108 protein-coding genes and 1 tRNA gene (1 of these 109 running past the window's edge) are annotated in these 115343 nt (G+C 42.9%); 79 read left to right on the top strand and 30 right to left on the bottom strand.

Annotated features, from left to right (window positions below):
- Positions 1-80 precede the first annotated feature (80 nt).
- From HF888_RS12555 to HF888_RS12545, 3 genes are read left to right on the top strand one after another with little or no spacing between them, the layout of a single operon-like run.
- On the top strand, positions 81-1331 hold the full coding sequence (locus HF888_RS12555; protein ID WP_007019146.1) for an apolipoprotein A1/A4/E domain-containing protein: 1251 nt from the start codon (positions 81-83) through the stop codon (positions 1329-1331).
- Positions 1332-1333: 2 nt separating this feature from the next.
- Complete coding sequence (locus tag HF888_RS12550) at positions 1334-2044, top strand: OmpA family protein (RefSeq protein ID WP_007019147.1); 711 nt, start codon at positions 1334-1336, stop codon at positions 2042-2044.
- Between the two features lie 2 nt (positions 2045-2046).
- Positions 2047-2514, top strand: a complete 468-nt coding sequence (locus HF888_RS12545) for a hypothetical protein (protein WP_007019148.1) — start codon at positions 2047-2049, stop codon at positions 2512-2514.
- Positions 2515-2528: 14 nt separating this feature from the next.
- Here HF888_RS12545 and HF888_RS12540 read toward each other — a convergent pair whose 3' ends face one another.
- Positions 2529-2870, bottom strand: a complete 342-nt coding sequence (locus HF888_RS12540) for a gamma-glutamylcyclotransferase family protein (protein WP_007019149.1) — start codon at positions 2868-2870, stop codon at positions 2529-2531.
- A 74-nt stretch (positions 2871-2944) separates the two neighbouring features.
- On the opposite strand from HF888_RS12540, the gene HF888_RS12535 reads away from it, so the two are divergent.
- A complete protein-coding gene (locus HF888_RS12535) occupies positions 2945-5332 on the top strand; it encodes a penicillin acylase family protein (RefSeq protein ID WP_007019150.1) in 2388 nt (795 codons plus the stop codon).
- Between the two features lie 103 nt (positions 5333-5435).
- Here the strand turns inward: HF888_RS12535 and HF888_RS12530 are convergent, their stop codons facing one another.
- Together HF888_RS12530 and HF888_RS12525 are read right to left on the bottom strand one after the other, a co-directional pair.
- Positions 5436-6554, bottom strand: a complete 1119-nt coding sequence (locus tag HF888_RS12530; RefSeq protein ID WP_007019151.1) for a phosphoribosylaminoimidazolesuccinocarboxamide synthase — start codon at positions 6552-6554, stop codon at positions 5436-5438.
- Between the two features lie 105 nt (positions 6555-6659).
- The gene (locus HF888_RS12525; RefSeq protein ID WP_279383250.1) at positions 6660-7052 is read right to left on the bottom strand and encodes a sirohydrochlorin chelatase; all 393 of its coding nucleotides are present in this window, start codon (positions 7050-7052) and stop codon (positions 6660-6662) included.
- Between the two features lie 210 nt (positions 7053-7262).
- Between HF888_RS12525 and HF888_RS12520 the strand changes: the two genes are divergently transcribed.
- From HF888_RS12520 to HF888_RS12510, 3 genes are read left to right on the top strand one after another with little or no spacing between them, the layout of a single operon-like run.
- The gene (locus HF888_RS12520; RefSeq protein ID WP_007019153.1) at positions 7263-8714 is read left to right on the top strand and encodes a Wadjet anti-phage system protein JetA family protein; all 1452 of its coding nucleotides are present in this window, start codon (positions 7263-7265) and stop codon (positions 8712-8714) included.
- Between the two features lie 21 nt (positions 8715-8735).
- Complete coding sequence (locus tag HF888_RS12515) at positions 8736-9569, top strand: DUF4194 domain-containing protein (protein ID WP_007019154.1); 834 nt, start codon at positions 8736-8738, stop codon at positions 9567-9569.
- The gene (locus HF888_RS12510) at positions 9569-13207 is read left to right on the top strand and encodes an ATP-binding protein (RefSeq protein ID WP_007019155.1); all 3639 of its coding nucleotides are present in this window, start codon (positions 9569-9571) and stop codon (positions 13205-13207) included. The genes HF888_RS12515 and HF888_RS12510 overlap by 1 nt, the downstream gene beginning before the upstream one ends.
- An 87-nt stretch (positions 13208-13294) precedes the next feature.
- On the opposite strand, the gene HF888_RS12505 is transcribed toward HF888_RS12510, so the two are convergent.
- Entirely contained in the window at positions 13295-13771 is a 477-nt protein-coding gene (locus tag HF888_RS12505) for a riboflavin biosynthesis intermediates N-glycosidase (protein ID WP_007019156.1), read from the bottom strand.
- 107 nt (positions 13772-13878) lie between these two features.
- On the opposite strand from HF888_RS12505, the gene HF888_RS12500 reads away from it, so the two are divergent.
- Genes HF888_RS12500 through HF888_RS12490 form a run of 3 tightly spaced genes read left to right on the top strand, consistent with a single transcriptional unit; the run spans position 13879 to position 14872 of the window.
- Complete coding sequence (locus tag HF888_RS12500) at positions 13879-14226, top strand: hypothetical protein (protein ID WP_007019157.1); 348 nt, start codon at positions 13879-13881, stop codon at positions 14224-14226.
- Positions 14227-14249: 23 nt separating this feature from the next.
- Positions 14250-14507 carry a YkgJ family cysteine cluster protein gene (locus HF888_RS12495; RefSeq protein ID WP_007019158.1) on the top strand — a complete coding sequence of 86 codons (258 nt, stop codon included), beginning with the start codon at positions 14250-14252 and terminating at the stop codon, positions 14505-14507.
- Between the two features lie 35 nt (positions 14508-14542).
- Positions 14543-14872, top strand: coding sequence for a YqfO family protein (locus HF888_RS12490; protein WP_007019159.1), 330 nt, complete (start codon positions 14543-14545; stop codon positions 14870-14872).
- 21 nt (positions 14873-14893) lie between these two features.
- On the opposite strand, the gene HF888_RS12485 is transcribed toward HF888_RS12490, so the two are convergent.
- Positions 14894-15451 (bottom strand): NUDIX hydrolase, encoded by a 558-nt coding sequence (locus HF888_RS12485; protein ID WP_007019160.1) that lies wholly within the window; start codon positions 15449-15451, stop codon positions 14894-14896.
- A gap of 66 nt (positions 15452-15517) precedes the next feature.
- A complete protein-coding gene (locus tag HF888_RS12480) occupies positions 15518-15844 on the bottom strand; it encodes a DUF3135 domain-containing protein (protein ID WP_007019161.1) in 327 nt (108 codons plus the stop codon).
- Positions 15845-16288: 444 nt separating this feature from the next.
- Between HF888_RS12480 and HF888_RS12475 the strand changes: the two genes are divergently transcribed.
- From HF888_RS12475 to purT, 4 genes are all read left to right on the top strand, one after another.
- Complete coding sequence (locus HF888_RS12475) at positions 16289-16903, top strand: NUDIX hydrolase (RefSeq protein ID WP_007019162.1); 615 nt, start codon at positions 16289-16291, stop codon at positions 16901-16903.
- 5 nt (positions 16904-16908) lie between these two features.
- A complete protein-coding gene (locus HF888_RS12470) occupies positions 16909-17451 on the top strand; it encodes a gamma carbonic anhydrase family protein (protein ID WP_007019163.1) in 543 nt (180 codons plus the stop codon).
- Between the two features lie 34 nt (positions 17452-17485).
- Positions 17486-17689, top strand: a complete 204-nt coding sequence (locus HF888_RS12465; RefSeq protein ID WP_007019164.1) for a DUF1289 domain-containing protein — start codon at positions 17486-17488, stop codon at positions 17687-17689.
- Between the two features lie 75 nt (positions 17690-17764).
- Positions 17765-18949, top strand: a complete 1185-nt coding sequence (gene purT, locus HF888_RS12460; RefSeq protein WP_007019165.1) for a formate-dependent phosphoribosylglycinamide formyltransferase — start codon at positions 17765-17767, stop codon at positions 18947-18949.
- Between the two features lie 30 nt (positions 18950-18979).
- Here purT and HF888_RS12455 read toward each other — a convergent pair whose 3' ends face one another.
- The 3 genes from HF888_RS12455 to HF888_RS12445 all read right to left on the bottom strand — a co-directional run bounded on the left by HF888_RS12455 (position 18980) and on the right by HF888_RS12445 (position 22145).
- Positions 18980-19870 (bottom strand): DMT family transporter, encoded by an 891-nt coding sequence (locus HF888_RS12455; RefSeq protein ID WP_007019166.1) that lies wholly within the window; start codon positions 19868-19870, stop codon positions 18980-18982.
- A gap of 133 nt (positions 19871-20003) precedes the next feature.
- A complete protein-coding gene (locus tag HF888_RS12450) occupies positions 20004-21272 on the bottom strand; it encodes an HlyC/CorC family transporter (protein ID WP_040298272.1) in 1269 nt (422 codons plus the stop codon).
- A 72-nt stretch (positions 21273-21344) separates the two neighbouring features.
- Complete coding sequence (locus HF888_RS12445; protein WP_007019169.1) at positions 21345-22145, bottom strand: cytochrome C assembly family protein; 801 nt, start codon at positions 22143-22145, stop codon at positions 21345-21347.
- A gap of 205 nt (positions 22146-22350) precedes the next feature.
- Between HF888_RS12445 and ffh the strand changes: the two genes are divergently transcribed.
- Positions 22351-23766: a signal recognition particle protein gene (gene ffh, locus HF888_RS12440; RefSeq protein ID WP_007019170.1), complete on the top strand. Its 1416-nt coding sequence runs from the start codon at positions 22351-22353 to the stop codon at positions 23764-23766.
- A gap of 144 nt (positions 23767-23910) precedes the next feature.
- Here ffh and HF888_RS12435 read toward each other — a convergent pair whose 3' ends face one another.
- Complete coding sequence (locus HF888_RS12435) at positions 23911-24732, bottom strand: outer membrane protein assembly factor BamD (RefSeq protein WP_040298282.1); 822 nt, start codon at positions 24730-24732, stop codon at positions 23911-23913.
- Between the two features lie 112 nt (positions 24733-24844).
- Between HF888_RS12435 and rluD the strand changes: the two genes are divergently transcribed.
- On the top strand, positions 24845-25813 hold the full coding sequence (gene rluD, locus HF888_RS12430; protein ID WP_007019172.1) for a 23S rRNA pseudouridine(1911/1915/1917) synthase RluD: 969 nt from the start codon (positions 24845-24847) through the stop codon (positions 25811-25813).
- A gap of 4 nt (positions 25814-25817) precedes the next feature.
- Entirely contained in the window at positions 25818-26540 is a 723-nt protein-coding gene (gene pgeF, locus HF888_RS12425) for a peptidoglycan editing factor PgeF (protein WP_007019173.1), read from the top strand.
- A gap of 3 nt (positions 26541-26543) precedes the next feature.
- Here pgeF and HF888_RS12420 read toward each other — a convergent pair whose 3' ends face one another.
- On the bottom strand, positions 26544-26987 hold the full coding sequence (locus HF888_RS12420) for a DUF4124 domain-containing protein (RefSeq protein ID WP_007019174.1): 444 nt from the start codon (positions 26985-26987) through the stop codon (positions 26544-26546).
- Between the two features lie 538 nt (positions 26988-27525).
- On the opposite strand from HF888_RS12420, the gene HF888_RS12415 reads away from it, so the two are divergent.
- Both HF888_RS12415 and ilvN read left to right on the top strand, forming a co-directional pair.
- Positions 27526-29250, top strand: a complete 1725-nt coding sequence (locus tag HF888_RS12415) for an acetolactate synthase 3 large subunit (protein ID WP_007019175.1) — start codon at positions 27526-27528, stop codon at positions 29248-29250.
- Position 29251: 1 nt separating this feature from the next.
- A complete protein-coding gene (gene ilvN, locus HF888_RS12410) occupies positions 29252-29743 on the top strand; it encodes an acetolactate synthase small subunit (RefSeq protein ID WP_007019176.1) in 492 nt (163 codons plus the stop codon).
- Positions 29744-29819: 76 nt separating this feature from the next.
- Here ilvN and HF888_RS12405 read toward each other — a convergent pair whose 3' ends face one another.
- On the bottom strand, positions 29820-30692 hold the full coding sequence (locus HF888_RS12405) for a DMT family transporter (protein ID WP_040298274.1): 873 nt from the start codon (positions 30690-30692) through the stop codon (positions 29820-29822).
- Between the two features lie 279 nt (positions 30693-30971).
- Here HF888_RS12405 and HF888_RS12400 point away from each other — a divergent pair, with 279 nt between their 5' ends.
- Positions 30972-32006: an NAD(P)H-dependent flavin oxidoreductase gene (locus HF888_RS12400; protein ID WP_007019178.1), complete on the top strand. Its 1035-nt coding sequence runs from the start codon at positions 30972-30974 to the stop codon at positions 32004-32006.
- A gap of 3 nt (positions 32007-32009) precedes the next feature.
- Complete coding sequence (locus tag HF888_RS12395; protein ID WP_007019179.1) at positions 32010-33200, top strand: MFS transporter; 1191 nt, start codon at positions 32010-32012, stop codon at positions 33198-33200.
- Here HF888_RS12395 and HF888_RS12390 read toward each other — a convergent pair.
- Positions 33190-34017 (bottom strand): HDOD domain-containing protein, encoded by an 828-nt coding sequence (locus HF888_RS12390; protein WP_007019180.1) that lies wholly within the window; start codon positions 34015-34017, stop codon positions 33190-33192. The genes HF888_RS12395 and HF888_RS12390 overlap by 11 nt on opposite strands.
- Here HF888_RS12390 and HF888_RS12385 point away from each other — a divergent pair.
- From HF888_RS12385 to HF888_RS12375, 3 genes are read left to right on the top strand one after another with little or no spacing between them, the layout of a single operon-like run.
- Positions 33987-35027: an NAD(P)-dependent oxidoreductase gene (locus HF888_RS12385; protein ID WP_342354108.1), complete on the top strand. Its 1041-nt coding sequence runs from the start codon at positions 33987-33989 to the stop codon at positions 35025-35027. The genes HF888_RS12390 and HF888_RS12385 overlap by 31 nt on opposite strands.
- Before the next feature lie 13 nt (positions 35028-35040).
- The gene (locus HF888_RS12380; RefSeq protein WP_007019182.1) at positions 35041-35856 is read left to right on the top strand and encodes a hydroxypyruvate isomerase family protein; all 816 of its coding nucleotides are present in this window, start codon (positions 35041-35043) and stop codon (positions 35854-35856) included.
- Entirely contained in the window at positions 35849-36964 is a 1116-nt protein-coding gene (locus tag HF888_RS12375; protein ID WP_007019183.1) for a DNA alkylation repair protein, read from the top strand. Before HF888_RS12380 ends, HF888_RS12375 begins: the two co-directional genes overlap by 8 nt.
- Positions 36965-36972: 8 nt before the next feature.
- Here HF888_RS12375 and HF888_RS12370 read toward each other — a convergent pair whose 3' ends face one another.
- Positions 36973-37566, bottom strand: coding sequence for a DUF938 domain-containing protein (locus HF888_RS12370; protein ID WP_007019184.1), 594 nt, complete (start codon positions 37564-37566; stop codon positions 36973-36975).
- A gap of 58 nt (positions 37567-37624) precedes the next feature.
- Between HF888_RS12370 and HF888_RS12365 the strand changes: the two genes are divergently transcribed.
- From HF888_RS12365 to HF888_RS12355, 3 genes are read left to right on the top strand one after another with little or no spacing between them, the layout of a single operon-like run.
- Entirely contained in the window at positions 37625-38299 is a 675-nt protein-coding gene (locus tag HF888_RS12365) for an SDR family oxidoreductase (protein ID WP_007019185.1), read from the top strand.
- A 43-nt stretch (positions 38300-38342) separates the two neighbouring features.
- A complete protein-coding gene (locus HF888_RS12360; RefSeq protein WP_007019186.1) occupies positions 38343-38825 on the top strand; it encodes an FKBP-type peptidyl-prolyl cis-trans isomerase in 483 nt (160 codons plus the stop codon).
- Positions 38826-38854: 29 nt separating this feature from the next.
- Positions 38855-39523, top strand: a complete 669-nt coding sequence (locus tag HF888_RS12355; protein ID WP_007019187.1) for a HEPN domain-containing protein — start codon at positions 38855-38857, stop codon at positions 39521-39523.
- 3 nt (positions 39524-39526) lie between these two features.
- On the opposite strand, the gene HF888_RS12350 is transcribed toward HF888_RS12355, so the two are convergent.
- The 5 genes from HF888_RS12350 to HF888_RS12330 form a co-directional block, all read right to left on the bottom strand.
- Positions 39527-39910: a hypothetical protein gene (locus HF888_RS12350; RefSeq protein WP_007019188.1), complete on the bottom strand. Its 384-nt coding sequence runs from the start codon at positions 39908-39910 to the stop codon at positions 39527-39529.
- 66 nt (positions 39911-39976) lie between these two features.
- Positions 39977-40849 (bottom strand): DUF6268 family outer membrane beta-barrel protein, encoded by an 873-nt coding sequence (locus tag HF888_RS12345; RefSeq protein ID WP_133308537.1) that lies wholly within the window; start codon positions 40847-40849, stop codon positions 39977-39979.
- A 140-nt stretch (positions 40850-40989) separates the two neighbouring features.
- Entirely contained in the window at positions 40990-42213 is a 1224-nt protein-coding gene (locus tag HF888_RS12340) for a saccharopine dehydrogenase family protein (protein ID WP_007019190.1), read from the bottom strand.
- Positions 42214-42651: 438 nt separating this feature from the next.
- Complete coding sequence (locus tag HF888_RS12335) at positions 42652-43119, bottom strand: hypothetical protein (protein WP_007019191.1); 468 nt, start codon at positions 43117-43119, stop codon at positions 42652-42654.
- Between the two features lie 39 nt (positions 43120-43158).
- Positions 43159-43818, bottom strand: a complete 660-nt coding sequence (locus HF888_RS12330; RefSeq protein WP_007019192.1) for a 2OG-Fe(II) oxygenase — start codon at positions 43816-43818, stop codon at positions 43159-43161.
- A gap of 69 nt (positions 43819-43887) precedes the next feature.
- Between HF888_RS12330 and HF888_RS12325 the strand changes: the two genes are divergently transcribed.
- From HF888_RS12325 to HF888_RS12305, 5 genes are all read left to right on the top strand, one after another.
- Complete coding sequence (locus HF888_RS12325; RefSeq protein ID WP_007019193.1) at positions 43888-44478, top strand: DUF6942 family protein; 591 nt, start codon at positions 43888-43890, stop codon at positions 44476-44478.
- Entirely contained in the window at positions 44475-45392 is a 918-nt protein-coding gene (locus HF888_RS12320) for an alpha/beta hydrolase (protein WP_007019194.1), read from the top strand. The genes HF888_RS12325 and HF888_RS12320 overlap by 4 nt, the downstream gene beginning before the upstream one ends.
- A gap of 24 nt (positions 45393-45416) precedes the next feature.
- Positions 45417-45923: a TIGR03546 family protein gene (locus HF888_RS12315; RefSeq protein ID WP_007019195.1), complete on the top strand. Its 507-nt coding sequence runs from the start codon at positions 45417-45419 to the stop codon at positions 45921-45923.
- 1 nt (position 45924) lies between these two features.
- Positions 45925-47841 carry a TIGR03545 family protein gene (locus HF888_RS12310; protein WP_007019196.1) on the top strand — a complete coding sequence of 639 codons (1917 nt, stop codon included), beginning with the start codon at positions 45925-45927 and terminating at the stop codon, positions 47839-47841.
- A 371-nt stretch (positions 47842-48212) separates the two neighbouring features.
- Positions 48213-49988, top strand: coding sequence for an SLC13 family permease (locus HF888_RS12305; protein ID WP_007019197.1), 1776 nt, complete (start codon positions 48213-48215; stop codon positions 49986-49988).
- 56 nt (positions 49989-50044) lie between these two features.
- Here the strand turns inward: HF888_RS12305 and HF888_RS12300 are convergent, their stop codons facing one another.
- The 3 genes from HF888_RS12300 to HF888_RS12290 all read right to left on the bottom strand — a co-directional run bounded on the left by HF888_RS12300 (position 50045) and on the right by HF888_RS12290 (position 55854).
- A complete protein-coding gene (locus HF888_RS12300) occupies positions 50045-51124 on the bottom strand; it encodes a hypothetical protein (protein ID WP_133308539.1) in 1080 nt (359 codons plus the stop codon).
- A gap of 135 nt (positions 51125-51259) precedes the next feature.
- Positions 51260-53446: a membrane dipeptidase gene (locus tag HF888_RS12295; protein ID WP_243469399.1), complete on the bottom strand. Its 2187-nt coding sequence runs from the start codon at positions 53444-53446 to the stop codon at positions 51260-51262.
- 191 nt (positions 53447-53637) lie between these two features.
- Positions 53638-55854 carry an exonuclease domain-containing protein gene (locus tag HF888_RS12290; protein WP_007019200.1) on the bottom strand — a complete coding sequence of 739 codons (2217 nt, stop codon included), beginning with the start codon at positions 55852-55854 and terminating at the stop codon, positions 53638-53640.
- Between the two features lie 375 nt (positions 55855-56229).
- On the opposite strand from HF888_RS12290, the gene HF888_RS12285 reads away from it, so the two are divergent.
- From HF888_RS12285 to HF888_RS12225, 13 genes are all read left to right on the top strand, one after another.
- A complete protein-coding gene (locus tag HF888_RS12285) occupies positions 56230-57246 on the top strand; it encodes an IS110 family RNA-guided transposase (protein ID WP_007017109.1) in 1017 nt (338 codons plus the stop codon).
- Between the two features lie 264 nt (positions 57247-57510).
- Positions 57511-57822 carry a DUF2695 domain-containing protein gene (locus HF888_RS12280; RefSeq protein WP_007019201.1) on the top strand — a complete coding sequence of 104 codons (312 nt, stop codon included), beginning with the start codon at positions 57511-57513 and terminating at the stop codon, positions 57820-57822.
- Between the two features lie 90 nt (positions 57823-57912).
- The gene (locus tag HF888_RS12275) at positions 57913-58404 is read left to right on the top strand and encodes a DUF6985 domain-containing protein (protein ID WP_007019202.1); all 492 of its coding nucleotides are present in this window, start codon (positions 57913-57915) and stop codon (positions 58402-58404) included.
- A gap of 144 nt (positions 58405-58548) precedes the next feature.
- Positions 58549-60120, top strand: a complete 1572-nt coding sequence (locus HF888_RS12270; protein WP_007017105.1) for an IS1182 family transposase — start codon at positions 58549-58551, stop codon at positions 60118-60120.
- Between the two features lie 174 nt (positions 60121-60294).
- Complete coding sequence (locus tag HF888_RS12265) at positions 60295-61341, top strand: hypothetical protein (RefSeq protein ID WP_007016093.1); 1047 nt, start codon at positions 60295-60297, stop codon at positions 61339-61341.
- A 136-nt stretch (positions 61342-61477) separates the two neighbouring features.
- A complete protein-coding gene (locus HF888_RS12260) occupies positions 61478-63049 on the top strand; it encodes an IS1182 family transposase (RefSeq protein ID WP_007016094.1) in 1572 nt (523 codons plus the stop codon).
- 172 nt (positions 63050-63221) lie between these two features.
- Positions 63222-63746, top strand: coding sequence for a hypothetical protein (locus HF888_RS12255; RefSeq protein ID WP_207798104.1), 525 nt, complete (start codon positions 63222-63224; stop codon positions 63744-63746).
- A gap of 104 nt (positions 63747-63850) precedes the next feature.
- Positions 63851-64738 carry a hypothetical protein gene (locus HF888_RS12250; protein ID WP_007016096.1) on the top strand — a complete coding sequence of 296 codons (888 nt, stop codon included), beginning with the start codon at positions 63851-63853 and terminating at the stop codon, positions 64736-64738.
- Between the two features lie 125 nt (positions 64739-64863).
- The gene (locus HF888_RS12245; RefSeq protein WP_007016097.1) at positions 64864-65301 is read left to right on the top strand and encodes a hypothetical protein; all 438 of its coding nucleotides are present in this window, start codon (positions 64864-64866) and stop codon (positions 65299-65301) included.
- 67 nt (positions 65302-65368) lie between these two features.
- A complete protein-coding gene (locus tag HF888_RS12240; protein ID WP_040297315.1) occupies positions 65369-65890 on the top strand; it encodes a hypothetical protein in 522 nt (173 codons plus the stop codon).
- A 79-nt stretch (positions 65891-65969) separates the two neighbouring features.
- The gene (locus HF888_RS12235) at positions 65970-66389 is read left to right on the top strand and encodes a VOC family protein (protein ID WP_007016099.1); all 420 of its coding nucleotides are present in this window, start codon (positions 65970-65972) and stop codon (positions 66387-66389) included.
- Positions 66390-66456: 67 nt separating this feature from the next.
- On the top strand, positions 66457-67764 hold the full coding sequence (locus HF888_RS12230) for a DUF2254 domain-containing protein (protein WP_007016100.1): 1308 nt from the start codon (positions 66457-66459) through the stop codon (positions 67762-67764).
- A gap of 61 nt (positions 67765-67825) precedes the next feature.
- Positions 67826-68314: an AAA family ATPase gene (locus tag HF888_RS12225; protein WP_007016101.1), complete on the top strand. Its 489-nt coding sequence runs from the start codon at positions 67826-67828 to the stop codon at positions 68312-68314.
- 57 nt (positions 68315-68371) lie between these two features.
- On the opposite strand, the gene HF888_RS12220 is transcribed toward HF888_RS12225, so the two are convergent.
- The gene (locus HF888_RS12220; RefSeq protein WP_007016102.1) at positions 68372-69481 is read right to left on the bottom strand and encodes a hypothetical protein; all 1110 of its coding nucleotides are present in this window, start codon (positions 69479-69481) and stop codon (positions 68372-68374) included.
- Positions 69482-69729: 248 nt separating this feature from the next.
- On the opposite strand from HF888_RS12220, the gene HF888_RS12215 reads away from it, so the two are divergent.
- The 3 genes from HF888_RS12215 (at position 69730) to HF888_RS12205 (ending at position 71140) form a co-directional block, all read left to right on the top strand.
- Positions 69730-69948: a DUF6500 family protein gene (locus HF888_RS12215; protein ID WP_007016103.1), complete on the top strand. Its 219-nt coding sequence runs from the start codon at positions 69730-69732 to the stop codon at positions 69946-69948.
- A gap of 17 nt (positions 69949-69965) precedes the next feature.
- Complete coding sequence (locus HF888_RS12210) at positions 69966-70379, top strand: GNAT family N-acetyltransferase (RefSeq protein WP_007016104.1); 414 nt, start codon at positions 69966-69968, stop codon at positions 70377-70379.
- A 194-nt stretch (positions 70380-70573) separates the two neighbouring features.
- The gene (locus HF888_RS12205) at positions 70574-71140 is read left to right on the top strand and encodes a hypothetical protein (protein ID WP_007016105.1); all 567 of its coding nucleotides are present in this window, start codon (positions 70574-70576) and stop codon (positions 71138-71140) included.
- 225 nt (positions 71141-71365) lie between these two features.
- Here HF888_RS12205 and HF888_RS12200 read toward each other — a convergent pair.
- A tRNA-Arg gene (locus HF888_RS12200) sits at positions 71366-71441 on the bottom strand.
- 180 nt (positions 71442-71621) lie between these two features.
- Between HF888_RS12200 and arsS the strand changes: the two genes are divergently transcribed.
- Genes arsS through HF888_RS12185 form a run of 3 tightly spaced genes read left to right on the top strand, consistent with a single transcriptional unit; the run spans position 71622 to position 73936 of the window.
- The gene (gene arsS, locus HF888_RS12195; protein ID WP_007016106.1) at positions 71622-72584 is read left to right on the top strand and encodes an arsenosugar biosynthesis radical SAM (seleno)protein ArsS; all 963 of its coding nucleotides are present in this window, start codon (positions 71622-71624) and stop codon (positions 72582-72584) included.
- A gap of 9 nt (positions 72585-72593) precedes the next feature.
- Positions 72594-73313 carry a TIGR04283 family arsenosugar biosynthesis glycosyltransferase gene (locus tag HF888_RS12190; RefSeq protein ID WP_243469343.1) on the top strand — a complete coding sequence of 240 codons (720 nt, stop codon included), beginning with the start codon at positions 72594-72596 and terminating at the stop codon, positions 73311-73313.
- Positions 73310-73936, top strand: coding sequence for a TIGR04282 family arsenosugar biosynthesis glycosyltransferase (locus tag HF888_RS12185; protein WP_007016108.1), 627 nt, complete (start codon positions 73310-73312; stop codon positions 73934-73936). The genes HF888_RS12190 and HF888_RS12185 overlap by 4 nt, the downstream gene beginning before the upstream one ends.
- Positions 73937-74004: 68 nt before the next feature.
- Here HF888_RS12185 and HF888_RS12180 read toward each other — a convergent pair whose 3' ends face one another.
- From HF888_RS12180 to flgA, 4 genes are all read right to left on the bottom strand, one after another.
- On the bottom strand, positions 74005-74766 hold the full coding sequence (locus HF888_RS12180) for a flagellar brake protein (protein WP_007016109.1): 762 nt from the start codon (positions 74764-74766) through the stop codon (positions 74005-74007).
- Between the two features lie 50 nt (positions 74767-74816).
- On the bottom strand, positions 74817-75302 hold the full coding sequence (locus HF888_RS12175; protein WP_007016110.1) for a flagella synthesis protein FlgN: 486 nt from the start codon (positions 75300-75302) through the stop codon (positions 74817-74819).
- A 9-nt stretch (positions 75303-75311) separates the two neighbouring features.
- Positions 75312-75617, bottom strand: a complete 306-nt coding sequence (flgM, locus tag HF888_RS12170; protein WP_007016111.1) for a flagellar biosynthesis anti-sigma factor FlgM — start codon at positions 75615-75617, stop codon at positions 75312-75314.
- A gap of 86 nt (positions 75618-75703) precedes the next feature.
- Positions 75704-76450 carry a flagellar basal body P-ring formation chaperone FlgA gene (gene flgA / locus HF888_RS12165; protein WP_007016112.1) on the bottom strand — a complete coding sequence of 249 codons (747 nt, stop codon included), beginning with the start codon at positions 76448-76450 and terminating at the stop codon, positions 75704-75706.
- A gap of 120 nt (positions 76451-76570) precedes the next feature.
- Between flgA and HF888_RS12160 the strand changes: the two genes are divergently transcribed.
- From HF888_RS12160 to HF888_RS12050, 23 genes are all read left to right on the top strand, one after another.
- A complete protein-coding gene (locus tag HF888_RS12160; RefSeq protein ID WP_007016113.1) occupies positions 76571-77518 on the top strand; it encodes a chemotaxis protein CheV in 948 nt (315 codons plus the stop codon).
- 5 nt (positions 77519-77523) lie between these two features.
- The gene (locus HF888_RS12155) at positions 77524-78333 is read left to right on the top strand and encodes a CheR family methyltransferase (protein ID WP_007016114.1); all 810 of its coding nucleotides are present in this window, start codon (positions 77524-77526) and stop codon (positions 78331-78333) included.
- Positions 78334-78503: 170 nt separating this feature from the next.
- Positions 78504-78899 (top strand): flagellar basal body rod protein FlgB, encoded by a 396-nt coding sequence (flgB, locus tag HF888_RS12150; protein WP_007016115.1) that lies wholly within the window; start codon positions 78504-78506, stop codon positions 78897-78899.
- Between the two features lie 15 nt (positions 78900-78914).
- On the top strand, positions 78915-79361 hold the full coding sequence (gene flgC, locus HF888_RS12145) for a flagellar basal body rod protein FlgC (RefSeq protein WP_007016116.1): 447 nt from the start codon (positions 78915-78917) through the stop codon (positions 79359-79361).
- A gap of 29 nt (positions 79362-79390) precedes the next feature.
- Complete coding sequence (locus HF888_RS12140) at positions 79391-80179, top strand: flagellar hook assembly protein FlgD (RefSeq protein WP_007016117.1); 789 nt, start codon at positions 79391-79393, stop codon at positions 80177-80179.
- Between the two features lie 49 nt (positions 80180-80228).
- Complete coding sequence (locus HF888_RS12135; RefSeq protein ID WP_007016118.1) at positions 80229-83951, top strand: flagellar hook-basal body complex protein; 3723 nt, start codon at positions 80229-80231, stop codon at positions 83949-83951.
- A 397-nt stretch (positions 83952-84348) separates the two neighbouring features.
- Positions 84349-85098: a flagellar basal body rod protein FlgF gene (locus tag HF888_RS12130; protein ID WP_007016119.1), complete on the top strand. Its 750-nt coding sequence runs from the start codon at positions 84349-84351 to the stop codon at positions 85096-85098.
- Positions 85099-85147: 49 nt separating this feature from the next.
- Positions 85148-85933, top strand: a complete 786-nt coding sequence (flgG, locus tag HF888_RS12125; protein ID WP_007016120.1) for a flagellar basal-body rod protein FlgG — start codon at positions 85148-85150, stop codon at positions 85931-85933.
- Positions 85934-85968: 35 nt separating this feature from the next.
- Positions 85969-86640: a flagellar basal body L-ring protein FlgH gene (gene flgH, locus HF888_RS12120; RefSeq protein WP_007016121.1), complete on the top strand. Its 672-nt coding sequence runs from the start codon at positions 85969-85971 to the stop codon at positions 86638-86640.
- 50 nt (positions 86641-86690) lie between these two features.
- Entirely contained in the window at positions 86691-87776 is a 1086-nt protein-coding gene (locus HF888_RS12115; protein WP_007016122.1) for a flagellar basal body P-ring protein FlgI, read from the top strand.
- A gap of 26 nt (positions 87777-87802) precedes the next feature.
- A complete protein-coding gene (locus HF888_RS12110; RefSeq protein WP_007016123.1) occupies positions 87803-88120 on the top strand; it encodes a hypothetical protein in 318 nt (105 codons plus the stop codon).
- A gap of 144 nt (positions 88121-88264) precedes the next feature.
- A complete protein-coding gene (flgJ, locus tag HF888_RS12105) occupies positions 88265-89269 on the top strand; it encodes a flagellar assembly peptidoglycan hydrolase FlgJ (RefSeq protein WP_007016124.1) in 1005 nt (334 codons plus the stop codon).
- 7 nt (positions 89270-89276) lie between these two features.
- The gene (gene flgK / locus HF888_RS12100) at positions 89277-92252 is read left to right on the top strand and encodes a flagellar hook-associated protein FlgK (RefSeq protein ID WP_007016125.1); all 2976 of its coding nucleotides are present in this window, start codon (positions 89277-89279) and stop codon (positions 92250-92252) included.
- Positions 92253-92263: 11 nt separating this feature from the next.
- Positions 92264-93502 carry a flagellar hook-associated protein FlgL gene (gene flgL / locus HF888_RS12095; protein WP_007016126.1) on the top strand — a complete coding sequence of 413 codons (1239 nt, stop codon included), beginning with the start codon at positions 92264-92266 and terminating at the stop codon, positions 93500-93502.
- Positions 93503-93590: 88 nt separating this feature from the next.
- A complete protein-coding gene (gene pseB, locus HF888_RS12090; protein ID WP_007016127.1) occupies positions 93591-94592 on the top strand; it encodes a UDP-N-acetylglucosamine 4,6-dehydratase (inverting) in 1002 nt (333 codons plus the stop codon).
- On the top strand, positions 94538-95725 hold the full coding sequence (gene pseC / locus HF888_RS12085; RefSeq protein WP_243469344.1) for a UDP-4-amino-4,6-dideoxy-N-acetyl-beta-L-altrosamine transaminase: 1188 nt from the start codon (positions 94538-94540) through the stop codon (positions 95723-95725). The genes pseB and pseC overlap by 55 nt, the downstream gene beginning before the upstream one ends.
- On the top strand, positions 95722-96399 hold the full coding sequence (gene pseF / locus HF888_RS12080) for a pseudaminic acid cytidylyltransferase (RefSeq protein WP_210436498.1): 678 nt from the start codon (positions 95722-95724) through the stop codon (positions 96397-96399). Before pseC ends, pseF begins: the two co-directional genes overlap by 4 nt.
- 2 nt (positions 96400-96401) lie before the next feature.
- Complete coding sequence (pseG, locus tag HF888_RS12075; protein WP_007016130.1) at positions 96402-97844, top strand: UDP-2,4-diacetamido-2,4,6-trideoxy-beta-L-altropyranose hydrolase; 1443 nt, start codon at positions 96402-96404, stop codon at positions 97842-97844.
- Positions 97841-98893: a pseudaminic acid synthase gene (pseI, locus tag HF888_RS12070; protein WP_007016131.1), complete on the top strand. Its 1053-nt coding sequence runs from the start codon at positions 97841-97843 to the stop codon at positions 98891-98893. Before pseG ends, pseI begins: the two co-directional genes overlap by 4 nt.
- Positions 98894-98962: 69 nt before the next feature.
- Positions 98963-99595, top strand: coding sequence for an imidazole glycerol phosphate synthase subunit HisH (hisH, locus tag HF888_RS12065; RefSeq protein WP_007016132.1), 633 nt, complete (start codon positions 98963-98965; stop codon positions 99593-99595).
- A gap of 2 nt (positions 99596-99597) precedes the next feature.
- Entirely contained in the window at positions 99598-100350 is a 753-nt protein-coding gene (hisF, locus tag HF888_RS12060) for an imidazole glycerol phosphate synthase subunit HisF (protein WP_050757981.1), read from the top strand.
- Entirely contained in the window at positions 100347-101477 is a 1131-nt protein-coding gene (locus HF888_RS12055; protein WP_007016134.1) for an N-acetyl sugar amidotransferase, read from the top strand. The genes hisF and HF888_RS12055 overlap by 4 nt, the downstream gene beginning before the upstream one ends.
- A 2-nt stretch (positions 101478-101479) precedes the next feature.
- Entirely contained in the window at positions 101480-102097 is a 618-nt protein-coding gene (locus tag HF888_RS12050) for a pseudaminic acid biosynthesis-associated methylase (protein ID WP_007016135.1), read from the top strand.
- A 25-nt stretch (positions 102098-102122) separates the two neighbouring features.
- Here the strand turns inward: HF888_RS12050 and HF888_RS12045 are convergent, their stop codons facing one another.
- On the bottom strand, positions 102123-104153 hold the full coding sequence (locus HF888_RS12045; protein WP_007016136.1) for a motility associated factor glycosyltransferase family protein: 2031 nt from the start codon (positions 104151-104153) through the stop codon (positions 102123-102125).
- Between the two features lie 211 nt (positions 104154-104364).
- Between HF888_RS12045 and HF888_RS16750 the strand changes: the two genes are divergently transcribed.
- From HF888_RS16750 to fliD, 3 genes are all read left to right on the top strand, one after another.
- The gene (locus HF888_RS16750) at positions 104365-107427 is read left to right on the top strand and encodes a flagellin N-terminal helical domain-containing protein (protein ID WP_007016137.1); all 3063 of its coding nucleotides are present in this window, start codon (positions 104365-104367) and stop codon (positions 107425-107427) included.
- A 79-nt stretch (positions 107428-107506) separates the two neighbouring features.
- Positions 107507-107911 carry a flagellar protein FlaG gene (locus HF888_RS12035; RefSeq protein ID WP_007016138.1) on the top strand — a complete coding sequence of 135 codons (405 nt, stop codon included), beginning with the start codon at positions 107507-107509 and terminating at the stop codon, positions 107909-107911.
- Positions 107912-108063: 152 nt separating this feature from the next.
- Entirely contained in the window at positions 108064-112011 is a 3948-nt protein-coding gene (gene fliD, locus HF888_RS12030; RefSeq protein WP_007016139.1) for a flagellar filament capping protein FliD, read from the top strand.
- 238 nt (positions 112012-112249) lie between these two features.
- Here fliD and HF888_RS12025 read toward each other — a convergent pair whose 3' ends face one another.
- Positions 112250-114295 (bottom strand): methyltransferase domain-containing protein, encoded by a 2046-nt coding sequence (locus tag HF888_RS12025; protein ID WP_007016140.1) that lies wholly within the window; start codon positions 114293-114295, stop codon positions 112250-112252.
- Between the two features lie 198 nt (positions 114296-114493).
- On the opposite strand from HF888_RS12025, the gene fliS reads away from it, so the two are divergent.
- Positions 114494-114937 (top strand): flagellar export chaperone FliS, encoded by a 444-nt coding sequence (gene fliS, locus HF888_RS12020; RefSeq protein WP_007016141.1) that lies wholly within the window; start codon positions 114494-114496, stop codon positions 114935-114937.
- Between the two features lie 316 nt (positions 114938-115253).
- On the top strand, positions 115254-115343 hold the 5' end (the start) of the coding sequence (locus tag HF888_RS12015) for a sigma-54 dependent transcriptional regulator (protein ID WP_007016142.1). The gene runs 1377 nt beyond the window's last position; only the first 90 of its 1467 coding nucleotides appear in the window; the start codon lies at positions 115254-115256; the stop codon falls past the right edge of the window.

Below are 115343 nucleotides of genomic sequence, written 5' to 3'. Positions count from 1 at the left end.
AAGCTTGATACATGGAAGAATAAAAGAGTCTAAGGGTATGCGGTCCCTTAGATGTATGACCCTCATTTGCGGATGCGGCTATGTCCTTGTTTGAAACAGAATTTTCTTGGTGGACCCTCGGGTTAATCAGCGTAATTGCACTATTGACCCTATATTTTCAAATCTTTCGCTATAGCACGCGGACAGCGGAGTCGGCGCCAACCATTCTCACCAGTATTGGTATCTTTGGTACGTTTTTAGGTGTGGCGTTAGGTTTAACCCAGTTTGATACAGCCAATCTCCAAGACAGTGTTCCTGAGCTATTGGCCGGCTTAAAAACGGCTTTCTGGTCATCCATTGCTGGTCTATTTGGTGCACTCACCATCAAGTTTCGCGCAGTTATGGATGTCACCCATGGTGAACACCATCACCAACGCACAGCCAGTATTGATGACTTACATGATTCTCTCAATAAAATCCACGATGTATTAATCGATCAAGATAAGCAGCCTTTATTGAGTGAACTTAGCCTGCTACGTGTCGAGCAACAACGTCAAAGTGACGACATGCTTAATGCTATTGCTCACTATCAAGAGCGAATGGTGGAGGCCAATACACAAGCATTAATTGATGCATTAGGTGTGGTCATGCGTGACTTTAATACTAAGATCGATGAGCAATATGGTGACAACTTTAAGCGCTTGAATGAAAGCGTCGGTCAAATGTTGGAATGGCAACAGCAATACAAGCAGCAACTTATTGAACTTGCGGACAACCAAGAAAAAATTGGTGCCTCCATGCAGAACGCGTCTCAAGCGTTCAGCAATATGGTTGAACACGCTGAGAGCTTTAACGGTATTAGCGAAAGCCTTGGTAGTATGTTGCAAGGTTTAAATACCCAGCGTGACGTACTGGATAAACACTTGACAGGATTAGCTCAGTTAGTGACTGAGGCCGGTGCGGGTTTACCCAAATTAGAAGAACGTATGACTTTCTTAACATCGGGCCTAGCCAGTACATTAGAAGAATATAATTCGCGCATGGAAAGTATGCTGCAAACCACAACACAAAGCATGCAGAACACAACAGAGCAACTCACGCAAAATTTACAGCAAGGCTATGGTCAAGCGTTTAACGAATTAGAGAAAAAACTACTACAAGCCTTGGCACAAACAGATAAACAGATGGCAAAATTGGATGCCGGTATGGAACAGGCATTGAAGCATTCCTTGCAAACGCTGGGTGAGCAGTTAGGAGCATTGAGTGAAAAGTTTGTGCAAGATTATTCACCGTTAACAGAACGGTTGCGTGATGTGGTCGCTATTGCTGAATCACAGAAAAGAGGACAGTAAATATGCTGTCTGATGATCAGAAGCTTGGCGGTATAAAAGAGCAGGAAGGCCATTGGGTTGCAGTAAGCGACTTAATGGCAGGCTTGATGATGGTTTTTCTTTTAATCTCTGTCGTGTTCATGATTCATGTGGAGTGGCAAAGAAAAAAAATTGCTGATGTTGCTATTTTGTATGACACTTTAAGAACTCAACTCTACGAAGATCTTCAGAAAGAATTTGCACCCGATTTGCCACAATGGGGAGCGGAGATTGATGAAGATCTTACCTTTCGTTTCAATAAAACCGACTTACTGTTTGCGAAAGGCGAATCCAGTTTAAATCCTGAATTTCAGGCCATCTTGTCTGACTTTTTTCCTCGCTATTTAGCCATTATCACGCAACCCCAATATCGTGATGATATTCTTGAAGTGCGTATTGAAGGCCACACCTCAAGTGGTTGGTTAGGTGCCAAGGATAAAGATGAAGCTTATATTAATAATATGGCGCTATCGCAGGCGCGTACACGCAGTACTTTGGCCTATTTATTAAATCTACCTCGAGTGCAAGATGAAAAGACTTGGCTAAAGACATATTTAACAGCCAACGGTCTTTCAAGCGCCAAAGTTATTCGAGACGAGACTGGCATTGAAAGTGGCGAGCGTTCGCGTCGTGTAGAATTTAAAGTTCGTACAGACGCAGAAGGAAAAATTGCCACCATACTTGAGGATGTTTAAGTATGGAACTCATTGATTTTAAAAAATACGAGCTACTAAACCGTCTGCGTGAAAAAATGGGGGCCAGCGAGTTTGGTCACTATGAATTGTTTGATCCTGATCGCCATGCTTCATGGCAAGAAAAGCAAGGTCTTAATCAAGGCATGCTACAAGCGGATGCTCATTATTTGAAAGAACAGCAAAACCAGCTCTTATATAAAAATCTCAAAGTGGTGGCGCTAGATAGCCAAACCGTACATTTTAGTTATTGTGATCATTTGAAAAAACTTAGTACAAAAGGTCAGCTTTCCAGTATATCTATTACCAGTTCTGCCGATCAGATCAACAATCACAGCGCGTGCCAGTATTGTTTGCATAAATTAGATTACAAAGGCTTTGATGTGTATCGGCAGCGACATCAAGCTCATAATGAAAAGGTTTTGAAAGAATTCAGTTTGTTCGATTACCTCAATCAATATTTGAATAATTAATTGTATTTTGAATTCTAGATGCGCTTTTTATACTTGTGGTTAATCGCGTATATATAGGCTTGCACTGTTTCTCCTGTAGCCAGCTCAACCTTGTGCAGTGATCGCTTGTATCCAGGACCTTCAAAGTTGTCTAAATGTTGCCAAATATCGACAAGTTCAGTTGAGCTAAAGAGTAAGCCGTCTACCCACCGTCTAGTTTTGCGAATATCCACTCCAACGCAATTTGGATATGGATCATGCATTCGTTTTTCTCCCTTAACCTTGGCAGATTGCCACTGACCGTCTATTCCTTTTAACTGATGATGATTTTCTTTACCGGGCGCTAGAGTACCATAGATAAACAAGTGCTGGGTCATGGCCGAAATTACCTTACATTTTTCTCCGCCACTGTGGGACACTGTGGCCAAAATAATAATATGGAGACTACCTGATGAGTCTTGCCAGAGTATTGAAGGCTAGTGCCTTCATTTTTCCCATCATAATACTTTTATTGGCCTTTGTGGCATATCAAGTCTTGTCTGATAGCCAAGCTTTATTAGAGGGCGAGTTACAAACAGAAGTGCAGTCTCAAGTTATTATTGATCGAGATGCCCAAGGTATTCCTACTTTGAAAGGTGAGCGGCGTATAGATGTAGCTTATGGTTTAGGTTTCTTGCATGCACAAGAACGTTTCTTCCAGATGGACCTACTTCGACGCAATAGTGCGGGCGAACTCAGTGAGCTATTTGGCGAAGTTACAACAGAGTTTGATAAAAAAATGCGATTGCATCAGTTTCGTAAACGGGCCCAGAAAGCGGTTGATGCTTTGCCTGATGCTCATAAACGTGTACTTGAGGCTTATACAAAAGGCGTTAACAAAGGCTTAACCTCTTTAGAGAGTTTGCCATTTGAATATCATCTAGTAAGTGCAGAAGCTGAGCCTTGGCTTCATGCAGACAGTGCACTTGTATTGATTAGCATGTATATCGATTTACAACCGGAATGGAGTCAAAGTGAACGCTCATTAGCAGTGATGCGAGATTTACTACCTACCGATTGGTTTAAGTTTTTGACCAGTCAAGGCGGTTATTGGGACGCGCCACTTCATGGGCAAGCGCTGACTGAAAACAGAGTGATACCCCAACAACCTTTGTCATGGTTTGAAGAGCAGGCAAATAAATCAGAGCAGATAAGTAATTATCAATTTTTTGACCAGATCCATTACGGATCCAACAATTGGTCTGTTTCTGGCGCTTTAACTGAGCACGGTGCTGGCATGGTCGCTGACGACATGCATTTAAAACTTCGTGCGCCGAATATTTGGTATAGGGCCTCTTGGTATTTAGAAGATGGTCGCCGTATTACGGGTGCTTCTTTGCCAGGTACTCCTGCTATCGTGGTAGGTAGTAACGAAAAAGTAGCGTGGGGCTTCACCAACAGCCAAGGTGATTATCATGATGTTATTGTTTTAAAAACTAATGAAGATCAAAGCCAGTACCTAACCGCTGAGGGATATAAAAGTTTTTCAGTGGAAAGTGAAGTCGTTGAAATCAAGGGTCAGGAATCACAAACCGTAGCGGTAAAGTTGACACAATGGGGGCCTGTTATTGGTGAAAACCAAAAAGGAGAGTTACTGGCACAGCGCTGGGTTGTTCATGATGTAGAAGGTATTAACTTTCGTTTAATGGATATGGAAAATGCCCAGACTGTTGAAGATGCATTGTTGATCGCTGCAGAGGCCGGCGTACCAGGGCAGAATTTAAATGTGGTCGATAGTGAAGGCAATCAAGCTTGGACCATCATGGGGCGTTTACCTAAACGCTTTGGTTTTTCTACTGGTATGGGTGAAAAGTTCGATGGTAGCCAATTACCACAAGATTGGAGTAAAGGTGACAAAGGTTGGGCTGGCTATTTGGAACCTGAAGATTATCCGAAAGTCGTGAATCCTCAAGACGGTCGTATTTGGACCGCTAATGCGCGCATCGTGAGCGATGAGTTATTGGAAAAAGTTGGCACGCGAAACTATGCCTTGGGGGCTCGCCAACAACAAATTCGCGGCGATATGTATGCACTGGAATCTTTTACCGAGCAGGACTTTTTGGATATTCAAATGGATCATCGTGCAGTATTTTTAGAACGCTGGCATGAACTTTTATTTAGTCTTATAAAAGACGATCCCAATTATAATGAAGTACAAAGCGTGTTAAAAAACTGGGGCGCCTGTGCCTGCGCCGATAGTACAGGGTATCTTTTAGTCAAACGTTTCCGTGAAGCCGTAGTAGATCAAACTGTGGGTTCAATATATCGATATATCGACGGTAACAGCAATGAGTTTTGGGTTTCTGCAGTGGATAACTTTATTGAATACCCAGTATGGCAAATGGTGACAGAAAAACCTGAACAGCATATACCAAGAGGTGCAGATTCTTGGCAAGATTTCTTAATGACAACCTTGGATACGACAGTCGCCAAGCTAACAGAAAATGGTAGGGCACTTGATGAAGTAACTTGGGGCGATGCAAATACATTGGCAATACAGCACCCTCTAAGCAAAGCTATTCCAGGTTTGGGTTGGTTGTTGGATATGCCTGCTGAATCAATGAACGGCGATACTTACATGCCGCTTGTGCAAAAGCCAAGCTCAGGTGCGTCTCAAAGAATGGCGGTTGCTCCGGGGTACGAAGAACAGGGGATTTTTCACATGGCGACGGGGCAAAGTGGCCATCCACTGTCTCCGTATTATGACAAGGGCCATAGAGATTGGGTAGAAGGGAGCGCGTCAGCCTTTTTGCCTGGCGAAACCCAATGGACACTTAAACTGGTTCCAAGCTCCCACTAGTTTATATTTTATTTTAGTCTGAATAAAAAAGGCCCGATTCAAAACTGAAGCGGGCCTTTTCATTTTATCAATTTAATATAGTTGCTTGCTGCAAAGATTAGCCTCAATCGATTAATGCATATTCATTGCGAAGAATATCGATGATTTCTGCTTTAGGATCATCACATAGGTGAATCTTACCACCCGTGATCTTTTCCGCGATGCCTACATAGGTTTGACTGACTTGCTCGAAAACCTTAGCAGGTAACGCATTGTCTCTAGCAAGTGCTTCGCGCTCTTCCATACGGTTTTTATTTAATAAGATATCTGGATCAGGAAAATGGTTAAGCAATAGTTGGCGGAAACCCTCTTTGCTGTTTTCCACAACTTTGCCTTGACGATATTGCTCAGCATCCCAAATTCGAGAACTGTCAGGCGTGCCCACTTCATCCATATAAATGAGCTTTTCTTGGCCGCTTGCATCCGTGACATAGCCAAACTCAAACTTAGTATCGACAAAGATTTGATCGACTTTTTCTAGTGCATCACTGATGACGTTGAAACCCTCGCGCAGTAACTTTTCGTAGAGATCAATGTCCGCTTCACAGTGCAAGTTGAAGGCTTCATAGTGTTGGCGAATATCTTCACGGCTGACATTGACATCGTCTTGTTCTGGCACACCCGGAATGCCGCGTAGCACTCCTTTCGTCGACGGTGTCATCAATAATTCAGGCAGCGCTTGGTCTTTCTGCAAACCTTCAGGCAGGGTAATACCACAGAATTCACGTTCCCCCTTTTCATAAGCACGCCACATGGAGCCCGTGATATAGCCACGACAGATGGCTTCGATCATCACCGGTTGAGCTTTTTGTACGATCCAGACCAGTGGATGAGGAATGTCTAGAATGTGACTGTCGGCTAGGCCATTTTGCTTAAACAGCTCAAACCAGTGATTACTGATGGCATTAAGCGCTGCGCCTTTACCAGGAATGCCTTGTAAGCCGCCTTCGCCATGCCAGATACAATCAAACGCACTGATTCTGTCTGAAATAACCATAATAGCCAGAGGCGCATCGGCCGCCACGTCATAGCCTTTTTCTTTGATCAAGCGAGCGCTGTCTTCTGGGGTGAGCCAATAAACGCTGCGTACCTTGCCACTGTGAACGGGTTTGTGGGTACGGATAGGTAAGTCGTCATTCACCGCTAGAACGCGATTGGCCTGAGTCGAGGGCGTTTGAGTCATGTTCACACTCACTGAAAATAAAGGCGGATTTTAGCAAAGCTTCTGTGCCTTGGCATCCTTAGTGATGATCATGAAAGCGTATTGCTTCCTCTGAGCCCATACTATTTACGCTTTATCTTGTGCAAAGCCCAAAATCCACTCTGGCATTTGCTGAGCTGCGCCCAAATGTGTCAGTAGTTTAAAGCTGACGTTAGGGTATTGCGTTTTGGCATCATCCAATAGCTCCGGCAAGTCCTCGGTGACATGCATACCAGCGGCCAAGAAGTATGGCATCAAGGTAATGTGGCTAGCGCCTGAGTTCACTAAGGAGTCGATCGTATGCGGCACTTTGGGATCAGTGAGTTCAAGGAAGGCATGTTCAATTAGGTCGAAGCCGTGGTCTTTCTGCTTCAACTTGGCAGCCAAGTCGGCCACTTCTTGATTTGAGCTGGCTTTGCGAGAACCGTGGGCGATAAGTAATAGAGCCTTCATGGGTTTCCTTGCTTGTAAATCATGAATGAAAGTGTCGCTAAAGACCTTGGCTGATGGCTAAAAAGCAACCACATAAGCTGTGTTTTGCGACAATCATAACAGTCTTGAAGCCATTGTTGGTGGCCGCTTTGATAGACCTTAGATTTATATGTCATTACGTCGGTTTTAGCCTTTTCGATTACCCCCTATTTAGGTAAAGTTAGGCCCTTTATCTATTAGCTGGATTAATTCGTCTGTATGTTTTTTGTTCAGGAACGTTTACAGTTTTTTCGCCCCCTTACGAGTAAGTACCGTGAGCAGTTGGTGGAGTGTCTGCGAGAACTGTATCGTCAGCTTTACTCCAGTTCTCATGCGGGTAGTGCCGAATATGGCCAAGCCCTGAGTCGTGATGCCATTCTTAATATTTTCAGCGAAGCATTAGTACGTGCTCCAATTATTCAGGATGATGAAGAAGATGAAAGCCGCTTCAAAAGCCATCGGGAACTAGCGGGCTTTATTCTTAATGTCTTACTCGAGCACGGCTGGATTGAAAAACAAGTGGATCAAGCCACTTTGCAGTCAAGTTTTAGCTTCACACGCCATGGCCGTCAGTTTGTTGAGCCTTTCTTAGAGGATCGCCTAACCAATCAAGTGGCACGCCATCGCAATACGCGCAACGTGCGCAATATGCTGGAAAGCTTTTTAGAACATGGTGAAGTCTATGACTTGTTAGACGCCTACGAATACAGTGAGCGCATCATCAGTGATTTTACCGATGTAATTAGTGAGCTGGATGAGCGTAAGCGTGATTTAGTGCGTGAGATGGAAGGACAAATGCTGGTACAAAAAGCCAGTGATCAGTTCTTTGATTTCATGGAAAAGCGCTTCCAGCCCGATTTATCGGTGCGTTTAAGTGCCGATAACGTTGAGAAATATCGTGATCAGATCAGTGAGCTGGTGGATGATATTCGACAAAGTCCAAAAGCGTTTAAAGCCAAAGCGGAAAAACGCCTAAGAGAATTATTGCCAGATTTAGTACATGAAAATCAATCTGTTTTATGGACTGTGTTAGATGATATCGAGCATCGTTTAAAAAGCGCTTGTGAACATATCTTGCCGTTGGTGCGCAAAGCATTGCAAAACTTTACTAAGCGTGCCGATATTATTATTCGTCAAATGAGTTATCTCGCCAGCCAAAAGCACAATGATGTTGTATCCGTGTGCAAGCAATTGGCGTCGATGAATGAAGAACAGCAAGCAGAGCAATTGGAACGGGTCGCAGATCTCATGTCGGTTCCTCAGGTTGGGTTTATTGATCCGCAACATGTTCGACTTGCACCTCCACGTCGCCGTACGGTGATCGATACACAAGTGGATGAAGGTCTAGAAAGTGTTGATGAAGATAGTCGTAAAGAGCTTTATGTACAGCAAGCTCTAGATCAAGCTTTCTTTGTTAATAACAATAAAGTTCGCAGCTTCATGATTGATCAGTTTAAGCATCGAGATGAAGTCATTAGTCATGAAATACCCATTGATAACGCCAACGATTTGTTAGCACTTGCCCATGTAGTCAGTGTGGGGGCAGTGGATAATTTATCCAGTGAATATCACTTCGAATTAAATTGGATTGAGCGTAGTGAGCACGAATATTTTGAGCAAAAAGATGTGTTTTCTATTCGCTTAGTTAAAAACGATAGCGCAGCAGCTTAATCGATTAAGAATTAGAGTCTTATGTTAAATAGCATTGAACAGCAATTAGAAAAAGAAGGGATACAACTCAAAGAATTCAGTGAGTTGATTATCCGTTTAATGGATTATGGTGTTATTTGCCGTGACGAATCACAGGTTGAGCAAACGCTTTACGATCGTTATCTACGACTAGAGCATTTGGTTCAAGACTACCTATCTATCATGGGAATTCGCGTTCAGCATGATAAGCGTTTTCAATTTATTCGCTGCTTTCCACCGGGTGCACAAGTACCGGGTATGGATGAAGACGATCAACCGTTTAACGGCGGTTTACGTGTGCGGCTTAGCCAGAATGAAGTTGCTTTGGTGTTAGTATTGCGCAGCCAATACGACAAAGCACTGCGTGAAGGTCAAGTAGATGAGCAAGGCTGTGTATTGGTTTCTCTTGAGTCGTTAAGCATTGCACTTAAAAACTTATTAGGTCGTTCTTTGCCTGAACAAATGACAGAGCGTAAATCGCTATTCCGTCGCTTGCGTCAATTACGTTTGATTCAATTATCCAGTGAAGATGCGCTTGAAAGTGCCGAGTTCTGGTTAAAGATTCGTCCAATGATCATGAGCTATGTGAGTGATGATGTCTTGAGTACGCTTCTAGCGGAAGATGAATCTCCGGTGGAAGTCGGTGACGAAGAATCCGAATCAAAGGTTGAAAACGAAGCCACAGATGAAGAAAACCAATCACAAGCTGAAGCATCGACTGAAGAAGAAGCGCAAGTAAACGAAAGCGATGATCAGCCAGAAGAACCACAAGAACCATCATTGACCGCAATTGATGTCGAAGATGGACCGAGCGTCTTCGCACAGGAGACAAACTAATGTTTTTGAAAAAGTTTGTATATGTAAACTGGGGAAATATCCCAGCCACTGAATTTGAATTTGGTCCGATCAATTTATTAAGTGGTGGTAACGGTAGTGGTAAAACCACGGCAGCGGATGCGATTCAAACCATCATGACCGCAGCCCACGATACTTTGTTTAGTTATAACCCGGGTCAGGATGAATCCACACAGCGTGGCCGTGGTAAGCAGGTGCGTACTTTGGCTTCTTACGTATTGGGTTGTGACGACGGTTCTTATGCCCGACCTGGTGGCGCCAACGGTTATTTAGCGGCGGTATTTCATCCTACTCAGGGAGAAAGTGGTCAGCCGTTTACGGCGGTGATGGGTGTCAGCGCTTATATTGATAAAGCGGGCAATCAAGCGGTAGCGCGTCAAAGCGATATGCTGCTGATGATTGTGTCTGGCCATGAATTGACGCAAAGCGATTTCTTACTGGACGAAGAAGAAGGTAAGCAAGTCGTTGGTGTTGATAAAATTTATAAGCGTTTACAAAAACGTTGTGGTCAGCGTGCGGTAGAAAAATACGATACCAAAAAGCAATATTTACGTCGCTTGTATGGCGCATTACGTGGTCGTGAAGATGCCATCAGTGAACGTGAAGCCATTAACGCCGCTCGAGCCTTCAGTCGCTTCATGGCTTATAAGCCAGTAAAAAGTATCAATGGTTTTGTCGCCAACGAAATTCTTGAGAAAAAGGATTTGGGTGAAGCGATTCGCACCGTGAGTGATTTGATGAAAACCATTCACGCCATGGAAAGCGATGCCAATCGATTGATTGAAAATATCGATGTTCTACTGGATGCAAAAAGCAATAGCCAGACGTATATCGATCAATGGATCGATTACCAAGTGGCGCATTATGTAGCGGCAAAAAGTCGCTATGTAGAAGACCAAAAAGCCTATCGCGACGCCAAGAACCAGCAACAACATTTACGCAGCGAACTTAGCAACAAGCAAAGTGAGCGTGAAACAGCAGATGCGCGACGCAAACAAGCCCGTGAACAATTAGTAAGCTTGGAAGCCCGTCGCCAAGGTATTCCGGCGCTCAAAGATAAAGATCATCTCGAGCAAGAAATTGAGGGCTTTAAAAAGCAATTGCAACAACAAGCGGTCATGCTGCTTGAACAAGATAAACAGCTTAAGTTTACCCTTGATGCCAGTAAAAGCATTTTCAAAACCTTGCAAAATACCAGCATTGGCGCAGAAATCAGTGCGCTCAATGAACGTAATTTTTTAAAGCAAGCCAAAGATGTGGTTGCGTTAGCCGATGAAGATCAATTGGACTTTGCGGCGATTCTAAATAAAGACATGATCGATATGGCACCGTTAGAAAGTCATCTCGATGAGGGGATTAAGCGCCAGCAACAAATTAATGAATGGCGTGATCGTTGGTTCAACCCTGAATTAACCACAGATGGTGTGAGTCTTCGAGATCAACTTGCGCGATTGGCTGATCGCCGCGAGCAAAAGCTGCAGTCCCAACAAAAGAAAATGCAGCAAATACAAATGGACTTGGATCGTTTGAATGCATCCCAGGTGAGTTATCCTTATTTTGTTGAGGCGGCATTGGATGCCATTCGTCGCGAATGTCCACAAGCCGACCCGAAAGTGCTATGTGACTATGTCGAAGTAAAAGACCCAGATTGGCAAAACGCTATTGAGGGGTATATCGGTGGTGCTCGCTTTAGCATCATTGTTGAAAGCGATTACGAATCTCAAGCCATTAGTATCGTGCGTAATATGCAGGGCGGCAATCGAGCTCGCGTGATTCAAGGCAGTAAAGCTAAACAGGACGCCGAACGCGGTAATACTCCGCATAACTCGATCATTCATTTGATGTCATTTGAGCATGCAACGGCGCGTCATTATCTGACAGCCAGTTATGGTTCAGTTGAGCAAGTGCCTGATGCGGATACTTTGCGTCGCACCCGTCGCGGTATTACCAAGCAAGGCATGGGTTCTGGTTCTTATTCTATGTATCGCTGTGATATGAGCGATACGGAACTTGTCTTTGGTCAAGGTGCTCGCGAGCGTGCCGAGCAAGCAAAGCAGCGAGAACTGCAACAATTGGCCGATCAAGCAAGTCAGGCTCAGCAGAGCCTGCGTGAAGCGCAAGATCTATTGTTGGCCGTAAATCAATTGCGTCATCTGACCTATGCTGACCAACTTCAGCAAATGGTAAGTGTGAATCGTAGCTGGCAAAACGCTGAAAAGAACTTAGAGCAAATTGATTTATCTGATTTCTCTGAACTAGAAGTAGAATACGAGCAACTTGCCGAACAAGCGCAAGAGTTGGATGCGTCTATTCAGATCTTAGATAGCGAATTGGGTCAAACAGCACAGCAACTCAAAGAATGCGAAAAACGTTGTGCGGTGTTAAGTGACCAACAGGAATTTACTTCTGAAAAAGCCGATGAGAATGAGGATAACCTTCGTTCGATCGCTAAGTTGTGGCCAGATTTTGATGTGGAAAAATGCTTAGAAGACGCAGATGCAGAAGCTGAACGCACCACAGCCGAAATTGCGCAAAACCAGCAGCAGGCTATATTGAGTGAACTCAATAGTCGCGCACAATGTTTGGATCGAGCGTTGGCAGATCATAATCAACGTTGCCAAACCCTGGATGCGATTGTCTATAACCCAGATTATAGCAATGAACATAGTGCTGATTTCTTCCAAGGTATTTGTGATGTACAGCGCGAAATCGAACGTATTCATAACCGTCTTAAAAATAATATCTTGGTGGAAAAACAAGACAAATTAGTGGGACTTAAAGAAAGCTTTGATAACGCATTTGTTACCAACTTGTGTCACGCGATCTACCAAGCGATTAGTGAAGGCAAGCGTACGCTAGAAGAGATGAACAAAGAGCTTGAGCATCATCGCTTCGGTACTGATAAAGAAAACTATTGGTTCGATTGGGAATGGGTGCCTGAGTATCGCGATTACTGGAACTTCTTTGAGGAAGTCATTAAAAACCCAGCCATAGGTGAAGGTCAGACTTTATTCGATGTTGAATTGAGCGCGAAATCAACCAAAGTGCGTGAACAGCTAATGTCCATGTTACTGGATGATGATGAGCAAAAAGCCATGCGTGAGTTGGAACGTATTTCCGACTATCGTAACTACCGTAATTATGAGATTTATAAGCAGCCTGAAGGTAAAGAACCCATTGCATTATCGCAATATGGTACGGGCTCTGGTGGTCAACTAGAAACGCCGGCTTATATTATTCGAAGTGCGGCGATTACGTCTGCGTTCCGTTTCAATCATGGCGATACCCATTTACGTATGGTCTTGGTGGATGAAGCCTTTAGTAAAATGGATGAAACGCGATCTAAAGAAGTGATTAACTATTTAACGGAAAGCCTTGGCTTGCAGTTGCTATTCATTATGCCAACCAGTAAGTCTGGCCCGTTCATGGATTTAATCAGCAACCAATACGTATTCAGTAAAGTGCCGTTGGCTGGAGCCGGTAAACGCGGTGAATTGAATACGCGAGTATTGGTGGATCGACAGCAATGCAATAAAGAGAAAATTCAAGCATTGTGGGCGCAACATCGCAAAGTGGTTCGCCAGCAAGCGGAGTTGGATTTTATGGAAGAGTTTGCCTAAGCCTGTTTTTATTCGCTAGCTAGGCGTGATCAATAATGGCTACTTTCTTTTGAGAGTAGCCATTTTTTTCGTCATCGATTCATTGGATTATTGCGATTGCGCGGCTTCTTTTCTTAATCGACCACGAACGCTCATCATGACTTTGCCATAGCGATTGTCACCGCGACGATCCCGTCCGCACCCCCAGAAATAATCGTAAAGACTATTTTCCATCAAGAGGCGATCTTCTGTATCCAATAAGGCCTGTGCTTTTACTGGATACGTTTTACATTGCGTGTAAATGGCACGGGTCATTAAAATCGGACCACGTTTTTTCCAGTCTTTATGTTTCAACCAAAAACGCCATTTGTATTGCTTGGCGGCTTCTACAGGTTCTTCGCTTTCACGGATTTGTTGCTGGATCTTGGCGTCTTTAAAGAGCAAGGCCTGAGTATAGTGTTCTGCTGTTGGCCAATTGTAGTCGTCCAAAAGGAATGGCTGATGAATACGGCTACCCAGCATCTCCTCTTCATCTAAGCGAGAAAAGAAAATAGCGTCTTCAAACTCTTCGGCAAATAGTCCCATTGCCTTGTCCTTATCTTAGAGGGGGATCAATGATTTCGTATGGGCTCAATGGTAGCAAAACCACCTGAGGTCTACACTGAATAAAAAGCGACTAAAGGAGATCTAAGGTGTTGGCAAAGCGATATTTTGGGGCAGCGGTGCTGGTTGCAATGATGTGTAGCCAAGCTTGGGGCCTTGATATGCGGGATTTTCAGTACCCTGTGATGGATGCGCGGCAAACCGCACAAAAGCCTTATCCACGGTTTTGTGCCTTTATTTTAGATACACAAAAGAAACCAAGAGTCCCGGGCTTATCTCGTCAGCAGAGGCAAGTGGTTGAAAATCAGTATAATATCAGCATCATGAACGAAGGTCGTTTATACAGTCAAAGTCCCATGCCCAAATCAGAAAAAGTGCTTTTGGAGCGTTATTGCACTAGGTTCAATCGAACCCTGATAGCAGAATTGGGTCATTAAAGGATTTCACACACAGGATCATTATGGAATGTCGTTTGGGTTGCGGTGCATGTTGTATCGCGCCATCTATCACTAGTCCCATTCCCGGGATGCCCAACGGCAAGCCAGCAGGGGTTCGCTGTATTCAATTAGATGATCAAAATTTATGTAAAATCTTTGGTCAGTCTGAGCGCCCTAAAGTCTGTGATTCTTTTACAGCGGAATATGATATTTGTGGAGATACTCGTGACGAGGCTCTGCAGACCCTTATCCAGTTGGAAGACATTACATTGTTACAGTGATGACTATTGCCCAATAATATAAAGGTTTCTGATTTATGCATCGTATTAATGTATATATTCCTGCAACTCACCTAGAACAAGTAAAGCTCGCTATGTTTGAAGCTGGCGCTGGACGCATTGGTAATTATGATCGATGCTGTTGGCAGATTGCAGGCCAAGGGCAGTTCCGCCCCTTAGAGGGCAATAATGCGTTTATTGGTGAGACTGGGCAGTTAGAGCTGGTGGAAGAATATAAGGTCGAAATGGTGGTGGCGGATGAGCATGTGAACGCGGTGATTGCTGCCATGCAGCAGGCCCATCCCTTTGAAGAGCCTGCCTATGATGTGTATAAACCCGTTGATTTACCCATTGCCATAGTAAGTTAGTAGTAACTTACATCGAGCTTTTTAATCCCCAACCTTCAGTCTTTCTTGAGGCTGAATATCTAATATACGAGTTTGGATGTGACCCGCTAGCATGTCTTCTTGATAAAAGCGCAGAGTTTTCTTCACCGTGGGAAACGCGATTTCTTCCCATGGAATCTCGTTCCAACTAAAGAGTTTTACTTCTAAGCTTTCGCTAGTACTGGCTGCATGTTCAGCGCTTTGCATTTGCGCTTCGAAAAATATATGAACTTGAGAAATGTGAGGTACGCTGATACTGGCTAGTAGTTGTCCGATGGCCACTTCTACGCCGGTTTCCTCTAGCGTTTCCCGCTGCGCGCCTTCTTCTAATGTTTCACCGTTTTCCATGAAGCCTGCGGGCAATGTCCAATAACCTTTCCTTGGCTCTATAGCGCGTCTGCAAAGCATGACTTTGTCTTCGAATAACGGCAGTGTGCCGGCAATAATACGAGGGTTTGTATAATGGATCGTGCCGCACTGAGTGCAGGTTGCTCGTTCGCGGTTATCGCCATCCGGAACGATGTACTCAACGGGATGAGCGCATTCGCTGCAGTATTTCATAGCCACCTTTAGCCCTAAGTTTTTCCCAGTATAACCATGGTGATAAGGGAAATCACTATAGAGAGGCTAGATGTGCAAGCTAATGATTTTAGCTGTCGATCGTTTGTTACTCTCGGCAGGTTGCTCGTCCTCGGAGCCTTGAATGCAGGTTTTTAGTTTGTGAAGCGAATCATGCATCATTTTACTGATCGTGATGCAAGAAGACATGGGATTTTTAGCAATCCGACGCTGACCATCGATTTGAAATTGAAGTCCCTCAAGGCGTTTTCGGTACTGCTCTGGTGCAGCATTAATGGCTGCTTGAACGTGCTCTTGGCGCAACCTCTCTAATGCGTCTGGATTGGCCTTAGCCATTTCCTTTAGCTGCTCGAAACTTGGCAAAGGCTTCTGCATACAACATCCCCAAAAAATTCATTTTAAAATTTGTAATTTTATGTTTCATAGTCTACCGAGCTTTTCACGTCGCCATAAGCTTGAAAACTCTTAAGATTTGGGGCAGGCCGTCAAATAACCAGCGCATCGGTTTTATGCCAATTCAATACGAGCTCTAAATAAACTTAATAAAAACAATAAGTTATAGTATTACGAGCGTCAGCCATGCTAAGTTTTTTGGTACTTTGGTAATAAAAGACCTGGATTACTAAAGCAAAATTTTATATGTCTTTGTGAAATATTGTGACCTAGTGCAGGCTGAATACGAGTTTTTATCGTAATTCTAGGTATGTCAGTTGAATGATCAATGATTGGATACACAGCCTTACATTATGGTGAAGTAAGGTACTGAAATTGATAGTTCAATTCGCTAGAATGCTGTAAAACTAAGGGAAAAGTCCAAATATGATATTAACCACACTGATTAATGGCGTTCAAAATCATCAACCGAGGACCCTAGAAATCAGTGAGTTGGCACAAGCGGCTGTATTGGTCGCAGTTACCGACGCGCCTGAACCAGAAGTGATACTGACTTTGCGCTCCAGTGAAATGCCCACTCATCAAGGTGAAGTGGCGTTCCCCGGCGGTAAATGTGAGGCCACAGATCGCGATGTCATTGAAACGGCCTTGCGAGAAGCAGAGGAAGAAATTGGCCTCAACCCAGAGACGGTAAATGTGGTGGGACCCATGAGTCAGGTGATATCACGCTACGGATTTCTGGTTACTCCAGTGCTTGCAGTAGTTCCCCATGATGTGGTTCTGAGCAATGATAGTGACGAAATTGAAGCGTATTTTAGAGTACCACTTTCGTTCTTCATTGATGGTGAACCGGATAATATTGATAAGTTTGGATCGTTTAAAGGTCCTCGCTGGCAGTTTCAGAGCTTTACCATTTGGGGGTTAACGGCTGTGATGCTAGCAGAAATGCTCAATGAGTTTTGTGGTACCCAATTAGAACTAGCCATCGGTCATATACAAGACCACATGGACCAATTAATTAAAAATAATAAAGAAGGGTAGCGAAGATGGTTTACGCATTAGATGATCGCCAAATCCAAGTCCATGGAGAAGAATATTTCATTGCGGATAGTGCCGACTTGATTGGCAGTGTTGAGCTTCACAATAATGCCTCTATCTGGTTCAACGTCGTTGTGCGAGCTGATAATGATCTGATTATTATCGGCGAAGATAGTAATGTACAAGATGGTAGTGTTTTACATACGGATCCAGGTTTTAAGTTAACCCTGGGTAAAGGTGTCACTGTAGGTCATAAAGCGATGCTGCATGGTTGCGACATCGGTGATTACACCCTAGTAGGTATCAATAGTGTGATTCTTAATGGCGCTAAAATTGGCAAGCACTGTTTAATCGGCGCGAATACATTAATTCCTGAGGGCATGGAAATTCCAGATGGGTCGATGGTGTTAGGTAGTCCCGGTAAAATTAAACGTGAATTAAACGACGCACAGAAAAAACAACTTGAAATGAGTGCTGGCTTTTATGTACAAAACTTTAAACGCTATAAAGCCAAGCTGAAAGCACAGCAGGATTTTGCGCGTCAGAAATAGTGAATAAACGTTGGTTGGTTGTAGGTTATCGCTTATGAGTGAGAAAAATATTTTAGGTATGGTAAAGAGTCCCTGCGTTGCTGTTTGTGCATTGGATGAAAATGATGTCTGTATTGGTTGTTACCGTACCGGAGAAGAAATCACTCAGTGGGGAGAAATGAACAACGCGGAAAAAGAAGTGGTGTTGAAAAAAGTGGCAGAGCGAGAAGTCGCCTCGGGAAACATACTGTCATATTAATAGAGTAAAATGGGCCTAACAGGCCCATTTTTTTGGTCATGAAGAAATTTATATCACGTCATTTGGGGGAAAACCATGAGTGTTTCTATCGGCACACCCATGCGTAAACATGCAATACGCGTTTTATTATGTGGTTCAGGTGAATTAGGTAAAGAAGTTGCCATTGAATTACAGCGTTTGGGATGTGAGGTCATTGCGGTGGATCGCTATGCGGATGCCCCAGCTATGCAGGTTGCACATCGTCACCATACTGTGGACATGTTAAACGGGAGAGCGTTGCGCCGAGTAATAGAATTGGAGCAGCCGCATTTGATTGTGCCGGAAATAGAAGCTATCGCTACGGATACATTGGCAGAACTGGAGAGTGAAGGCTTTAATGTGGTGCCTACGGCCAAAGCGACGCAGCTTACTATGAATCGAGAGGGGATTCGCCGTCTGGCGGCAGAAGAGTTGAGTATTAAAACCAGTCCATATGAATTTGCGGCGACGTTTGATGAGTATCAAAATGCCATAAAAAATATTGGCTTACCTTGTGTTGTTAAACCTATCATGAGTAGTTCTGGCAAAGGCCAGTCCCTAGTAAAACGAGAGAGCGACATTCAAAAGGCTTGGGACTATGCGCAAGAAGGTGGACGTGCAGGCAAAGGTAAAGTCATTATTGAAGGCTTTGTCGATTTTGATTTTGAAATCACGCTACTCACGGTGCGCCATAGGGATGGCACTTCTTTTTGCGCACCCATAGGTCATCGACAAGAAAATGGTGATTACCAAGAATCTTGGCAGCCACAAGCTATGTCGGAAACTGCATTGAATAGTGCCCAAGATATTGCAGAAAAAGTCACAAGTGCATTGGGTGGTAAGGGGTTATTTGGTGTAGAGCTTTTTGTAAAAGGGGATGAAGTGATTTTTAGTGAAGTATCTCCACGTCCACATGATACTGGCTTGGTCACGTTGATTTCACAAAATTTAAGCGAGTTTGCTTTACACGCGCGAGCTATATTAGATTTACCAATTCCGAATATTCAGCAATATGGCGCTAGTGCATCTAGCGTCATTTTAGTTAATGGCGAAAGTGACCAAGTACGTTTTCTCGATTTGGAAAAAGCGCTTGCGATTGCAAATACGGACTTGCGTTTATTTGGAAAACCAGAAGTGCAGGGTCAGCGCCGTATGGGTGTCGCTTTAGCTAGGGCAGAAACCATTGATCAAGCGCGAGAAAACGCGCGCCAGAGCTCTGCAGCGGTTAAAGTAGAACTTTAGCTACGGCACATAGCTAATTCATTCGTCGGCTTATTGGCCCTTGAACCCAATGGCCAATATGCCGGCAATGACAATTGCTCCACCAACGAGCTGCATCGGTAGAAGAAATTGACCAAGGAAAACAAATCCTAAAAATAAAGACGCAACAGGTTCAAAGTTGAGCACTGGAGAATTTCGACCCATATCGAGTCGCGGTGCCAAAACGAAGAGCAAAGTAAATGCAATGCCGTAGAGTATTGATAAACCGAGTAAGCCAAACCAGCCCTCTGTAGCTTGCGGTACCTTTAATCCTCCGGGTACCCAGTCCATGGCCCCAGCAATGATCATTACAGCAACCACAGTCATCATCGTATAAGCACTTCGAACGGAACCAGGCAAGGCGTGCAAGTGGTACTGAGTCAGCCACATAGTAATCGCTAAGAAAAGAGCGGCGAGTAGACCAAGAATTATTCCTATTTGTTTTTCAGCAGTCATGTTTCCCAAGCTTGTTACATCGAGAACTAATGCCAGGCCAACAAGAATAAAAAACAATAAACCAAAGGTGAGTGCATCGGGTTGACGTTTACCCATTATCCAACTGGCTAGAATGAACATCATCGGCCATGTATTTACCAACAATAGGGACATAGCAACTGGGATACGCACGATAGAGGAATACAAACAAAGGCTCTGTAAAGCAATCAGAATGCCTAAGCTAAACACCCAGAATCGTTGTCCGGCGGGAATGGCAAATGAAGCTCTCTGACGATAAGCAATGATTAGCATCAGGCTTAATGCTGTGAGCCCGCGCAATAAGATCGCCAGTAAAAGTCCCGTATCATGTTCAAATGCAATGCGAGCAGAAATATGATTGCCAGCAAAAAGCGTAGCGGTTACCACAAGAATTAAAATGGCGTAAGGGCGGTGAATCAATTGAGGCATTCGTTACTCGAATAAACTGTGAAGTCAGAATGCATCTGACAACTGAGAAAACTGTAAGGTTAGTTCAAGACAAGGCTCATGACGAGCCTTACCGCTGAAACACTGTGTATAGAGTTGCTAAGAAATTAGCAGTTTATTTAGGAATCGGATAAATCTTAGCTGAGGCAATAGTATTGGCTTTTACTTTTAATATTTCGATAGGGTAATCGTCTATCTTTAAGCATATGTTGCTATCGGGGATCGATTCTAGATGTTCAATAATCAAGCCACTGAATGTTTTAGGTCCATCCATAGATAACTCATAATTTAAGGCTTTGTTTAATTCGCGAATGGTAATCGTGCCATCGATAATAAAACTACCATCGTCTTGCGGCATGACATCTAAACTTGTGGCTGACATATCAGTGGTGAAATCACCTACAATTTCTTCGAGTATATCTTCTAGTGTTGCTATACCTTGTACATTCCCGTACTCGTCTACCACGATAGCAATTCGACGTTGCTCACTTTGGAAGTTAAACAGCTGATTGTGTAACTGAGCCGTTTCGGGAACAAAGTAGGGTTCTCGGGTTGCCTGCAATAGCTCAGCTTTGGTGAACTCTGGTTGTGCTAAAACTTTGGCAGCATTGCGCATGTGCAGCATGCCCAAAATATTATTGATATTGCCTTTCCACACCGGCAGTCGAGTGTGCTGGCTGTTGCGTAGAGTATTTTCAATCTCACGAATATCGTCATCTAAATCTATGCCCACAATTTCATTGCGCGGCACCATGATGTCATTTACTCGCACTGTTTCGAGATCCAAAATAGAGAGAAGCATTTGCTGGCGTTTTGGCGGGATCATTGCACCTGCTTCATGAATCAATGTGCGGAATTCTTCGGTGCTCAATAGATCTTTACTGTCTTGATCGAGCTTTATACCCGTTAAGCGAATCAAGAAATTGGCAATGGTATTGACCACATACACAAACGGCATTAGTAGAAATAATAGAGGTCGCAATAAGTAGCTGAACGGGTAGGCGACCTTTTCTGGATGGTTGGCTGCAATGGTTTTTGGTGTTACTTCGGCGAATATTAAAACGACTAGAGTAAGCAACACAGTAGCTATTGACACCCCCAGTTCAGGGTTGTCTACCCAAATGCGTTGAGCAATTAACGTAGCAATGGATGCTGCAGCGATATTTACAAAATTATTGCCAATTAGAATGACGCCAATTAAGCGATCAGTACGAGCCAGTAATTGAGATGCACGTTTAGCACCGCCATGGCCTTGTTTAGCCAAGTGCCGCATGCGATAGCGATTTAAAGACATCATGCCCGTTTCTGAGCTAGAGAAGAAAGCAGAACACACTAATAAAACGAAAAGCGATATGAAAAGGACGCTTAATGGGATGTCGTTCACTCAGGTTTCCAATTGGCTAAAGAAGGGAGGAGTTTAACAGATTTTATGCTGAACCAAAGGGGCTGCGCTTACTTAGGGCCGCCCCAAAAGGATCTCCAACACAAATTTGCTGCCAAAGTAGGCCAGTATCAAGAAACTGGTGCCTGCCAAAGTCCAGCGAGAGGCTTGATTGCCACGCCAGCCGAATTTCCAGTGGGCGAACAATAAAAAGCTAAAGGTGGCCCACGCTAAAATTGTGAATGCAGTTTTGTGGACCAAGTGTTGAGCGAAGAAGTCCTCAATGAACACAAAGCCAGACAATATGGAGAGGGAAAGCAGCACAGTGCCCACTGTTAGCATCTCGAAAAGCAAGCGTTCCATGGTTTGCAGTGGTGGCAGTACCCGCATGATGCCGTCCAGTTGCTTATGCTTGAGATGATGATCTTGAACCATTAGTAAAATAGCCTGAAACGCTGCAATGATGAGTACACTGTAGGCCACAATGGACAATATTATATGACTTAGAATACCTGAACCAATGCTATGCTCGAGGCTCTCTGGTTGGTTAGGAGCTAGTATATTAATAATAAGAATGACCGCGCTCATGGGGAATACGCCGAGCAAAAGCGGCTCCAATGGTTTTTTCAAGGCACTGAGCACAAACAAGAAGCTGACTACCAAGGCGATGAGTGAGCCCACCATAAAAAAACCAAACGAAAACTGGCCTTCAGAGACAACAAAAACCCAATGTAAAACATGGCTCGCGACGGCTGATGTGCCAAGTCCTAAAACCAGTTGGCGATTAACCTTTTGCGGGTTTCCGATAGTTATGTATTGGCGTATGGCGCTAGCGCTATAAAGAACGATGGCGATGACAGCGAATGAAGTGGCCATTCCTAGTGTTTTTCCTCATACCTAACACAGAAGCTAATCCCCTGTGTTCATGCGTTGCAGTTATCTTTATAATTGGACTAATTGTGCACACAGATGGGTCGGAAGTATAGAGCCAAAAAGCGGCTCTCACGCGTTTAGGCCGAGAATTTACGCTAGATTAAAGTCCAAACCACGTGGCTAAGACCTAAGATTTGAGAAATTAAACATGTTTGAGAATTTACAAGACCGCTTAAATGGCGCGCTGCGCGCCATCAGTGGAAAATCAAAGATCACAGAAGACAACATCAAGGGAACGTTGCGAGAAGTTCGCATGGCCTTGTTAGAAGCAGATGTCGCTTTACCAGTGGTGAAAGCGTTTACTAACCAAGTAAAAGAGCGTGCCGTTGGTAGTGAAGTTCTAAAAAGTCTGAGTCCAGGTCAAGCATTCTTAAAGATCGTTCAGGAAGAGCTGCAAAGCGTCATGGGCGAGGCTAATGAAAGTTTGGATCTCGCTGCAAAGCCCCCTGCGGTCATTTTGATGGCAGGCCTACAGGGTGCGGGTAAAACCACCACAGTGGGCAAGCTTGCGCGTTACCTAAAAGAACGTGAAAAGAAAAAGGTCATGGTGGTGAGTGCGGATGTTTATCGTCCTGCGGCTATTAAGCAACTTGAAACGCTGGCCAGTGAAGTGGGTGCACAGTTCTTCCCATCAGATGAAAAGCAAAAGCCTGTAGATATCGCCAACAATGCAATCAAGGAAGCAAAAACACAATTTGCCGATGTGTTAATTGTCGACACGGCCGGTCGTTTGGCTGTTGATGAAGATATGATGGCCGAGATTCAGAGTTTACACAAAGCCATAGACCCAGTTGAGACACTATTCGTAGTCGATGCTATGACGGGTCAGGATGCTGCAAATACTGCAAAAGCGTTTAGCGAAGCATTACCGCTAACGGGTGTGGTATTGACGAAAGCTGACGGTGATGCTCGTGGTGGTGCAGCTCTTTCTGTGCGCCACGTGACAGGCAAACCGATCAAATTTATGGGTATGGGTGAGAAGACTGATGCGCTTGAGCCGTTCCACCCTGATCGTGTAGCGTCCCGTATTTTGGATATGGGTGATGTCATGTCGCTCATTGAGGAAGCCGAACGCAAGATTGACAAAAGTAAAGCCGACAAACTTGCGAAAAAACTGCAAAAAGGCAAAGGTTTTGATTTGGAAGATTTCCGAGACCAATTGCTGCAAATGAAAAACATGGGCGGCTTAATGGGCATGATGGATAAGCTGCCTGGTATGGGTAATATGGGCGCAGCGGCGGATCAGATGGGCGCTGCTGAAAAACAAATGGGACAGACCGAAGCCATCATAAACTCTATGACGCCAATGGAGCGAGCCTTCCCAGATAAAATCAACGGAAGTCGCAAAAAACGTATTGCCTCTGGTTCTGGCACCGATATCCAAGCCATCAATCGCGTCCTAAAGCAGCATAAGCAGATGCAAAAAATGATGAAGAAGATGAAGGGCAAAGGCGGCATGAAGAAAATGCTTGGCGCTATGAAAGGCATGGGTGGCCAAGGTGGTCCGGGGGGCGGTATGCCTCCTGGTATGGGCGGCCCAGGTGGAGGTTTTCCATTTAAATAGGTATGACTCAGCTGGCTTAGCAGCTATTGCCTCGCGTCACCACTTATAATTGCCAAGTAATAAAAAAGGCGCTGTAATTTTGATTGCAGCGCCTTTTTTGATTTTTATTGATCACTTTCTATGTTTCTAGGTGATCTCTTTGGATTAATCCACCAACCCAAAGGTCATGACATTCCATATACTGCGATGGTCCTTTTTGTGCCAGCCGCTGAGTTGAAACTTTCCGTCTACTAGTTGTTCGTGCTCTGGATAATTGGCTTTCAGTACTTTAAGGCTTTTGTCCGCCAAGTCTTTTTGACCTAACAAGGTGTAGGCTTCTACCATCATTGCTAGGCCGTCATCCACCTGTTTTGTGCCTTGAAAGTTCTCTACTACGTTTCGGCCACGATTTGCCGCCGCCACGTAAGCGTGGCGTTTTAGGTAATAGCGAGCCACATGGATCTCATGTAGGGCGATGCGGTCGCGCAAATAGATCATGCGTTGACGAGCGTCAGCGGCATATTCGCTATTGGGAAAGCGTTTTATGAGTTCCGCTAGTTCATTGAAAGACTCTTGCGCCGGGCTTGGATCGCGCTGTGATTCTTCATCAGCAAAGTAACGCTCTACTAGACTTAGCCCAAGTTCATAGGTTGTAAGCGCCTTCATGTAATAGGCGTAATCCACTTTTGGGTGCTGTGGGTGCAAGCGAATAAAGCGTTCCGCTGTCGCACGAGCATTTTCTAAATCTTGTGCTTGGTATTGCGCATGAATCATTTCGAGCTGCGCTTGCTCGCTGTATTTACCAAATGGGTAACGGTTTTCTAGGCGCTCTAGGGTTTCGATAGCCAAAAAGAAGTTTTCGTTCCCAATGGCTTCCATCGCCTTATCGTATATACCACGCTCGCTTAATTCTTGATCAGGACGTTTACCGGAAGAGGAACAGGCGGCCAAGCTGGCAATTGTTATTAGTAGAATCAGGAATCGCATAATCGTATCTGATATAATCTCGATATTTGAAATAAGTGGGGCATTTAACCACATGCATCTTGGATGACCAAGGTGCAAGCAGCCCCAATTTGATAAGGTTTATTGAAAAACCATGCCAGAGCATATTAACGAAACCGTTGTTGTCCCGAATGAACTCGGCAATAGGCGCTTGGATCAAATAGCCGCGCAATTGTTCCCTGACTACAGTCGCGCTCGTCTCCAGTCTTGGATTAAAGATGGCGAGCTAAAAATCGATGGCGCTGTGCGCAAGCCCAAAGACAAGCTGATAGGGGGAGAAACGCTTACGCTGGATGTGACGCTGCAAGCGGAGGGTGAATGGATAGCTGAAGATATCGACTTTCCAATTGTTTATGAAGACGAGCATATCATTGTTATTGATAAACCCGCGGATCTGGTGGTGCATCCAGCGGCGGGTAATCTAACTGGTACTTTGCTCAATGGCTTGTTGCATCATTGCCCATCGTTGGAAACAATCCCCAGAGCGGGCATTGTGCACCGTTTGGATAAAGACACAACTGGGTTAATGGTGGTGGCTAAGACGTTGCAAGCACAGAATCATCTTGTAGAACAGCTACAAAGCCGTCAAATGGGACGCGAATACGAGGCAGTGATACAGGGTAAAATGACGGGTGGCGGAAAAATCAGTGAACCTATCGCTCGCCACAGTAAAGATCGCACAAAGATGGCTGTCCATCCGACAGGCAAAGAGGCGATTACCCATTATCGAGTAGTAAAGCAATATCCAGCCCATACACATATCCGAGTCAAGTTAGAAACCGGTCGAACGCATCAAATTCGTGTACATATGGCTCATATGCAGCATCCTTTGGTTGGAGACGCAACCTATGGCGGTAAGGTGCGTTTCCCTAAAGGCCTTAGTCAGGAATTGCGAGAAGTATTGCGTGAGTTTCCACGCCAAGCACTGCATGCGGTGAAACTGGAGTTGCATCATCCTGCTACCAATGAATTAATGTCTTGGCAGGTGTCTTTGCCCGATGACTTTGAAGAGCTTCTGGAAGAATTGAATTACGACGCCGAACAATATCACGACGGAATTTAAAACCATGTACAGCGCAGATTGGCCGGTTCCAAAACATATTAAAACGTTGATTACAACGCGCGATGGCGGCGTGAGTAGCGCACCCTACGATAGTTTGAACCTTGGTCATCATGTCGAAGATGATCCGCAAGCGGTCAAGGAAAATCGTTCTCGCCTGTATCAACATTTGCCTGGTGAGCCTGCGTGGCTACAGCAGGTTCATGGCACAGTCGTGGTTGATGCAAATACAGCTCAATCAGGTATTGAAGCCGATGCTGTGTTCAGCGATTCACCAGCAGCAGTCTGCGCTGTCATGACAGCTGATTGCCTACCCGTCTTATTTACCAATGTGCAAGGTACAAAGGTGGCTGCAGCCCATGCAGGCTGGAAAGGCTTAATGGAGGGTGTATTAGAGGCAACACTTAGCAAGTTTTCTGGTGATGACGTAATAATCGCCTATTTGGGCCCTGCCATCGGACCGAATGCATTTGAAGTGGGGCCTGAAGTACGAGACGGTTTTATTGAGCGCAATGCTGATGCAGAGAGCTGTTTTAGAGCAAGCTCAAATAAGGGTAAATGGTTGGGTGATATGTACGCCCTTGCGCGCATTCGTTTATTGGCTCAGGGTGTCAAACGAATCTACGGTGGAATGGAATGTACGTTTACACAAGAGGACAAATATTTTAGTTATCGCCGAGATGGTATGACAGGACGCATGGCGTCCTGTATTTGGATAGAAAATCAGTAATAGTTAATTACAGGCTTCGTTTACACGTGCTTGAGTCTTTTTAATCATATCTTGGCGTTTCTGATCGTCAAGATATTCGCGCTCTCCAGCCTCGTTCGTCGTGAATACACGACCTCCTGTTTGCAATGTTGTAAGTTGTTCTCGTGCTTGTTCACAGCGTTTTTGTTGATCCTCAGCTTCCGCCCTTGCGCGCATTTTTTCTTCTTCATCTAGGCCACGCTCAATCGAATCTTTAAGTAGGCTTTCCCGTTGCTCCCGCAATCGTTTTTTCGCTTCTTCCGCCGAACCTGAAGTTCCTACAGTAATGTTTATCTGTTCAGCCTCTTTGGATTCGTTTGGAGGAAACTGAGAGAAATGAGTTTGTCCATTATCATCTACCCATTTATATACTTGGGCTAAACTGGGCATTGCGAAAAGCAACACTGAAATAAGAATGCTGATTCTCATGCTGATATCTCTTTTAGTATTTTTGGCGATAGATTATCAAATGCGCGCAGGCTAAACCATAGAGGGGTCTACAATCATGCAAAGTGATTAGTGAACCATTTGCATGCTCCGCTCTAAAAAATATACTTAATTTGTCGAAGTCTTAAGAGCCCAGTGTCCGTGTGGGCTTTCCGTGTTTTTCGATATTTATTTTGTTTTACTCCCAATTTACGGATGAAAACAGGGCTGAAATAGCCATTCTAGCTTGACTTAATAGGTACGAGTGTCAGAATATCGGGCCCCAAAATTTGCCGACGCAGATACCCCTGATCAGGCTTTTTTGCGGGTTCTGGAGACGACAACCTCGCTCCAGCCAGTTTTCAGTTGTTGCCTAAGATGCAGCAACATTATGGTGCAGTGCTATCCGTGCTTCATCCACTCGACATAAATGGTATGGCTCATGGGAATCTTTAACCCCATTTGAGTTGTGTATGAAAAGCCAACCTATTGAATTTCAAGCTCCCAATGGGGGGAGTTGTTGAAAAAGAGGAAAAAAGCGGTGGAAATGCTTTCCGGTGGAGAAATGTTAGTTCGCTCCTTGCATGAGGAAGGAGTTGAATATATTTATGGTTACCCAGGTGGTAGCTTGTTACACGTGTATGATGCTATTTATCAGCAAAGCGCGGTCAAGCACGTCCTGGTCCGTCATGAACAAGCGGCAGCCCATATGGCTGACGGTTACGCACGTGCATCTGGCAAACCTGGCGTCGTCATGGTGACCTCGGGTCCCGGCGCAACAAATACTATTACAGGTATTGCAACAGCCTTTACAGACTCAATTCCAATGATCGTTATCTCTGGACAGGTAATGAGTCACTTGATTGGTGATGATGCATTCCAAGAGACCGATATGATGGGTATCTCTCGTCCAATCGTTAAACATAGTTTTAGCGTAACGGATCCTCGTGATATCCCAGAGATTGTCAAAAAAGCGTTTTATATAGCGACTTCTGGTCGCCCTGGTCCGGTAGTAATAGACGTACCGAAAGATATGACTATGCCGAACGAACGCTTTGAATACGAATACCCTAAGAAAGTAAAAATTCGTTCTTACACACCACCAACGAAAGGTCACGCCGGTCAGATTCGTAAAGCAGTTGAACTAATGGTGAATGCCAAACGTCCGATCATTTATTCCGGTGGTGGCGTTATTTTAGGTGGTGCCCATGAGCAACTACGTAAACTGACTCGTGAATTAAATGCGCCTATTACGCAAACATTGATGGGACTAGGCGCTTATCCAGCAACTGACAGGCAGTCTCTTGGTATGTTGGGTATGCATGGTAGCTATGAAGCAAACATGGCGATGCATCATGCGGATGTAATTTTGGCGGTTGGCGCACGTTTTGACGATCGTGTAACTAATTCAACTGCTAAGTTCTGTCCAGATGCCACTATCGTTCATATCGACATCGATCCATCTTCTATCTCGAAAACGGTAGAGGTTGATGTACCAATCGTTGGCCCAGTGGATTCAGTATTGAATGATATGCTGGATATCTTGAGCAAAATGAAAGAGAGGCCAGACGCGGATGCATTGGCGTCTTGGTGGAAACAAATCGAAGAGTGGCGCAAGCGTCATGGTGGTCATTACGATAAAAATGACAACGGCTTACTTAAACCACAAGAAGCTATTGAAGGCCTTTGGGAAGCTACAAATGGTCAAGCGTACATCACTTCTGATGTAGGCCAGCACCAAATGTTTGCTGCTCAATATTATAAGTTTGATGAGCCTAACAAATGGATCAATTCCGGTGGTCTTGGCACCATGGGTTTCGGTTTGCCAGCCGCTATGGGTATTAAACTGAACTATCAAGACGATATGGTGGTTTGTGTAACTGGCGAAGGCTCTATTCAGATGAATATTCAAGAGCTTTCTACCTGTTTGCAGTATGGTATTCCGGTAAAAATCTTCTGCTTGAATAACGGCTATCTTGGTATGGTTCGTCAATGGCAGGATATGAACTATGAAGGTCGTCACTCTAGCTCTTATATGGAGTCACTGCCGGATTGGACGAAACTGGTTGAATCTTATGGTCACGTTGGTATCAATGTAGAAACCAAGGATCAACTTAAAGGTGCACTGGATGATTGCTTTAACAAATACAAAGATCGCTTGGTATTTGTCAATGTAGCGGTTGATCCAGAAGAACATGTATACCCAATGCAGGTTCCAATGGGAGCCATGCGTGATATGTGGTTAAGCAAAACGGAGCGCACCTAAGATGAGACGTATCATATCTATCCTGTTGGAAAATGAACCGGGTGCATTGGCTCGCGTTGTTGGTTTGTTCGCACAGCGTTCATACAACATTGAAACCCTAACCGTTGCACCAACCGAAGATGAAAGTTTGTCACGTATGACGATCACGACCACAGGTCCGGATCGTGTTATCGAGCAAATCACCAAGCAATTAAATAAATTGATTGCGGTTGTTAAGCTGGTGGATTTAACAGAAGGTGCGCATATTGAGCGTGAACTGATGCTGATTAAAGTCAAAGCATCCGGTGCCCAGCGCGCTGAAATTAAACGTACTGCCGATATTTTCCGCGGACAAATCGTGGATGTTACGTCAAACGTTTATACCATTCAGTTAACAGGTTCGACTGATAAGCTAGAAGCTTTCATCGATGCTATCGGTGAAAACTGTATATTAGAAACCGTTCGCACAGGTGTATCTGGTATTTCTCGTGGAGAGAAGACCTTAAGCTTGTAACGTATTCTGCGAACTTCGCTAAATATGAACCCTCCGCTTTAGAGAGCCGAGGGTTTTTTATTGCGAGCAAAGACAGCTAACTTTTTTTACTCAGCAAGTACACGCCGAGTATTACGAGCAATAGACCCGTTATATGGAAAAGGGTAATGCTTTCTCCTAAAATTAAGGCCGCCAAAATCGTGGTGAATAAGGGACCCGTTGTGCCGGTAATGGCGGTTCTCTCTGTGCCAATCACACTAATCGCACTGCTCATGGCATAGCTTGGAATAACCGTGCAGAAAAATGCCAGCGCAAAGCCATAGGCAAAAACTTCCCAAGGGTAGTCGATAATAGTTGCTATTGGCGTGTGCAACAGATTGACTTGAGTGAACAAGCAAGAAGCCACCATAGCAACAGAAGTAAATAATGTGGCACCCATTTTTTCAATCAAAGGTTTGCTGACCAATACATAGGTAGCAAAACTGAATGCACAGGCAATCATGAGAAACAAACCCAATGGTGAACCCGTAAGATTGAACTCACCGGGTAGCAATGTAAGCAAGCCCGCATAGACAACGCCAACGGCCACAACGACTCGCACACTTGGAAGTCGCTTGTCCCATAGTGCTTTCAATAACACTACTAGGCTTGGATAGGCATAGAGAATGATACGCTCAGCTTGAGCACTGATGGTTTCAAGTGCTAATAAATCTAAGTAGCTTGATAAAAAGTAGCCAATGAATCCAGCCGCCGCGCTTAAAGCAATTAAGCGTAAGCCACCTTTATAAGGCTTGATATAAAGCAGCATGAGCACTGCATAAAAAGGAAAGGCAAACCACATACGCAGCACCATAAAACCTTCGCTGTTGGCACCGAGCTCGTAGGCTTGTTTGATTAATATGGGTTTTAGCGAAAACATGAAGCTAGCCATTAAGGCCAGTGCCAATCCCTGTCTAAACGTAATATTCACAAGAAACTCCTTTGTGTATTTATATGCAGGCTGATTGGCAAAAAGGTTGAGTGTGGCGAGAGAGTAACCTGACTGCCAAACAGCCAGGCATGATTGAACCTAGCTGAGTGCGACGAGCAGCAGCCAGCTAAGCATGGTGAAAAAATAGGTACGAACTGAAGTGGTAGACGCCATAAAGCTCAAATTAATTAGAAAAAGCTAATAAGTTGTTCATTTAAGCGAGTTTCTATTTGACTTTCAAGCGCTATAATCCAAGCAATGATGAATTAGGGGTAAAGTATGAAAACACGTATTACTGAATTGTTAGGCATTGAGCATCCTATTCTATTGCCTGGTATGAGCTGGATTAGCACACCAGAGCTTGTGGCAGCGGTTAGTAACGCAGGCGGTTTGGGTATCCTAGCCACGGGGCCACTCAATAAAGAAGAAACTCGAGCTGCGATTCAGAAAATACGTACATTAACCAATAAGCCATTTGGTATTGGGGCAACGTTAATGATGCCGGGCGCCGTTGATAACGCTAAAGTGGCATTAGAAGAGCAAGTGCCTGTTATCAACTTCTCTTTAGGCAAAGGGGATTGGATAGTAAAAGCGGCTCACGAATATGGTGGTAAAGTCATTGCCACAGTGGTTACCGAAAAGCATGCAAAAAGTGCAGAGAAGATGGGAGCAGATGCCTTGCTCGTAACCGGTCATGAGGCGGCTGCACATGGCGGCGATGTGACGTCACTAGTATTGGTGCCAGCGATCGCTAGCAAAGTTTCGATTCCTGTTATTGCTACCGGTGGTTTTGCAGATGGTCGCGGTTTAATGGCAGCTCTATCTTTGGGTGCAGATGCTATCGCTATGGGATCTCGTTTTGCGACCAGTAAAGAAAGTCCGTTGCATCAGAATACAAAAGATGCCGTGGTCGAACGTGATGAAAATCAAACGATATATGGCAATAACTTTGATGGCTTGTATGCCCGAGTAATGAAAACGCCAACAGCTAAGAAAGCCATGAAAAAACCTGTGGGCTTCATTAAAGCGGCGTTATTAAGTGTTAAAGCGGCAAAAATCGCGAAAATGCCAGTACGTACCATTTTAGCGGGTCTGATTGTCCAGTTTGATAAAGTAAAACTATTGAGTTTGTTTGGTGCGGCCACAGAAAAGATTCAGGCAGCAACAGTGGATGGTGACTTACAAAAAGGTGTACAGTTCATTGGGCAAACGCAAGGGTTGATAGAAGATCAGCCCAGTGTGCAAGAAATCGTGGATCGCGTTTTAAATCAAGCAAAAACGATACATGAAGGGAATCAACAAAAACTTGGATAATATGTGAAAGTACTAAAGCAGATACCTGGCCCCGTATACTTCTTTATCGCAGCACAAGCCTTAGGCATGCTTACTGCACCTATGGTGATTTTTGTTGGCGGCTTTATAGGAGTTCAAATAGCGCCAACCCCAGCGTTGGCCACACTGCCTGTGGCTGCTTTAGTAATTGGTACTGCTCTAGCCAGTATGCCTGCGGCATTTATTATGCAGCGTATAGGCCGCCGCCAAGGTTTTATTTACGCCACCTTAGTAGCAATTCTAGGCTCCATTCTTGCCATATTCAGTATTCGTCATGAATTGTTCTGGGGAGTCTGCCTCAGCATTGTTTTATTGGGCATGCACCTAGCGTTTGTTCAGCAGTTTCGCTTTGCAGCGTTAGAGTTCGTTACAGCGGAGCTCGCCTCTATTACCGCCAGTATTATTATGATTGGTGGTTTGTTTGCTGCTTGGTTCGGTCCAGAAATTGCGCTGTGGGGCAAAGACCTTTTAGAGGTAGATTACAGCGGTAGCTTTGTTTTATTGGCTTTATGTCACATGATTTTACTGCTGCTCTTGAGTGTTATGGCATTCGCTGATGTACAAGAAAATTTTTCTAAAACAGAAGGTCGACCACTTTCACAGCTACTAAAAACACCGGCGATAGCCGCGGCTATCGCAAGTGCTGCCGTTGCCTACGCTGTAATGAGTTTAATCATGACGGCGACTCCGGTTAGTATGAGTGAGATTCAAAACTTTGCGTTGCAAGATACCAAAACAGTTTTGCAAAGCCACATAATGGCTATGTTTTTACCTTCTTTGTTTGCGCCTTTTTTATTGAAATATATTCGGACTCATACACTTCTGTTCTTGGGCCTACTGGCCATGGTACTTGCTATAACCATGGCTATATTGGATCAAAGCTACTGGGGCTACTGGTTTGCACTTGTGTTTTTGGGTGTTGGCTGGAATTTTTTATTTGTGGGCGGAACGGGATTGTTGGCGCAAAGCTATGCTCCTTCTGAGCGCTTTCGCATTCAAGGCGTCAACGAGCTGATGGTTTTTGGTACTCAAGCGATAGCGTCTATTGCCGCAGGTAGTATCGTATTCGGTTTTGGTTGGTTTGCACTAAACCTAGTCTCTGTGCCAATGCTTTTAGTTGCTTTATTTTTCATTGGGCGCTGGTATTTCTCTTCTCGAAGTGCGACTACGTCGTAAACAACAAATCCATTCCAGATTCTACGTCATGCAGTTGCTCGATATCAGCCTTGGCATTGACTGAATCCATATCAATGGCATGGGCGACAGTTGTTGGGAAGTCTTCTAAAATTTCATCATCACTGAGTTTTTGTTTGTGACTCTCATGTATATAACATGAAATATGCAGTAGCCCTGCCAGCGGTGAGATAGGATCAAAATTCAAAGGATTCGGGTGCTGACAGATACCATTTACAATATCGTTTGGAAACTTCCAACGTTTGGCGAGTTCTGCACCGATTTCCGCATAGTTATATCCCAGCATAGCGTTCTCAAGATCCAATCTTTTACCGCCAAACTGCATGGCTTTTTCAACTTTCTTCGCTTCATCAGGAAGCACCAATTGTAAAATAAGCTCGCCAATAGAATGGAGCATACCTGCGGTAAAGGCTGTCTCGCCATTAATTCCACAATAAGGAGCCAGCCATCGTGCAATTGCAGCAACGGCAAAGTTATCATTCCAATAGCCCTCTCGATCAAATTCAGGTGGTGTTTTAATCGCACCAGAGATGCCAGACGCCAAGACTAATGTGCGCAAAGTTGAAAACCCAAGCAGTACGGATGCTTCTGATGTGCTGCCTATTGTGCGGCTGACACCATAGTGTGCGCTGTTGGCTAAGCGTAGAACTTTAGCGGTTAATACTGGGTCCATGCTGATTTTGGTGGCAATGTCATCCATATCAAAATCATCATGATTAAAGGTCTCAATGAGATCCTGAACCACCTTAGGAATGCTGGGTAAAGGGGGTGATTTCGCAAAAATCGCATCGAAATCCATCACTTAGGCTCCTATCGTCCTTTATCGAAGTGCTCGAATTGTCCTCCAATAAGCCTAGGCCAAGGCACTTGGAATCGCTAATTTTTGTTGCTTCTAGATTACCTGATAAACTGGCGACAAATTGCCAACGGGATAACAGTATGGAAAAGATCGGCTTTATTGGTATAGGTCTTATGGGGTTGCCAATGTGTCAGCGCTTGTTGGCGGCCCATTGTGATTTAACGGTTTATAACCGTACGCCAAGTAAAACCCAGGCTCTACAAGAGCAGGGGGCAAAAGCGGTGGACAGTATCGAATCTCTGGTTTCCAGCGTCGACATCATTATGCTTTGTGTAAGCGATACGCTAGCAGTAGAGAGTGTCATGGCTGAGGCTTTACCTTATCTAAAACCGAAGCAAATCATTGTTGATTTCAGTTCTATTAGTCCTGCAGCCACTCGACAGCTTGCAACGTCAGTTGAGGCCAAGCAATGTGCATGGATCGATAGTCCCGTGTCTGGCGGTGTAGCTGGCGCAGAGGCTGGTAGTTTGGCGATTATGGTGGGTGGCGATACTCATATCTTGAAAACGATAGAGCCTATTTTGCAAAACCTAGGACAACGCATTACTCATATGGGTCCTAATGGGGCAGGGCAAACTAGTAAAATCTGTAATCAAATGCTGGTAAGTTGCAATGTATTAGTGATGGCAGAAGTCATGGCATTGGCTAAAAAGTCTGGAGTGGATGCAGCGCGTTTACCAGAAGCCTTGAAGGGTGGATTTGCCGATAGTCTTCCATTGCAACTCACGGGTCCAAGAATGGCAGAGCAGGATTTTGATGAAGTTAAATGGAAAGTCAAAACCCTGCTCAAAGATTTAGATATGGCCAATACACTAGCTCATGATATGACTAGCAGTGTGCCTATGGCTGGCTTAGGCGCCGAGCTTATGCGACAGCATGCCGCGAGAGGCTTCGCCGAGCAAGATCCGTCAACCCTTGTTATGCTGTATGAAGCCTTGCTAGAAAAATAAAGAGGACAACCCCATGCGTTTAGCAGCGAATTTATCATTGATGTTTACCGAAGTCCCTTTATTACAGCGTTTTCAAAAAGCCAAAGACGCTGGTTTTAAAACGGTAGAGATTCAATTTCCCTACGAAGAAAAAATTGAAGACTTAGTCAAGGCCAAGGAGGCGGCCAACGTCGATGTGTGCCTCATAAATTTACCGGCAGGGGACTTAATGCAAGGCGGGGAAGGTTTAGCGTGCGTTCCAGGTAAAGAAAAAGAATTCGAAGAGGCTATCAAGCTTGGCTTTCAATACGCGAAAGCGTTAGGGGTAAAATGCGTTAATGTACTGCCAGGTCGATGCGATCATGCAGGCGAGGCAGAAGTATATACCGAAGTCTTTAAAAAGAATTTAGTTAAAGCTGCAAGCGCATTAGCAAAGCATCATATCTTAGTCGTCTTTGAGGCAATCAATACCAAGGATATGCCGGGATTCCTTATCCACAATACTCAGCAAATGCTAGATGTATTAACGGAGCTTGATCATCCGAATATTAAAATGCAATTTGATGTCTATCATATGCATATTATGGACGGTAATGTGGATGAACAAATTCGCAACCATGGGCACCTTATAGGGCATATTCAGTTTGCGGATTATCCAGGGCGAGGTGAACCGCTCAGTGGTAATTTAAATTTTAAAAGCTTATTTAATGATATCCAGCATAGCCATTATAAGGGGTATGTAGCAGCTGAATACAAACCTACTGGGAAGACCGAAGACAGCTTAGCTTGGATGGAAAACCTGGACTTAGATTGGCTGCAAACCCAAATAGAAGTGCACGGTAATGGCTGAAGCTTTTAAAGAGAACCTTGGTCGTAGTGCCATTGTTGCTATCGCTGATGCGATCAAAAGTCAAAATACAGCATTTGATAAGCAACGCTTCATCGAATTGGCCAGTGAAGACTTGGATGAATTATCCTTGATGCAGCGCAATCGCCAAATAGCAGAAGTATTACAGCAAACACTTTCCTCTAATTTTGAGCAAAACTGCCAAGACCTAGTAGCCGCGTGTGAAGAGTTTGATCCACTAAGTGAGCAAGTAAAACGCTCAGGCTTGCGTAGCTGGCAGAGTCTTCCGATAAAAGAATACATAGGAAAGTACGGAGTTGAAGACATTCCTATCGCGCTGCAAGCGCTTGCGGATATTACTGCACTATTCAGTGCGGAGTTCGCTATTCGTCATTTACTATTGGCAGATGAAGATCAGGTTTTAAAGCATTTAGAAAACTGGTGTGAACATGATAATCATCATGTGCGCAGATTGGTTTCTGAAGGTACACGTCCTCGACTACCTTGGGGATTTCAGCTGACCAGTTTTATTAAGCGTCCAGAAAAGACATGGCCGCTATTGGAAAGGCTAAAAGATGATTCTAGCGATTATGTTCGCCTAAGTGTTGCTAATCATTTAAACGACATCGCAAAAGACCATCCGGATTGGTTGCAAAACCAGTTGCAAAATTGGGTCGAGCCACAAAATAAACATCGAGAAAAAGTCATTCGCCATGCCTGCCGTACACTGATTAAGCAGGGCCATGCAGGCACTCTTAATATGCTTGGCTATAAGCCATTAGTGGTAGCAGATGGTGAGTTAAGTATTCTTACACCGGTTGTCCAGTATGGTGATAAGTTAGCATTTTCTTTTTGCTTTCAATCCACACCCAAAAGCCCTGTCATTATCGATTACTTAATTGATTTTCAGAAAGCCAATGGCAGTTTGGCGCCTAAGGTATTCAAGTGGAAAAATACTCAGCTAAGTAATACTGGAGAATTTAACGGCGAGCGCAGCCATGCTATTAAGCCTGTAACAACACGACGCTATTATAACGGGCACCATGAGTTAGCCATCTTGGTCAATGGTCAAGAAGTGGCTAGGCAAAGCTTCACACTTGAAGGCTGTTAAGTCCTTTTTTATTTCTTGTGAAATAATACAATCACATTGTTGGCAGGAAGACGCTCAATCTTGAAGAAGTTTAAGCCCGCCTCAGTTGCCCATGAACATAGAGAATCAATTTCTTTAATACCGGCATCAGGGTGAATATCTTGCTTAAGCCAAGTATCCAATTGTCGATTCCCCTCACTGGTATAGCCATGTTCATTGATGGGACCATAGCAAGCCAATAGACCGTCTTGTTTTAGAACCTTAGCGACTTGAGTGAATAGGGTTTGTACCGTGTCAGCGGTGACAAAATGCAGAAGATTGGCACAGAACGCGTAGTCATAGCGTTCGTTTGGCCAATGATCTTGATTGATATTCAGTGCGATCGGGCTAGGGGTATTGTCTAGACCAGCCTCGCTAATCCAAGCACGTATACCACCCAAATTGTCCGCCAATTCGCTGCTTTGCCAAATCAAGTGCGGTAGGTGTTGGGCAAAATACACGCAATGTTGCCCTGTGCCGCTGGCCAGCTCTAGCACCTTACCTTTTTCAACAAAGTGTTCCGCGAGACAATTGCAAATAGGTTCTTGATTACGCAAACAAGGCTGGCAAACCGGTTTATCCATGTCACAATACACAGCTGAGAATGAATGACTATTTAAAGAGAATTATAGGAGGTATGCAATGCGTGTTGTCATCACAGGTGCAAACCGCGGTATCGGCTTGGCCATGGCGCAGCAACTTCATGAACAAGGTCACGAGCTGATTGCTGTTTGTCGAGAAGAATCAGAAGAGCTTGAGGCCATTGCCGATCAAATCATCAGTGGTATCGATATTACCAATGATGAAGCGGTTGCCCAATTAACACAGGTTATTCAACTAAGCCTTGCGGACGGTGAGAAGGTAGATTGCCTGATTAATAATGCAGGTCTTTTGGAATCGGAAAGTCTAGACGAATTAAATCTTGATACGATTCGCGCACAGTTTGAAATCAATGCCTTGGCACCTTTAAAGCTCGCAGAAGCGGTTCTGCCATTGATGGGCGAAGGTGGTAAAATTGCCAACATAACCAGCCGTATGGGTAGTATCGAAGATAATACCAGCGGTGGCTATTATGGTTATCGGGCTAGTAAAGCCGCGCTGAATGCGTTTGGTAAATCTCTTGCCATGGATCTTAAGCCTAAAGGGATAGCTGTTGCCCAATTGCACCCAGGCTTTGTACAAACTCGCATGGTTGGATTCAACGGTGACCTGACTCCTGAGCAAGCGGCATCAGGTTTGTTGCAGCGTATTGAAGAATTAACCTTAGAAAATACCGGTGGTTTTTGGCATAGCAACGGCCAAACACTCCCTTGGTAAGCCAAGAGTGATCTCTGAGCTTATGTTTTATTAGGAAGCAGTAATGAGTATCGAAAAAGATAAAGTTGTGTATTTTCACTACACGCTAAGCGGTGAAGATGGCCAGACCTTTGAGACCAGTACCGGTAGTCATCCCATGACGTACCTACATGGTCACAATAATATTCTTCCCGCCCTTGAAGCCGAGTTCGTAGGCAAAAACGAAGGTGATCAGTTCCAAGTGACGTTGCCTCCCGAAAAAGCCTATGGCATGCGCAATGAAGAGGGTGTTCAGCGCATTCCCATTAAGCACTTGGCGACAAAAGGCAAGCTGCAAAAGGGCATGGCGGTCAAAGTGAATACCGATAAAGGCTTGCGTGACGTGACCATTGTTAAAGTGGGCAAATTCAATGTGGATGTGGATACCAACCATCCATTGGCGGGTAAAACACTGACCTTCGATATCAGTATTGAAGAAGTGCGTGCTGCTGAAGCAGAAGAGTTAAGCCATGGTCATGTCCACGGCGTTGGTGGTCATCAGCACTAGCAGTTAATGAAGGATGGAAGGGTGTGGTAATGGAGTATGCTGATTTGAATTTTGAAACGTTAAAGTCCTCGTTGAAAGAAAAGCGAGGAGAATTATCAGAGACCCATGCCACGCGCCTACATCGCGCCATTAGCTGGCTAAAATGTGCTGAAGAGCAATCAGAAAACCCAGACCTCCAGCTCATAAGTTTGTGGATAGCATTTAATGCGTGCTACGCCGTCGATGAAGGCGGCAGCGAATCCCTAGCAGAACAATTTGCGTTTCAGCGGTTTGTTTCAAAGCTAGTCAGGCATGACCAGTCGCAAGCTATTTATGCCTGCCTTTGGCAAACCTATTCCGGCCCAGTGAAAGCGCTGATTAAAAATCCTTATGTGTATCACGGGTTTTGGTTAGCAAAGCGCCGCGATATTGAAGACGAATCTTGGTCGGAACAATTTGATCGTTCTAGTGTTGAAGCGTTGAATTTTTTAAGCCGTCAAAATGTAGAAGGGCTACTTGGCATTGTGCTGGATAGGTTGTTTGTACTTCGCAACCAAGTCATTCATGGCGGTGCAACCTATCAAAGCCAAATTAATCGAACCCAAGTGAGTGACGGTGTGAAGCTGCTCGGGGCGTTAGTGCCTACTGTTTTAGAAATTATGTTAGACACCCCAGAAGAAGACTGGGGCGATATTTACTATCCTGTTATTAATCAATAACCGTTAATGCAATGTAGGTTTTTCGTCAGAATCTGGCTCAATGGTGGGACTTGATTCTTCCTCATCATCATAATCACGTGCATTGTGAAACTCTTGCAAGATAAGCTGGATTAACTCCATCTTCTTTACCAAGTCTTTTAGTAATGGCTCAAACGCTGGGTCGTTTACATCTTCAGGCAACGCCTGATAATCCTTATCCAATTCTTCGATGTAGGGTAAAAAACGATTGGCGGTCGTTTGAAAAATACTATCCTGAGGAAAAATAGCAGTGAACTTTGCTTTGTTTTCTGCTTTTAGCGCTTCAATTATTTCGTCTGCTTGTTGCGCAAAAGGGATAATTGCTTTCAAGGCATCTTCAATACGTTGATGTAATACACTATCGGACATGACTAATCTTTTTTTGTGGCAATGGAGTTACGATACCATGCTTTATCTCTAATTTAAATTTACAGCCTAAGGATGCAAACCAATACTTATCTTATAAATCGTCGTATCTTCAATTTTAACTTCCTGACTATCAATACTGTCATTGCTAAAATCTAGGCTACGATCAATACTTTTTCCTACCTCTAATGTAAGCCAAACCTTTTTCCACAAATGACGCCGAAGTCCAAGCGTTGCATTCCAGCCTTTATAGGATAGATTTAGACGCTGCTCTTCATTTCTAGTTTGATAGCGCCAATTGCCTCCCGAGGGGGCAATGGCAGAAAATGCAGCCCAGGAATTGTTAAACCTATGCTCAGCTTTCGTTACTGGGAAGCCGAAATCATATCGTGTGTGTGTAGAGGTTTGATAGCTATATGCCACCATGGGAACAGGTTTGTATTCACCGAACAACCGATTCATGCCCAAACCAAATGTATAGCTATGTGGGCTAGATTCGTCTCTGAATCGCCATAGAAGTAGCCCCATCAAAGAGTAGGATTTTTCATCTTTCGCTTTGAGATCGGTATGCCAACTAGGTGTAATATTTAAGATTCTTAACCAGCCATTGTCCTGCTTTTTAATGAACATTAACGGCGTTTTAATAGTATGAAGTGTAAGGCTTGACGCAGACGCGGGGTTTGGAACTTGAAATACGCTTTCCTCATAGGATAAATGCGGAATAAAAGTATGTCCGAGTAGGGCGTATCGATTAATCGGAAGTTTTAGTCTGGACCTGTGAATGGCTAAGTGCAAATCTGAATCTGCTAATTGTGCTGAATCTAACTGAGAGTATTGAATACCCATTGCCATGGGTCTGGGCACTAGGTCAGATTTGTCATCTGCCCATGAGGGAATAATGACTATGCTGAGAGCAAGAATTATAAGAGGATAGAAACGCATGATAGCACTGGTTAATAAATGTTAGCGCCAGTATATCGAATCATGTCAGAAGGTGCTTCGTTAGTGCGTGAGACACTCTGTTACTGATAGGCTATGACATTCGGTGGACATTAGTCGCACCGAATGTCGAGTACTGACGTTTAAGAGCCCAAAACCTCGAAGGTTAAGCCGCTTTTGGCTTGCAAGCGTTCGATGAGATCGTCTTGATAAATACTAGCAGGCGTCCAAAAGCCGCCGGCTTTTTCGTCTTTATTAATGTTTGCAAGACAAACTGCAGCTTGGCCAAGCATTTTAGCCGTGCTGCCATATCCAGGATCGCGATCGCCGACTACCTTTGCGATAATTTTTTTGCCAGACGGGGTCTGTCCATAGAAGCGCATGTCAAACATACCTTCTTCTTGTTCTTTCGGACTTGGACCTTCGCCAGGCTTAGGTACAAATTTCTCTAATAACCAGCGCGTTGGGGCAATAGCGGCAAAAATCATAAACCATTTCAACATGCGCCCCATGCTCTTGGCGCGTTTTTCACCTTTTTTCCCTTTACCCATCATCATGGCCTCACTGTATTTGAAGTCTTGGCCATAGGCTTTGTCTTGCAATACGTTTGAACGATGCACAACTCGAGTGTTTACCGCAGCCATAACAAAAGGCCCAATCCAACCATCAACATTTTCATCAAACTCTGCGCCGCCCACATTGTGTTGGCGAGTTTTGAAGCCATGATCGCTTGGGCAAATACTGTACGGATTTTGTAATTCTTTGCGCAGTTTAGGGTCTTTTGCCGCTTCTTTTGCGATGTTCATCATACTTGCCACGGTACCACCGCTGGCACCTCCTTTGAGTTTGGCCACACGCATATCAATTTGGTGACACATTTCGCCAAAGGTTTTTTGTGCTTGCTGCTGAGTGAAGTAAACGCCTAAATCGGATGGAATCGAGTCAAAACCACTGCAATGAACAATGCGTGCGCCCGTTTCTTTTGCTTTCGCTTCGTACTTGTCCACCATGCGTTTGTACCATTGAACTTCACCAGTTAAATCGCAGTAATCGGTGCCTGATTCAACACAGACTTTAACCAGGGGTTCACCGTACAGTGCATAAGGACCGACTGTGCTGACAATGACACGAGCTTTATCTGCCAATGTTTTGAGCTGCTCTTCGTTACTCGCATCAGCGATAAAATGAGGAACATCTTGCGCACCGTGTTTACTTTTAATGGCTTGTAGTTTTGACTCGCTACGCCCAGCCATGGCCCATTTGATTTCACCATTGGTGCCATAGGTTTTGTGCATATAGCCCGTTAATATATCGCCAACGAAACTAGTGGCACCAAAAATAATAATGTCGTATTGAGAATCAGCCATTTCGCCCTCTGTTTTTATTATTCAATGAACATGTAATCGATAGACTTTAACAAGTGTCAGAAGGGAACAAAAGTATTTGCTGGCTTTATATACGCAATATAAGTACCGGCTGTTGATGTCTATAAGGTAGGCTTATTTAAGGAGTTATGAGTTATGAATGTTGAGTTATGAATGATGGATTCTCCGGTCTGTCGCTCCGCGACGCCGGAAAACGACGATTTTGCTTGACATGAGTATCGATAAATCAATCATTGGATACTCACAACTCACAACTCACAACTCACAACTCACAACTCACAACTCACAACTCACAACTCACAACTCACAACTCACAACTCACAACTCACAACTCACAACTCACAACTCACAACTCACAACTCACAACTCACAACTCACAACTCACAACTCACAATTCACAACTCACAACTCACAATTCAACTAAGAGACCTTAGTGATGCGATAACGCTGCCCATTTCCTAATTTGAATTCATCATCGATACCCAATCCCATTATGGCTTTTGCAATAGGCGTATCTGGCGTGAGTGTATGAATGCTTTTCTCGAGGGTATAGCCACCGGCACAGGGTAATATAAATACATCGAGGTTTTTATTGGTCTGGCTGTTTATTAGCTGTACAAAAGCACCTAAATGTATTTCGTCATCTTCATCAAAAGTACGCAGATCAAAGTGGTTTAGTCGAGCGATTTGTTGCTGAAGGTTGTCAATGCGTTCGCTTTGACCATGTGCAAGATACGCTTGTTCTAAACCTAGCGTATCGTATTGGGTCTCGGCCTTGCTTTGTTCGTGGGTGGCGGCATTGTGGGCTTGTTCGGCAGCTTTGATATGTTCATCGATATCGGCAAGCAGTTGCTGAACGAGCTGATCTAGTAAAGTATGTTTATCCATAGGCTAAGTCTACCCTATGGATAGAATGTATGACGATCATTATTGCGGTGGGGCGATTTGATTCCCAACGCTTTCGTTGACTCGGAACCAGCCTGCAATACTGTGTCGATGCTCTCTAGCAGGTAACACTTCATGAGGGAAATCCTCACTTAAAAATACAACCAAGGTGCCTGGCATTGGACTCACACGGGTAAGTTCGCTGTCGTGATTATGTTCATCATAAATCACCAACTCGCCACCATAGTTGCTTTGCCATTGAGGGTTAAGGTAGAGCACGGTACTCAATACACGGCTGCGACTGCCCTTGAAAGCATCTAGATGTTTCTTATAGAAAGCGCCTGGCTCATAGTGTGCCATATGGGCCTCATAGCTGAAGAGACCCAGCATCAGGCGCTTATTGATTTCTGTTTGTAGGCCTTGCGCCCAATGGAACCATTCTCTCTCACACTCGCGTTCTTCCGACAACCAATGGATCTCGTCGCGGCGCACGAATTGATTTACTTGGTGTTCATCTTGACGGCCAGTACCTGCGACTTTGAATTCTTGGCTAGAGAGGGTAGCAATATGGTTCATCAAGGACTGTAATAAAGCTTGAGGTAGAGCATTATCGATAATGCTGTATCCTTGTGCATAGATGTCATCGCAGATTTTCTGATAGATTTCAGATACCGAGGGGTCTCTCTCTTGCGTTAAATCCATGATCCAGCCCTAGTGTAAAAGGCGGATTATAGAGAGGTCCGTAACCCAAGTAATAAAAACATTTTTATCGTGAGCATAAGCAATAGCTATCCATGGCAGGGTTTGGGTGACCATATCTTGCACTATGAAGACGCCCAGCCCTTACCCATAACTGTGTATACGGCTAATCGTCCGCCGATACAGCCCTTCGAACATCCAAATGGCGTTGTGCCGCTGGCGGACGCCGATATCTCTTATATCGCACAAATGACAGGTAATCATTGGCGTAAGATCTTTAATGTTTACGCCAAGCTTATGCATAGCGCTTTTCCGTTTTATGACAAGTGGCAGACCTATCGAGAGCACTGCTTATTGCAGGCACGAAGCGGAACACGATTATTGTTTGGCTGCCATGATATGAGTAATCAATTTCAATGGGATGCGGGTTTACATTTGATAATGGGTAAGCAACATGCCGAAGACTGCGGTTTACAATATGAAAATAGCCATGACTTCACGCCATTATCAACCCGCATTTTTCAGCATCGTCAACGGCCGTTATGGGTGTGCCCATATTTTGATTATCGCCAGTTGAATAATGAACAAATTGAAATACTAGCTCACGCAATGCGTCAGTATTGTCAGCGTATGGGATACTTAAAAAAGGGGAATATACTTTGATTTGGGCAGTACTGATTGCGCTTTGGGTTCTACTTGTTGTCGTTATTTTGTTTAAGCCTTTATGGCTAATGAACTATTTATTGTCTCCAGTAGGAGCCACATTTGCAGGGGTCAAGAGGATTAAAAACCTACAATATGGTCAAGATGCTCGCCAAAGCATGGATGTTTATCTACCTATCGAATACAGTGCGGATACTCCTTGGGTGATGTTTGTCCATGGCGGAGCTTGGGATACTGGGCACAAAGATGAATATGCGTTTGCTGGTAGAGCTTTAGCTGAGCTTGGGTTTGCCTGCGCGGTGCCGACTTACCGATTGTATCCAGCTGTTAAATATCCTCACTTCATTGAGGACATAGCTGAAGCCGTTAGGCGGCTTCCCTCATTGATCGACGCGAAAAGTATTGACAGCCAAGGGCTTCGGCAAAACGGTTTTGTTATGATGGGTCACAGTGCAGGAGCACATACTGGCGCAATGCTCGCGACACACGAGCAATATCTGCAAGAAAGCGATACTTCTATTAATCAGTTTATTGGTTTAGCTGGGCCTTATGACCTGCCTTTAGACGATCCACTAGTAGTGGGTAAGTTTGATGGTGTAAGAGTTTACGACGTAAGTGAAATACGTGAAGACTATGGTCATGAGCACAATGCTCACGAGGCGAATCCAATAAACTGGGCTCATGAAAACATGCCACCATGTCTATTAATACACGGATCTGATGATGTAACAGTGGGTCCTTACCATAGTGAACGTTTTTCACGTCGTTTAGAGCAATTACACGTAAAGCACGATTGCATTATGATTGAGGAGGTCAATCATCGTCATTTGGTCGGCGCGTTATGTTATGGTTTGCGTTGGTTGAACCCCGTATACACCATGATCAGTGATACACTCAGAACAACAAAACATTAACATCGAACAATTGGAAATACGCTTATGCTTACTATGCTCGCAAAATTTCTAAAGATACTTGGTAGTGATGCATCACCATTGCAAATTGCATTTGGCTTTGCTTTGGCTTTGTTTATTGGATTAACCCCATTCTTTAGTCTGCATAATTTAGTCATCTTATTTATCGCCTTTGTCACTCGCGTCAATCTTGGGGCTTTCTTCCTAGCAAGTGCAATTTTTACCCTAATCGCTTATTTGATTGATCCTTGGTCTATTTCGCTGGGCGAGTATTTGCTAACGCTACCGGACTTACAAACTGTTTGGACCAGCTTGTATCAAAGTGATTTCTGGCGTGCTTTTAAGTTTAACCATACGTTGCTGATGGGCAGCTTGGCTATTTCAGTTATTGCGTTTATTCCTGTTTTGATTCTGAGCTATGTATTTGTTGTTTTTTACCGTCATAAATTTATGGCATGGGTTGAGAAACTAAAAATCACAAAATGGTTAAAAGCCAGTAAGTTCTACAAAGTCTATGAAGAGATGGGGGCCTAATATGTTGAAATGGATCCGCTGGTCAGGCATCGCAGGCTTTTTAGTGGTCATGGCGTTAATTGCAAGTTTCTGGTTATTCGCTGCTGGCCCATTAGTGAAAATGACTATTGAATATTTTGGATCACGCACTGCAGAGGCCGAAGTTAATGTTGAGGATGTAAGCTTTGCATTTAATCCCTTAGCGATCGAAATAACAGGTGTTCAAGTGGCTGATAAAGACGCACCTATGACAAATTTATTCAGTTTTGATAAAGCGGTAGCGACCATCGAACCGCTACCGTTATTGGTGGGCAAGGCGGTGATTCCTGAATTGGTGTTAGATGGCGTAGCAACTGGTACAGAGCGTTCACGTTCGGGAGCCTTAATTGAGAAATCGACTGAATCCCAGCAACAAGCGAAAACGTCGCAAGAAAGTGACGACAATACCGAAGATAAGGCTTTCACGTACGACCCGACAACCAAAGATAAATTACCCAGTGTTGACGAGATCGTTACCCGTGAAAACCTGCTGACAGAGCAACGTGGTAAAGCGTTAGAGCAAGCCGTGAAAGATCATGAAATGGCTATTAATCAAGCGGAGGATAATCTACCAACCGAAGATTCATTAAAAGATTATGAGCAGCGTCTAGATCAAATTCTCTCTGGTCGCTTCAAAAGCGTTGAGGACTTTAAACAGCGTAAGCGTCAGTTTGAGGATCTGAAACAGCAGTTCAAGCAAGATAAACAAGCTATTCGCAATGCCAAGCAAACCATTGAGACGGCCAAGTCGGATTTGAAGCAAAAATGGTCAGCATTGAAGCGTGCTCCTAAAGAAGACATTAATAATATTAAAAATAAATACACCCTTGATGCGCAGGGCACAGCCAATCTAACCGCTCTGTTATTTGGTGATGATATGGGTGGCTATGCTGCAACGGCGCTTAAGTATTATGAAATGGCTCGTCCATATTTAGTGAATGAAGAGTTGAAAGCAACCAAGACGGAAGCGAAAGCAGCACGTTTAGAGGGGCGTTTTGTTCATTTCGAAACCGATAGACCGGTTCCGGATTTTTGGATTAAGCAAACACGTTTTAGTGTAAAGCTTCCTGAAGCAACGGATAAGAGCGGACAGTTACGTAGCATGGGGAATGTGAAAGTGCGTATTCAAGACATAACGCATCAGCCTGATGTTATTAACAAACCGATGACACTGCTGGCGACCGGCACTGATTTAACCACCATGGATGCCCTAACTTTAAAGGGACGTTTTGACCATCGTCGTGCTGTAAATGACGGTCGCGGTGAAGACAAGCTAAATCTCACCATTGAAAACTGGCGGCTTTATGAAATGAAGCTAGGCCTTGCTGGTCTCTCGATTGAAGAAACTAATACACAAGTGAGCGCTAATGCAGTATTGGTTGGAAGAGATTTGAATGCACAAGGTGTTATGACGTTTAGCAAATCTGCGTTTTCCTCGTCCGACCGTACGGTATTGGCAAAGGAAATGCTGGCGGCTTTGCGAACAATCGATCAGTTTAATTTAGAGGCCAGTGCGAAGGGTGAATTTAATGACCCTGATCTCCGTATTGCCAGTGACTTGGATCGTCAGTTGGAGAATGCTTTTGATGAGCGCATTGATCAAAAACAAGCAGAGTTCGAGCAAAAACTAAAAGATAAACTTAATGAAAAATTGCTGAGCTATTCTGGTGATTATCAAGCACAACTGAAAGACTTGAACCTGGCTGAAGGCCGTTTAAGCGATAAGCAAGAAGCGTTGGAAAACTTAGCAAAGGCTGAGATATCGAGTTATCAAGACCAATTGAAAGCCGAAGCGAAAGCAAAAGCCGAGAAAGAAAAGGCCAAAGCCAAAGCAGAGGCAGATCGTAAAAAGAAAGAGCTAGAAGAAAAAGCGAAAAAAGCACTGAAAGACCTATTTTAATGGTGCTGATGTTTCGTGGATGGTGGTTAGTGGTCAGTGTTGAGTTTGCACGTTATCCCCGCGAAGGCGGGGGCCACAGTCTGTCATTCCCGACTCGATCGGGAATCCATGTATCGGTATGAAATCAACTGGATAGATTCTCAGTCGAGCTGAGAATGACAGCAAAGTTCGTCATTCCCGACTCGATCGGGAATCCATGCCCGATTTGAAATCAAGTGGATAGATTCTCAGTCGAGCTGAGAATGATGATATTTTTCAACACTCAATAGCTATATTCATTTCAGATATATATAGATTAAAATAAGTTCTTTTTAATTATATGATCCCCGGTGTAAAGTGCGCTGTTACTATAGTTTCATCGAGTATTTGTTTTGGATTGGCAAGCAAGCTTAACCTTGGGCCTAATGGTGTTGGCTCTCGGCGTTCTTATTTTCACCCGTCTAGCACCGCATATGGTGATGATGGCGGTCATGGTGGTGTTGAGCATCACTGGTATCCTAGACGCCAATGAAGCCTTGGCTGGCTTCAGTAATGCAGGTCTTGTTACCGTTGCGGCAATGTTTGTCGTCGCTGCAGGAATTCACGCCTCCGGTGGTATCGATTTGCTGGTAAACAAGGCCTTAGGTCAACCTAAAGGCCTGCGTGGTGCATTATTACGTATTTTCGCACCCGTATTTGGGCTCAGTGGTTTCCTCAATAACACCCCTGTCGTCGCCACCATGATTCCAGCGATTCACGCATGGTCGCGCAAAATTAATATCCCGAGTTCCAAACTCATGATCCCGCTGAGTTATTGTGCCATTTTAGGCGGTACCTTGACGTTGATCGGCACCAGTACGAATCTGCTCGTTGCAGGCATGTACAATGAGATCACAGGTGAATCTCAGCTCTCTATATTTTCTATTACCGCAGTGGGTTTGCCCGTGGCCCTAATGGGCTTGGTATTTATGTGGTATTTCTTTCCAAAATGGCTGCCAGATCGCAGTGATAAAAGTGGCTTTGCCAATTTACGTGAATTCACGCTCGAGGTGGCGGTAGCTCATCATGGTCCATTAGTGGGTAAGTCTGTTCAAGAAGCTGGTTTGCGTGATCTAAGCCAAGTGTACTTGGTCGAGATTGAGCGTAATGATACCGTTGTAACGGCAGTATCATCAGAAGAAAAACTCCAAGGAGGCGACCGTTTGGTTTTTGCGGGAGAAACGGAAGCCATATCCGATTTGTTACGCATTAATGGTATCGAACCTTCAACGGATGGTGATTATTCAGAAAGTATTGCCATCGAGCGTGCAGAACGTCGTTTGGTAGAAGTTGTGGTTTCGCCTCACTGCGATGCTTTGGGTAATACCATTCGTGATTCGAAATTCCGTAATCGCTATGGCGCAGTGGTTTTAGCAGTAGCGCGCAATGGTGAACGTGTACAGGGTAATTTGGGCAGTATCCGTTTAGAAGCAGGTGATACATTGTTGCTTGAAGCTCGTCCTGCATTTGTGAGTCGTCAGCGTTTTAACAAAGACTTTTTGTTGGTTAATGATTTAGACAGTGAGCCCCCCCGCCATGAACGGGCTTATTTATCATGGGGTATCTTGGCGCTCGTGGTATTGCTTGCCGCATTTGGTGTGACATCGATGTTGAATGCATCATTATTAGGGGCAGGCTTAATGATCGTTTCTGGTTGCTGTTCTATTAGCCGTGCAGAAAAAAGTTTGGACCTAACAGTGATCGTAACTATAGGAGCATCATTTGCCTTAGGAGCGGCACTGCAAAAAACCGGAGCAGGGCAAGCTATTGCTGGAGGTATTATTGATCTAAGTTTTGGTATTCCTTGGTTAATGCTGATCCTAACTTATATCACTGTATCCATGCTGACTGAGAGCATCACCAACAACGCGGCAGCCGTTTTAATGTTGCCCATTGTGTTAGAGATTACCGAGAAGGCGAGTTTAAATCACGAGCCGTTTGTATTTGCAGTCATGATGGCAGCCTCTGCCAGCTTTGCTACACCACTAGGTTATCAAACTAACTTGATGGTATACGGCCCAGGTAATTATCGCTTTACGGACTTCTTGAAAGTGGGTCTACCCATGAATGTGTTCATCGGTGTCATGACCATTTCGGTGTTATTAATTGGCTGGCCGCTTACTCAATAAAAATGAAGCGACAGATACAGATTGAAGTGGCGTGATGCCGCTTCTGCTTGGTGAGTCTAGTAAGCCACAGCCAATCGGAAAAAAAATCCATAACCAAAGTTACTAGATTCGGTAAATATCTCACCTTCGGCTCCCGAGCCACTCGCGTAATCACTTTCAAATAAATTAACATGCAGAGATCCTTCTACGCCGATGCTTGCACCTACAATCGCGCTAGAAACTGGGAATACCACTTGATAGCCGGTGCCATAAACTAAGCGTGAAGTAAGCAGCGAGGTGGCTTCTGCAACTTCTAGTGTGGTGCCTTCCCCTGGGCGGCCAACACTGGCTGCAACGGCCTCTGTTGCCTCTGCATAATCGGTTTCAACTTGTTCTCCTGGCGTGTATACGGCGATGCCGGTCATTACGTCTGCTGAGAAAAAGAAACCCGACTCGGATTGACCGGTGCGCTCGACTTTTTCAAATGCTTTACTAAGCGGATCCAGTCGCACCCAAAGGCCATATGTTTCAATAGTGCCCTCTGCATCGACTGCTTTGTAAGGGTAAGTGCCTTCAGGGTGATAGTTCTCAAATTCACCTGTGCGATTATTGAATCCAAACTCATAGCTTTGGAAAGTATCAATTGATAGTAAAACTGGGGACACCGTTTTTTGATAGCCTAGCCCGACAATGCGATCGCCATACATTTCCCAACCTAAACCTAAAAATGAAGATTCTCCCTCAAACGATGCTTCATTGGGCAACAAGGTTTGGAATAATTCATCAGGGTCTTGGTTTCCGGGAAAGCGAGCTTCATCGGTTTGTTCAAAGCTGCCTTCAATAGTCCCTTGGCTAGCGACAATAACGGTACCTCCCCAATTGAATAAGGCTTTCAATTGATCAACTTCATTGTCCGCGTTCAAGAGTGCTGATACTTCAACAGAAAACTCTTTTTCTGATGGACTAGAGTAGGTTAACTCCGTAAAAGTAGAGCTGTTAAAATCAATACTGTCCTTTGGAAATACGCCATCGTTATCAAAGATAGGGGTATATTGAGTTTGCTTGTAAGTCACGAGTTGCTTGTCTAATGCATGGCTAGTGAGACTCATGCTGCAAAAGGAAACACAAAGAGGAAGAAAGACAGGTAGGTATTTCATAGCGGTGACCTGACGGCTGCTTTACTTTTAGTAAATCAGGAAATGTGAAATGCATCAACTTTTTGGAGGCCACTTCGGATGAGATTGCATAAAGGTTATAAAAACGCCCAATCAAAATGATCGGGCGTCATAATATTAATCCGCTAAGGGATCGTAGTGAGGCGTGTCTGGAGATGCTTCTGCACGTTCCCACATCTGGATATAGGCTTCAGCAGAATTCATAACCGACTCGTAAATGCGCTGAGGTGCTTGCTCACGAATGTCCTGAACATGATCGGCAACCATTCCGTAATGAGCAATACCGTCTGTATTGAGGTCGAAAACCCGGTTACCTGATTTTTGTTGCTCGAAGGTCAAACCAAATTCTGTCGTAAATGGATACTCAAGCGGATTGATGTCGGTGTCATAACGCGGACCGGCCTGTCCTCCCAAGCCACTCATATCGGTACCAAAGCCTACTCCATTTAAGTATGGTGTATCTTCCACCACATCTAAATAACGGCTAATGCTACCGACGACATTGTGAGCATCGGAGTTGTATGGCGCGCTGAAACCGCCAGAGCGAATTAAGCGCTCGGTATTGCTGTGTACTTCGCCATTTTTGCCATCACGCATCCAGCTATGAGAGGTAATCACACCGCTATAGTTACGCGCTTCAACGATGTCCATAACAGCCGTCGCAGTATCGTTACTCATATGGTCTAGCTCAACCAGCATTTTCTTGTCGATCATACGATTAACTAGATACACCCCTAACTCTGTAATACCGTGCTCGTTACAATGTTGAATGCTTTCGTCGTACACAGGGTTAAGACCGACACCGTTTAAGATGTCGCGAATTACAGGCACATCGCCAATTAACGGGAAGCCAGATTTAAAGTAGCGTCCCTTGGTATGGTCATCACATTCTTTGGTTTCAAAGAAGCGTCCGCCCGAAAGCCACTGACCTAAGTTGATGAAGCCATCTTCAACAGCGGAACCAGCCAACTGATTATCGAATTTATGAGTTGGGTAAATGGTTCGAATACCCATGTCGTAAAGTTCGTTCAGTTGAGCTTCAATACTGTCTTTAGAGCATGAGTCTTTTAGTCCACAGTTAAATGTTTCTGAAGCCTCAACACCCATTAGCACAGCCATTTTACCATCCGCGATAACTTGACGAGCTTGTTCTGGTGACGTTACTAAGCGGAAGAAACCTTCACCTGGCCCGCCGCTTTGTGCATCAATGTAGTCTTGCATTTCATGTAGGCGTTTAGCTTGTAAGCGAATGCTATCCATCGTGTTACAGCTATTCGGATTAATCCAACTCGCTGGGTTAATGGTTTTTTGCACGTTACATAAAACTTCGTTTTCAACGAGGTCTGTGACCATTAAACGTAAGCCGGAAAGATAAGCACGCTCAATCCATTTGTAGTAATAACCACTGTGGCTCATTTGCTTGTGGTTCGGCCACCATGGGAAGTCTGGCCAACCACGAGTATCGTACCGCATGTTAGGATCTTCAAAGGTATAAAGATTACCGATTAAATCCAGCGAGCCATTCGGACCATGAATATCCTTACTGTCTTTTAAGGCTTCTTCTACGCCCCAGCGATGAAACGGTTTACCCGCCATCATTTTGCCACCCATGAATTCATATGAAGTAATATGTGTATGCGGGTCTACATAACCGCGTATGGGCTGATTCACATTACCTTTCAAGTTATTCACATCGCCGGTCACGTTCGTGGTCACTTCGGGGTAAGGCTTACAGTTTGTTTGTGCTACGAGTTTGAAACTGTCTTCACTGTTAAAGTTAAAAGGATTTAACAAATCGAAGAAATACAAACCACCATCATTGTAGTTGTGTCGTAGCTTCATGTTTAAGCCAGTGCCATGAAAACTAAAGCGCTCGGAACCTTGCTTTTCAATCGTCCACTCGGCAAATTTTCCGGCGTAACGGCCAGCGCCTATTTGACCCGGTAAGTGTGTTGCAAAATAGCGGCCATCGCGATCAGTCAGCATAAAGCGACCTAAACCGGTTGGCTTCACAAAGAAACGGGTGGCGCTATCTTTGCTGATATTCGCAAAGCGATAAGATAGACCATTGTCTACAGGACTCCCGTTATTGAATTTCTGAAGATAATTCCCATTTTCCGGCGACTGTATTGCATAGCATTGCTGCGCAATACTGTGAGCATCACCGTTGTAGCCTGGGGCTTGTGGTTGAGATTGTGGCTCCGGTGCCGATGAAAAGCCCAGCACCCCTGCTGACAAGCATGTTGCAAAAGCTAAGGTACTCACCTTAACCGCTGCACAAGTCATTCTAAATGTACATTTCATGACTATTTCTCTTTATCGTTTTTATAGGATCGGAATGGAGAGTGCTTTCTCCTTTTTACAGTAAAGAGGAGGAGGTCATATTGCCCCATGTGTTATGTGGCCAAAAAACAATCAAATTAAGACAAAATCATCGGTGCTGGCGCAGATGGGAGTATGTTGGCCGAAAAAGACTGAGTTGGTGTCTTAAAGCGTCAGGAGGTTTGTCTTTTTTCCTGAATCAAACGAAATACATGGGCAGCGGCCTTTGCATCGTCAAGAGCGCGGTGATGGTTCTCTAAATCAATGTCTAGGGCGGCGCAGAGTTTACCCAGTGAATAAGAGCTATGGCCTGGTAAATATTTACGAGACATCTGTACGGTGCAAAGTTTAGGTGCATGAAAACGCCGACCTAAACGCTCAAACTCACTTCTGAAAAAACCATAATCAAAATTAACGTTATGAGCGACAAATACTGAACCAGCGCAAAACTCAGCAATTTCATCAGCCACATCATCGAAAACAGGGGCGTTGGATACCATTTCATTACTGATGCCCGTTAAGCGCGTAATACTTTGCGGAATATGACGCATGGGGTTGATTAAGCTCTGCCATTCATCAACAATTTCGCCATTCAATACCTTGACCATACCCACTTCGGTTACTCTATGTTGTTCCTTTCGCCCACCCGTGGTTTCCACATCCACAATCACATAAGGTTGTTCAGGATTAATTTTCCAATCCGTCGTTTGCACTCGCACATCAAAACCGTTGCGCTTTAAGCTTTGCAAACTGATTAATTGGTTACGCCTCAGCTGATCTCCCGGTGCTTTTATTTCTTCAAAGCGAATACCATTATCGTCAATGATCATTAAATCCGGATAGCCATCACAAAGTTCATGAAACTGTTTAGCCATATTGCGTAAATGTTCTATTAATCCCGGTAAAGAGCCGTACTGAATCAACAAGGTTAACGGCTCTAGCAAACTTGCATGCCAATGGAACAAGCCGTTACGTTGCCCGTAATGACGTGCCCAATTACTCTGAATGCATTTTAGTAGATCCGTTTTACTGCGAATGGATTGTAAACGTGATTCGATTGCAGAGGATAAAACAGCATAAAACTGCCGCTGTTTGATTAATTTAGGTTTAAAGTCGAACTCAGAATGAAAGCCAGACGCTTCATGCTCATACAGTTCATGCCAAAAGAATAAAGTGAAAAGGGCGCGCCAAATATTGTTTTCACTATGAAAAGCGCGTACACCTGAACGTTGATAATGATCAATCACGCCACCTTCAGCATAACCGCGGTAGGCTTCATCTAAAGAAATAGGTGACTCACAAGCCCGCAACAAATCTGTCAGTAAACTTGTCCGTTTTTTATGAAACTTACGCTGTAAAAAGTCTTGCGCAAAAATCAATAAGTGTTCTGAACTAGGATCATCAATAATATCTTGTAAGCGTGTTTGCACTTCATCATGCTCCCCCTTTTGATACAGTAAACGAATGCTTTTTTCGATTGCTGCAGGGTCATGACTAAGCTCCAGCACACTCATCGCTAAGTGATCTCTATCTGTGGCTGAGAATGTGTCTGATAGTGGCAACGATAATAAGCGCTTTCCGAGGCGGTAAAATAACTTGTCTCTATGGCTTTCGGCCTGCTGACCGTCCGCTTCATTAAACGCCTTAGCTTTCCGAGCAAAGTCGGCTAAATCATCGTCACTGGTTAGCTTAAGATTTTGGTTTTGTAAACTGAAGAAAAAAGCTGACTTGGCCTGATCGAGATCATCAAAGCGGGCACCATTAATGTGTTGCTCCTGATGAGTATGCATAATGCCCATGTCGCGAAGCGAAAATTGATTTAAGCGACCACGCAAGTGACCAAAATATAAAAATAACCAATATTGAACGACATCCGCTTTGGCAATCACGTGATATTGCTGCATTAGAGCAAAAGGTGCATTCATGAGGCTGCATGGCGATACATGGTGCTGTACCCAGCTTAACCAACGACTTTTTGTATGGCTTTTTTTGGGGAGGGGCTGTGTATCGAAATCATTAAGTGCAGAACTATGTTCATGATGTTCAAGCCGATAATGCGCAAGGGCTATTAATTCCTCTTTATTTAAAGCTAATAGCCAATCATTGAAGAAAGGTTCAGTAACACCTTGAATAAACCCCGCGTGCTCTAAATCAGCCAGAGCCGATGGGATATCGGACACTTCCGCGTAGCGAAAATCGCCAGTTTTAATGACATCACCTTTGCGATTAAGCATTCGCACAAATACACATTGAGCCTCTTCTGGCAGTGCTTTAAACGCGTTTAAATGTGCCCAATCACCCTCATCCAATAAATGACGGCAAGTATCAGATAGATAGCTCAAAAACTCACAGAAATGAGTGAGATAGTACTTCTCAGGTAGTTCTTTCAAGATAAATCAATAAATCATTGAAGCTGTATTTATATACAGTATATTTATAAAGTGGCGAAAATCAACGGCCAATCCAAGAATAACGCGCACAGAAAATGCGCGTTTATACTGGCGATCAGAGACAAAACCATGCAAAATCAAAGGACTATAAAATCAAGCGCAGTGCATAGAGGACCTCGTGATTCTGGAAAAACGAGCATGCGCGTTTTTGCCGCTGAGCAAGAAAGGGAATTCATCAAAAAATCCATTTCTTTCAAATACTTAGCTGCGATTACGCCTTATCTCCTCAACCGGAAAAACGCGCACGCGCATTATTAAAATAATGAAATGGACACCCCTTCTATACTGAGTTGGTCAGTTAAATAGGAGGTTGTTATGAACCAGATTCATGCAATAGGTATTGATTTAGCTAAGTCTGTTTTTCAAGTATGTGCTTTTGATGAGTATGGAAAGAAGCTCCTAAATAAAGCGCTGCGTAGAAACCAAGTATTAAAGTTTTTGGCAAACATAGAGCCTTGTCTCGTAGGGATGGAAGCCTGCGGCAGCGCTCACTACTGGGCTCGAGAGATAAAAAAGCTCGGTCATAAGGTGAGGCTGATGCCGCCACAATACGTAAAGCCTTATGTTAAGACAAACAAGAATGATAGTGCTGATGCTGAGGCTATATGTGAAGCTGTTAGTCGCCCCACGATGCGATTTGTGACAGTTAAGAGTGAAGAGCAGCAAGCACTGCTTTTATTGCATCGGGAACGTGACGGTGTTGTTCGGGATCGCACTTCCCTAATAAATCGAATAAGAGCTAGTCTCCATGAGTTTGGTATATCAATACCGGCAGGAAGATTTCGACTTAGAAAGTGGTTCCGAGAAGATTTTGGGGTATTAGAAAGCAAGATACCAAGCATGCTGTTGAATCATATCAAGCTTATGCACACGCGTTTGGTTGATATCGAAGCTTACTTAGAGGAATTAGATAGGCAGATTGATTCTGCAAGTCGTAAAAGTGAACAGTGCAAGAAGGTTCAAGAAATTCCGGGTGTAGGGCGGTTAACGTCTTCGGCATTGGTCGCAAGTATTGGTGATGCAAAGGAATTTAAATCTGGCCGTCAACTATCTGCTTGGCTAGGTCTTGTTCCGAGTCAGCATTCGAGTGGCGGTAAGGCATTATTACTTGGTATAAGCAAGCGTGGAGACGCATATTTAAGACGTATGTTTATTCATGGAGCTAGGGCAGTAATTAGGCACACAAAAGAGGGTAAGCCATTTCATGAATGGATCATGGCATTGCTCAAACGAATGCACAAAAATAAAGTGATTGTTGCATTGGCAAACAAGTTAGTGCGTATTGCATGGGCAATACTTGCAAAGCAATCACAGTATTGCGCTACAATCTAAAGCTTTTAAATTAAAGATCATCCAGTTTTGCTTAGTAAAATAGTTGATGACAAGACAGGTAAGACCGTGACTTGGAGATTCTGTGCCTAACATCGTTTCTTTGAAAACGGTAAAATGATTAGAGCCAAGTCAGCGGAGTTCATCAGGGATCAAGGCTGCAGGCCTTAAATAGAATCCGAATAGATGGCTGCAAAACTACTCTTGTTACTAAATATTTTGCTTGCAAAAAACAGGGGTGTCCATAGATGTTATGAGTAATTGAGCATGGACAAAGAGCAGAAGAAGAAACTTAAAGCTCAATTTAAGCAGAATGAGCAAGATGAGATTCGAGCATCAATTCCTATGAGTATTGATGATCTAAAAGATCTCTTATCCTACTTAAACAGGGATTCTGCTCCAGAGTGTGATCACTCACTGAAGGAGTCCATTGAATTCATTAAGTCGCGGAAGCTTGATCCAGAAGTGGTTATTCCTTGGCTTGGAGAGCACGGTGGTTTCTGTGACTGCGAGGTAATCTATAACGTCTATGACGATGTGGGTGACATCGTAGGATGGCACCTTGATGAAAACTCATAACAAGCGGCCGTTTAGGCCACTGAAAAACGTGGCGGGACGCGCAACAAGCGCGCGCTCAAAGGCCGGGCGTTAGCTAAAAGAGGATCAGTTGTGCACCTCGAAAAGCTGGAAGAATGGTTACGTTCACTTCGGCAGGAAGACGATCTGCTTGTTGGCGAGATACGTGTTCCTTTCTTAAGCCAAGAAGATCCAATCGAGGTGTGTTTTGTGGGCCAACAAAGCGCAGTAACCGACAATCAATTGAATACAATGCGGGGCTACCTCGAACGAGTTGAGGATTATCATGCGAAAGCAGTCGAACGTATCTTCAACGAGTATCAGGCGACCATAGAAATCTCCCGGGAAGCATTTCGAGAATGGAAAGAAAACCCTGATGTAAGCGCTCCCCGCATTGACAAGCCCGATGAACTGGCTTCCCTACTGGTATACCAGTCGATGTTCATCCCTGCTTGGCGCGAGGTTGGCACCTTCGGTATGGGCTTCTGGGCTAAGTGGGAAGTTGAACACGGTGTCGGGCTCAGATTCGAGGATTGGCAGATTTCTGAAGCAGGAGAGAATGCCGTCCATTTCCAGTTTGGCTGAAGAATAGCTAACAAGTGCAGGTTGTCGGACAGTTCCTACGCTGCGCTTCGTACCTGCCGCAACTGCAAGCGTTGAGGCTGTAGAAAAACCCCATTTCTTTTATAAATTTTGGTAAAATGCACCTTCGCATAGGGAGGTGTGACAATGCCAAAATTCATTCCTTACAATTACGATCAAACCTCAATGGTTGTAATTAATTTCAAAGATCAATTGCAGTCCGGAACGTTTGAGTACGCAGTTCATTATTTGATTAATGAAAAGCTAGATCTTTCTATTTTCTATCCGAATTACAACAATAGCAGTAGCGGTCGTCCTGCTTATGATCCAGCCATTTTGTTGAAGATTATTTTGTTTGCGTACTCCAAGGGCATTACTTCTAGCCGTGAGATTCAATGGTGCTGCGAAACCAATATCATTTTTAAGGCGTTGTCCTGCGATACGGTACCCCACTTCACAACCATTGCCTCCTTCGTGAGCGGTCATTCCTCTGAAATTGAAAACCTATTTGAACAGATCCTTTTAATCTGTCACGAGCAAGGATTGCTAGGTAACGAACTGTTTGCCATTGATGGATGTAAGATGTCATCCAATGCGGCAAAGGAATGGTCAGGTACTTTTAAAGAATTAGAGGAAAAGCGAGCAAAGATAAAGCGCTTGATCAAGCATCATATTACCGAGCATAAAAAGATCGATAAAAACGAATCCCTTGGTGAGGAACGAGCCAAGTGCGCTCAGCAAGCCATTAAAACTTTATCTGATGCTTACGATAAGATTGATAAGTTCCTAAAGACGTCTAGTCCAAGGATGGGGCAAGGCAAGAGAAAACAGGAAGTTAAAAGTAACATCACCGACAATCAGTCAGGCAAGATGACCACCAGTAAAGGAACCATTCAAGGCTACAATGGTGTGGCAACGGTCGATAAAAAGCATCAAATCATTATTGATGCGCAAGCCTTTGGAGAGGGCCAGGAACACCATACGTTGAGGCCTATTATAGAAAAAGTGCGAGAAAGATATAAGCGAATAGGCATTAGCAAAGATATCTACAAAAAGAAAACCATAGTGACTGCCGACACGGGCTTCGCCAATGAAGCTAATATGAAATATCTATATGAATCGGGTATTAATGCCTACGTGCCGGATAATCAGTTTCGAAGCCGAGATCCTAAGTTCGCACGACAAAAGAGAAAATACGGTAAGCGTCATCAGAATGAAAAGAAAAAAAGCCATGTTCGAAATGTGATTCCACCCAGCGAGTTTCATTTTGACCCTGTTAATCTTATTTGTGTCTGCCCAGCCGGCGAAACATTAAGTTATCAAAATACTCGAACTTCAGAATCCGGAGCACCAAAAGCCTTCTTTAATGGTCGCATCATGCAATGCAGAAACTGTGAGTTAAAAACCAAGTGCATGCAAAATCCAGCATCTGCTGATCACAGAAAAGGCAGTGGCCGACAAGTCTCATTTACGCTATCTCATAAGCGTGGGCCAACATACACAGATTGGATGAAGCATAGAGTCGATAGCCAAGAAGGCAAGCAGATTTACAGTCACCGAATGTCGGTAGTAGAACCTGTCTTTGCCAATATCGGAACCAATAAAGGATTGAATCGTTTTAGTCTACGAGGGAAGGCAAAAGTTGAATCCCAATGGCAGTTGTATTGTATGGTTCATAATATTGAAAAGTTAACGAATTACGGGCAATTAAGTCATTAATATAGACATATAGCTGCCTCATAGTTTTATCTTCATTATTTTAGTGTTTAAGGTTGATAATTAAAATTGATGTGGCAAATTAACAGCTAATTAAATAAAGAATATAGGCTGCAGGAAATCACTGTCTCAAAATTGGTTTTTCTACAGCCTCGTTATGAACTTTAAGGAAGAATCGTGCAAATATTAGAGCTTTTAGAACTCACGTTCTGGATTGATAGAAATATAAAATCACCTGCGATCACTCAGAAATACCAACAGCTACAAGCAGTAATTCAGCAGAATGTTAATGCTAGGAACAATCAGGCAAAGCAACCTTTTGAAGTCCAAAAAAATGCAGTTATTGACGAAATCATCGATATATCTACAAGTTCCCTAACAAACGAGCAAGAAAGGATGCTTTCATCGTTTGGAATATTGGATCACCTTGGCCAAACCGGTGTCGATAAATTAGAAGGCATTCTTTTTAAAAACTCATTAGATATCGCAACCGCAGCAGTCAAAGTTAACGAGATCGTACAAAAATTCAACATAGCGATCCAAAGATCAGATCAAATCCAAACAAATTTAAAACCACTAATACCCGACTACGAAAGTCAGGAAGAACCTGAGAACAATGAAAATGTGGTTATGAGAGTACATTTTCAAAATGAAGTGTCTTTAGAAAATATTTCAGACTTCAAAAAGTTGGGCAACACATGGTGGGAAATAGGTCGTGGTATAGCTATGGCTCACGATCACTCGCCAGAAGACATAAAAGTTATTGGTGCACAAAAAGGCTCCATAATCATTGAGCTTGCAGTAATTGCTGCTATTGCAACAACTACAAGCACTATCATCTTATCTGCACTAAAAGTTGCAGATCGAGTTCTAACCATAAGAAAGAAAGCTGAAGAAATTAAAGCCTTAAAGCTAAGCAACCAAAAGCTAGAAAATGATCTAGAAAAAGAGGCTGAAAAAGAGAAAAAAGAAGGCCTAGAAAATATAACCAAAGAAATATCTATAAATCTCAATATCAACCAGAACGGTGATGGAGAAAAAGTTAAAGTATTAGAAAAGTCTATTAGAAACCTAATTGATTTTGTGGAAAAAGGAGGCGAAGTAGACTTCTTTACTCCTGATCAAGATGAAGAAAGCGAAGAAATAGAAAAGTTAAGAGTGAACTTTTCTGAAATTAAAAAATTAGAAAAAAGGGTTCTATCTCTTGAGGATAAAAATTCATAACAAATCAATCAACTTCGCACCTTCGGTGCCGGACGCAGCAAAGCTGCGCCGGTTATTGAGGCGTTGAGACTGTAGAAAAACCCCATTTCCTTTATAAATTTTGATAAAATGCACCTTCGCATATGGAGGTGTGACAATGCCAAAATTCATTCCTTACAATTACGATCAAACCTCAATGGTTGTAATTAATTTCAAAGATCAATTGCAACCGGGTACGTTTGAGTACGCTGTTCATTACTTGATTAATGAAAAACTCGATCTTTCTATTTTCTATCCTAAGTACAGTAATCATGATAGTGGCCGTCCTGCCTATGACCCAGCTATTTTGTTAAAGATCATATTGTTTGCGTATTCAAAAGGCATTACTTCTAGTCGTGAAATTCAATGGTGCTGCGAAACCAATATTATATTTAAAGCATTGTCCTGCGATACAGTGCCTCACTTTACGACTATTGCTGCATTTGTAAGTGGTCATACATCCGAGATCGAACATCTTTTCGAGCAGATACTTCTGATTTGTCATGAGCAGGGTCTTTTAGGGAATGAACTATTTGCCATTGATGGCTGTAAGATGTCCTCTAATGCCGCGAAAGAATGGTCTGGTACGTTTAAAGAATTGGAAGAAAAGCGATCAAAGATAAAGCGCCTGATTAATCATCATGTGACAGAGCATAAGGCGATAGACAAGTATGATTCACTTAATGAAGAACGGACTAAGCGAGCTGAAAAGGCGATAGAAACGCTTTCAAAAGCCCATGAAAAAATTAATGAATTCCTAAAGACGTCTGACCCACGCATGGGGCAGGGCAAGAGAAAACAGGAAGTTAAAAGTAATATTACCGATAATCAGTCAGCCAAAATGACCACCAGCAAAGGGACGATACAGGGCTACAATGGTGTTGCGACTGTGGATAAAAAACACCAGATTATTATTGATGCGCAAGCCTTTGGTGAAGGTCAAGAGCACCATACTTTAAGACCGATACTAGAAAAAGTACAGGATAGATATAAGCGAATCGGTATCAGCAACAACATCTATAAAAAGAAAACCATCGTCACGGCCGATACAGGCTTCGCCAATGAAGCCAATATGAAATACCTACATGAATCGGGTATCAATGCCTACGTGCCAGATAATCATTTTCGAAGCCGAGATCCAAAGTTCGCAGAGCAAAAGAAGAAATACGGTAAGCGACACCAGAATGAAAAGAAGAAAGGTTCAGTTCGAAACGTCATTCCACCCAGTGAATTTAACTTCGATCCAGTGAATCTTGTCTGTGTCTGTCCAGCAGGTGAAACCCTTAGCTATCAAAATACCCGCATCTCAGACTCTGGCGCGCCCAAGGCCTTCTTTAATGGCCGAATCATGCAATGTCGAAACTGCGAGCTAAAAACCAAGTGCATGCAAAACCCAGCATCCGCCGATCACAGAAAAGGCAGTGGCCGACAGGTCTCTTTCACGCTATCCCATAAGCGAGGGCCAACCTACACCGATTGGATGAAACATCGAGTCGATAGTAAAGAAGGCAAACAGATTTACAGCCACCGAATGTCGGTAGTAGAACCTGTCTTTGCCAATATCGGAACCAATAAAGGATTAAATCGATTCAGCCTGCGAGGAAAAGACAAGGTCGAATCCCAATGGCAGCTGTATTGTATGGTTCATAATATTGAAAAGTTAACGAATTACGGGCAATTAAGTCATTAAGAGGGTGTTATAGAGCGCTCATAGTGATTATCTACAACATTTTGGTGTTTAAGGTTGATAATTAAAATTGATGTGGCAAATTAACGGCTAATTAAATTAAGAATTTAGGCTGCAGGAAATCACTGTCTCAAAGTTGGTTTTTCTACAGCCTCGTTAGCCAACTGGAGGTAATTTGAAGTTTCAAGTTAGATACAATCCACATTCAGACTTGGCGAATTTAGCTCAATATCAACTTGATTGCCTTGAGACAAAAAGTAGCTCTGGTCATTCCAATGGTATCAGCATGGATATGAAAGCATGTTTAATCTCACATGCATTTCTGGCTGAGGCGTTAATAAATATGGCGGGTTTTGGCTTACTCAGGGAAAGCTTCAAGGAAATGAAATCGTATCACTGGAAACGAAAAAAAGTTTTCTCGTTTTTAAATGTCGAGCATATCGAAGGGTTGCATGAAGTCCTTGATGCACTTCAAGGTGCAAGGAATAGTTTGGCACATGCAAAGCCTGATAGATATGAATACGATCTAGGTGACAGTGAAGACGAATTTGCTGTGTTTAAGCGACCTTATGATGATCTCTTGACGATTGAATTTCTTAAGCATGCAAACTCAGTTCTCGATGAGCTTTGGTATGTAATGGGAAATAATAAGGACATAATGGACTATGGGTTAATTACTTCCGCGGTAGAAGTTGGCTAACAAGCAATTCAACAGGGATAAAAAACTTGCGGGCCATTCGCTTCGCTCAATTTTAGCCCACAATTTTTTACCCGTTAATCGGGCGTTAGTTTCAAGGAGAGGTCGTGAAGTTAATTCTACTAGGTGCGGGAGCTAGTTATGGCAGTGGGCCAACTGAACCATATGCTCCGCCGTTAGGAAATACTCTTTTTAACGAACTAGAAAAGCGTGGAGGAATAGCTGCAACAATGCCTAGCGAGATTAAGGATCTATTTAGAGAGAACTTTGAACAAGGTATGGCAGCTTATACAGAATTCACTAATGATAATACTATTGGATTTCAGAGAGAATTAGCTCATTATCTTGCAAGCTTTACCCCTTTGCCTGGTAATACCTATATCGATTTAATTAAAGAATTTGGAATAAAAAATACTGTATATGTAAGTCTAAACTATGATTTGTTATTTGAGCTAAGTGCAAGTTTAGAGAATATTAATACTTGTTACAGTACGGAAAAACCAGATAATTATGTGTCGCTTCTTAAAATTCACGGTTCTTGTAATTTCTGGCCTCAAATCCCTGTAGGCCAGATGGATGGCGTAACTATTGAAAACTGTAATGTTGCAATTGAAGCACCTGTAAGCTCATTAAATCAAAGAGAAACGCTGTATCGGTGCGAAAAAGAAAAAGGTTTAGCCCCTGCAATTGCCCTTTATGCAGAAGGTAAATCAGTCAAAGTTAGTCCTTCGTATGTAAATAGACAATTAGCAGAATGGAAAGTATCTGCATCTAAAGCAACAAAAATTGCGATTATTGGTGTTAAGGTCCATGAAGTAGATGATCATGTATGGGATATTATTGGGAAATCTAAAGCCAAGGTTTGGTATGTGGGCTTTTCAAGTGATAAATCTAGTTTCGACGTTTGGAAGAGTAACCATAAAAAGAAAAATGCATTTTTCATAGAGTCAGACTTTTCAAAATGTATTGATATTCTTAAAAAAAGGTTTAAATGAAACTAACAAACGCAAGTAATCGGACTTGGGTAATCTGTCACCATTTTTGCAAAAAGCCGCAAAAATTCCGCCATCTCACCCAATCCGTTGTTGCGGGCGTTAGTTTATTAAGGTAAGGGAATCACTTGTCAGATACGGATATCCTCATAGAAGCTCCTAAGCCGACTCATAATGATTTGGCGCCAATGTACTTCTATGTAACATTACTTTCTTTGTTCGGTATTCCACTCTTGTTTATAGCTTTTCCAGCCGGATTTATGCTCACGTTTGGTGCTTTGATAGTCTTTTTATATTTCTATACAAGAATCTCAGCGGTCTACGAGGCCTTTAAGATAGAAGATGATTATCTACAAGTTATTAAGGGCAAGAGGGCTATTTGGAAAGGAAGTGCTAAAGATATTGAATCTGTAGATGTGGATACATTTTCTGAATATCAAGCTGAAAGGGGGATTACGATGGTTGTTTTTTACTTTAAAAACGGCACATCTTGGTCTTTTAGTTATACAAATTACCAAAACGAACAGCTAAAAAAGATCAAGTCAATAATTGAATCAATAAACTAACAAGGCGCTCAAGCTTTGGACGCAGTAAACTGCGCCGCTTAGCATGAGCGTTAACAGAACAATACATATGAACTTCATTCTCATATTAATAATTATCGCTACTATCGTTGGGGCGCTCTATTGGTTCCAGAACAGAAACCGCGAAAAGGTTGTTGTAGCGGATCATGATTTCTTCTCTCGGTTGTGGCTTTGGCCAAAAGGTGAGCATACTCGATGGGAAGCAGAGTATGATCTCATATCAAAATACTCGAACGGTACTATTGGTCTGCACGCAGAAGATAACTATGAAACACTGAGTGATGCAGAACCAACAATTGAAGAAGTAGAGTTTTCAAAGAAGTACATAACCAATTTAGAACGTCTGTTTCCAATAGTGGTTTCAGGTGTTGAAGAAGGTTGGTTCGAATGGTTTCGTGAGGAGCTTCCAAAAGAATGGGAATCTCATTTTATTGTTGATGGTTTTTCGGTCCCACTTAATGGGAACATCGAAAATAAATGGAGTGTCAATCTATTTTGTAAAAAGGCTGGTCATTATTTCTGCTTAAATGTTGAAGGTGGGGTATCTACATTAGAGAGTATTGACGGGTAATCAGCTAAAAAAACCAAAGGCATTGCCCTCGGGGACTGACTTTGCTTTACTCGTTGTTGACCACGAAAATGAGTTTTCAATGGATATTAAATGCATTTCTGGTTTTGCCGCAATAACCAAACATCCTGATGAGAGTGCTTCCTTGTATCAGGAAATATTAGGCTTGCCACTTGAGCATCAAGATGATTATCGCTTTATGGATAAATTTCCTGGAGCCAATCATTTTGGTGTTTGGCCTCTAAAAATGGCTGCGCAGTCTTGTTTCGGACAAGATGATTGGCCAAGTCACATACCAGAACCAACAGCAACTATTGAGTTCGAGCTTGCAAGCGCGGATGCCGTAGGGCTTGCCGTAGAAGAAATGAAAGCCAACGACCAAGTATTTGTTCATGAAACTAGAACCGAACCTTGGGGGCAAACAGTCGCTCGGTTTATCAGTCCTGAGGGCGTACTCATCGGATTGAGTTTTGCACCTTGGTTACACGAGCAAGATACCTAGGGTATTAATTACCGAGACGTAATGTACTATACGGTTATTTTGTTTACTCACAAGTTGGTCGAAATTTATGAAAAAGAATGTGTTTTTCTGGAATGAATTAAAGGGTACCTTCTGGTTTATTCCTTCGATGATTCTTGTGACGTCCGTGGTTTTGGCGTTTGTTTTGATCTATGTTGACCAAAAAGTAATGATTGTTGAAAAAGGTGTTTTACAGCTTGTTTTTGTCAACGATATCGCTTCAGCACGTACTATTTTGTCGACCATTGCCGGCGCAATGATCAGTGTTGCGGGGACGGTTTTTTCTGTGACCTTGGTTGCTTTGACGTTGGCGAGTAATCAATTAGGGCCAAGATTAATTCAGACGTTCATGTACGTACGCTTGAATCAAGTTGTGCTGGGTTTATATGTCTCTACTTTCCTTTATTCATTGCTAGTGCTAAACAGTATCGAACAAACTCAGGACGGTTCCTTTGTACCTTCAATTTCAATTTTGGTGGCGATCGCCTTCACAGTTGTTAATATTTTAATGCTAATTGTGTTTATTCATCGAATAGCGACGAGTATTCAGGCAGATAAGGTTATTGCGGACGTATCGACTGCGCTATCAAATCAAGTAAGGAAGTTATTTCCTAATAGCGATGAGGCAGAGCCATCATCTAATGAATCGTACGATTTAGATGTCATGAAATCGCATTACAAGTATAAAACTAGTCTTTTAGCGGCCAAGAGTGGGTATCTTCAGTACGTTGAATACGATTCACTTTTATGTGAACTGGAGGCAGATGACGAATTAATGGAGTTACACTATCGGCCTGGCGGCTATGTGATTGAAGGTGTTGAGCTTGCGACCTTATACAGTGATAAACAAGTTTCAAAGGATGAAATAGGAGTTCTTCTACAGAAATTTGTAGTGGGTGCCGTTAAAAATGCTCAACAAGACTTGGAGTTTTCAATTCATCAAATTGTAGAGATTGCATTAAGGGCGCTGTCCTCGGGTGTTAATGATCCTAATACGGCAATCACTTGTATCAATAACTTAACAGCATCCATGTGTTATTTATCAAGTGCTGAGTTTCCATCGGCCTATATGAAAGATGAAAAAGAAAAAGTAAGAATTGTCGCCGATACGTTGGATTTTGAAGGCATTTTAGATGCTTCTTTTAATCAGATCAGGCAATGCTCTAGTCATAACGCTGCTGTCATCATTCGATTGATGGAGGTGCTATGTATCATTTATGAATTTTGTTCTTCGAAGCACCATCGCCAAGCTGTTAAAAAACATGTTGATATGACTTTGAGACTCGGAAAGGAAACCTTGTCGGAAAAGAATGATTTGCAGGATTTACATGCCAGAGCAAAATGTTTCGATATATAGCTATTGCTGGTACGAATACCTTAGCGTCAAATATATAGATACACATATTTCGGGTTTATAGATGAAACGAATTTTAATTTTTGGTAACTCGGGTTCAGGTAAGTCTACGTTTGCTAAGTACCTAAGTGAAAGCGAAAATTTAGCGCACTTAGATTTAGATACGCTGGCTTGGAAACCGATAACGCCACCAGAAAGAGAAGATATTAATGTCTCTTTTGAAGCAATTAAACACTTTACTGATAACAACGAAGAGTGGGTGATAGAAGGTTGTTATACTGATCTATTAACGTTACTTGAAACTCAAGCCACTGAAATTGTATTTATGAACTTATCTATCGAGGATTGCATCAAAAATGCGAAAGCAAGACCTTGGGAGCCCCATAAATATGAATCAAAGCAGGCGCAAGATGACAACTTAAGCATGCTCATCGAGTGGATTGCTCAATACACAGAGCGAAAAGATACGTTCTCATATGATGCACATCAAACCTTTTACGACAGGTTTAATGGTGCAAAGAAAATGCTGACATCGAATGAAGTGCTCAAGTAAACAGTTATAAAAAAAGCCCGCAGTTGAAAATGTACTGCGGGCTTTTACGTTTAGGGATTAGTACCTTTTAATCTCGAACTGATCATCCGCAGGGTCAGATGTGTAACGACCCTCTACCTGATCCCAGTAATACGTATTCCCCATCATGGCTTTTACACGACTGTCACTGGTTGACGCACTGGCTGCTACATTGCCTGTTTGTGAACGGCGTCCCCACCAGTTGATCGTCACTTCTTCTGGTGGTGCAGAAGCCATTGAACGGAAGTAGTTGGGCACAACATGATTGTGTTTGTTTACTTCATCCACAAGGTACCAATAGCGGTGCCACATTTCTGCGATCATTGAACGTAGGCCATTATTCTTATCGCCGATCCATAGATCATTAATGTTACTCGAATAGTAACCGGTTACTGGGATGTCATGGCGATTAATAAGAGTCTGTACAGTCCAGCGAACATGTTCGCCTGTCCAGTCGTCATAACCATCCCCATTAGCATCACCTAAATAGCTTTTGCCATATTTAGAGAAGAAGGGGTCCAGCAACTCTAGACGATCAACCATAACATTGGCAGAGATTGAACCTGACGTTACGGCATCGCTAATTTTACCCGCAACAATGGTCGCCAACTGGCTACCTAACGAGTGGCCTGATAAACGTAAATAGTTCGATGAGTTATCTGCGAGCGCCGCTGTTACTTGCTCAAAAGCAATCTGACCAATAGATTTATTGGGCGCATTCTGAGTGCTATAGCTACCATCGCTTTTTTTGTAGCGCATACCTCGCGGGCCGTTGGTGCTCCACATTTTTGCTTCTGCGTGCTTCACTTCCAATTCATTAGCGAATTGGTCCCAGTAGAAATAGGCAATGTTCCAACCCTTTTCCTTCCAAGCGCGTGAAGTAATGATGCCTTTAAAGTTGAAGTCTTCACGTCCAAGAATTCCAGAGGCAGGCTGCCAACCGTGAAAATGCACTATGGTAGGTTTTTTAGGGTCGTAGAATGAACGCTGGACTTTGTTAACTTTGCCGTTGGCTTCAACCGCTTTCACGGAATTATTGTTACCATCAAACCAATACAAGCCATAGTCCAGAGCCGCATTGGCCATCGCGGGTATGAACATACCACAAGCGAATATCATTACTGCAATCAAACGGAGTGTCTTCTGCATATCGGGCCTTCCTATTATTCTTTATTTATTTGTGCATGTTTACTTCATCAAGAAACTGCACGACGAGCCATGAAGCAAAACGCTTAACTCAGTATGGTTGGTTGAATAATGATCGTCATTAAGCCATAAGGATTAGGTCAGATAGGCGAATGTATTGCTTATACAGTATTATTAATAGTGTTTATAATAGGCGGTTAATACAGTCAGAATGCTGGATAAGCTGTTGATTAAGACAAAAGGATAGGCCATTGAGACAAGAATTAAGGGACAAGATCATTGAGGTTTGTGACCGCAAGATACAACAAAAGGGGGCCAATGTTGGTCTCTCGTTTTATGCATTTTTTAAGAATAAAAATGATCAACCCGAAGTATTGATGGAAGCCGCTAAATGGTGGATAGAAACTCACCGGTTAGATCACTTTGAAAAAGCCATCAAGATAAAGGAAATGGTGCAGTCTGGTCTCTAGCCTTTCTATATCGTCATATGAAGCATACCGTCACCATCCAGCCGTACACTGAAGATAGTTCGCGAGAAATTGCGGAGCTCTTTTATGTGGCTGTTCATAGCATCAACCCTGAAGCTTATTCAGATCAACAAAAGCATGCTTGGGCTCCAAAACCGATCGATTACAAATTTTGGCAGCAGAGACTAAATATTAAGCGGCCCTACTTGGCTTTCATAGATCATCAATTATCAGGTTTTATCGAGCTAGAATCTGATGGTCATATCGATTGCTTGTACACACATCCTCGCTTTCAAGGGCAGGGCGTTGCGAGTTTATTGTTTGATCATATCTTTAGCATCGCCAAGGCATCGAATATGGCGCGTCTTTATGTTGAAGCATCAATGTTAGCCAAACCCTTTTTCGAGAAAAGAGGGTTCCAACTAATTGCATAAAATGAGATCAAGCGAGAAGGTGTATCGCTTATCAATTACAGCATGGAGAGAATACTGGTTTAAGATTAAAGGTGCATCTTCCGACTTGTGCACTCTCTAGTCTTGATGACCCAAAATTTCGACTAGTACTCGGACGTCTTTGACATTATTCGCTATTCTCATAAAAACAATTCAAAGAAATTTATATTATAAAAATGAAAAAATTAATCCTTCTAATAATCGCGACCAATGCCATTGTTTTGAGTGGCTGTATAGCGGATTCGACTAGTGGGGATACGCCAAATCCATTCGCTAAAAATATAGAAAACGAGCGGATTCAAGGTGAGTGGCAGTCAGACGAGTTTGTCGAAAATGGCACATTAGTAAGCTACTCATGGGAATTTAAGGGTACTAATTATGTGAAAACTCAAGAAGTCAGGATGGGTAGCGGTGAACGCGAGACTATACGAACTATTGGCACTTATTCAAGCGAGCGGAGTGTGATTGTAAATAGCGGGGTGAGCGCTAAAACAATCGACTTTAGTTTTGAGAATGCTGACGGCAATATCGTAAAGATATTGGATATTGTTTATGTTAAAGATGATGAATTGTATTTTGGCAATGCAAATTTGGTTGAAACCTGTGAAGGTGAATATTACGAGATAACAACACTAGATGTGGATATTTTAAATGGCCAAGTGCGCGAGTTTGAAGAGACAACAAAATGCTATGCTCGCCCGATTACTTTGGATTTCAATCGAGCATATCGACAAGTACCTTAGAGTCTCTTACTTTACCACTCCAATCAGCTTAGTTACTTAGTGGAGGGTCCAGAAGTGTGGTCTCCCCACCAGGACTCAAAGCTGCCGCTTAGTCACTGTGTAGAGGGCGCAGTTTTATCATGAAGGATATTGCTAGAAGTGTGGTCTCCCCACCAGGACTCAAAGCTGCCGCTTAGTCACTGTGTAGAGGGCGCAGTTTTATCATGAAGGATATTGCTAGAAGTGTGGTCTCCCCACCAGGACTCGAACCTGGAGCAGCCGCTTAGGAGGCGGCAGTTTTATCCGGTTAAACTATGGGGAGAGCGTCTATAGTTTATCGCCTCGAAAAAAAATCTCAATGGAATCAGTGGCTTATTCCATGGAAATCGCAGATATTTTAGACAATTAGGGTGTGATGATGTAAGCCGATTGTGTAAGAATGTCGTATCAATAGCGTCCACTATAATAAAAATGCACCCAAATTTATGATTGTGAGAGTTTAATGCTTGATACTAAAGATTTGCTGATTGCCAGAGAATTCCCCGCTATTCAGCGTCGTCCGCTCGATATCTTACAAGTAAACCTTGGATATCTGTGTAATCTAAGTTGTACTCATTGTCATGTGAACGCGGGTCCTCGTCGTACCGAATTAATGGACAAAGAAACCATTGATATCATTTTGGATGTGATCAAAGCGCGTGATGTAAAGACACTTGATCTAACTGGTGGGGCACCTGAAATGAATCCTCACTTTCGTTATTTGGTCACTGAGGCTCGCAAGTTGGATGTCGAGGTGATTGATCGCTGCAATATCACAATTTTGATGGAACCGGGTTACGAGGATCTAGCTCAGTTTTTGGCCGACCAGAAAGTGGTGGTTGTCGCCTCGCTTCCTTGCTACACACAAGAGAATGTAGACGCACAGCGCGGCAAGGGTGTATTTGATGGTAGCATCGCGGGCTTACATAAATTAAACGCTTTGGGCTATGGCAAATCTGATTCAGGCTTGGAGTTGAATCTAGTTTACAATCCTGGTGGTGCGTTTTTGCCGCCCGCTCAAGAAAAACTAAAAGCGGATTATCAAGAGCGACTCAAGCAAGATTGGGATATCGATTTTAATGATTTATATACCATTACCAATATGCCCATCAGTCGCTTTGGCAGCATGTTGATCTCTAAAGGTCAGTTTAATGATTACATGCAGCTATTATTAGATAACCATCAAGACGCCAACCTAGAAACCGTTATGTGTCGCAATACCATTAGTGTGGATTATCAAGGTAATTTATACGATTGTGATTTTAACCAAATGTTGGATATGCCTTGCGAAAGTGATAAGGGGCAACGACGTCATATTGCTGATCTTGTGAACGATGATTTGGATGGAGAGCAGATTAAAGTGGCAGGACATTGCTTTGGTTGTACTGCTGGTGCAGGAAGTTCTTGTGGTGGCGCGCTAAGCTAAGGTTTTAAAGTGGAATCACCCCCCATGGAATTGGATGCTCATTCTCACCACAATTTGTACAACGTATCAGTGGTTGTACCGGTTCTCAATGAAGAACAGCAAGTACAGCAGCTCATTAACCGTTTGCGTTTACTTCAATCAGAAATTACCGAAGACATCATTATTGTCGATGGCGGTAGTCACGACAAAACCCGCGCTCTATTAAGCGAAGAGTTCCATGTTATCGCATCTCAGGCGGGTCGAGCCAAACAAATGAACGCAGGTGCCCTTGAGGCAAAGGGGGCGTGGATTTTCTTTCTACATGCTGATACCGATCTACGGCCCAAGCATATCAAGCAATCCATATCCGATTCGACCGGCTACAAATGGGGACGGTTCAATGTTCGTTTTGATGATAAGCGTTGGCCGTTTCTTATGATTGCTTTTTTTATGAACTGGCGCTCCAGATTGACCGGCATCGCTACGGGCGATCAATGTATATTTATCCGCCAATCTGTTTTCAAAACCTTGGGTGGTTATTCTGATATCCCGCTTATGGAAGATATCGACATCAGCAAACGATTAAAGAGATACTCCAAACCTGCTTGTATTCAGACTCCCATCGTAACGTCTGCCCGACGTTGGCAACAAAAAGGTATAATTAGAACCATTTTTCTGATGTGGAAATTACGTTTTTTATATTGGTTGGGAAAATCCCCTGAAATATTAGCGAAAGAATATCGTTCATGAAAAAAGCTTTAGTTTTACAGTTCGCAAAGCAGCCTAAACTAGGCCACGTCAAAACGCGTATGCAACCGGTGTTGAGCCCTGAACAGTCGGTTAAGCTTCATGTCAAACTTATTCGTCATACTTGGCAGCAGATACAATCATTGCAAAGCGATCAAGTGGATGTACGAGTGGCGCTCGATAGTGAAGATATTCATCCTGCTGTGGATGATTTATTCACGAACACTGATCGACAGACTCAATTGCAACAGGGTTCTGATTTAGGTGAGCGCATGCGCCGCGCAGTTGAAAAAGGCTTAAAGGATTATCAATCTGTATTAATCGTAGGAAGTGATTGCCCAGCCATTACAACTCAGTCGATTAATGAAGCCATGTTGGCCCTAGAATATGCAGATCATGTGTTTATTCCGGCAGAAGACGGTGGCTATGTTTTGATTGGTGCAGGCAAGGTTTTTCCAGCAATTTTCAGCGATATGCCGTGGGGGACAGGCGAGGTGATGTCTGTAACGAGGAAACGCTTGGATTTAGCAAATGAAAAGGCCATCTTTTTAGATAGCCTTTGGGATATTGATCGGCCTGAAGATTATCATCGACTCATTGAAAAAGACGAAGCATTTACGGTCTAAATACATATTGATTCTTCGGTCTGTGTCGCTTCGCGGCGCCGGAGAATGAAGAAACACTTAACACTGAGTCAAGAGCTTTCCTGTTGTTCCTTTTCTTCTTCGCGCTCTTGCTTTGCCCGTTGTTTACGTTGCTCTTCGTATTGTAATTGATTGACTAACTGTTCAACGTAACGTTGCTTCATGCCAGTAAGTGGCTGAAATGAAAAGCCACAGAAGGTCATGTCCTTTTTCTCGTCATAAATAGCATGGCGAGCATCTAAACCACAATCCATGGATTCATCACCCACGTGCAGCGTACTTTCATCAAAGTTACCAATGGCTTTTAAGTGCTCACCAACGCGACCTTTGAAATAGGCTTTAAATCCAGACCCCGAAATGTCCTGTAAGCGTCCTTTGAATAAGCGCTCATCCTCACTGGAGCGAAATACGCAATACACCTCATAGGTACGAGGAACCATAGCGCGATACGCATTGCGACGTTGTAAATACAAAAGTTTATCTGGGAATTTAGCAATGTATTCTTGATTTTGAGAGCGGTACTTTAATTCACCACCTAAATCCATTTGTACCAAGATGCCGCGGAAGTCTGCAGATAATTGCAGCTGCTTGCCGGATTTTAATATGTCGTTACCAGCGTCAGGGATGAGTTTATCAAAAGCGAAGGCTTTGCTTTTTAAGTCGACTTTTGTAATCGCGGTGGCGAAGGCTTCATCTACCCCTTCAAAACGGGCGGTAACACGAGGAGCATAGCGAATCAGACGTTGAATCGCTCGATAGATTTCTTCTTTGCTATGTAGATAGTTGTCGCTATTGTCTTGTTCTAAATCCATGCGCCTGGCCAATGCAAAAGAGAGTCACTGGTCTGCCAAGTCAAACATGCTTAAGCTTTTCCTAGCTTGTGCGAGCCTGAGCTGTCCTTGGCAGAGCCCTTTTCATTATATAAGTTTGGCTGAATTCTGTCGGCATGCAAGATATTCAGTAAATTACGTGTGCGCAGTCTGCTATGTTGGATAACGATGCCATTTTCTTCGTTAAGTGTAATGACTTGCGAGAATAGGGCACGGATGGTATTCCAGAGCGTAATAAGATTGTCTTTTTTATTACTGCCTTGCTGATCAATAAGGGATTTCAGGCCGTCTTCATCCGCTGTAACTGAGTGCGTGGAAAGATAGTCTTGGCGTGAGCCGACCTGTTTTTCGAACGTAAGCAATAACTGCCGCTTATTTTTCGCGGTCTCATCAATGGTTTTAATGTCTCGATCGAGCAACGCGCGGCTTTCTTGTTCAAGAGTTTGCTGAAGTTGAAGCAATACGTCCTGTTCCGCCAATAGCAAGGATTCAAGTTGCTGCGCAATATCGTCTGACATTATTCCATCCTAGTTTAAGAGCTTATCGAACTTAATCATTTTTCCAGCGATGCGCTCGTAGTCGATCTTGTATTCATTATTGGCAAGAGCACCTTTAATGCGTTCAACTGCGGCATCGTCGATATCAGGCATTTTGGCTACTTCAGCTTCTATTTGCTGAATAGACTTACTTTGAGCGCTTAACTTCACCTCATCAGAAGATGAGCTCGAACTTGAATCGCTTTTCTTAACTTGGGCATTGGCTTTATCGACTTGCTCAGTCGAGCGCGATTGGCCGCCGCCTCCTATGCCATTGGTGAGTTTATTTATGTTCATTTCATTTACCTTCCACGCTTTAGAGATTTCCTCGTAGATATGTAACGGCCGTCTTACACCAGTCTTTAGTATTTTTTTTAAAAAACTTAAAAATTAACCGAAACGACTCCACTTTCTTCTACGGTGGCACGGATTATACGTTCCGAACGTAGGTTTTTAACCCGAATTTGCCGGCCCTCACGCCCATCATTTAATGCTTCACCGGGCATTTTGACACTCATTGGGCCTTTTGATGCCGAAATAATGACGCGATCGCCTTTTTTAACCAGTAGAGCCGGTAAAACAAGGCGCCCATTCAGAACGGTTTGCCCAGCTAATCCGCGCTTAGATTGTTTTCCTATAACGTTTTCCTTTTTTAGAAAATATCCACTGCGCAGGTCTGCGAGATTATGAATTTCCAGATCTAGGTGTCGGGCTTGTAATTCAATGTCTTTAGGAACGGGTTGGTTAAGTACGACTACAGGAGCTTTGATATTCAACTCTACGGGGACATTGAGCGCCCACGACTTTGTCTTGCATGCCACTTTTATGTGATTTCTACCTAAATCTAAACTTGTCAAAGTTTCTATTTGCACCGGTTGTGGACAAGCGGCAAATTCCAACCGTTTGTCCAGATAGCTAATATCCACTTCAATCTGGTAGTCCGAAATCTCCATATCTTGTGCCATTTGATTTAAATAGTGAGACAAATGGCCCTTTAATCCTTGTTCAATTTGCTGGTGCCATGAAGTTCCACCGGTATCCCCTGTAGCATGTGATACGGAATTGACTCCAACAAGGCAGAGTAATCCAAGAAAAAATCTGTGCTTCCCGAAAATCTGTCCTATTCTCATAGATGTATGCCTTTTGTCTTTTGTGCAGAGTGGCATTTTTTCCACGTGGTAGTCAGATACAGCAAGTATTATGCCGCGTATTTAATGCAAGCCTATTAGGTTGATACACGGAGTTGGGATATGCCAGGGGTTCTCGATAGCGTCGATCAGCGAACGCAATTGGTGGGGGAAAACCGCCTTGAGTTGCTACTGTTCCGCTTAAACGGTTCACAAATTTATGGCATCAATGTGTTTAAAGTGCGTGAGGTTTTGCAATGTCCTCCTTTGACTATCTTGCCCAAAAGCCATCACGTAGTGGTTGGGGTAGCGCATATCCGCTCAGGCACGATCACGATCATGGATTTAGGTTTGGCTACCGGAAATGAATCGGTTGGCGATCCTAAAGATGCGTTTGTCATCATTACCGAATATAACGGTGCTACTCAGGGTTTTTTGGTTAAAGGTGTCGAACGCATTATTAATATGAATTGGGAAGAAATTCATCCACCGCCAATGGGTACTGGTCGAGAGCATTATCTTACTGCTGTGACTGAGGTTGATGAAAAACTGGTAGAGATCATCGATGTAGAAAAGATTCTCGCTGAAGTGTCTCCCATTAATGAAGAAATCAGTGAAGATATATTGGCTTCTGCGCAGGAGTATAAGCCTGAAGAAGCGCCGCGCGTTCTCATTGCGGACGACTCTAAAATCGCTCGTAAGCAGGTTACTCGCTGTCTAGAAGCTCTGGGCGTGGAAGTGACTGCCATGAATGACGGAAAGCAAGCATTTGAGCACTTAAAACAAATGCTGGCTGATGGCATCAATCCGGTCGATCACTATGCATTAATGGTTTCTGACATTGAAATGCCCGAGATGGACGGTTATACGCTAACAACAAAAATCCGTTCAGACGATGCGTTGAATAAAATGCATATTATTTTGCATACATCGTTAAGTGGCGTCTTCAACCAGAATATGGTGAAGAAAGTTGGGGCCAATGATTTTATCGCAAAATTCAACCCCGATGTCTTAGCTTCAAAGGTAGCGGAACAAGTTAAGGCCGTCGGTGGAGTCATGCCTCAGGAATGATATAAATGGAAATATCTAAAGCAGACTTTGGTGTCTTTCGCGACTATTTGGAACGCGTGTGCGGCATTTTGCTCGGGGACAATAAAGAGTACCTAGTAGCCAGTCGGTTGCGCACTATCGTGAAAGATAAAGAATTAAATTCGTTGGCTGAATTGGTTAAATTGATGGAGTCAGATTCTCGTCTAAGAGAAACTGTGGTCGATGCAATGACGACCAATGAGACTCTCTGGTTTCGTGATGCACATCCTTTTCAGATTTTACAAAATCGCTTATTGCCCGAATTTTGTCAAAAGCAAAAGAGTATTGATATTTGGTGTGCTGCCAGCTCGACAGGGCAGGAACCTTATTCTATCAGTATGGTGATTGATGAGTTTAAACGGGCCAATCCTGGAAAGCTAACGTCGGAAAAAATAATGGCCACCGATATATCACCCAGTGCGTTAAATATAGCGCGATCAGGTGTCTATGATCAGTTAGCCTTGGGCCGCGGAATGCCAAAAGAGTATTTAGATCGCTATTTCAAACAGTCTGAAAAAGGCTGGCAGGTTGATCCAAAGATTCAAGCCCGAGTCCAATATCGCATGCTTAATCTCTTAAATAACTATTCACTGCTTGGGCGCTATGACATTGTTTTTTGCCGCAATGTATTGATCTATTTTTCTAGCGATTTAAAGCAAGATATTTTGCGTCGAATTCACAGTGTCATAAAGCCAGGTGGTTACTTATTCTTGGGTGCCAGCGAGGCACTTAGTGGTCTGCCTGATCTCTACGAAATGGTGCAGTGCAGTCCTGGTATTATCTATCGTAAAAAGTAGGTAGTGGCAAAAAGACCAATGGGTTTATCCATTCCTTTCTAAGCGGCAATCCTTGCCGCTTTTTTGTATTTAAAAATATCGTAACCCATTGAAAATAAAGGAAAATTAATTTTGGCATAGGCGTTGCTATCTCTTAAGTAATTGAAAATTAAGAGCGAAAGAGGCAAGGCATGTCATCCATCAGTTTCGACAACGCATTGAACATTTATCCTAAGACTACGCAACTGCGTGCGGCGCGTGCGGAGATTCTTGCCAATAACTTGGCCAACGCGGATACACCTCACTACAAAGCGCGCGATATCGATTTCAACGCCATGCTTGATGGTGCCATGAGCAGTCGCTCAATTGGTATGGAAAAAACTCACAAAGCGCATATCTCAGGTAATCAGAGCGTTGACGATAGCTTGAAGTATCGCAACCCATATCAGCCTGCCATCGACGGTAACACAGTTGATACGCAAATGGAGCAATCGTTTTATACCGAAAACGCATTGCGCTACAACGTCTCTTTCGAATTTTTAAACAGCGGTTTTAAGGGCATGAAAAACGCTCTTAAATCACAATAAATAGGAGGTTAAGTCATGTCACTTACGAACGTTTTTAACGTTGCTGGCACAGGGATGAACGCACAATCGGTTCGACTTAACACCACAGCCAGTAACATCGCCAACGCAGAAACGGTTAGTTCAAGCATTGATGAAACCTATCGAGCACGTAAGCCCTGGTTTCAAGCATTGCAAAAAGAGTGGGACGACATCGAAGGCTTAAGCGACAAATTAGAATTACGCAAAGGGGTAGGTGATGGCGTGCATGTGGCTGCCATTGTTGAAAGTGATGCGCCGTTGAAGCGTCGCTTTGAACCACACCATCCAATGGCGGATGAGGAAGGTTATGTCATGTATCCCAACGTCAATATTGTGGAAGAAATGACAGACATGATGTCTTCATCACGAAGCTATCAAATGAATGTTGAAATGATGAAAACAGCAAAACAAATGCTGCAGCGAACCCTAACTCTGGGTCAATAACGGAATAGGGTTTTAGTGAGGAGAATGTCATGACCGAAGTGACAAACAGTGGGACCAGTTCTCAGGTTCTCGATCAATACAAGCAAAAAGATGACGACAAGCCAAAGGATAATGAGCTGGGTCGAAACGAGTTTTTAAAGCTCTTGGTTACTCAAATGAATAACCAAAACCCTTTAAAACCTCAAGAGAACTCAGAATTTGTTGCTCAGTTAGCTCAGTTCTCTTCGGTTGAAGGTTTAGAAAATCTAAATACAACCGTAGATAGTATGTCGGATGGTTTACGCTCCAGCCAAGCTCTTCAGGCATCCTCGCTCGTTGGTCAAAGTGTGATTGTACCGAACCAAGAATATGGTTTCTTACAGAACGGTGATGTGGTTGCAGGTGTTGCAGAAGTGCCTGCTACTACGATGAATTTAAACCTTCAGATTAAGAATAAAGCGGGTCAAACATTGGAAACAATTGATCTTGGTTTCCACGAAAAAGGGCCAGCAAGCTTACGTTGGGATGGTGCCAATCTTGAGCTGGATGGTGAGATTGTTGACCTTGATCGTAGCAAACTCAACCGTCAAGAATATTTTAAAGACGAGGATGGCAACTTGGTTCTGGACGATAACGGTAAACCGATTCCAATGCCTTATCCACCAGGCGAATACAAGTTTGAGTTATCTGCTTCTATCGACGGCAAAACAGAAGGTTTAGATACCGCCATGAGCGGTCGGGTGGATAGTGTCAGTATTGGTGCGAATAACGCAGTGACTTTGAATTTAGCGGGCGGCATCAAAGCAGCCATTTCTGAAGTAAAACAGATTTTAGAGTAGCAGTGAATTCACTGCTAAAAGAATTAAGAGACAGTAGAGGTAAATCAGCATGGCCTTTAATATCGGTTTGAGTGGCATCCGAGCTGCTTCCACAGATTTAGAAGTAACAGGTAATAACGTTGCAAACGCAAGCACGGTGGGCTTTAAAGAGTCCCGAGCCGAATTTGCTGACGTATATACCACAACGATTTTAGGTACCGGTAGCAAGCCAGTTGGTAGCGGTGTGCTGGTTGACAATGTTCGACAAGAATTCAGCCAAGGAAACATCAGTGGTACTGAAAATGCGTTGGATATGGCGATTGATGGTAATGGATTTTTTATACTTAACGATAATGGCACTGAGTCTTATACCAGAGCTGGTATCTTTGGTTTAGACAAAGACGGTTTTGTTGTTGCGAATAGCGGTGCTCGCTTACAAGGTTATGAGGCCAATGGCGATGGCGTAGTGAATGGTGTATTAGGTGATGTTCAAATTCGAATAGGCAATCAACCACCATCACTAACCTCGCGAGTTTCATCCATTATTAACGTGGACGCATCAGAACTTGTGAAACAAGAATTGGGATCGCGTTTAACATCCGATGGTCTAGCAGTAGCTGCGCCTGATGCGGGTATTGCCGACAGCACTTCCACTGTTTTATCAACGGTGGCGCAACCAACAACCGCTGGTAATCGAACAGCGTTAACATTTGATAATGGTGGTGTTGATCTTTCTGCTCAAGCTAACGTGGTTGCGCAAACGGATCCAGGTGCCTTTGGTGTTACGATTGATCCTTTTGATGGCACTGGCGCACAAGTCATCAATATTCCTGCTGGTACCGTGACAATTGGTGCAACTCCTACTCAGCATTTACAGAATATTTTGAACGCATTGCAGAGCGAAATCGATGCAGTATTTGGTAATAATGAATTTGAAGTCAGCACGAATCAGTCACCATTAACTGCGCCGCTCGTTGCGGGTACGAACCTAGTCATTGAACGAGCGGGTTTCGATGCGACCACTGGCACAAGCTTTTCTGTAACAGCACCTACAGGTGCATGGAATGGTTTGTTTGGTGACCCTGCGGCAAATACAAATGTGACGGCGGGTGTAGCTGGGAACCGATTATTTGTTGGCTCAAATCCGTTGACAGCTGACTTTAGAAGTATTCCTGGCACATCTACAACAACGCGTACAACAGCCACACCGCCTCTTGCTATGACTGGTTTTATTGCTGGTGATCATGCGCAATTATCGTCAACAATTGCCAATGGCGGTACGGTAATTGGTGACTTTGGTGGTGCTAACAGTGTTGTTTTTGACATCGAAGTAACGGACATTAACGGTACGACTACGACACAGACAATCACGTTAGATAATGCTCAGTTAACGGATGGTGTTGAGGCGCCTGTACCGGCCGATATCAACAATGTAACCATGGAAGAATTACGGGCAGAAATTCAAGGTCAAATCGGTGCTGGTGCGTTGGCGGGTTTACTCAATGTCAGCCCAGGTCATCCTATGTCTTTGACAGCGAATACAGCGGATAACGGCGATACCATTGTTTTAGTGCCTAATGCTGCTAGCTCCACCTACAACTTAAACAATATCGGTTTCGCTACAACTAATCGCACTGATACAGGTGATGCCGATATTGATCCAAACAATGAGTTTCGTATTCAAGTAACGGGCCCTACAGCTGCCGATGACTCGAATGCTTATAATATTATTATTCCCCAAGGCACTTACGCTACATTGGATGATTTAGCATCCGCTATACAAACCGAAATTGATTTACGGACCGGTGCAAATGGTTTGGCTGGACGTGTTACCGTGCAAGCGGTTGGTGGTCAATTAGTTTTCACTAACACCGAAGAGGGTGTTGGTTATGGTGTAACGTTTACGCCAAGTACTGGTTTGTCGGCAGCTCAAGGTCTAAGTGCATTAGAAGCATTGGAATTGGATAATCCATCGGTTTTCCTTGGAACCGACGAGATTGATCGTTCAAATTCTTTCCGAGTCACATTGACTGTTCCAGCGCCCGATGAAGATAATCGTTCAGGCACTACAACGATTACGTTGGATGAAGAGTATCGAAGTGTTCAGCAAGTTGCGGCATCTATTAATCGACAAATTAATAGTCTCGATAGCGATGCATTCATTGGGGTGCGAGCCGAAGCAGTTGAGATAGAACCACGAGTGGTACCACCTGAATACAAGCTTAGATTCGTCGCGACAGAAGAAGGTGAAGCTTCGACAATTACGATTTCTGATTTTATTGCCACTGGCGACGACGTCACAACAGACGAAATGTATGGCCTTATACAAATTGATGAAGACGATAACAGTCTACTAACCCAAGGTATTGAAGGCGTAAACAATGAATATCCAGCGCAAACGGTGACGTTGACAACGCCTGAAGGCGATGAAATTGAAATCACGACTGAAGAAAATGCAGAAGCAAATGAAATTGCTAGTATTTTTAATCGTCAGGCGGGTGTCACTGCTTCAGCTAGTTCGGAGTTAACCATTCCATTGTCTGGTTATAATAATCCCGGCAATAATATGAAGGTAACACTCAATGGCCAAGAGCTGGAATCTACTAGCTTAGCCGATATGGTTGAAGAAATTAATGGTTTGACTACAACTACATTGCCTGGCTTCTCAGCTGAGTTGAACGAAAACGGCGACATGATCATCAAAAATAGTATTGGTCGCGATATTAAAGTCGAGATTGATTCGCCAACTGTGACTGATAGTCTCGTTATTCAAGGTTCGGCAAATGCGGGTCCAGTTGTTTTAGGCGGGACGGCCACTGCTGATACTGCTGCTGTGGTAGGTGGCACAATCGAATTTATTTTCAATGAAGGCTATACGATTTCCAATCCAATACCTTCGGTTTCTGGGGTATTTGGCGCGCTGAGTGAAGATGAATTTGAAGATTATGTTTTGAATGTTTTTGATGCTCAAGATCAAGATACATACAACCACGCTACATCGACAACAATCTATGACAGTTTAGGTAATAGTCATATTATGACTCAGTACTTTGTGCGTGAGCCATTGGATCCTACTCGTCCTAATGAAGAAAACGTATGGGCGATGTATGTACAAATTGATGGCAAAGATGTCGGTGATCCTGACTCAACACTGCCATTCCCAGACAATTTAGAGCCTACACAATTCCGCCAAGAGTTGTTCTTCAACCCAGACGGAACATTTGACCAACAATCTACGGGTCCAATTTTTGTCACAAACTGGGATCCAGTGGATGAAGAGGGTTCTCCAACCGGTGCTCTTAAATCGCAAAATGTTTTGGAGGGAGGATTACCACTAAATGATCCCCCAACAAATTCAAACTTCGAGATATTGCTTGAGGACTCTAGTCAGTTTGGTAGTCCGTTCAGTGTCTCAGAAGTGAGTCAAAACGGTTATACAACTGGTCGACTAACCGGACTAGAGATTGATGCAGACGGATTTATCTTTGCACGATTTACGAACGGACAAGCTGAAGTCTTAGGGCAAGTAGCGCTTGCTAGTTTTAAAAATCCAGAGGGCCTCATCCCCTTGGGTGATACGGCGTGGGGTGAAAGCTTTGAGTCAGGCACACCAACCGTAGGTTCACCTCGTACGGGTACCTTTGGTAACCTGCGTTCTTCAGCATTGGAAGATAGTAATGTGGACTTATCCGAGGAACTCGTCGGTTTGATTATCGCGCAGCGCAACTTCCAGGCAAGCGCGAAAACTATCGAGACTTCCGATACCGTGACGCAGACTATTATTCAGTTATAGTAGCTGAGTGGTATTTTTCTAAAAAAGCGGAAACAGGGCGGCAACCGTCGTCCTTTTTTAGCTTTTGTTTCTACATGTTGATTTCTATTCGTCATTCTCGACGTGATCGGGAATCCATTTTTCAGGTGAAAACCCATTGGATGGATTCTCAGTCAAGCTGAGAATGACACGATCAGTCATGCCCTACACCATTGTGGCTGTATTACCCGTAATGCAAAGACTATTGTCGCTTTAGTCCCCGTCATTCCCGACTTGATCGGGAATCCATTTTTCAGGTGAAAACCCGTTGGATGGTTTCTCAGTCAAGCCCACCTCCGAACTTGGCATCCCCTTTGCAATTTCCTAAATAACACATAAACGTTTGCCGCTCTTTGCGGTGAATAAAAGGGTGAATATTATGGATCGTGCTTTGTATATCGCCATGTCAGGGGCGAAGCAAAATACTCTCGGACAAACTGCCGAAGCCAATAATTTGGCAAATGTATCCACGACTGGCTTTCGTCGTGATTTTGAACAAGCTCGCTCAATGCCGGTATTTGGCGACTACTATCCAACACGCGCATACGCCATGGAAGAACGTCCCGCTAGTGACTTTAATCCAGGTCCTCTTGTTGAAACTGGGAACGACCTTGATTTAGCAATCGATAATCAAGGTTGGTTTGCGGTGCTAGACGCTAACGGTAATGAAGCGTACACGCGCCGTGGTGATTTCCAAGTGGATGGTTTGGGGCGTTTGGTGAATGGTCAAAATCAACAACTTATCGGTGCTGGCGGTCCCATCGTTTTACCACCTTATGAAAAAGTACAGATAGCAGCAGATGGCACCGTTTCTATTCAAGGTGTTGGCGAGGAACCTGCGGTTATTGCGGGTATTGAACAAATCAAATTGGTAAACCCTGACTTAACACAAATGGAAAAAGGTGAAGATGGTTTGTTCCGGCTGCGGGATGCAGAGCCGGGTGCGATTCAACCAGCGGATCCAACGGTACAGGTAGCATCGGGATACGTAGAAGGCAGTAATGTAAGCGCGGTACATTCTTTGACTCAGATTATGTCATTGCACCGTCAATATGAAATGCAGGTGAAAATGATGAGCACGGCGGATGAAAATGCTCAAACCACTGCATCCATAATGGAAATTCAATAAATAAGATAGTTCGCGCTTTTTAGCATAAAAGTGTAAACGGGAGGCAGCAATGCATTCAGCACTCTGGGTCAGTAAAACCGGTTTAAATGCTCAAGATCATGGTTTGACCACAATTTCAAATAACTTAGCTAATGTATCAACGACCGGTTTTAAGAAAGACCGTGCCGTATTCGAGGATCTAATTTATCAAATTCAACGTCAACCAGGTGCTCTATCAAGTCAAGACAGCCGCTTACCAAGTGGTTTGCAGTTAGGTACGGGTGTGAAGGTCGCTGGTACACAAAAAATTCATACAACAGGTAGTTTAGAGGAAACCTCTCAGCCATTGGATTTAGCGATCAATGGTCGCGGTTTCTTCCAAATTGCTTTACCGGATGGACAAATTGCCTATACCCGTGATGGCACGTTCCACATGGACGCAGAAGGTAATATCGTGAACTCCCAAGGTTATCTATTAGAACCCAATATTACGATACCTGACCAAACCAATACTATGACCATTAGTCGAGATGGTATCGTTTCTGTCACTCAGTTTGGAGATACTACGCCGCAAGAAATTGGTCAGATCGATGTGGTAGATTTTATCAACCCTACTGGGTTACAAGCTGTGGGCGGTAATCTCTTTCTTGAAACTGCAGCAAGTGGGGCGCCAGAAATTGGTGTCGCAAGCGAAGATGGTTTTGGCTCAATTGAGCAAGGGTTTTTAGAAAACTCCAATGTGAAAGTCGTCGAAGAAATGGTCAAAATGATCACCGTTCAGCGGGCTTATGAAATGAACTCAAAAGTCGTCAGCAGTGCTGATCAGATGCTTCAATACTTGGCTCAGAATACATAATTAGGAGCACAAGGTTCTAATTAAAGGAGTGTCTTATGAATAATCGATTCATCTCACTATTTGCGATTATGACTATACTGCAAGGGTGCAGCACCATTGTTCCTATGGATGAGAAGCCAGATGATCCGAACTTTGCACCAGTGCCTGCACAATCGCTTAAACCACCTGCAGAAAATAATGGCTCCATTTATCAGGCAAATTACTCCATGGCGTTATATGGAGACCAGCGCTCAAGACGGATTGGCGATATCGTGACGATTATTTTGCAAGAGCAAACTAATGCGTCCAAATCAAACTCAGCGTCTACTACAAAAGATAGTGAAATAGATGTCGTACCGACCAGTATTTTTGGACAAGGATTGGATTTCTTACAAAATGATTTTGAGGCAGAGCGTGCTTTCGATGGGTCCGGTGACGCTGATCAAAGCAACAGTTTGCAAGGTCAGATTACCGTTACCATAAGTGATATTTTACCCAACGGTGTGTTAGAAATACGTGGTGAAAAATGGCTTAGTTTAAATCAAGGAGATGAATTTATCCGTGTTAAGGGTTTGATTCGCCCTCAAGATATTAGCTCGGATAATACGGTTTTATCTCATAAATTGGCTGATGCACGCATTAGTTATGGTGGTACGGGATACGTGCATAATGCTAGCAAGCCTGGCTGGCTTGATCGTTTCTTTACCAGCCAATGGTGGCCGTTTTAGCTACGGTTTAATTTCGGAGCGATACAAACGCTTAACACAAGAGAAACATTATGAAAGTCATTATTCTACTACTGACATGCTTTATGAGCCTGACAACGCTTGCTGATCGAATCAAGGATCTTACATCGGTTGCTGGCGTTCGTTCGAACCAACTCATTGGTTATGGTTTGGTGGTAGGGTTGGATGGCAGTGGTGATAAAGCGCCGTTTACCAATCAAAGTTTTAACAATATGATGAAAGAGTTTGGCATTTCTGTTCCGCCAGGAACGGACCCTAAACTTAAAAATGTCGCGGCAGTGTCGCTAACGGCAAGTTTGCCGCCATTTGCCAAACCAGGCCAATCGATTGACGTGACTGTTTCTAGCATCGGCAATGCAAAAAGTTTACGCGGCGGTACTTTACTGTTTTCTCCTTTAAAAGGTGCAGATGGTCAAGTGTATGCAGTGGCTCAAGGTAATTTGGTGGTAGGCGGTTTTGGTGCAGAAGGAAATGATGGTTCTAGTATTACGGTAAATGTGCCAAGTGTTGGGCGTATTCCAAACGGTGCCACAGTAGAACGCCCTGTACCGAATGCGTTTGCTCGCGGTGACAGCCTTATCTTGAACTTAGACCGACCAGATTTTACAACAGCGAAACGCATGGCCGACACAATTAACGATTTACTTGGACCAGAAACGGCCTACGCACAAGATGCTACGTCGGTACGCGTAAGTGCACCTCGTGACCCTAACCAGCGAGTTTCTTTTTTATCTCTCATTGAGAACCTCACAGTGACGCCGGGTGAAGCGACAGCAAAAGTGATCATCAATAGTCGCACGGGCACCATTGTCATTGGGAAGCATGTGAAAATTGATCCGGTTGCTGTTACACATGGCAGCCTTACAGTAACGGTGAAAGAAAATATTGAGGTGAATCAACCCAATGCCCTAGCTGGAGGTGAAACCGCTGTAGTTCCTAATGCAGACGTCAATATCGATGAAGAAGGCAACCCCATGTTTGTTTTTGATCCCGGTGTGTCCTTAGATGAGATCGTTAAAGCAGTTAACGAGGTTGGCGCAGCCCCAGGAGATTTAATGGCTATTTTAGAAGCCCTTAAACAAGCCGGCGCATTGAATGCAGAACTCATCGTGATTTAATCGGCGAATGACATCGAGAGTCATAAATGACGGAAAAACAACATCTGATTAGCGAACTAAAGAAAAAACATGATGCTGTGGTTGAGCAGTCCCATGGTGGCAGCCCTGCAACACTTGATCACTTATTGAAGCAAAGGCAATCACTCATAGAAGAACTGTTTTCAAAGTATCAAAATGATTTAGACAACACAGACCTTGAGTTATTAAGTGCAATTCTAGAGAGCACTCAAGCCTTAGAAAAAGAAATAGACGAAGTGCGCAATAAGAAGGGAAACGAGCTGATCAAACACAAAAAGATTCCTAATAGAATGCGTTTATATACCCGAATTTCCCAAAATAAATAAGCGGTCATACACTGCCGCTTTTTCCGCTTCACGTCCTTTAAATTTATCCAAATCTTCTCCAAATGCCTATTAATCGCGCATTTATCCATATTGGCCCAGTGATTGCAGTTTACCAAGATAAATATCTAATTTCTGGGCGATGCCATGAACGCATTAACCAATACCTACAACTATAACGATTTATCTTCGTTAAATAAGATTACTCAGCTTGGTAATGAAAACCAAGATGCTGCGTTGAAGGAAGTGGCGAAGCAATTTGAGTCGATGTTTATCAAAATGATGCTCAAAAGTATGCGTGATGCGAATGCCGTATTTGAGGAAGGCAATCCACTCAATACCAATGAATCCAAGTTTTATCGTCAAATGCATGATGATCAGTTGGCACTGTCCATGAGTAAAGGGAAAGGTGTCGGTTTAGCAGATAGTATTTATCGTCAGATGAAGCAAGAGTTTAATGTTGGGGAAAATGAAACACGTAGACAAGTTAATGAAGCGATCCGACAGTTTAATGGTGTGACACAAAAACCGAGTAGCGATATTGAAAAAGATCTCGATTCGGTGAAAGAAAATAAACTGAGACCATCGATTGATACAAAAGATGATATTAAGAGTTCTTCACCTGGCTTAAGAGTAGATCAGCAAAAACAGTCAGGCTTTAGTACTCCGCAAGAATTCGTACAAACTCTATGGCCCATTGCGCAGAAAGTTGGAAAAGATATGGGAGTAGAGCCCAAAGCGATTCTTGCTCAAGCAGCACTGGAAACCGGTTGGGGTAAGCATCTTATTCATCATAGCGGTGGCCAAAATAGTTTTAACCTATTCGGTATCAAAGCTGATAGGCGCTGGGGGGGCGAGAGCGCCGAGGTCAGTACGCTGGAATATCGTCAAGGTCAGCCTAGAACAGAAATGGCGCGTTTTCGAGTTTACGACTCATATGAATCGAGTATGCGAGATTACAGTCAGTTTGTATCACAAAGTGAGCGTTACCAAGATGCCGTGAGTAACGGCCAGTCGATCAAGCATTACAGCGAAGGTCTGCAAAAAGGTGGGTATGCAACAGATCCTTTTTATGCACAAAAAATTCAACGCATTGCCCACGGTGATGTATTGAATAGCGCGATTCAACTTGCTGGCTTGGATATAGATTGAGGTAGTTATGGCAGGTATTTTAGAGATAGGTATATCTGGACTTCGTGTTCACCAAACTGCATTAACCGTTACGGGTAACAATATTGCTAATGTGGATACTGAAGGCTATAGCCGTCAAGACGCGTCTATCGTTAGTCAAAATCCTCAATTTCAGGGCGGTGTTTGGATTGGCGGTGGTGCCCGAGTCGATGATGTACGCCGAATTTATGATGAATTTTTAGTTGGCCAGTTGCAGAAAGATACTTCCACATTTAATTATTTCGATACGCTTTCTACGAATGCTGAGCAAATTGATAAGCTGCTAGCTGATCCTGGAACAGGTATTCAACCTGGCATTGAAAACATGTTTGGGGCGTTTCAAGCGGCGATCGATGACCCAAGCTCTTTACCAGCGCGCCAAGTTGTACTGAGTGAAAGCCAAGGCCTAGTCGATCGTTTTGCTTCCATTGATGATCGCTTGCGAGACTCAAATAATATACTTAATGGGCAAATGGGAACCTTAGCAACGCAATTGAATACCCTTGCTGAATCCATTTCTGAACTGAATACTCAAATACAATTTGCAACGGCCAGTGCTCAGGGTAATTACCCGAATGAGTTGTTAGATAAGCGCGACCTTGCCATCAAAGAGATATCAGAATTAGTGAGTGTCACTGTTGCTACTCAGGACAACGACAGCGTCAATATCTTTATTGGAAATGGTCAGCCCTTGGTGGTGGGTAAAGACGTAAACAGAGTATCGGTTGCTCCTGGTCAACAAGATCCTAGCAGAAATGCGCTTTATTTCGAACGTGATGGTGTTGTACAAAATATCACAAACGAAGTAGAGGGCGGAAAGTTGGGAGGGCTGCTCGCATATCGTCGTGAAGTGCTAGATCCAGTTATTAGCCAAATTGGACGTGCAGCTATAGCGCTGCAATTTAATATGAACGAACAGCATGCCTTGGGTATAGATATTGATGGTCAACGCGGTGGTCTGTTTTTCAATGATGTTAATGACCCGTTATTAGCAAGTAGTCGAGTTATTGGCGACGCAGACAATGAGATGCCAGATGATCGCGATATAAAAGTGAATATCACGGATCCAAATGAATTAACTGATAGCGATTATAAGATAGAGTTTGTTGGTCCTAATGACTATACGTTCCGTGTAACTCGTGTAAAAGACGGCGAAGAAATGCTGACCACAGCATTAAGTACGGAGTTTCCCGAAACCTTTAATATCGACGGTTTTGATATTAGCTTTGAAGCTGGTAGCTTTAAAGCAGGAGATCAATTTTATCTGACACCCACTCGTAATGGTGCAAAAGATTTGGATCTTGATATCCAAGTGCCTCAGCAACTCGCACTCGCTACGGCAGTGATGACTGACTTTGATGTTGGTAATCAAGGGCAAGCGGAAATTAGCCCAGGTGAAGTTTACGATATGGATACGGATAGTTTTGAAGTACCCGGTGAACTGACCCCACCCTTGGTAATTAAATTTACTAGCGATACTACTTACGACGTTTTGGATAATACAGACCCAGCTAATCCTATTCCATTGTTTCCACCAATCATGAACCAGACATATGTACCTGGCGTTAAAAATGATCTATTGCCGCTTAATGAAAATAAAACGGCAGTGACGAGTATTGGCGGCTATGTTCCACCTGATTTCTTTTATCAAGACTATACCGAGGCATTTAAAACTCCTGGAAATGGTTTATTCCCAGCACGGATCACGTTGTCGGATCCAGATCCCGTTACTGGAAACATGAAAGACCGAGGATTATTAACGATTCCGGCGAACACTCCGGCTAACGAAATTGCGAGTATTCTTTCAGATCAGCGTGGAGTGAGTGCTAGTGCCCGTACTACGATAGAGTTGACGAACTTCACAGACGACCCCGTTGGATTTTTGGAACAAAAGCTATTTCTAAATGGTGTTGAGTTAACAGATAGCTTACCACCCACACAGATAAAGTATGATGAAAGCTACCCTGATGAGGTTCCAAACCCTATTGATGCAAACTTTTTAGCAGATCGGATCAATGCCAACTTTGATTTTCAAGAGCAAGGAATCGTTGCTCGTAGTGATGGATCAAAGCTCACCATTATCGCCCTCAATGGTGAGGATCTTTCGATTGAATTCCAGGGTGATAATGGCGACAGCATCGATGTTGGTAATGGACAAGATACTTATTTGACACCAACAGGTCAGGCTTTTTCTGAACCATTATCTAAGTATGAAGGATTTGATTTTACAGAGGGAGGCCCTTATACATTTGAGTTTGATGTACCCGGACAAGGTACATTCAATATTGAATTGAATGAAGAATACACGACAGGACCTGATCTTATAAAAGGTATCGAAGACAAAATTAACGATACCCTTTTTTCTTACAACGGTGAGCTACAAGTCGATATTGATGAGAAAGGGAATATCCTGTTTCAAAATCGTTTAGAGATCAGTCCAAAAGGCGTTAATGGCAGTGCGAAACTGACTATGGGTGGCCAGGTTAAAGTTGAATTAGATGAGGGTATAGAGTTTAGAACTCAGCCGCCAGGTAGTAATTTATTTGAGGAAAATCCAGAGCAAAAACCTACCTACTTTGGTTATGAGTTGTCAATGGACGGGGTTCCAAAAGAGGGAGATGCGTTTTATGTTGACTTCAATGATGACGCAGTTACCGACAATAGGAACGGAGTGCTTCTGGGCGGTATTCAAAAGAAAGAAATTATTGAAGGTGACATGACCTTCAGCGAATCCTACGGAAAAACAGTCGAAGAAGTGGGTTCAATTACAGCCAGAGCACAGATCAACACGGAGAGTTCCAAAGTATTGCTTCAAAATAGTGAGGACAATGTGAGTGCTGTAAGTGGAGTAAACCTAGATGAAGAAGCCGGTAAGTTAATTCAATATGAATTGGGCTATAACGCATCTGCACAGGTAATCTCTGTTGCGAGAGATCTATTTAGCACCTTGATTGGTATCTTTTAAAGGTAATCGATATGCGTATTTCAACCATGCAGCAGTTTAATTCAGGCTTGCGCTCTATTTTAAACAATCAAGAATCGACACAACGTACACAACAACAGATCTCTAGTGGTCGTCGTGTTTTGACACCAGCGGATGATCCAATCGCCGCAACCCAAATATTGCAGCTGCAGCAAGATATTAGTTTGCGTGATCAATACGAGAAAAACATAACCTCAGCGAGAAACCGATTGAATTTAGAGGACTCCATCTTAGGTGGTGTCATTGATAATATTGACCGAATTCGAGAACTCACGGTGAATGCTGGTAACGGCTCCATGACAAAGGAAGATCGAGGTTATATTGCGAGTGAAATAGAGGAACGTCTTGATGCACTGGTTGATTTGATGAACACTAAAGACGCCAGTAACACATATATTTTTGGTGGCTTTAAAGGCGAAACGGTACCTTTTCAGGAAAGACCTGGTGGGGGCGTAACCTATCAAGGCGATGATGGTGAGCGCTTTTTAGAAATTAGTAATAGTACCAAGATTCAGACAAGTGATACTGGGAAGAACATTTTTGTTGATGTGCAAAGTGCCCAGAATACATTCTACACTCGTGACAATGAACGTAATTTGGGAACAGGGTTTATCAGTAATGGATTTGTTATGGATCAAGAAGCCTATGATGAATTCTATCCTGAAGACATTGTTATACGTTTTAATCCAGATGGATTTATTACGCCACCAGGACCCAATTTCTCGGTGCTTAGCCAAAGCGATAATAGGCCAATAGATGGCTTGGCTGGCGTTGCTTATTCGCCAGGTACAGAGCTAGTGGTGAAAGGTGCTGCGTTCAAAATTGCGGGACAACCAGAACAAGGCGATAGTTTTTTTGTTACGAGTAGCCCTAAACAGTCACTAACCGATACGGTGGCTAGTTTAATGGAGGGGTTACGGACGCTAGAAGATAACCCTGAGCAAAGTGCTCAATTGGATGTTTTGATTGAAAATACTCTCAATAACCTCGATTTCGCTCAAACATCTGTGTCTGAAGTACGCTCTGAAGTGGGTGGAAGACTTAATACGGTAGATAATATCGAGAGCCTACATAAAGATGTAGACCTAGTAAGCCAAGATATACTTAGTCAACTACAAGATGTGGACTTTGCTGAAGCGGTTAGTCGCTTGTCACTCGAATCGCTATTGCTAGAGGCATCTCAACAGAGCTTTGCTCAAATCAATCGGTTGACACTGTTTAATCAGCTTTAGTTATAAGAATTGGTTGGCCCGTAATTTGCTCTTCTAAAGTATTGTGACATTTTACCGACACCCTATAAAAATAGGTAGGGCAATAATTATGTTTGATGGCCAAACAATTTTAATCACTGGCGGTACAGGTTCATTTGGTAAGCAATACACACAAACATTGCTAGACCGATATAAACCCAAAAAAATCATTATATTCTCTCGCGATGAATTGAAACAATTCGAAATGCAGCAGGTTTATAATCAAGAATGCATGCGCTATTTCATCGGTGATGTAAGAGACCGAGAGCGTATGATGCAGGCCTGCAAAGGTGTCGATTACATCATACACGCTGCTGCAATGAAGCAAGTGCCTGCCGCTGAATACAACCCTATGGAATGCATTAAAACTAATATCGATGGCGCAGAAAACGTTATTCGAGCATCCATAGAGAATGGGGTCAAAAAGGTAATCGCGTTATCAACTGACAAAGCTGCAAATCCGGTCAATCTTTATGGAGCAACCAAACTATGCAGTGATAAGTTATTTGTTGCTGCAAATAATATGGTTGGTGGGGAAGTACCGAGGTTCGCAGTGGTGCGGTATGGCAATGTTGTTGGTAGCCGTGGATCGGTCGTTCCATTTTTTCGCAAGCTAGTGTCTGAAGGTGCAGAGTCACTTCCAATTACGGATTTAAGAATGACACGCTTTTGGATAACCCTTCAACAAGGTGTGGACTTTGTCATAAAAAACTTTTCAAGAATGAAGGGCGGCGAGATTTTTGTACCTAAGATACCGTCTGTCAAAATGACGGACCTGGCAAAAGCGATTGCGCCAGACATACCGCTTGAAGAGATAGGTATCCGTCCTGGCGAGAAACTTCATGAAAAAATGTGTCCTAAAGATGATAGCTATCGGACGCTAGAGTTTGAAGATCACTATGTTATCACACCATCAATTAACTTCCATGATGGCAACGTTAACTATGTAATGAATAACTTAAATGAGCAGGGAAAATCCGTCGAACAAGGGTTTTCTTATGATTCAGGTACGAATACATGGTTTCTAACGGTAGAAGAAACACAAGTACTCTTGCAAGAAGCGAACGCATGATTCCCTATGGTCGTCAGAATGTAAATCAAGAAGATATTGATAGCGTCATAGAAGTCTTAGAAAGTGACTATTTAACTCAAGGTAAAATGGTTAATACTTTCGAGGACGCGATCTGTAAAAAGGTTAGCGCTAAATATGCAGTCGCTGTTAATAGTGCAACTTCCGCTTTGCATTTAGCTTGTAAGGCCTTAGAACTTGGTCCGGGTGACTTAGCTTGGACATCTGCTATTTCATTTGTTGCGAGTGCAAATTGTGCTCTTTACTGTGGTGCAGATATTGACTTTATTGATATAGAACGAGAAACGGTCAACATATCGGTAAGCGAACTCGAACAAAAGCTTCAACGATGTCTAGATCAAAGTTTACCTCTCCCTAAAGTACTGATTGTAGTGCATATGGCAGGCCATAGTGCTGATATGAAGGGAATAAAACAGCTATCGGAACAATATGGATTCCGGATTATAGAAGATGCTTCTCATGCTATTGGGTCTCGCTACTTAAATGAAAGTGTTGGAAGCTGCCAGTTTAGTGATGCCGCTATCTTTAGTTTTCATCCTGTAAAAATTATAACCACTGGTGAAGGCGGGGTCCTTACGACAAACTGCGAAACCATTGCCAATACTGCCAAATTATTGAGATCTCATGGAATCACCCGAGATAATCATGACCGAAATGAAGGCTGGTACTATGAACAGTTACAATTGGGTTTTAATTATCGATTAACAGATATACAAGCTGCTTTGGGATTCTCTCAGTTAAAACGATTAGATGAGTTTGTAAAAAAGAGACAGGAGAAGGCGAGTTATTATATAGAGCAGCTTTCGAAGTTGGATCTTTTATTGCCAAACGTCAATCAGCTTCAATCCGCATCTTGGCATTTGTTTATTATCCAATTAAAGCGCCATGACCGGCATTCAATTTTTGATTGCTTGAGGAAAAAAGGTATTGGCGTAAATGTTCACTACATTCCAATATATCTTCAACCGTATTATAGAGACAAAGGATTTAGTTCTGGGTATTGTCCAAATGCTGAGAATTATTATTCGTCAGCCTTGAGTTTACCCCTTTATCCAGACTTAACTAAAGAAAACCAAAAATACATAATTGATGTTCTCAAGGAAGTATTACAATGAATGTTGCAATTATTCCGGCGCGCGGAGGTAGTAAACGCATAGCGGATAAAAACATTCGTAATTTCCTAGGCCAGCCTATAATCGCCTATTCAATTAATTCTGCGTTAGAATCTAAATTGTTTGATCGCATTATAGTGTCTACGGATAGCGCCAAGATATCTGAGATTGCATCGTATTATGGAGCAGAGGTTCCGTTTATTCGTCCAGATGAGTTAGCTGATGATTATACAGCAACGGTTGATGTCATTAGTCATGCTGTAAAAGAACTAAACCTGGATGATGATGATCTTGTAACTTGTATTTATGCGACAGCGCCTTTTTTAAATCATCAACGACTGATATCAGCTCATGAATTGTTTCATGATCAGTATCCAACATACTGTTTTCCCGTCGTCGAATTTGAATTTCCGATTCAGCGCAGCGTGTCTTTACACGAAGGTAGAGTGAAGGTTAAGGAACCGAGCAAGATTGCATCAAGATCGCAAGATCTTATTCCATATTACCATGACGTGGGGCAATTCTATGTGGGATTAGCGAGTACGTGGAAAGACCGAGTTCCGATTATATCTAACGAAGCAAGCGCTTTCGTTATTTCCAGAAAATTATTGATACAGAGGAAGACTGGATTATGGCCGAAAACCTTTATCGTACTTTTCATAGCTAGAGCGGTCTAATTATGAATGTGATATTTAGAATTGAGGCTAATAATAGCATTGGTCTTGGACATCTTATGAGAGCCTTCTCTTTAGCTCATTGGCTGTCAAAAGAATACAAATGTACATTCGTGATCTCTGATAAATCAATATCTATTAAGAACGAAATCGAGAAAAGAGGCTATGTAGCTCAGCTTATTTCCTATTCTGAGGACACACTTGAAGATGCTATAAGGACATGTAGTTTAATTGAAAAACTGGATGATTCTGTTGCCTATATTGTGGTGGATGATTACAGGCTTGATGAAGCTTGGGAGTCTTACTGTTCAGATCGGTTAAAGATTAATATGGTTGTTATTGATGATTTAGATGATCGGCCACACAACTGCGACTACATTATTGATGGCTCATTAGGGAGATGTGAGACTAGTTATGCTAGATCAACTATCAATAAAAATAAGTTCTTTGGTATTAAATATTGCCTGTTGTCACCATATTATCGAGAGTTAAGAAAAGACGCGATTCATAGAAGAAAACTCGATTCAGGGGTTAATAATATACTGGTCTCTTTTGGAGCGACTGATCCGAAGAATTTTAGTTTAAAAGCACTGAAGGCTATTAAGGAATCTTGCTTCAATGGAAGTGTTACTGTGATTACTACTCGATATAATAAAAATATAAAAACTATAGAAGAGTATAAAAATAAAGATGTCCAATTATTAATTGATCACGATGATATACCTTCACTTATAATTAATGCTGACTTATGCATTGGTGCACTTGGAATAAGTCTCCTCGAAAGATCTTGCTTAGGCTTACCAAGCATTTGCTTGAAAGTTGCTGAAAATCAAAATTACAATGCCACTTCAGCTTTTGATTTTGGTATTTCAGATGTCATCGATGAAGATGATATTGTTGATTCAATTAATAAAAATATAAATAAGGAAGTATCTGAAAGACGTATCCTAATGAATCATCTAATGTCTACTGTAGATGGATTAGGAGCATACCGAGTTGCCATTAAATGTTTTGGCTTAATGCCAAGTGTTCAGCTTAGAGAATTGAAATATTCAGATTCAGAATCTTTGTTTGAGTGGCAGAATCAGCCTTATGCAAGAGAGTACAGTAGAAATTCATCAGTACCATCATTAGAAGAGCACAATGAATGGATAAGACTTTCATTAAATGATGAACGTAGACATATGTGGATCATAATGGCAGACGGAAATGAAGCTGGTTACGTCCGCTTAGATGACAAGGTGGATAATTATGAAGTTAGCATATTGATTGATTCTTGCTTTCAAGGATTAGGTATTGCAAGAGGCGCATTAGAAGAGTTGAAAATGAAGACTGAAAAACCTATTCAAGCTTTCATTCATAAGAATAATGTAGCATCACTACGTATGTTTTTAGCTACTGGTTTTGAATATAAAGGTGATAACTATTATCAATGGAGTCCAGAATGAAAGCTATAAAAATTGATAATAGGCGTATCGCTCTTGATGAAAAGCCTTATATTGTCGCAGAATTATCAGCCAATCATAATGGTAGTCTCGATGAAGCAAAGCGCTTGATTGCATTGGCAAAAAAATCTGGAGCAAATGCGGTTAAATTGCAGACATATACACCGGACACAATAACCATCAACTGTGATAAACCAGATTTTAAAATTAGTGATGGCTTATGGGAAGGCTATACACTTTACGATCTTTATGTCGAAGCGCACACCCCATTCGAATGGCACAAAGAATTGTTTGAATATAGTAGGACGCAAAAAATCACTTGCTTTAGCTCACCATTCGATGAAAGTGCCGTTGATTTACTTGAAGATCTAAATTGTCCAGCATACAAAATTGCCTCGTTCGAAGCAATTGATTTGCCTCTTATAAAATATGTCGCTAGTACTAAAAAGCCCATGATTATTTCTACTGGAATGGCCAATAAAGAAGAAATTTCAGAGGCCTTAGAGGTCGCTCGATCACAAGGCAACAAGCAAATAATCTTGCTTCATTGTATTAGTGCATACCCAGCCCCATTAGATCAAGCTAATTTAAAGATGGTAAATACCTTGGCTCGTGACTTCAATGTACTTACTGGCTTGTCTGATCATACCCTGGGCAATGAAGCAGCATTAGCATCCGTTGCTTTAGGGAGCGTTTTTATCGAGAAACATTTTACACATTCTCGTAATGACAAAGGCCCTGATTCAAGTTTCTCAATGGAACCGCATGATTTAGAACGACTGGCAACTATGACTAGTGCAATTAAGGAAGCAATAGGAAATGGTGGTTATCAGCAAGCGCCTTCTGAGAGTCAGAATAGAGTTTTCCGTCGTTCGCTATACGTAGTCAAGGATATTAAGAAAGGGCAGGCGCTTACACGAGACAATATACGTAGCATTAGACCCGGCTATGGGTTAGAGCCAAAGCATCTTGATAAATGTATCGGAAAAATAGCGGTTAGAGACCTCGAACGCGGTTCAGCTTTAAGTTGGGATGACATTAAAATTGACTAAATATGTTGTCGAAATTGATAGGTTTCTAAAGCTCATGAAAAACTTAATGCCGAGATATGAGTGATGGTCATGGAGATAAATGACAATAGTATTGGAGTCGTAGACTATGGCTGTGGGAATCTATTTTCGGTCGAAAATGCAATAAAAAAAATCACAAAAAATTACTTTATCTCGTCTGACTATGAGAAATTAAAGAGTGCCGATCGCATAATATTACCAGGCGTTGGCTCTTTCTCAAAAGCAATGAGTAATTTACGCGCACTAGGCATTGATGATCTTATCATTGAGCATGTCAATTCGGGAAAACCATTGCTTGGAATTTGCCTTGGTATGCAGATACTCCTCAGTAAAGGATATGAACATGGCGAGACTAAAGGTCTCGATCTGGTATCTGGTGAGGTTTTACTTTTTCCGTCCCTAGAAGGATACAGAATACCTCATATGGGATGGAACGAAGTACTTTACAAATCTGATGTGCCCAACGAATTTGAAAATATTGATAATAAAACCTGTTTTTATTTTGTCCATAGCTATTATTGTGACGTTACTGAAGATATTAAAAAAGTTTACGTGAATTACTGTGATATGGATGTGGTTGTGGGTTTTGAAAAGGGAAATATTAAAGGCGTTCAGTTCCATCCCGAAAAGAGCCAAGATGCAGGTATATATCTGTTAAGGCAGTTTATAAATGGCGGTACCTAGCAATGTTAAAAATTAGAATTATTCCAATTCTACTAATAAAGGGAAACTCAGTAGTCAAGACGGTTCAATTTTCTGAACCGCGAATGGTTGGGGATGCAATAACTAATGTAAAAGTATTTTCTAGCCGAAAGGCTGATGAGATGGTTATTGTAGATATCGAAGCCACAGAGAAAAAGCGCATAAATCTCCCTCTATTAAAGCGTTTGTCATCACATTGCATTATGCCGCTAACCATAGGTGGTGGCGTCACTACATTGGAAGATGCCGAAGATTTGTTTAGTGTAGGTGCGGATAAAGTACTTGTTAATAGTGCTTTTTATAATAGACCAGAGATTCTAACCGATATTAGCTCTAAGTTTGGCCGTCAAGCAGTTGTTTTTTCCTTGGATGTAATGAAGAAGAGCAATGAATATGTTCCCGTCTCTAAAAACGGTAGCGTAAAACAAAGCTGGACTCTCCGTGAAACTGTAGAGAGAGCTATTGAGTATGGTGCAGGAGAGATTATTTTAAATTCTGTTGATTGCGATGGAATGATGCAGGGGTTTGACCTAAATCTGTGTAAGCAAGTATCTGACATTTCTAGTGTTCCAGTTGTGATCGCAGGCGGGTGTGGAACGAAGGAAGACTGTGTACTTGCGGTGAATAGCGGAGCTGACGCAGTTGCTGCAGGCAGTATTTTTTATTGGGTTGGCGAAAGTATTTTAACGATTAAAGACTATATGAATAAAAATGGATTGGAGGTGCGTTTATTATGAGTGACGTACAGTATTGTAAGCGCTGCTTGTTCCCAGAAACTAAGCCCGACTTATATTTTGATGAGGAGGGCATATGTGATGCCTGTCGGTCTGCTGAACGAAAGCACGGTACTGAAGATGCCATCGATTGGGAACAACGCAAGCGTGATTTCGATAGTATTTTGGATTCTGCTAGAGAGCGTGCAACTGGCCCATATGATTGTTTAGTACCTGTCAGCGGAGGTAAGGACAGTACTTGGCAAGTGTATGCAATGAAAAAAATCCATGGCATGAATCCCCTCGCGGTAACGTTTGATCAGTTCGATCAGACAAGTACTGGACGTCATAACTTGGACGTGTTGCGATCGATCGGTGTTGATCACGTTCACTTCACTCTAAATCCAAACGTGGTGAAGCCTCTAATCAAAAAGGGGTTTGAAATTGTTGGTGATCACTACTGGGTGAATCACGTTGGAATTTATACTGTCCCATTCCATTTTGCAGTCAACTTTGGTATTCCATTGGTGATATTTGGCGAGAATCCTCAGTTTGAATACGGTGGCCCCTTGCTTAGCAGGGATAATATGGTGATGGATAGAAAATGGCGTCAAGAATTTGGGCTAATGCGGGGATTGAGAGAAGAGGATATGGTTGATGATGAAATATCCATGACCGACCTCAAGATGCTGTGTTACCCAAGTGACGATGATATGCACAATGCAGGTGTTTTGGGAACGTTTTATGGTCACTTTTTTAAGTGGGACGCATCAGTTCATACGGAGCTGGTTAAAAAACTCGGTTGGTCACCTTTACCATCTGCGCCATCAGGGTCATGGGTCGACTACGAAAACTGCGACATGAAATTTATTGATATTCGAGAGAGGGTTAAATATTTAAAATTCGGTTATGGTCGAGCGACAGATCAATTAAATATCGAAATCCGCAATGGAAGAATAACACGCCAAGAAGCATTAGAAATAGCGATCGAGACTGATGGGAAAGTTGATCCCGACAACGTAAAAGCATTTTGCGAGTATATTGATATAACTTTATCAGAATACACGGATATCATGGATTCGTTTGTGAATCATGATATTTTCAAGCAGGATGAAGATGGTGAATGGATACTTAGAGGTAAGAGGGCATAGATATGAGTTTATCTGATCAAGAATCCTTCTGGAAGGGTGAATTTGGCCTTGGCTACATTGATAGGAACAAAGGTGAGAAGATTATCTCATCCAACATTCACCTTTTTTCAAACGTATTTAAGAATATTGATTATATTGATTCAATTGTAGAGTTTGGCTGTAATATCGGACTCAATTTATTAGCTATAGATCGTTTAATGCCTGATGTTAGATTGACTGGCGTCGATATCAACGAAAATGCCTTATCTAGAGTAGAAAATTGGGGTAAAGCTAAAACAGTATTGGGTTCTGTTGTGGATCTTGAGTTAAGTGACACTTACGATCTCACCTTTACAAAGGGTGTTTTGATACATATTAACCCTGATCATTTAAATAAGGTGTATGAGAATCTTTATAACTACTCCAATAGATATATTCTTGTTGCTGAATACTATAACCCAAATCCTGTCACTGTGCCTTATCGAGGAGAAAGCGATAAGTTATTCAAAAGAGATTTTGCTGGAGAGATTTTAGATATCTATTCAGATCTAAAGCTTTTGTCTTATGGTTTTTGTTATAAAAGAGATTTGCTTTTCCCTCAAGATGATATTACCTGGTTTTTACTTGAAAAAAGTAAGTAAAGGACTATATGGCTTGATCCGAAAACTATTCTCGAATGGTTCTTTTCAAGTCAGATATCGCCTCTTCGGTTGTTCTATCTTTTTGAATAACCGATAGTAAATTTTCTGGTAACTCCAAAAGAAAGGATTTAAATCGATCTTTCCATTTCTTTATAACTTCGGCTTGGTTTTCTGGTTTGCACGAATAGGCAATTGAATATCCACTGAAACTATAATGCCATATTGTACCTCTAAAGAAATACATGAGTGATCCATGCTCATTGTAAAAACTTGTATTGATATGATTTGATATAGCCCAACAAGTTGATGATAAACTGCTAAGGTTATATTCCATTTTATCTAGGAATTTCGCATATAGGTAACAAACCTCTTTTATTGGTTCATATAAGTTATCCTTGATATCTTTTTTAAGCGTTAGAGGAATACTTCTGGTGTGTACTCTAAATTCATTGGTGTCATCGTCTTTTGGTTCTATTTTTATTTCGATAGGTTCACCGATCTGAATATGAGTGGAGTTGTTTATTATTAACCCATCTGAGCAATTGAATAACTCAAATTTATATCTAGCTTTGAAATAGTTAATTGCCATATCTATACGGCGTTTGGTCGTATAATAAGTCGATGTAGTTAAGCAGTCTCCTTTGTAGCCTTCTCGAACGAAGTTATCTGTCACTGTTGCTTCAGCAATATCTTTTATTGTATTAATTTCTTCACTTTCTATATTGTCGTCAAAATAGATACTCTTTTTACTATGGTGATTTGAGGCATCGTAGAATCCAAAGTCGGTACCAAAGAGGAATATCTTTTCTGCTCTATAATGAAACGCAAACGAAAGTGCTGCGTTCACACAAGTTGGAGTAGGTTCTACTAATTTATTGTCTTTTCCCTCAATTATACTGCCAATGGATAGTGAGTCTTTTACAAAGCAATAACTCTCTTTAAAAAGTCTCTTTAAGAAAGGGCTGCATTGGATCGCAGAAATGAGAGTAATGTTTTTTGTTTTATCTTCACCAATATCTTTTAAAACCGGATATACTTCGTAATCGGATTCAATCTCTATATGATAATCTGGTACTAATCCATAGTTTAATAATGACTTTATAGATGTTCCTGCTGAAATAAGGATACAGGAATTTCGAATGTTAACTAGTTGGTCGAAGTGGTCATCAAGAGATGGTCCGCTACCACATACAATGACGGGTTTTGTCCATTTAAATTGGTGAGACTTGGGAATAAGCTTCATACCATCATCGATGTTATGTAGTATGTGGTTAAGCTGGTTTACTTCATCATCATAAAATCCCCAAAGACTCAGATACATCTGAAGATCTTCATTAATTTTTTTGATTATTTCACCATATTTGTCATGTCTACCATGGTTATAAAACACGGTATTATATGGAAAGTGAGGCGCCCTTTTTATAAGCTCATTCCAAATCCCGCTTTGTTCATTCTCAACAATTTGCTTATTTAGTAGTACCAAGCTGATTGATTTATTCTTTTTAGGGCTTTGGATTTTGTAAATTTCTTCCCAGTCAGTAAAAAAGCAACTTAAAGTGAGCAATTCGTAATCCGTCTCTAAGATCAATAGGTTCTGGACTTCTACATGTTCCAATAATTCTGTTATTTGAAGACCCAATCCAATTCCCATCATTACAAGAAAATCATGATTGTTCTTTTGTGTATGAAGTATTTTTGGGTAGACCTCTTCAGCCGTTTCATATAGTTCGATAGCTGTCTGGTTTATGTGGCTGTGGAAAAAACGCGGTGAATTGTATGATCCTGGTACTAACGCTCTAAATGGTGTGGTGCGAACGCCAGATTTATATATATCGTTAAATTCCTCTACTTCATTCTCTACATATTGTATGGCATCCCCACCATATATCCCACGCCCCTTATATTTGAGGTCAATCTTTCCCTCATCAGAGATGATGATATTTGTGTGGTCAGGAGTGGTATTCGTTATTACGTTGTATATCTGTGGGTTTTGGACTTTAAAAAATTCTAGATTTTTGAAATATAATTCTTCGAGTATCTTTGGGATTTTGCTCATAACGACGATATTCTGGCTATTCTAGTTTGGTAATAGTTTTCTGCAAATAACTTACCACTTCATAAGTTATATTAAGATATTCACTTATCGCTTTTTTATCTAAAACTTTGTGCTTCAGAAAATAGTGAGATTGCCGTTAACACTTATGTGAGAAACATTGGCAGTCTGAAAGCAGGCTTGCCTTCAGACATAGCAAGTAAGGAGAGCGATTATGCCTCAGATTATTAATACCAACATCGCGTCGTTAAACGCGCAGCGTAACCTAGATAAGTCGCAGTCTGCCAACCAAACAGCCTTGCAACGCTTGTCTTCTGGTCTTCGTATCAATAGTGCAAAAGACGATGCAGCGGGTTTGGCGATTTCTACTCGTTTCAACTCTCAAATTCGTGGCTTAAACGTCGCTCAGCGTAACGCAGGGGACGGTATCTCTTTGGCTCAGACTGCTGAAGGTGCATTGGGCTCCATGAATGACAACCTACAGCGTATTCGTGAACTGGCGGTTCAGTCTGCTAACGCCACGAACTCAGATGTGGACCGCGAAGCGCTACAAGCTGAGGTTTCTCAGTTAGTTTCAGAAATTTCTCGTACAGCTGATGAGACTGCGTTTAACGGTCGTAAACTGCTAGACGGTAGCTTTGCAGCTACTTTCCAAATCGGTGCGAACGCCGGGCAAACGTTAGATGTTTCTATCGCTGAATTGACAGCAGATAAACTCGGTGCGTCAGATGCCGTGGGTATTAGCTCACAAGGTAGCGACAACGCCTTGGCTAATGGTGACTTGATTTTGAATGGTGTTGCGATTCAGCCTTCGCAGGCTTCAGACGACACGTCGTCAACTGATAACGCAGCAGCCAGTGCCATAGCGAAAGTAGCTGCTATTAACCGTGCTTATGATGAGACTGGTGTAAAAGCAGTAGTGAATGAGAACCAAGTATCTGGTAGTGAGATGACAGGTTCTGCTACCACTGGTTCGATTACCTTGAATGGTGTCAGCATTGACCTTACTACAACTTCTTCTACTTCGCAGACTCGTGCTGGTGTTGTAGAGGCGATCAATGCTGTTTCTGACCAAACAGGTGTGGTGGCGATCAATAACGACACAGATGCAGGCGGTGTATCTCTTGTTGCTGCAGACGGCCGTAACGTAGAGCTAGCGTTCGGTGGATCCTTATCTGCAAGTTCAACGGGTCTAGCTGCAGCAGGAACGTATGAAGGTAGCTTCACTCTTGTGGCAGATGGTGATGTAAAAGAAATTAAGATCGAAGGTGGTGATGGTACTGGTAACGGTGACTTAGCAAACGCAGGCTTAGTTGGTGGCACTTACTCCACCACCCAGGCTCAGTTGGCTACCAATTCGTTCTCAGAAGTAGATGGCGTTGACTTATCTAGCACTTTTGGTGGTACAAGCGGGATAGGTACGCTTGGTCTCGGCTTTGCCAATACTGCTGCAAACACTGCGGGATCTTTTAACATGAGTACTGCTGCCGGTAGTGAGATCATTACTGTATCAGCGGGCGGTCAAAGCGTGAATATTGGCGGCACAGCGTCAGATTTATCGCTATTGGGAACATCGGGTAATACGACTGGATTTGGTGCAGACGTACTTGCTGAGGCGCTATCATCAATTGATGGTATTGAGGCAGGTGCCGAGACTAAGTTCGAACTAAGCATAGCAACAGCAGTGGGTGCTGGTAGTAGCTCTCAGATTGATATCTATGCTGGTGGTACAACAAATGGTGAGTTGGTTTCTTCCATCACACTAACAACCTCAAGTGATTTGGAGAGTATTGCCGCGCAAATCAATGCAAGTGGTGGCTCGCTTGTGGCCGAGTACGATAGTGTGGGTGCCACTCTTACAATCACCGAGACGCAAGGGCGTACACTGAAAGCGGTTGATACCGGTGGTACTCTGGAAGTCGATATAGCAGCTGTAGCTGAGACAGGTACAACTGGCACAGCGTTTACTTCCTCTTCAACAGGCGTTGTGGTAGTTGGTTACATTAACGAAACTAATGTCTCAGATGAGAGCATCACAAGTATTTCGTTGTCAACCAACAAAGCTCAGGGTGACGGTACTGCAACTTCTGCGTTTACTACGGGTTTGGTGTCAGGGGTATTTACCACCACGGGCTACCAAACTTCAGGTAACGCTACTGGTACTACCTCAGGTTTAACTGAAACAGTTACACCATCGCTAACCGGTTTGACTGACGGTGATCTGTCTATCAACGGTGTTAATATCTCAGCAGCAGATCCGCTGGATGATAAAGCTTCGGCCACTGTCGCGAGCGATGGCACTAACATCCAAACGAGTACGAAACTGGCGTCTGCCATTTCGGTTGCCGAGGCGATTAACTCGGTAGCTGCGGAAACCGGTGTAACAGCTGTAATCAATGAAACTCGTGTTGTTGGTGGTGATGAAAATACTGAGACGGCTACGAGCTCTTACCAAGCAGGCGACTCTGGTAAGATTTACATCAACGGCGTCGACATCGGTATCGTTTCCATTGTTGATGATGGTTCAGGTGGCGTAGATCGCGATGCGTCTCGCGCTGCGGCAATTGAGGCAATCAATGCGAAAACTGGCCAAACAGGGGTGATGGCGGAAGACAATGGTTCGTCTATCACGCTAACTGCTGAAGATGGCCGAAATATTTCTGTGGCCATCGATAACGATGAAGCAAATAACGTGGGTACGGGTATTGGTTTTGGCCGCCTACTCGGTCTTGACGCGGAATCTGTTGACGGTATTGGTGAAGCGGATATTGGCTCTGCAACGAACCTTAATACGACTGGTACTCGCGGTATTGCAACCGAGGGCGCAACATACGAAACCACATACGGTACGTTAACCCTTCAATCCGCGAAGCAGATTGAAATAGGCATTGCCAGTGATGGTGCAGATGAGCTTGCAGCAATGGGCTTAACAGAGGGTAAATTCGGTGGCGGTGAGAACGGGCAGTTCTTGACTGAGATCGATATCTCTACCTTCGAGGGTGCTACTGCCGCACTGACTGCAATCGATAACGCCATTGGTGCGATTGCTTCTCAACGTGCTGACTTGGGTGCGATTCAAAACCGTATCGAATCCACAGTGAGTAACTTGGCGGTAACCTCTGAGAACTTAACAGCTGCTAACTCTCGGATCGCCGATGCTGACTTTGCTGCTGAGACTGCGGAACTATCCCGTACTCAGGTACTACAGCAGGCTGGTATCTCTATCTTAGCGCAGGCCAACCAGGCTCCGCAGCAGGTGTTGTCACTACTAGGGTAATTCCTAGCCAATCAATCGATAGGGGCCTTTTAGGCTCCTAACGATTAACGTGACATTCAAGCTTTATTAGAGGTGTACTATGAATGAAATCAAAAGCAGTGAATTTGGCTTTAATCAGCCAAAGCCGGTTTCTTCAGCACCTCAGGTTCAATCATCTGAAGCGGATAAAGCCAAACAGGTGATAGCCGAAGCGGTAAACACCGTGCAGAAAAGCGGCAAGAGTATGCCACAGGATGCACAGCAAACTGCCGAAGCGAAGAGCGTTGAGGTGAAGGAAGCTGTATCCAAGTTAAATGAGTATGTACAAAGTACTCAACGAAACCTGGATTTTCAGTTAGATGATGAGAGTGGTAAAACGGTAATAAGGGTTTATGACCGTCAATCCGAACAACTAGTGCGACAAATACCAGATGAAGTCGCATTAGAGTTGGCCAAAAGCCTAAACGGAGATGAACCACTGATGTTATTTAACGCGCAAGTATGAAAAAGCCCCGAAAGGGGCTTTTTTTTTGGCATAAAAATTGACTCTTTATTCTTTCAGTGTTGTTACAAAAAGCAATAAATCTTCTGTTAAGTTTTTGCGCAAATGGCCGTTATGGACTATATGGCTTTTAATCCCGTCGATTTGGAGGTCGCATGGCCAGCATCGAATCTCTAGGTATTGGTTCAGACCTATTAACCAGTGATCTGGTAGAAAACATTATCAATGCTGATAAAGCAGCTGGTGAGTTACGTCTAGATACAAAGCAACAGATTATTGACGCTGAGATTTCTGCCTATGGCGAAATTCAGAGTAAGTTGTTTGATTTTAGTGAATCCATAGTTGCTCTGGCAGATGCTGATAATGTCGGTGCGACGACCGCTACCAGCTCAGATGATTCTATTCTCACTGCCACTGCGTCTTCATCTGCCCCGGAAGGCAATTACAGTGTCGAAGTTCAACGTATAGCTAAGGCTCACTCACTAGTATCCCAATCGTTTTCAAGCACTACGGCAACTGTAGGTACGGGAACGTTAGAGTTTAAATTTGGCACCACGTCCTATACAGGTGGTGGCGGTTACGATGACTTTGATCTTAATACCGAAGCGGCTAGCAAAGAAATCGAAATTGATGCAGGCAATAATACTTTAAGCGGTTTACGTGATGCCATTAATAACGCGGATTTTGGCGTTAAGGCCAGCATCATTTTTGATGGCTCTGGTTATGTATTGCAAATGAGCAGTGAGGAAACAGGCGAGAACATGAGTATGGAAATTGTTGCCAAGGATGCTAGTGGCGCATTGGCGACAACGGGACTTTCTGCTTTTGCATACAACAAAAATCAAGATACTCCCGGTACCAACATGACCCAGACGCAACAAGGTCAAGATGCTTTGATTAACCTTAACGGGTTAACTGTCACTCGCTCTAGCAACACAGTTGATGAATTAATTGACGGTGTTACTTTGAATTTAAAAGGTGAAGACGTTGGTAAACAAGTTACGGTGAGTGTATCACCGGACATCGAAGGTATTTCAGAAAAAATCCAGAAGATGGTTGATACCTACAATGCCTATAAAGAGGTGTATGACGATTTAACTAGCTTCAATGCGGATCGCCAACAGGGCAGCCTTCTTCTTGGCGATAGCACCTTGCGCAGTATTGATACACAAATTCGTTCATTAATGACGAGTACGGTTGAAGGCATTACGGGCACGAACTTTAGATCGTTTTCCGAATTAGGTATTTATACCGATCAAAATGATAGTTACAAAATGAAGTTTGATGCTTCATTGTTCTTAAAAGGCATTCGGGAAAATAGCGAAGCGGTAACAGGTGTGTTTGCACAAACCGCCTCAGCCGATGACCCGTTCATTCAATTTATGAATGAATCAATAAAAACCAAGCCGGGTACGTATGATATCAATATCACCCAGCTGGCCACTCAGGGTACATATCAAGGCGGTACGGTTGATTTATTAGACTTTACATCACCGATAGAAATCAATGACGCGAACGATGAATTTAGTATTAACGTGAATGGAAAAACTGCGGATGTAACTTTGACTCAAGGTTCGTATTCCACAGGTGCCGAATTGGCAGGCATGATTGAGCAACGTATTAACAGCACCAAAGATTTCCAAGACCGAGGATATAGCGTCGACGTACAATATAGTGCGTCAGACAAAGCATTTAGCATTACCAGTAATGCTTACGGGTCTAGCTCACAAGTATATTTTTCGTCGGTTGATAACAACACATCTAATACACTAGGGTTTGCTCGTTTAGGTGAAGGTGAATTCGAAGCGATTGAACTGAGTACCCTGAATCAAGATTATTTCAATGGTTTTGGACCGACTACAGTACCTGGTGGTGTAGTCGTTCAAGAAACCGATGGCATTAACTTTGCCAATTCTAATGCGAGCTTTTCATTAAGCCTGAACGGTGGACCTGCAGAGGCAGTAACGGTTAACTTGAATGCGTCAGGTAATGACTTGAACAGTGACGGTGTATTCGGTGATAGGAAAGACATATTGCAGGCCATTCAGACTGCTATTGATGGGACTGCGTTAAACGGGCAAGTTGAGGCGCAGTTTAATGATGATGGTCGTCTTTATTTCCAATCGACCTCTGCAAGCGGCACAGACTCCATAGAGATCACCGCGGTAGGATCAAATACCTCCGATAATTTATTAGGCTTGAGTGCAACAGACGGCCCGCAAATTAATGGTAAAGATCCTGGCTTAACATTTGGTGCGCCAGTTTCTTTTAACGTAAAGCTTGATGGTGTTTCGAGCACAAATACGGTGACGATACCAGCGGGGACCTATGCAACTGGCAACGACTTGGCGACGGCCATTGAATCTGCAATTAATACTGATTTAACGGGTGATGCAAGCTTTAGCGGTATGATTTTTGGCGCTACATCGAACGAAGGTACTCGTGATATTTCTACGAATATTGATTTCAGTGCACAAAATGCTGGCTTTACTTTAAATGTGAATGGTAATGAACAAACCATCATTATGGATGCTGATAGTGGTAATAACATTACTGATATCCAAGCTAAGTTAGATGCAGCTTATGGCGCGGGTGTGGTAACGGCGCAATTGGGCAGTAACAATGGACTGGAATTAGTGACTAATACGGCTGGCCGAGAACAGTATATCCAAGTGGTCTCCGATGGACGTGGCGCCTTCGCAACGGGTACCACGGCAATCAATGCAGGGATCGATTTTGAAACAAATAATGCAAATTTTGATCTTGTCGTTGACGGAACCACGTTAAACGTTAATGTTGAACGGAACGCGAGTAGCGGTGATAAAACAGATTCGCTATCTGCAGTGCAAGAGGCTATCGATGCTTCTATTTTAGCAAGTGGTCAGTTTGCGGTAGGCGACATCGTTGCCAAGCTTGATAGCTCGGATAATCTGATTATCGAAACAGTGTCTAAAAATGGAGTTAAAACAGCGAATACATTTGGCTCCAGTGCGCAAATTGATATTCAAAATGCCGACGCGAATGCTCAAAGTTTATTAGGGTTGCCTGCTGTTAATACCAACTATACGGGTGGCTATGATGCCCTTGGTATGGACAATGAAATCAAATTTGGTTCTGATATTGATGCGGATGTCCGCTATGAATACGATCCAGACAGTGACAAAGGCCAGCTAATTTTCAATATCGGTGGTCAAGGTACTACGGTTGGTTTTGAATCACTTGATCCAACAGCCATTTCATTCTTAGGTATGTACGAGGCTGATTCAACTTCTTCAACTATTAAAACCGGTTTAGATGTACAAGGCACTATCAATGGCGTTGAAGCAAGTGGCTCAGGCCAGTTCTTAAGGGCGCAAGATGGTAACCAAGCGGCAACCAACGGTTACTACGTAGCAGGCCAATCAGATATTTTAAACGGCCCTGTGACCATTGATGGAACGAACGATACGTTTACGATAGAAGTAGATGGTGTTGAAGCGGTTATTAATGTTGCGCAGGGGACTTATGCAACAGGTGCTAGCTTGGCAAAAGCCGTACAAGACGCTATTAACGAAACCTATGAAGACGACGATATTAGTGTCAAAGTCGACTATACGGACGATACCAATTCTGCCGCCTTTGGCACGATAGGCATTATTTCAGCGTCTACAGGTGCCAGTTCAGAGGTTCTGATCAATGACATTAATGCAGCGGCAAGTACTGTATTTGGCTTTGTTCAAGGACGTGGAGATGGGGAAGCTGGTAAGGCCAAAGTAGGTGATGTAGACGATGCCAGTGGCTTGCGTATTAAGGTGACTGGTGGTGCCTTGGGTGAAAGAGGCTCAGTGTCCTATGTCACAGGTATCGCTGATCGATTAAAAGATATTCTTCAAGGCTTTTTGGACCCAGAAGGCGGTTTATTAGATACCAAGTTCGACACCTTGGATAAACAGCAAGAACAATTAGACGAAGATCGAGAGAGCTTCGAAGCTCGTATTTCTGCTCAAGAGGCACGACTCAAAAGTCAATTTTTGTATAACGATAGTATTATCGCTACTTTAAAAACAACAGAGAACTATCTCAAGCAGCAATTTGAGGCCATGGCTGCGGCAGGTAAAAGCTAGATAGAAAATTGAGGGGGTAATCCCCGATGCGCCAAGCACGTTGATCGGGAATCCGTTTTATTAGTTATAGATTCTCCGGTCTGTCGTTTCGCGACGCCGGAGAATGACGGCCAATCAATAACTCGAGACTATTAAAGACGTCATACCCGACTTGATCGGGTATCCATTTCTATTTTTATACAGTTCCCCGTCATTTCCGCGAAGGCGGAAATCCATCGAATGAATCGTGTATCAATTTTTATTTCAGCTTCGGCGTGTATTGACAATAAAATTGATACATGGCGCTAAATGTATTGGGGTTTTCTTGCTCAAATTCATGCCAATCTTGTAGTGAGTCAACCTTCCCATAACCATTATAAAAATTGGAAAATTTGTCCATGGTCTGATTATCTAAGTTGCTAAATCCAAGCCAACATAAATCGAACTCGTCACAGAGTGTTTTAATATCCATCAGATTAAACTGACGTTCATATTGATGAAAAAGCAGGTCCACAATTCCACTCATGCTATAGAAATCATCAGAATCAATAATGTTTTTTAGACTTCCATTCGTATCACTATTAAGCAATGCCTGACGAATAACCTTGATTTGCTCATGATCGAGTAGCTCTCGACTTTTGGTAAGTTTCTCTCTTAAATTTCGAATAGACGCACGCGCATGCTCGCTATAAAGACTGATTTTAATAAAGCCACCAGGTTTCAAATGATTGGTGAGATTACTGAGTGCTGTTTTGTAATCCTCAATATGGTGAAGCACACCCGAGCATTCGACGATATCAAACTTCTTATTTTTTATATCTAGCTTTAATAAGTCAGCTAAATAAAACTCTATATTATGAAGACTATAGTGTTTTGACTTAAAGTGGCCATAGGCGAGGCTAGATTGACTTAAATCGAGAGCGGTAACCTTGGTATTCTCAAAATGCTTGGCAATATTGATCGCATGTCGGCCAGTACCACAGCCTGCGATTAATACATCAACCGTATTATTGAAATAACGATCTGGGATCTCTACATTTGGATAGACAAACGAGAGCGCCTTACCATAACTGGTTCTGACTTGTTCATCGAGTGATTGCCATTGTGGATAGGGGAAGGACTCATATTGAGTTTTCACCTGACTGTCCACTGGTAACTCAGTTATGGCTTTAAAATTAACAGTTTTAAGCTTGAGCAGTTCTCTTTTTCGTTCAAATAACGATAGAAGTTCATCGGGCCATGCTTGCAAGGACATTAGCTCTTTGGCTTTGTCTAAGCTTAGCCAAGAACCATACATAGCGAACAGCATCAATGCACCTGATATATCAATCGGGGTACATCCACTTTTATCCAACGATTGGTTGATCAGTGCCATTAAACTATCAACCATATTCTGTTCTGCATCGCTACATGGAAGAATATACTCAGTCGTAATGCCATATTGCGCGATAGCCTCAACTAATGCCAAGTGCTTCTTATCAATATGACCCTTCTGTGTCGAGTAATTAAGAACTTCAAATCGCATCGCCATAATCAGTTTTTCGACATGCGATGACTTTAATGTTGCTTTTCTAAGAGACCATAAAAATAAATCACAATGTGCAAGTTCTTCAAACCCTGCTGCGGTACCCGTATCATCGATGGCATATTTATGAATGATTAAACTGGTAACTAATCCTGACAAGTTATGAGTATTAGCATCAGTCCACTTGAGGTAAGTTAAAACATCTTGCTCTAATTCAGGATCATAGAAATCGGCGGAAATGAGCTTTGCACATTTCAGTAAACGGGACCGAATAGTGGAATCATTACCGTGGGTTTTGACGAGCTCTCTAAATTTCTGAAAAGCTTTCACTATGTTCCCAGATTCAGCAAGAGCAAATGGATAGCTAATCTCTGCGAGCGTTTGTTTTGGAGAAAATTTTATTGCTTGCTCGAAACTTATGGCTGCCTGTTCATAGAGCTTCTCCGCCATTTGGCAGTGACCGACGGTATACCAAAAGCCGCCGTTTTCCGGCTCCAGGGACAAAGCTTGGTTGATAGCTTGATTGGCAGCAGTCGTTTCTCCCAACTCTAGTTCTATACGGGCTAATAGGTTTAAGCAGTTACTGTCGATGTGTAAAGCTAGAGCTTTGCTTATGTGTTCACGCGCTAAATAAAATTTCTCTTGCTTCTTATTGTGCTGAGATTCCGCTTGTGCGCTTCTATACTGGTCATAGGCTGCAAGCCTTTCTGTTTTAAAGGCTTGCAATACATCTATGGCAGAATTGTTTTGGCTTGTATTCATTGCCGCCGTATTCGCCATGAGGGATACCTCATTTTAATGAGTTGGTTATACATTGAACGATGCAGGTGTTGTGCCAAAAATAAAACCCAATAAAAACAATTGCTTATGTGAAACTGACGATAAAAAAAAGGAAAAATTTGTCCGCTTTTTAGTCATTGGGTTAAAGAATATTTAATCCTTGCCGCTATAAAAGGAGGACACAAAAAGGTGGGTACTATGTATACAAAAGGCGCAAAAGAATACAGTCAGGTGAGTTTACAAACCGAAGTGATGTCAGCTGACCCGCATAAACTTATCTTAATGCTAATGGAAGGCGCTCTAACACGTTTAGCTATGGCGAAAGCGCATATAGAGCAAAATGATATTGAAGCGAAAAACGTCAAACTAAGTAAGGCTGCAGATATTATTTCAGCGCTTCAAGAGTCTTTAGATCATGACAAAGGTGGTGAGATAAGTGCCAACCTCGAACGTTTATACGACTACATGACACGTCGTATTTTTCAGGCGAATGTCCATAATGATATAGATATTATTAATGAAGTAATGGGATTAATGTTAGAGGTAAAAGCTGGTTGGGAAGGTATTCGTAGCGATTTCGAGCAGTTAAAAAGCCAAGGGAAAGTTGCTGAAGCCAAGGTCGGTAATGGTTTATCCGTGTAGTTGACAGCGAAAAATGTCGTAACCGAAATGGAATTCGGTTAATTGAACACTCATTTAATATGAGTATGTAAATAATAAAGAATAAAAAACTCAAGAAAATGGTTTACACGTCACATTTTTTTTGTCAAAAATAACCTTGCAGGTGATTTTTGGCGGAAAATTCCCTAAAGAATGTCGCCAAATGTCAATAATAATAAAAATCTTCGTCATATATTTGACCAAACATAAGTTGGGTACTTTACTAAGCTTACTTAGTCAAATAACCGACTTTTGATTACAAGTAAATGACTTAAAAATTGGGTTTAGGGAGCGCATCGTGTGGCGAGAAATTAAAGTCCTTTTAGTGGACGATGATCAGCAGCGCAAACATGACATGCACGTCTTGATGGACTTTTTAGGCGAAGAA

The sequence above is a fragment of the Bermanella marisrubri genome (assembly GCF_012295615.1).
GTDB lineage: Bacteria > Pseudomonadota > Gammaproteobacteria > Pseudomonadales > Oceanobacteraceae > Bermanella > Bermanella marisrubri.
The sequence above is the reverse complement of the archived record's forward strand: the minus strand, read 5'-3'. Positions and strand labels throughout refer to the sequence as shown.

Coding starts and splice junctions, on each gene's coding strand:
- HF888_RS12135 (WP_007016118.1), top strand. CDS start 80,229: ATGGCCTTTAATATCGGTTTGAGTGGCATCCGAGCTGCTTCCACAGAT.
- HF888_RS12375 (WP_007019183.1), top strand. CDS start 35,849: ATGGCTGAAGCTTTTAAAGAGAACCTTGGTCGTAGTGCCATTGTTGCT.
- hisF (WP_050757981.1), top strand. CDS start 99,598: ATGTTAAAAATTAGAATTATTCCAATTCTACTAATAAAGGGAAACTCA.
- HF888_RS12225 (WP_007016101.1), top strand. CDS start 67,826: ATGAAACGAATTTTAATTTTTGGTAACTCGGGTTCAGGTAAGTCTACG.
- HF888_RS12345 (WP_133308537.1), bottom strand. CDS start 40,849: ATGCGTTTCTATCCTCTTATAATTCTTGCTCTCAGCATAGTCATTATT.
- HF888_RS12545 (WP_007019148.1), top strand. CDS start 2,047: ATGGAACTCATTGATTTTAAAAAATACGAGCTACTAAACCGTCTGCGT.
- HF888_RS12340 (WP_007019190.1), bottom strand. CDS start 42,213: ATGGCTGATTCTCAATACGACATTATTATTTTTGGTGCCACTAGTTTC.
- HF888_RS12495 (WP_007019158.1), top strand. CDS start 14,250: ATGGAATGTCGTTTGGGTTGCGGTGCATGTTGTATCGCGCCATCTATC.
- HF888_RS12330 (WP_007019192.1), bottom strand. CDS start 43,818: ATGGATTTAACGCAAGAGAGAGACCCCTCGGTATCTGAAATCTATCAG.
- HF888_RS12435 (WP_040298282.1), bottom strand. CDS start 24,732: ATGCGATTCCTGATTCTACTAATAACAATTGCCAGCTTGGCCGCCTGT.
- HF888_RS12465 (WP_007019164.1), top strand. CDS start 17,486: ATGAGTGAGAAAAATATTTTAGGTATGGTAAAGAGTCCCTGCGTTGCT.
- HF888_RS12555 (WP_007019146.1), top strand. CDS start 81: ATGTCCTTGTTTGAAACAGAATTTTCTTGGTGGACCCTCGGGTTAATC.
- HF888_RS12355 (WP_007019187.1), top strand. CDS start 38,855: ATGGAGTATGCTGATTTGAATTTTGAAACGTTAAAGTCCTCGTTGAAA.
- HF888_RS12055 (WP_007016134.1), top strand. CDS start 100,347: ATGAGTGACGTACAGTATTGTAAGCGCTGCTTGTTCCCAGAAACTAAG.
- pgeF (WP_007019173.1), top strand. CDS start 25,818: ATGTACAGCGCAGATTGGCCGGTTCCAAAACATATTAAAACGTTGATT.
- HF888_RS12045 (WP_007016136.1), bottom strand. CDS start 104,153: ATGAGCAAAATCCCAAAGATACTCGAAGAATTATATTTCAAAAATCTA.
- ffh (WP_007019170.1), top strand. CDS start 22,351: ATGTTTGAGAATTTACAAGACCGCTTAAATGGCGCGCTGCGCGCCATC.
- arsS (WP_007016106.1), top strand. CDS start 71,622: ATGCTTGATACTAAAGATTTGCTGATTGCCAGAGAATTCCCCGCTATT.
- fliS (WP_007016141.1), top strand. CDS start 114,494: ATGTATACAAAAGGCGCAAAAGAATACAGTCAGGTGAGTTTACAAACC.
- HF888_RS12110 (WP_007016123.1), top strand. CDS start 87,803: ATGACGGAAAAACAACATCTGATTAGCGAACTAAAGAAAAAACATGAT.
- HF888_RS12230 (WP_007016100.1), top strand. CDS start 66,457: ATGAAAAAGAATGTGTTTTTCTGGAATGAATTAAAGGGTACCTTCTGG.
- rluD (WP_007019172.1), top strand. CDS start 24,845: ATGCCAGAGCATATTAACGAAACCGTTGTTGTCCCGAATGAACTCGGC.
- flgK (WP_007016125.1), top strand. CDS start 89,277: ATGGCAGGTATTTTAGAGATAGGTATATCTGGACTTCGTGTTCACCAA.
- HF888_RS12365 (WP_007019185.1), top strand. CDS start 37,625: ATGCGTGTTGTCATCACAGGTGCAAACCGCGGTATCGGCTTGGCCATG.
- flgC (WP_007016116.1), top strand. CDS start 78,915: ATGTCACTTACGAACGTTTTTAACGTTGCTGGCACAGGGATGAACGCA.
- HF888_RS12185 (WP_007016108.1), top strand. CDS start 73,310: ATGAAAAAAGCTTTAGTTTTACAGTTCGCAAAGCAGCCTAAACTAGGC.
- purT (WP_007019165.1), top strand. CDS start 17,765: ATGAGTGTTTCTATCGGCACACCCATGCGTAAACATGCAATACGCGTT.
- ilvN (WP_007019176.1), top strand. CDS start 29,252: ATGAGACGTATCATATCTATCCTGTTGGAAAATGAACCGGGTGCATTG.
- HF888_RS12550 (WP_007019147.1), top strand. CDS start 1,334: ATGCTGTCTGATGATCAGAAGCTTGGCGGTATAAAAGAGCAGGAAGGC.
- HF888_RS12455 (WP_007019166.1), bottom strand. CDS start 19,870: ATGCCTCAATTGATTCACCGCCCTTACGCCATTTTAATTCTTGTGGTA.
- fliD (WP_007016139.1), top strand. CDS start 108,064: ATGGCCAGCATCGAATCTCTAGGTATTGGTTCAGACCTATTAACCAGT.
- HF888_RS12470 (WP_007019163.1), top strand. CDS start 16,909: ATGGTTTACGCATTAGATGATCGCCAAATCCAAGTCCATGGAGAAGAA.
- pseC (WP_243469344.1), top strand. CDS start 94,538: ATGGTTTCTAACGGTAGAAGAAACACAAGTACTCTTGCAAGAAGCGAA.
- HF888_RS12510 (WP_007019155.1), top strand. CDS start 9,569: ATGTTTTTGAAAAAGTTTGTATATGTAAACTGGGGAAATATCCCAGCC.
- flgB (WP_007016115.1), top strand. CDS start 78,504: ATGTCATCCATCAGTTTCGACAACGCATTGAACATTTATCCTAAGACT.
- HF888_RS12505 (WP_007019156.1), bottom strand. CDS start 13,771: ATGGGACTATTTGCCGAAGAGTTTGAAGACGCTATTTTCTTTTCTCGC.
- HF888_RS12130 (WP_007016119.1), top strand. CDS start 84,349: ATGGATCGTGCTTTGTATATCGCCATGTCAGGGGCGAAGCAAAATACT.
- HF888_RS12400 (WP_007019178.1), top strand. CDS start 30,972: ATGAAAACACGTATTACTGAATTGTTAGGCATTGAGCATCCTATTCTA.
- HF888_RS12210 (WP_007016104.1), top strand. CDS start 69,966: ATGAAGCATACCGTCACCATCCAGCCGTACACTGAAGATAGTTCGCGA.
- HF888_RS12515 (WP_007019154.1), top strand. CDS start 8,736: ATGTTAAATAGCATTGAACAGCAATTAGAAAAAGAAGGGATACAACTC.
- HF888_RS12480 (WP_007019161.1), bottom strand. CDS start 15,844: ATGCAGAAGCCTTTGCCAAGTTTCGAGCAGCTAAAGGAAATGGCTAAG.
- flgH (WP_007016121.1), top strand. CDS start 85,969: ATGAATAATCGATTCATCTCACTATTTGCGATTATGACTATACTGCAA.
- flgL (WP_007016126.1), top strand. CDS start 92,264: ATGCGTATTTCAACCATGCAGCAGTTTAATTCAGGCTTGCGCTCTATT.
- HF888_RS12050 (WP_007016135.1), top strand. CDS start 101,480: ATGAGTTTATCTGATCAAGAATCCTTCTGGAAGGGTGAATTTGGCCTT.
- HF888_RS12350 (WP_007019188.1), bottom strand. CDS start 39,910: ATGTCCGATAGTGTATTACATCAACGTATTGAAGATGCCTTGAAAGCA.
- HF888_RS12485 (WP_007019160.1), bottom strand. CDS start 15,451: ATGAAATACTGCAGCGAATGCGCTCATCCCGTTGAGTACATCGTTCCG.
- HF888_RS12035 (WP_007016138.1), top strand. CDS start 107,507: ATGAATGAAATCAAAAGCAGTGAATTTGGCTTTAATCAGCCAAAGCCG.
- HF888_RS12420 (WP_007019174.1), bottom strand. CDS start 26,987: ATGAGAATCAGCATTCTTATTTCAGTGTTGCTTTTCGCAATGCCCAGT.
- HF888_RS12490 (WP_007019159.1), top strand. CDS start 14,543: ATGCATCGTATTAATGTATATATTCCTGCAACTCACCTAGAACAAGTA.
- HF888_RS12530 (WP_007019151.1), bottom strand. CDS start 6,554: ATGACTCAAACGCCCTCGACTCAGGCCAATCGCGTTCTAGCGGTGAAT.
- HF888_RS12270 (WP_007017105.1), top strand. CDS start 58,549: ATGCCAAAATTCATTCCTTACAATTACGATCAAACCTCAATGGTTGTA.
- HF888_RS12475 (WP_007019162.1), top strand. CDS start 16,289: ATGATATTAACCACACTGATTAATGGCGTTCAAAATCATCAACCGAGG.
- HF888_RS12155 (WP_007016114.1), top strand. CDS start 77,524: ATGGAAATATCTAAAGCAGACTTTGGTGTCTTTCGCGACTATTTGGAA.
- flgM (WP_007016111.1), bottom strand. CDS start 75,617: ATGAACATAAATAAACTCACCAATGGCATAGGAGGCGGCGGCCAATCG.
- HF888_RS12300 (WP_133308539.1), bottom strand. CDS start 51,124: ATGAAATACCTACCTGTCTTTCTTCCTCTTTGTGTTTCCTTTTGCAGC.
- pseB (WP_007016127.1), top strand. CDS start 93,591: ATGTTTGATGGCCAAACAATTTTAATCACTGGCGGTACAGGTTCATTT.
- HF888_RS12315 (WP_007019195.1), top strand. CDS start 45,417: ATGCTTACTATGCTCGCAAAATTTCTAAAGATACTTGGTAGTGATGCA.
- HF888_RS12115 (WP_007016122.1), top strand. CDS start 86,691: ATGAAAGTCATTATTCTACTACTGACATGCTTTATGAGCCTGACAACG.
- HF888_RS12240 (WP_040297315.1), top strand. CDS start 65,369: ATGAACTTCATTCTCATATTAATAATTATCGCTACTATCGTTGGGGCG.
- HF888_RS12335 (WP_007019191.1), bottom strand. CDS start 43,119: ATGGATAAACATACTTTACTAGATCAGCTCGTTCAGCAACTGCTTGCC.
- HF888_RS12380 (WP_007019182.1), top strand. CDS start 35,041: ATGCGTTTAGCAGCGAATTTATCATTGATGTTTACCGAAGTCCCTTTA.
- flgA (WP_007016112.1), bottom strand. CDS start 76,450: ATGAGAATAGGACAGATTTTCGGGAAGCACAGATTTTTTCTTGGATTA.
- HF888_RS12540 (WP_007019149.1), bottom strand. CDS start 2,870: ATGACCCAGCACTTGTTTATCTATGGTACTCTAGCGCCCGGTAAAGAA.
- HF888_RS12390 (WP_007019180.1), bottom strand. CDS start 34,017: ATGGATTTCGATGCGATTTTTGCGAAATCACCCCCTTTACCCAGCATT.
- HF888_RS12175 (WP_007016110.1), bottom strand. CDS start 75,302: ATGTCAGACGATATTGCGCAGCAACTTGAATCCTTGCTATTGGCGGAA.
- HF888_RS12535 (WP_007019150.1), top strand. CDS start 2,945: ATGAGTCTTGCCAGAGTATTGAAGGCTAGTGCCTTCATTTTTCCCATC.
- HF888_RS12220 (WP_007016102.1), bottom strand. CDS start 69,481: ATGCAGAAGACACTCCGTTTGATTGCAGTAATGATATTCGCTTGTGGT.
- hisH (WP_007016132.1), top strand. CDS start 98,963: ATGGAGATAAATGACAATAGTATTGGAGTCGTAGACTATGGCTGTGGG.
- HF888_RS12180 (WP_007016109.1), bottom strand. CDS start 74,766: ATGGATTTAGAACAAGACAATAGCGACAACTATCTACATAGCAAAGAA.
- HF888_RS12280 (WP_007019201.1), top strand. CDS start 57,511: ATGGACAAAGAGCAGAAGAAGAAACTTAAAGCTCAATTTAAGCAGAAT.
- HF888_RS12360 (WP_007019186.1), top strand. CDS start 38,343: ATGAGTATCGAAAAAGATAAAGTTGTGTATTTTCACTACACGCTAAGC.
- HF888_RS12370 (WP_007019184.1), bottom strand. CDS start 37,566: ATGGATAAACCGGTTTGCCAGCCTTGTTTGCGTAATCAAGAACCTATT.
- HF888_RS12140 (WP_007016117.1), top strand. CDS start 79,391: ATGACCGAAGTGACAAACAGTGGGACCAGTTCTCAGGTTCTCGATCAA.
- HF888_RS12260 (WP_007016094.1), top strand. CDS start 61,478: ATGCCAAAATTCATTCCTTACAATTACGATCAAACCTCAATGGTTGTA.
- HF888_RS12520 (WP_007019153.1), top strand. CDS start 7,263: ATGTTTTTTGTTCAGGAACGTTTACAGTTTTTTCGCCCCCTTACGAGT.
- pseF (WP_210436498.1), top strand. CDS start 95,722: ATGAATGTTGCAATTATTCCGGCGCGCGGAGGTAGTAAACGCATAGCG.
- HF888_RS12025 (WP_007016140.1), bottom strand. CDS start 114,295: ATGGCGAATACGGCGGCAATGAATACAAGCCAAAACAATTCTGCCATA.
- HF888_RS12295 (WP_243469399.1), bottom strand. CDS start 53,446: ATGAAATGTACATTTAGAATGACTTGTGCAGCGGTTAAGGTGAGTACC.
- HF888_RS12235 (WP_007016099.1), top strand. CDS start 65,970: ATGGATATTAAATGCATTTCTGGTTTTGCCGCAATAACCAAACATCCT.
- HF888_RS12285 (WP_007017109.1), top strand. CDS start 56,230: ATGAACCAGATTCATGCAATAGGTATTGATTTAGCTAAGTCTGTTTTT.
- HF888_RS12205 (WP_007016105.1), top strand. CDS start 70,574: ATGAAAAAATTAATCCTTCTAATAATCGCGACCAATGCCATTGTTTTG.
- pseI (WP_007016131.1), top strand. CDS start 97,841: ATGAAAGCTATAAAAATTGATAATAGGCGTATCGCTCTTGATGAAAAG.
- pseG (WP_007016130.1), top strand. CDS start 96,402: ATGAATGTGATATTTAGAATTGAGGCTAATAATAGCATTGGTCTTGGA.
- flgJ (WP_007016124.1), top strand. CDS start 88,265: ATGAACGCATTAACCAATACCTACAACTATAACGATTTATCTTCGTTA.
- HF888_RS16750 (WP_007016137.1), top strand. CDS start 104,365: ATGCCTCAGATTATTAATACCAACATCGCGTCGTTAAACGCGCAGCGT.
- flgG (WP_007016120.1), top strand. CDS start 85,148: ATGCATTCAGCACTCTGGGTCAGTAAAACCGGTTTAAATGCTCAAGAT.
- HF888_RS12310 (WP_007019196.1), top strand. CDS start 45,925: ATGTTGAAATGGATCCGCTGGTCAGGCATCGCAGGCTTTTTAGTGGTC.
- HF888_RS12445 (WP_007019169.1), bottom strand. CDS start 22,145: ATGGCCACTTCATTCGCTGTCATCGCCATCGTTCTTTATAGCGCTAGC.
- HF888_RS12160 (WP_007016113.1), top strand. CDS start 76,571: ATGCCAGGGGTTCTCGATAGCGTCGATCAGCGAACGCAATTGGTGGGG.